Raw genomic sequence first — 109924 nt, 5'->3', positions numbered from 1 at the left:
GGCGACACGACCTATGAGGGCGTCGCCAAGATCCGCCCGGCCATCGAGGGCGGCGTCATCTCCGCCGGTAATGCCAGCCAGTTCTCCGACGGCGCCTCCATGGCGGTGGTGATGGAGGCCAAACTCGCCGAGAAGCGCGGCCTCACCCCGCTCGGCATCTTCAAGGGCTTCGCGGTCGCCGGCTGCGAGCCGGACGAGATGGGCATCGGCCCGGTCTTCGCCGTGCCGAAGCTCCTGAAGCGCGCCGGCATGACGGTCGACGACATCGACCTGTGGGAGCTCAACGAAGCCTTCGCCGTGCAGGTGCTGTACTGCCGCGACACGCTCGGCATCCCGGCCGACCGGCTCAATGTCAACGGCGGCGCCATCGCGGTCGGTCACCCCTATGGCGTCTCCGGCGCGCGTCTCACCGGCCATGCCCTGATCGAGGGCAAGCGCCGCGGCGCCAGGCATGTCGTCGTCACGATGTGCATCGGCGGCGGCATGGGCGCTGCCGGCCTGTTCGAGGTCGTCTGATCCCGCGCCGCCGTCGGCCGTCCGTCGGAGAGGACGGGGGGCGGCCGGCGTGGCAGACTCTCCCCCCGCCGGTCCGAACAGGGCCGGCGGGTTCCCGCGCCGTTGCGCACCCCCCGGTTGACGATCTCGAAGGAGCTTGAGCCTTGGCCACGCCTGCGGCGACGTCTGCCATGAACATCGATGAAGCGGCGCTCGGCGCCTATCTCGAGGCGCACTGGCCGGGCTTCAAAGGGCCGGTGAAGGCCGAGAAGTTTGCCGGCGGCCAGTCGAACCCGACCTTCATGCTGACCCACGCGGGCGGGCGCGCCGTGCTGCGCAAGAAGCCGCCGGGGCAACTGCTGAAATCCGCCCATGCCGTGGACCGCGAGTATCGCGTCATGAAGGCGCTGGGCGGAACACCGGTGCCGGTGCCGAAGATGCACGTGCTATGCGAGGACGAGAGCGTCATCGGCACGGCCTTCTACGTGATGGAGTTCGTCGACGGCCGCATCATCTGGGACCCGGCCATTCCAGAGGTCTCGCAGGCGGATCGCACCGCCATCTACGATGCCATGAACGCGGCGCTGGCGGCGTTGCACACGGTCGATCCGACCCAGGTCGGCCTTTCCGATTTCGGCCGCCCCGGCAATTATTTCGCCCGCCAGCTCTCCCGCTGGACCGAGCAGTACCGGGCCTCCGAGACCGACCACCTGCCCGATATCGACAAGGTGATCGCCTGGCTCGAGCAGAACCTGCCGGCCGACGACGGCCGCTCGTCTCTCGTCCATGGCGACTACCGCATCGACAACATGATCTTCGCCAAGGACCGGCCGGAACTGCTGGCGATCCTCGACTGGGAACTCTCCACCATCGGCCACCCCTTCGCCGACATCGCCTATCAGTGCATGCACTGGCGGCTGCCGCATGCCGGCTCGTTCCGCGGCCTCGCCGGGGTCGACCGCAAGGCCATCGGCATCCCGACCGAGGCCGAGTATGTCGCGCGCTACTGCGAACGCACCGGCATCGACGGCATCCCCGACTGGAGCTTCTATCTCGCCTTCTCGCTGTTCCGCATGGCGGCCATCCTGCAGGGCGTGCTGAAGCGCGCGCTGTCCGGCAACGCCTCCAATCCGGAACGGGCGCTGCAGGTGCGCGACAACATTCCGATCCTCGCGCGCATGGCCGTCGACGTCATCGAAAAGGGTCCGTGATGACCGCGATCCGGCGCTACGAGGGCATGGTCGTCCTCATCACCGGGGCCGCGAGCGGCTTCGGCCGACGGGCCGCAGAGCGCTTCGCGGAGGAGGGCGCCAGCCTCGTCCTCGGCGACATCCAGGAGGCAGGGCTCGCCGAGACCCGGCGCCTCGCCGAGGCGGCCGGAGCGAAGGTCGTCGCGCGGCCGACCGACGTCGGCAATGGCGCTGCGGTCGCCGCTCTCGTCGCAGCCGGCGCGGATACCTTCGGCCGTCTCGACGTCGCCCTCAACAATGCCGGCGTGGCGCATGGCACCATGAAGTTGGTCGACACCGACGAGGCGGTGATGCGGCGGATGTTCGACATCAACGTCATGGGCGTCTTCCACGGCATGAAGGCGCAGATCTCCGTCATGGAGCGCCAGGGCGGCGGCGTCATCCTCAACACCGCCTCCGTGGCGGGCGTCACCGGCGCGCCGCTGCTCGCTGCCTATGCCGCCGCCAAGCACGCTGTGATCGGCCTGACCAAGACGGCGGCGGCGGAAGTGGCGCGCAAGGGCATCCGCATCAACGCCATCTGCCCCGCCTTCGCCGAAACGCCGATGCTGACGGACTCGCTGGCGCAACCCGGTCGGACGCATGAGGAGATGGTGGGTCGTCTCGTCCAGACCATGCCGATGCGCCGGGCGGGGACGGCGGACGAGATCGTCCAGGCCATGCTCTGGGTCTGCTCGCCGGAGAACAGCTTCATGACCGGCCATGCCCTCGTCATCGATGGCGGCCTCACGGCGCTCTGACGGTTTCGCGGCCGGCGTCAATTGACGGTGCGGTTGGCGAAGGGGCTGTCGAGCGAGAAGGCGGGAATCTCCGCCTGGAAGGTCTCGTTGCGCTCCGAGATCATCAGGTAATGGCCGACCATGATGCCGGTCGGCGTCGTCAGCGGGCAGCCGGACGTATATTCGAAGGCGGCTCCCGGCTCGATGACCGGCTGTTCGCCGACCACACCTGCGCCGCGCACCTCCTGGGTGTGGCCGCGTTCATCCGTGATGTTCCAGTAGCGGGCGCGTAACTGCACCCGCTCGCCGGAGAGGTTGAGGATCTCGACGTGATAGGTCCAGAAAAACTGGCGCTCGTCGGGATCGGAGCGCTCCGGCATGTACTCCGGCGTGACCGTCACCTGGATGCCCCGCGTCAGCGCGCGATACATGGCACCTCTCCACCTTGACCACCCATGGCAGGCTCGCGAAGGCGGCGCCGCCTGTCAACTTGGGGCCTCAGTCCGCCATGGCCGGGAAGAGGTGGACCCCGTCCGCACCGAGCGGCAGCGGCTTCACCCAGCGCACCGCCGCCATCGGCAGGTCCGCGTAAAGGTGCGGGAAAAGCGCGCCGCCGCGCGAGGGTTCCCATGCCAGCGCCGCGCCGAGCGCGTCGGCATCCACCGCCACCAGTACGAGATCGGCCTGCCCGGTGAAGTGCTTCGCGGCGGTCTCCCGCGCCTGGGCGGCGGTCGAGAAGTGGATATAGCCGTCCGCCACGTCGACGGGGGCGCCGGTGAAGCGGCCGGCGGCCTCCGCCTGCTGCCACGCCTCGCGCGGCGAGATCTTATAAATGGTCGGCATCGTCGGATGTCCTCGATCGCGGCCGCGCCATGGGGCGGCGGCGCTGCGCAGCGTATATTCCAATTGACAGGGCAAGAAAAGGTCAATAGTCCTACAAGCGGACGTTCTTCCTGATTTTTCGTTTGATCCTGCGTCGGAAGAGCGTCGTGTCACGGGGCGCCCGCCCGGGAGGCTGACATGTTTTCCCACGCCGACATCTGGGCCGCCATCGACCGGCTGGCGGAGACCAACGGCCTGTCGGCGTCCGGCCTCGCCAAGCGCGCCGGGCTCGACGCCACCACCTTCAACAAGTCGAAGCGCGTGATGCTGGACGGCCGCGAACGCTGGCCCTCCACCGAGTCGGTCGCCAAGGTCCTCAACGCGACCGGCACCAGCTTCGGCGAATTCGTCTCGCTCGTCGGAGGGTCCAGGATGAGCACCACGCCGCTGCCCATTCTCGGCTTCGCCCAGGCCGGCGCGGGCGGCTATTTCGACGCTGGCGGCTTTCCCGCGGGCAATGGCTGGGACGAGGTGTCGTTCCCCGATATCCCCGACGATTCCATCTATGCGCTGGAGATCCAGGGCGATTCCATGCTGCCGGTCTATCGCGACGGCGACCGCATCGTCGTCTCGCCGACAGCCCCCATCCGCCGCGGCGACCGGGTGGTGGTGCAGACCGCCGAGGGCGAGATCATGGCCAAGGAACTGAAGCGGCAGACCAACCGGACGGTGGAACTGACGTCGCTCAATCAGGATCACGGCGACCGCAGCTTCACGGTGTCCGAAATCGCTTGGATGGCGCGGATCATGTGGGTCAGTCAGTAGGGACAAAGGCCCCCCGCCTCACCCCTTCACGAACTCTCCCGTCAGCGCCTTCCTGATCAGCGCGCGCGTCTCGTCGAGACCGTAGAGAACGGCGAAGGAACCGAAGCGCGGGCCCTTCTCCTGGCCGAGCAGCACCTTGTAGATGGCCGAGAACCATTCCGACGAGACGCCCGGCTTCTCCGGCGTCGCGCCCTTGGCCTTGAGGTCCTGGTAGCGCGGGATGGCGCGGCCGACGTCATAGACGGCGCCCTGCACGTCCTCGGCGCTGGCATCCTTCGGCAGCGCCATGATGGCGGCTGAGAGCGCCTCCAGCGCCTCGCGCTCGATGTCGTCGGCCGCCTTGTAGACCTTGGTCGGCTTCACGAAGTCGTGGAAGTACCTGACGGCATAGCCGGCGAGTTCGTCGAGCTTCGGGTTCTTCTCCGGCGACGCCCCCGGCGCATAGCGGCGGATGAAGCCCCAGAGGACGCCGGTCTCCGGCGCGTTCGACACCGACACGAGGTTCATCAGCATGGAGAAGGAGATCGGCACCTCGACCTTCGGCGGCGCGCCGGAGTGGATGTGCCAGGCCGGGTTCATCAGCCGGTTCTTCTCGTCCTGCACCGGGTACTTCTCGACGAAGGTCAGGTAGTCGTCGACATTGCGCGGAATGACGTCGAAGTAGAGCCGCTTGGCGCTGCGCGGGTTCTGATACATGAACAGCGACAGGCTCTCCGGCGAGGCATAGGCCAGCCAGTCCTCGATGGTCAGGCCGTTGCCCTTGGACTTGGAGATCTTGCTACCGGTGTCATCGAGGAAGAGTTCGTAATTGAAGCCTTCCGGCGGGGTGCCGCCGAGCGCCCGGCAGATCTTCCCCGACTGCGTCACGGAATCGATCAGGTCCTTGCCGGCCATTTCGTAGTCGACACCGAGCGCGGTCCAGCGCATGGCCCAGTCGGGCTTCCACTGCATCTTGGCGTGGCCGCCGGTGACTGGCGTCTCGTAGCGCTTACCCGAGGCCGGGTCGCGCCAGACGATGGTGCCCTTCGAAACGTTGCGCTCTTCCACCGGGACCTGCATGACGACGCCCGATTCCGGGTGGATCGGCAGGAAGGGCGAATAGGTGGCGCGGCGCTCCTCGCCGAGGGTGGGGAGCATGATCGCCTGGATGGCGTCGAAGCGTTCGAGGGCCGTCAGCAGCGTCGCGTCGAAGGCGCCCGATCGGTACATGGCGGTGGAGGAGACGAACTCGTAGTCGAAGCCGAACTGGTCGAGGAAACCGCGAAGCCGAGCGTTGTTGTGGGCGCCGAAGCTGTCGTGGGTGCCGAAGGGATCGGGCACGGCGGTCAGCGCCCGGCCGAGGTGCTGGGTCAGCAGCTCCTTGTTCGGCACGTTGTCGGGCACCTTCCTCAGGCCGTCGAGGTCGTCGGAGAAGGCGACGAGGCGGGTCGGCACCCTGTCCTCGGTGAGCAGGCGGAAGGCGTTGCGCACCATGGTGGTGCGGGCGACCTCGCCGAAGGTGCCGATATGCGGCAGCCCCGAGGGGCCGTAGCCGGTCTCGAAGATGACCGGACCGGCCTTCGGTGTCTTCTCGAGCCGCGCCACGAGCTTCTTCGCTTCCTCGAACGGCCAGGCGGTGGAGACGCGGGCCGCCTCCAGGAGGGCAGGCGTGATCGACAGGGCGGGAAGCATGGCGGGGTCCGGGCGGAAACGAACGAAACGGGTGCGTTGCAATAGGGCGGGGGGGCGGCAAGGTCAATGAACGGTCCGCGGACAGATGCTGCCATGATCCTGCCGGGCCGATGCTAGGAGTGTGTCATGTCCGGTCCGGGTCACTGCCTGTTCGAGACCGCCATCGGTGCGGTCGGCATCGCGTGGGGCGACAGGGGCATCGTCGCCGGCAACCTGCCGGAGGCGAGCCCTGAAGCGACGCGGCGTCGCCTCCTCGCGCGCCATCCCGACCTGCCGGAAGCGGAGCCGCCGGCCATTGTCCGTTCAGTCATCGACCGGATTGTCGCCCTGATAGCCGGCCATGCGGTGGATCTCTCCGATGCGCCGCTGGACCGCACGGGGCTGCCGGATTTCCACGCCCGCGTCTATGACGTGGCGCTGTCGATCAAGCCGGGCGAGACGCTGACCTATGGCGAGGTGGCGAAGCGCATCGGCGAGCCCGGCGCGGCGCAGGCGGTGGGGCAGGCGCTGGGCAAGAACCCCTGGCCGATCATCGTACCCTGCCATCGGGTGCTGGCGGCCGGCGGGCGCACCGGCGGCTTCTCGGCGAATGGCGGCGTCGACACCAAGCTGAAGCTCTTGTCCATCGAGCGGGCGCGCACGGCCGAGGCCCCGACGTTGTTCGACGATGATCCCAGCTTCGGACTTGCCGCGCGGCCCGGGACCGGCCGGCGATGACCGCCACCCAGCTCTGCTTCTGTGCCTCGCTGCGCGTGATGGACTATCGCTGCGAGGCCGGCCCCGACGACCGCCCATTCGTCGAGATGCACGACTGCCTGTCGTTGTCCTATGTCCGTCGCGGCAGCTTCGGCCTGACGAGCCGTGGCGCCACCCACGACCTCGTCGCGGGCGCCATTCTGGTCGGCCGGCCCGGCGACGAGTATTGCTGCACCCATGATCATCACGCGGCGGGCGACGAGTGCCTGTCGTTCCAGTTCTCCGCCGGGGCGATCGACGCGATCGGCCCGGCCGGGGTGGTCTGGGAGACGCGGGCGGTGCCGCCGCTGGCCGAGCTCGCGGTGTGGGGCGAACTCGGACAGGCCGTGGCCGAGGGCCGCAGTGACGTCGGCCTCGACGAGGTGGGCCTTGCTCTCGCCGGCCGCTTCATCGCCGTCGCCACCGGCCGCGACCGTCGCGATACGCCGGCGCGCGCCGTCGACCGGCAGCGCTGCGTGGAGGCGGCAGGCTGGATCGAGGCTCACAGCGCGGAAGAGGTCACACTCGACGCCGCGGCGGCCTTCGCCGGCTTCAGTCCCTACCATTTCCTGCGCCTGTTCCGGCGCGTGACCGGCGCGACGCCGCACCAGTATCTCCTCCAGTGCCGGCTGAAGCGGGCCGCCGGCCTGCTGGCCGAGCCGGGTCAATCCATCACGGACATCGCCTACGACGTCGGCTTCGGCGACCTGTCGAACTTCGTCCGTTCGTTCCGCCGCGCGGCGGGCATGTCCCCTGGTGCCTTCCGCAAGGCTTCGCGGGCCGAGCGCAATTTCTGCCAAGAACGGCTCCAGCGCCTCTCCTAGGCTGACGTCCCGATCAACAGGAGGACGTCATGTACGACCACATCGGACTGCGCGTGAAAGACATGGAGAAGGCCGTGGCCTTCTACACGGCGGCGCTGGCGCCGCTCGGCCACAGGCCGGGGGCGCGCGGCGAGGGCTATGCCGGCTTCGGCCCGGGGCCGGATTCCACGCCGCTCTGGCTGCATCCGACCACCAATGCCGAGGCCACCGGCGCCCACATCTGCTTCGCCGCGAAGAGCCGGGCGGAGGTGGACGCCTTCCATGCTGTGGCGATTAAGGCCGGGGCCAGGGACAATGGCGCGCCGGGCCTCAGGCTCGACTATTCGCCGACCTACTACGCCGCCTTCGTCATCGACGCCGACAACAACAACCTCGAAGCGGTGTTCACGGGCTGACCGGCGCTGAGGCCAGCGCGCCCTGGCTCAGTAGATGCCCATGGGAAAGGCCTTGAGGAACAACTCGGCATAGACGCCCTTTTCCCAGAGCCGCTGCAGTGCGTGGTTGACCGCCCGCCGCAGCGGCTCGTTGCCGCGTCGCATGACGATGGACAGGCCCTCTCCGAAGAAACGGCTCTCGGTATAGGCGCCGCCGAGAAAGCGGCAACAGTCCGCGGAGCTCTCGCCGGTGATCCAGAATCCGGAGGCGATGCCGTCGGCGAACAGCACGTCGACGTCGCGCTCCAGCACGGCCCGCCGCGCCGTCTCGATGTCGGGATAGCGGCGGATCGCCGACATGCGGAAGAACTGCGCGACATAGGCCTCATGGGCGGTGCCCTGGACCACGGCGATCGATCGGCCGGACAAGGCTTCCGGCGTCGCGTCCGCGAGCCGGGTGTCCTTGCGCATGACGAAGCGGGCGGGGGTCTCGAGATAGCGGTCGGACACCTCGTAGCGGCGGCGGATGTCCGGCGTGATGGCCATCGACGCGATGATCGCATCGCCCGCATTGCGGTCGAGACCCTCGGTCAGCACGTCGAAACGCCGCACCTGGATGGTGCAGGGGACTCCCAGCTCCTGGCAGATGGCGCGGGCGAGTTCCACGTTGAACCCGGTGGGGCGGCCGTCCGGCCCGGCGAAGTTGAAGGGCGGGAAGTCGTCCTCGGTGAGGAAGCGGATTTGCGGCACGCGGGTGAGGTCGACCCTCTCGCTGCGGCGGCGCGGGTCCCAGTAGCTCGGGATCGTGAGCGTTGTCGCCGATTGAGGGCGATCAGTCTGCGCGACCTGGGCGCCGGCCGGAGGGCAGGCCCCCACGAGGGCGAGTGCAACCAGCAATAAGGCTCTGGCGATCACGACACGTCATCCGGGTTCGTCCGACTGATGCCGGCACGCGGCTCCCTTATAGCCTGAGCCGGGGCGTTCGCGAGGGGGCGAACGCGGGAGACGGGCGGTCGCGCGATGCGATCAGAGGATTTTCGCGGGCGGCTCGCGGAGCGGATCACGGCGGCCCGGATTCCGGCGGAGCGGCGCGTGCCGCCGCAGGACCGGCGAGGCACGGCAGCGCCCGGCCGGCTGGTCGATGACCTGGTCGGGCCGGTGGAGCGGTTCAGGGTCGAGGCCGCAGCCGGTCTGTGCGGCGTCGTCCCGCTGGAAGCGGCGCTGGCCATGGGGCTCACGTCGGCGGAGGCCATCGCCGCCGCGCTGTCGCGCCGGATCGTCGGCATGACGACCCATCTCGAAGGCGCGTTGCCGGTCGTCGCGGCCGACCCCGCCACGTGGCAACGGGTCCTCGCCCGCGGCATGGTCGGCATCGTCCATCCGGTCGTGGGCAAGGCCCTGCTGGTGGCGCCCGCACCGGCCGAGGCCGAGCGCCTCGCAGCCGGCACCTTCCACCCGCCTCCAGGGTCGCTGCCCGTTCTCGTCACCACGCCGCAGGCTTTCTCCCGGCTGATCCGTGCCTGGGCCGAAGAGGCCTGGGTCGACGCGACGGTTCCGAGGCTGGAACGGGAACAGCCGCATATGAGCGCCGCCGATCGCGGCCTGATGGCCCGCACGACAGCCGCGGTCACGGTCGCTCTGGCCGCGCTCTTCGCCGCTCTGGTGAGCGGGCCGGGCTGGCTCGCGGTGATGGCGGGCGGCACGGTCGGTGCCTGTGTGTCGGTCTGGGTGATGCTGCGTCTCGCCGCCGCTGTCGCGCGGCCACAGCCCCTGCCGCGCCGCCCGCTGCGCGACGACGCGCTTCCGCGCTACACGATCCTCTGCGCGCTCTATCGCGAGGCGGCTGTGGTCGATGCCCTGCTCACGGCGCTCCGGGGCCTCGACTATCCGCGGGCGCGCCTTGAGATCAAGCTGATCCTGGAGGAGGACGACCCCGAGACCCTCGCCGCCGTCAGGGCCGCGCCGCACGATCCGGCGGTGGAGGTCATCGTCGTTCCGCCGTGCGGGCCGCGCACCAAGCCCAAGGCCCTCGCCATGGCGCTGCCCTTTGCCCGCGGTGATCTCGTCGTCGTCTTCGACGCCGAGGACAGGCCCGAGCCCGGACAGTTGAGGGAAGCCGCCGAGACCTTCGCGGCGGGCGATCATCGGCTCGGTTGCCTGCAGGCGCCCCTGTCCATCGTCAATGATCGCGACGGCTGGCTCGCGCGGTTCTTCGCCGCCGAATATGACGCGTTGTTCCGCGTGCTGCTTCCCGCCTTCGCGCGCGCCGGGCTTCCCGTTCCCCTTGGCGGAACCTCCAATCATTTCCGCCGCGCCGCTCTCGACCAGTCGCTCGGCTGGGACCCCTACAACGTCACCGAGGATGCCGATCTCGGTTTCCGGCTGGCCCGCAACGGCTGGCGGACCGGCACGATCACGACGCCGACGCGGGAGGAAGCGCCGCCTACCTTCGGCGGCTGGTTCGGCCAGCGCAGCCGGTGGTTCAAGGGCTGGCTGCAGACCCTTGCAGTGCTGTCGCGCGACCCGCGGCGGCTGGCGGGTGAACTGGGCGTGCGGGGGCTTGCCGCCCTCCTCGCCACGCTCGCCGGCTCGCTCGGGTCGGCCCTCGTGCATCTCGTCTGCCTCGCGGCATTCCTCGTGACATGCCTGCTGCACGGGATGCCGTCGTGGGCCGGGCCTGCGGCCGGCATCTTCGCCCTAGGCTATGGCGGCAGCATCGCCTACAAGACGGCGGGCCTCGCCCGAGCCGGCCGGCTGCGGCTCGCGCCCTGGCTCCTGCTCCTGCCGCTGGCCTGGATCGTCATGGGCCTCGCCGCCCTCAGGGCCGTGGTCGATCTCTGGCGCCGGCCGTTCCACTGGGAGAAGACGGAACACGGCGCGGCCCGCTGGCCGGCGGTCGCGTCGGCGTCTGCCGAAGACAGGGGCATCCCGCCGGATGCCATCCACCGCATCGTCGCGCTCTCCGAGGGCGTCATCGCCAGCGGGCGGCATCAGCCCCGCGAGGTGGCTGCCGCCCTGCGCCGCCACTGCGACCGCATGCGGGCGGCCGGCGCACCCGAGGGTCTGCTGGTTGCGCTCGAGGGCTACGGATGCGAGGTCGAAGCGCGCGATACACCCGGCTGACCGTCCGTCGATCGAGGGACGCGCCCCTGCGCGGCGCCGTCTTGTCATCGCCGCTCCATGACGCCACAAGGACCGTCGACGATCCGGGTGGGCCACGAAGGGAGATGAGCGGATGAGCGAACTGGACCAGCCGATCGTGGTCCGTCCATCCGACCGTCACAGCGCCTTCCACCGCCTCATCGGCTGGGAGGTGGTCGAGTGGTCCGATGGCCGTGCGGTGATGAAGTGCCCGGTGCGCGAGGACTTCATGAATCGCGGCGGCGGCCTGCACGGCGGCCTCGTCGCCACGCTCATGGATTCGGCCGGCGGCTATGCCGCGCTCGGTGGCCCGCCGAAGGATCCGAACGAGATCGACGGGCGCGGGGTCACGCTCTCGCTCACCGTCAACTATCTGGGCACCGCGCGTGACGGCGTCCTCACCGTCACGGCGACGCGCACGGGCGGCGGCCGCAGCGTCGCCTTCGTGTCGATCCGCGTCGAGGACAGCGACGGCAATATCATCGCCGACGGCGTCGGAACCTTCCGGCGGTTCTCCGGCGCCGGCTGAGCCTCACTCGGCCGGATCGAACTCCACCGGCGCGAAGCGGTAGCTGGTCGAGCAGTATTCGCAGGTGACGGTGATGTGCCCGTCCTCGACCATGTCGTGACGCTCCTCCGGCGTGAAGCTCTTCACGATGCCCTCGATGCGCTCCCGCGAGCAGGTGCAATGCTCGCGCACATCCTGGGCGTCGAACACCCGCACCCCGCGTTCATGGAACAGGCGGAACAGTAGGCGCTCCGGCGACAGCGTGCGGTCGACGAGTTCATCGTCCCCGATGGTGTCGGTCAGCGCCCTTGCCTCGGCCCAGGCCTCGTGCGGTTCAGGCAGGACGGTTCCGTCCGGTGCGTCGCCGGGGGAGAGATCGCGGCTCCCCTCCGTCCCCGCCTGCGGCAGGTACTGGATGAGCAGGCCTCCGGCCCGCCAGGTGCGCTGCAGGCCGCCTTCGCCGGCGACGAACTCCTCCGCTGCGGCGAGGCGCACGCGCGTGTCGATCTGCTCGGACTGGCGGAAATACTGGTCGGCGGCCTGTTCGAGCCCCTGGCCGTCGAGCGACACAATGCCCTGGTAGCGCTGCATGTCGCCGCCCTGGTCGATGGTCATGACCAGTTGCCCGGTGCCGAGAAGCGCCGCCGGATCATCGCGACCGGCGGCGGTCGCCGCCTCAATCGCCTCGGCGTCGAAGCGGGCGAGCGCCCGCACCCGATCGGGCGTCGCAACGTCGACGACGACCATGCGGACGGGGCCGTCGGTCTGCGTTTGCAGGATGAGACGGCCATCGAACTTCAGGCCGGAGCCGAGCAGCAGCGTCAACGCGGTGGCCTCCGCGAGGACGCGCGCAACCGGCGCGGGATAGCCGTGGCGCTCGATGATGGTGCCGGCCGTGCGCCCAAGGCGGATGACACGGCCACGGAGATCGAGTTCGTCGACCTGGAAGGGCACGACGATATCGTCTGCGCCGCCGGTCAAATCAGGGATCATGGACATCGGCCCTATATGAAGGCTCGCGCGCCGAATTGCGAGAGGGGCGCCGCAGCACGGCCGCCCCGCGGCGCGGAATCACGTTTCCGTGAGGCCGCGTTCGGAAAACACCAGCGTCCGCAACAGGATGGTGCCGGCAGAACCGTGGCGGGGCGGTCACACCTGCCCTGAAACAGGCGATTGTTGCTGCTTTGCGGCAACGGCTACCATTGCGTAACGGTAGGTGATTACGCTCTATCGCACCAACCCTGTGCCGACGGTCCCGATTGCAGCCGGCTCGCGGTCGATCCGTCTATCGTCAACTTCGCAAGGTGCATTCATGCGGCGCTTCCTGCCCATCCTCGCAACCGCGGTCGCGCTCGCCCTCTCGGGCGCCGCCGCGACAGCCCAGACCGTGAATTTCGGTTACGGCGACCAGGTCATCATCGATCCCGCCACCAACCAGCCGATGCGGGTGATGCCGCGCACCGATGGCGGTCCCCGTCCGGGCACCGGCGTCTCGGCGATCCCGCGCGAGACGGTCGCCTTCACCGGCCGCTATGCGCCCGGCACCATCGTCATCAACACGCAGGAGCGCCGCCTGTATCTGGTCCAGGCCGGCGGCACCGCGGTCCGCTACGGCGTCGGCGTCGGCCGGCCGGGCTTCTCCTGGGGCGGCAACCAGACCATCACGCGCAAGGCGGAGTGGCCGGACTGGCGTCCGCCGGCCCAGATGCTGCGCCGCCGCCCCGACCTGCCGCGTTTCATGGCCGGCGGCCCGGATAATCCCCTCGGCGCCCGCGCCCTCTATCTCGGCTCCTCGCTCTACCGCATCCACGGCTCCAACGAGCCCCACACGATCGGCACCGCCGTGTCCTCGGGCTGCTTCCGCCTGACCAACGACGATGTCATCGACCTCTACAGCCGGGTGCGTGTCGGCACGCGGGTCGTCGTGCTGCGCTGATTTCCCGCTCTTTTCGGGTGTCTTTGAAGGCCGGCGGAAACGCCGGCCTTTTTCGTTCCGAGCGGGGCTACACGCGCCGACTGACAGCAACGGCTGCAACGCTGTGCCCGATCCCCCCGGCGGGTTGGCTTTGTCCGCGGGACACCCCATTTTGGGGAGAACCGAATCGGAACATTTCCCGCCCATGACCGACCCCGCCGCCCCGCGACAGCCGAGCCTTGCCGAACGCGCCATGGCGGCGCGCGGCAACCAGGCCGCGGCCAGCTATCTGGCGGGCCTCAACCCGGAACAGCAGGCCGCGGTGGAGACACTCGACGGACCGGTGCTGGTGCTGGCGGGTGCGGGCACCGGCAAGACGCGTGTGCTGACAACCCGCATCGCCCATATCCTCAACCAGCGCCGCGCCTTCCCTTCCGAGATCCTCGCCGTCACCTTCACCAACAAGGCGGCGCGCGAGATGAAGGAGCGCATCGCCCATCTGGTTGGCGAGGCCGTGGAGGGCATGCCCTGGCTCGGCACCTTCCACGCCACCGGGGTCAAGATCCTGCGCCGCCATGCCGAACTCGTCGGCCTGAAGCCCGGCTTCACCATCCTCGATACCGATGACCAGATTCGTCTCCTGAAGCAGCTCATCCAGGCCGAAGACATCGACGAAAAGCGTTGGCCGGCTCGCGTGCTGGCCTCCGCTATCGACGGCTGGAAGAACCGGGCGCTCACCCCGGACAAGGTGCCGGCGGGCGAGGCGGCGGCCTATGCCAACGGCCTCGGCCTCAAGCTCTATGCCGATTACCAGGCGCGCCTGAAGGTGCTGAACGCCGTCGATTTCGGCGATCTGCTGCTGGAGGTCATCCGCCTCTTCCGCGACAATCCGGGCGTGCTGGCCGAGTATCAGCGCAAGTTCAAGTTCATCCTGGTCGACGAGTACCAGGACACCAACGTCGCGCAGTATCTGTGGCTGCGGCTTCTCGCCCAGCGGCAGGAGGGCCGGCCGCAGAACATCTGCTGCGTCGGCGACGACGACCAGTCGATCTATGGTTGGCGTGGCGCCGAGGTCGACAACATCCTGCGCTTCGACAAGGACTTTCCCGGCGCTACGGTCATCCGTCTGGAGCGCAACTACCGCTCCACCGGCCATATCCTCGCCGCTGCCGCCCATCTCATCGCCCACAACGAGGGGCGGCTGGGCAAGACGCTGTTCACCGACGGCGAGGACGGCGAGAAGCCGACGCTGACCTCCGTCTGGGATTCGGAGGAGGAGGCCCGCTCCGTCGGCGAGGAGCTGGAGCAGTTGCAGCGGCAGGGCCATGCGCTGAACGAGACCGCCATCCTGGTGCGCGCATCGTTCCAGATGCGCGAGTTCGAGGACCGCTTCATCACCATCGGCCTGCCCTATCGCGTCATCGGCGGACCGCGCTTCTACGAGCGCCTCGAGATCCGCGACGCGCTGGCCTATCTGCGCTGCGTCGTCCAGAGCTCCGACGACCTCGCCTTCGAGCGCATCGTCAACACCCCGAAAAGGGGGCTGGGCGATGCGACGCTCCAGCAACTCCACGACCACGCGCGTGCGCAGGGTGTGCCGCTCATGCAGGCCGCCCGCACGCTCACCGAGACCGAGGAGATGAAGCCGAAGGCGCGGCATGCGCTGAAGGGCCTGATCGACAATTTCGACCGCTGGGCCGGACAGATCGAGGCCATGCCCCATGCCGAGCTCGCCCAGCTCGTGCTGGACGAGAGCGGCTACACGGAGATGTGGCAGAAGGACAAGACCGCGGAAGGCGCCGGGCGCCTCGAGAACCTCAAGGAGCTCGTCCGCTCGATGGAGGAGTTCGAGAACCTTGCCGGTTTCCTTGAGCACATCGCCCTCGTCACGGAGGCGCGCGGCGAGGGCGAGACCGAGGACGCCGTCTCCATCATGACGCTGCACTCGGCCAAGGGTCTCGAGTTCGAGACGGTGTTCCTTCCCGGCTGGGAGGAGGGCCTGTTTCCACACCAGCGCTCGCTCGACGAGAACGGTCGCGCAGGCCTCGAGGAGGAGCGGCGGCTCGCCTATGTCGGCATCACGCGTGCGCGGCGGCGGGCGAAGATCTATTTTGCCGGCAACCGGCGCATCCACGGCCTGTGGCAGTCGACGGTGCCGAGCCGCTTCGTCAACGACCTGCCGCCCGAGCATGTCGAGATTTCGGAGGGCCTCGGCACGTCCGGCTATGGCGGCATGGGCCGCGGCGGCTTCGGCCAGAGCCGGTTCGACAAGGTGGAAAGCTTCTCATCCACCTATGCGACGCCCGGCTGGCAGCGGGCCCAGGCACAGCGGTCGCTCAACGAGGCGCAGGCGCGCTTCACCGGCCGCACCGGCAGCCAGGCCTTCGGCTCGACCTTCGCCGAGGGGCGCGGCGGCTTCCAGGGGCGGCTGACGGATCGCTTGGGAGGCGGGCGCACGATCGATGGAGACCTCGTCGCCAAGTCGACGGGCGAGCCCTCGCGCTACCAGCCCGGCGACCGCGTGTTCCACCTGAAGTTCGGCTATGGCGACGTGCTCGCGGCCGAGGGCAACAAGCTCACGGTGCAGTTCGACAAGGCCGGCGAGAAGAAGGTGGTGGACAGTTTCGTCCAGGCGGCGTGAGCGAAACGGTCGCTGCGAGTCGACGCTCAGTCTTGGGGCGGGCGTCAAGGGAGAGCGGTGGATATTCTTGTACTCCGCCTCCTGAACCTGGGGATAGTTCGCGGAATCTTCTGGAAGTCGCGCACAGCGGAACGGCTACGCATAATCTTCCTGTCGGGTTCAATTGATTCGGATGCCGACGCCATGCTCCGCGACAGCCGCGACATGATCCGCCGCCTCGAACGCGAGGGCTATGTCCTGCGCGCGGTCAAGGGCTCGCATCACAAGTTCTTTCACGATGGCCTGCGCCGGATGGTGACGGTCCCTCACTCGAAGCGAGACTTGCCGCTTGGAACGGTGTATTCCATCTATCGACAGGCGGGCTGGCCCCGCGAGCGGTAATCAGAACCTCGTCTGCGTCATGCCGAGCTATATCGCCATCGTCCACAAGGACCCCGACAGTTGCTATGGCGTCCAGTTTCCGGACGTGCCGGGAGCGTTTTCCGCGGGAGATACGATCGACGAGGCGGTGGCCAATGCGGCGGAAGCGATCGCCTTCGCCGCCGAGGATTGGGAAGAGCTGCAGGGCAGACCCTTTCCCGCGCCGAGGAGCATCGATCAGCTCCGCGCCGATCCGGAATTCAATGAGGCCGCCGAGGGCGGCATGCTGCTGATCGTGCCCTTCGATCCGCCGGCGCACCGCGTCGCGGCCGAGTAGCCTCGGCCGACGTCTAACGCTTCTTTTGCTGGATGACGCCATACCAGCCGAGCCCGCCATAGGTCTCGTAGCCCGGCGTCAGGTGGAAGGCCGTCGTGGTGCCGTCGCGCTCCGTGCCGAAGCCTGCCTTCCGGCCACCTGTGTCAAGGGCCAGCGTCTCGGTCAGCACGCCGCGGCCGTCGGAACTGGCGATGATGCGCCTGCGCGCATCCACCAGCATGACGCGGCTGCGGCCTGCTTCCTCCTCCGACAGCCGGACGCCCTCAACGATGGCGCGCGCCTGGGGCTCCCAGTCGAAATGGACGGCCAGCACGCCGAGAGGTGCGCCGTGGGTGGCGCCGCCGGCACGCACGGCGGTGGCATAGGTCGCAACCTGCGCATCGGCGAGCGGACCCGAGCAGGCGATGTCGGCCACCGCGTAGTCGTCGCCGCTGGCAAGCGCCATGGCGCGGGTGAACCACGGCTCGTGGCGGACGCACTGCCCCGCGACGTCGAAGCGGTCCGGCCGTCCGCTCGCCACCAAGCGTCCCTCGCGGTCGCACAGCCAGAGGTCGAGATAAACCGTGTAGGCGCCGAGGATCACCCCGAGGCGCTGTGAGGCATGGACGAGATGGTCAGCCGAAGCGTCCGATAGGGCCTCGACGACGGCGGAGTCGGTGGCCCACCAGCGGACGTCGCAGGTGCGCTCATAGAGGTTGCGGTCCATCAGCTCGATGGCGTTGAGGGCGAGGTCCATCAGCCGCTGGCCGGCGGCTTGCGTGCTCATCGCGAGGGTCATCGCCTCCAGCGCGTCGATCTGTCGGCCAAGTTCCGCCGAGAACTGCTGGGCGATACCGCCGACACGGGACGAGATTTCACGCACCTCGGCGGCGACGACCGAGAATCCCCGCCCGTTCTCGCCAGCCCGCGCCGATTCGATGAGAGCATTCAGCGCCAGCATGCGCAGGCCGTTGGTGATCTTGTGGATCTCCTCGATCTTGGTGCCGGTCGTGCCCTTCACCGCCCGCGTGGCGGCGAGGATCGTGTCGAGCGAAGGGGCTGCGGCGGAATCGGCGGCGGTGTGTGCAAGGGCGGTCATGGACAGGCTCTCCTGTCGCCGAAGGTGGAAAATCACGGTTACGATCCGGTTAATGCGAGGCACCGCGATTTCTGTCTAATAGATTGAAGTCATGTGATAATTTATCTTTGCATACAATTTGTGCATCTCGTTGTCGCTCAGGGTTGCCGTAGAGTTAGGTCCATCCCGAACGCCACCCCCTCGCGCTCTCACGTGACAGGAGGCCATCGTGCGGCTATCACGCCGCATGCTCGAAGGACTTCACCCCGTGTCACCCACCCACCTCATGCGCCTCGAGACGTCGGAGCGCGCGGCGCGCAAGGTCGGCGACCTCATCGGCGAGATGTTCGACCCGGCCGAGACGGCGGTCGCGGCCTTCGAGGCGCCCGACGGCAAGATCTGGCTCGTCGAGGTCTTCTTCCGCGAGGCGCCCGACGAGGAACACGTGCGCTCGCTCGTCCGCGCCACGGCGGGCGAGGCGGTGGCGGCCTGCGTCACCTTCCACGCGATCGAGTCGCGCGACTGGGTGCGCACCTCGCTCGACGGGCTGAAGCCGGTTCAGGCCGGCCGCTTCACCGTCTTCGGCTCGCATGACCGCGACAAGGTGGCGGCCAACGCCATCCCCATCGAGATCGAGGCGGCGCTCGCCTTTGGCACCGGCCATCACGGCACGACGCTCGGTTGCCTGCGGGCCATCGACAGGCTCGCCAAGGTGGGCCGCGCCTTCCGGCCGCTCGATGTGGGGACCGGCACGGGCGTTCTCGCCATCGCCGCGGGGCTGCGCCACCGGGTGCCGGTTCTGGCGTCCGACATCGACCGGATCTCGGTGATCGCCGCGCATGAGAACGCGGTGCTCAACAGGGCACGAACCTATGTGCGGGTCATCCACGCGGCGGGGCTGAAGGATGGACGCTTCCGCAACGGCGCGCCCTATGACCTGATCCTCGCCAACATCCTGCCGCGGCCGCTGGTGGGGCTCGCGAGCGATCTCGTCCGGCTTGTGGCACCCGGCGGCACGGTGGTCCTGTCGGGGATCATCCCGCCGCATGCCAATCTCGTCGTCTCCGCCTATCGTGACCGGGGCCTGCGGCTCGTCATGCGCGAGGAGATCGAGGGCTGGGTGACGCTCACCATGCGCCGCGGGCGCTGAAACCTCAGCTCTCCTTCGCGCCGAGCTCCCTCTTCGCCAGCGCCCGGTAGCGCTCCTGCTCGCTGGTCTTCGCCTGACCGTCGCCCGGCCAGGGCTTGCCGGGGTTCTGCAGCTCGAAGATCCGCCTGGCCACCCGCTCGACCGCGGCCTCGTCGTCATTGTCGGCCATGATGATTTCCCTTCCCGGCAGTGCTGCGCGGGCGCCACGCTTCGTTGCCTGGCCACCTTGCCCGCATCCCGCCCGGGTGATCAACTCCCCGGCCTTCCATCGGATCCCGGTTCATGCGCCTCGTTCGCCGCCTTCTGAAATGGTCGCTCGTCACCCTTGTCGTCGTTCTCGCGGCGGCAGCGGGCCTTGCCGTCTGGTATGTGCGCGCGGTCGAGCCGCAGGTCGCCGGCTCGCTGACCCTGCCGGGGTTCGAGCGGCCGGTGGAAATCGTCCGCGATCGCGAGGGCGTGCCGCACATCTTCGCGGCCAGCGAGGTGGATGCCACCGCCGCGCTCGGCTTCGTCCATGCGCAGGACCGTCTCTGGCAGATGGAGATGAACCGCCGCATCGCCGACGGCCGCCTCGCCGAGGTTGTCGGCGCGCCGGGTCTGGAGACCGACCGGTTCCTGCGCACCATCGGCATCCGTCGCGCCGCGGAGGCGATCTTTTCCAATCTGGAGGCCGAGACGCGGGTGTTGCTCGCCGCCTATGCGCGCGGGGTGAACGCCTATCTGACGACGCGCTCCGCACCCCTTCCGCCGGAGTTTCAGATCCTGCGCGCGTCGGCGCCGGAGCCCTGGTCGCCCATCGATTCCATCGGCTGGTCGCTGATGATGGCGCTCGATCTCGGCGGCAATCTCAATGCGGAGCTGACGCGGTTGCGGCTCGCCCAGGCTGGCCTGCCGATGGCGCGCATCGGCGAGTTCCTGCCGCCTTATCCCGGTGAAAGCTGGCCGGCGCTGCCCGACTATCTCGCCCTCTACCGCTCGCTGAAGTCGCAGGCGGCGCGCACCGGCAGCCTGATCCGGGCCTTCGACCTCGGCCTGGAAGGTGTCGGCTCCAACAACTGGGTGGTGTCCGGGGCGCGTTCGGAGACGGGCAAGCCGCTGCTCGCCAATGATCCCCATCTCGGCCTGTCGGCGCCGGCGCTCTGGTATTTCGCCCGCCTGACCTCGCCGGCGGGAACGGTCATCGGCGCCACCCTGCCGGGCGTTCCGGGCGCGGTCCTCGGCCGCAACCAGCACATCGCCTGGGGCTTCACCAATACCGGCCCCGACGTGCAGGACCTGTTCATCGAGCAGGTCGATCCGGCCGATCCGTTCCGCTACCGCACGCCCGACGGCTGGGCACGGTTCGACACGGTGCGCGAGGTCATCCGGGTGCGCGGCGCACCCGACGAGGTGCTCACCGTGCGCATCTCACGGCATGGTCCGGTGATCTCCGACGGCGCTTCGCGCGGGGCCACCGCGGCGGCGCCCGAAGGCCATGCCCTGGCGCTGCAATGGACGGCGCTGAGCCCCGACAACCTGACGGTCCAGGCCTTCGCCCGCCTCAACCGGGCGCGCAACTGGACGGAGTTCCTCGCCGCCGCCCGCCACTACGACGCGCCGCAGCAGAACATCGTCTATGCCGACATCGAGGGCAATATCGGCTTCATCGCGGCCGGCCGCGTCCCCATCCGCAAACCGGAGAACGACCTGAAAGGCCTGTTCCCTGCGCCCGGCTGGGACGCGCGCTACGACTGGGCGGGCTATGTTCCCTTCGAGGAACTGCCGCAGGAGTTCAACCCGGCGCGCGGCTACCGGATCACCGCCAACGAGCGGATCACGCCGGAGGGCTATCCGCACCACATCACCTCGGAATGGGCGACGCCGCACCGGGCGAACCGCATCGCGGAACTCCTGGGCGCGCGGGAACGGCATTCGGTCGATACGTTCCGCGCCCTGCAGGCCGATGCCCGCTCCGGTGCCGTGCGCGAGATGCTGCCGCTGCTGCTGAAGGCACACGAAAAGGCGGAAGCCGGGCGGGGGCGGCAGACGCCGGAGCGTGTAAAGGCCGTGCTGGCGGCTCTTGCCGCCTTCGACGGGACCATGGCGGCGGATCGTCCCGAGCCGCTGGTCGCGACGGCCTGGGTCCGCGAACTGACGCGGCTCGTCTATGCCGACGAACTCGGTCCCGACCTCTTCGCGGCCTACTGGGACCAGCGCCAGGTCTTCATGATGGCGGTGCTCACCGACAGGGACGGGCAGGGCGCCTGGTGCGGCAATGCCCGCACCGCCGGAGCCTCCGGCATCTGCGACGCGCTGGTGTCGCGCGCGCTCGATCTGGCGCTTGAGGACCTCGAGAGACGCTACGGCGCCGACTGGCGAAGCTGGCGCTGGGGCGTCGCGCATGATGCCCGCTCCGAGCATCGACCCTTTGCGAGGGTGGCGGCGCTGGCACGGTTCTTTGACGTGAGAGTCCCGGTCCCCGGCGACACCTACACCGTTAACGTCAACCGCCACACGATCCGCAATGCCGCCGAGCCCTTCGTATCCCGCCACGCGGCCTCGCTCAGGGCGATCTATGACATGGCTGATCCGGAGCGCTCGCTGTTCATCCACTCGACCGGCCAGTCCGGCCTGCCAACGTCGCGCTTCTATCGCAATCTCGCGGAACGCTGGGCGAAGGTCGAGTTCCTGCCGATGCGCACGCGACGCGCCGACATCGAGCGGGAGGCCATCGGCACGCTGACCATCGTGCCGCGCTGAGCGGCAGGCCGGCTCCCGCTGCAACACGGCAGAGACGCGGGAAACAGACGGCTGCTGCGGGCGCGACGGGATGGCAGGATCGGCGGGGTATCGGGTCGCATCGATCGACCTTGAGGGGGATACTCCGATGAACCGCCGCTCCGCACGCACCGGCCTGCTGGCTGCATCGCTTCTCTGCCTCGGGCTTGCCACCGGCCCGGCGCTCGCCCTGAACGCGGTCTGCGAAGTCCTGCCGACCTCCGACGGCTTCGCGGCGCTGCGCGCCGGCCCATCGCCCGATGCGCGGCTGCTCGCCCGGATGAAGACCGGCCACAATGTCCACCTGCGCGCCCGCAACCAGGGCGAGATCATCCGCTCGGGGGCCTGGACGCAGGTGATGTACTGGCCCGACGGCGAACTCTACCAGCCGGCTGACCCGCAGTACCGGACGGGCCGCGTCGGCTGGGTCGCGCAGCGCCTCATCGGCGATTGCGGCTGACGGCCCGGGACTGCGCCTCAGGCCGCCGCGGCGGCCGTGATGAAGGCGTCGATCTCCTCGGACAGGCCCTTCAACTGGCCCGCCAGCGCGTCGCGCGCCGCGGCGAGCGACTGCGTGGTCGCCTCGACATCCGCGCCGACACCGCCCAGTGCCTCGATGCTGGCGCTGGCGGCCGCGCTGTGATGCGAGGTGTCGCGCATCATCGCGGTCAGGCTGGCCGTGGCCGCGCCCTGCTCCTCGACCGCCGAGGCGATGGAACCGGTGGTCCTGTTGATCTCCTCGATGACCTGCGAGATGGCACCGATCCGCTGCACCGTCGCGCGGGTGGCGTCCTGCATCAGCCCGATGCTGGTGGAGATATCGGTGGTCGCGCGGGTCGTCTGGGTGGCGAGTTGCTTGACCTCCTGCGCCACGACCGCAAAGCCGCGCCCGGCCTCGCCGGCGCGGGCAGCCTCGATGGTGGCATTGAGCGCGAGCAGATTGGTCTGGCTGGCAATGGAGCCGATGAGTTCCACCACCTTGCCGATCTCGTCGGCCCGCGTCGCGAGATCGGCGATCGACTGGCTGGCTTCGGTCGCATCGAGCGTCGCGCGGCGGGCGACCTCGGCGGAAAGGGTCGCCTGCTGGCCGATCTCGCCGACCGATTGCGACAGTTGCTCGACGGCGCTGGCGCCGGCCTGGACATTGGCGACCGTCATGCGCGTCGCGGCCGAGACGTCGTCGGTGGCGGAGGTCGAGCGAACCGTGACCTGACCGAGAGCCGTGGTGCAGGCGAGCAGCCTGTCGTTGGCCGTCTCCGACAGGGTGAGCCTCTGTTTCACCTGCTCGGAGAAGGTTGCGGTGCGCGCGGCCAGCTGTTCGCCGCGCCGCATCCGCTCCTCGACCAGGATCTCCTGGTACAGCGAGATGGCGATGTCCATGTCGAGCATGACGGCGGCGGTGACGGCCTGGACGCGCCGCGCCGCGGTGGCGGGACGCAGCCGGTGGCGCCGCACGAGGATCGCCTGCATCTGGCGCAGGACGAAAGAGTAGCCGCCGATGTACCAGGACGGCTCGAGGCCGATGCGATGATGGACCTGGCCGATCGTCCGCGCCCCCTGCAGATAGGCGGAGTCGAAACGCCCGCTGAAGAGGTTCTCCCAATGGCGCTTCTGGGCGCCGACGAGCCTCGGCGTCTGCTCGCCGACCATGGCGGCGAGCTTCGGCACCGACGTCACATGGGCGTAGAAGCCCTTGAAGATCGGGTCGAGATTGTCCCGCAGTTCGTCAAGCGCCTTTGCAAGCTCCAGACGCAGAGAGCCCTCAAGGCCGTGGAAGAGAAGGCGATCGGCCAGCGACGGGTCGCACACAGGGGTCATCAATGGAGCTCTCGAACGATCGGGTTTGCGGGGGGGGGGAGGACCGTAGTCCCATGGTCCGACCGATCATTTGCGGCGCAGCATTGAATGTGCGTTAACGGGCATAACAATATTGTGCAGCCCTGACATGCGAATTGTCATGGCTGCGGGATGTCCCCCACGATCATTCCGCCGTCAGCATGCGGTCCAGTGCAGGGTCAGGCCGCCCCGGCGGGCTTCGGGAGCCGCGCGGTCGGCGTGCGCATGGTCACCAACTCCTCCGCGGCGGTCGGATGCACCGCCATGGTCGCGTCGAAGTCGGCCTTTGTCGCGCCCATCCTGACGGCGATCCCGGCGAGCTGGATCATTTCACCTGCGTCCGGGCCGCAGATGTGCACGCCGAGGACGCGGTCGGTCTCCCCATCGACCACCAGCTTCATCAGCATGCGCGTGTCGCGGCCGGAGATCGTATGCTTCATCGGCCGGAACGACGCCTTGTAGATGTCCAGGGCGCATCCCGACAGCCGAGCCTGTTCCTCCGAAAGGCCGACCGTTCCGATCTCCGGCTCGGAAAAGACCGCGGTCGGAATGATCGCATGGTCGGCGACCCAGCGCCGGCCGCCGAACACCGTGTCGGCGAAGGCATGTCCCTCGCGGATCGCGACGGGCGTCAGGTTGGCCCGGTCGGTAACGTCGCCGACCGCATGGATGGACGGCACGGAGGTGCGGCTCTCCTCGTCGACGATGATCTGGCCGTCGGCGCCGAGTGCCACGCCGGCCGCCTCGAGGCCGAGGCCCGCCGTGTTCGGCTTGCGGCCGATCGCCATCAGGACCTGGTCGGCCTCGATGGGCGCATGGCCGTTCCTGAATGCGACGGTCAATCCGGTCTCCGACCGGGTGATGCCGGTGAAGGTCTCGTTCATCACCAACCGGATGCCCTTCTTCGCATATTCGGCCATCAGGTGATCGCGCAGGTCCTCGTCGAAGCCGCGCAGGATCTTTTCGCCGCGATAGACGAGGGTCACCTCGGAGCCGAGGCCCGCGAAGACCCCGGCGAACTCGACGGCGATATAGCCGCCGCCGGCGATGACGATCCGCTTCGGCTGTTCCGGCAGGTGAAAGACCTCGTTGGATGAGATGGCGAGTTCGCGCCCGGGCAGGGCGTCGTCGGTGGAGGGGCGCGCCCCCGTCGCGATGAGGATATGCCGCGCCGAGACGGTGCGGCCGTCGGTGAGGCGCACGCTGTTGGGGCCGGCGACCGTCGCCCGCTGGGCGGTGATCTCGACGCCCGCCTTGGTAAGGTTCGCCCCATAGATGCCTTCGAGGCGGGCGATCTCCCTGTCCTTGGCAGCGATGAAGGTCGGCCAGTCGAAGCGTGCCGGCCCGACCGTCCAGCCGAAGCCCGCCGCGTCCTCGAAATGCTCGTGATACTGCGAGGCATAGACCATCAGCTTCTTCGGAACGCAGCCGCGGATCACGCAGGTGCCGCCCATGCGGTACTCCTCCGCCAGCATCACCTTCGCACCATGGGTCGCCGCGATGCGGGCTGCCCGGACGCCGCCCGAGCCGCCACCGATCACGAAGAGGTCGACGTCGAAGGTCATCGGGACATCCTTGGCAAGCAGGCTTTCGGTGCGGAACGGCCGCGCCGGAGAGATGGGCAGGCGCAAGCGATTATCACAGGCCGTTGGCGACACAAACGCGCGAGGGGCGGCGAGACGCCGCGCCCCGCCCGCGTTGCACCCTGCGACCCGGCGCGCCATGGTCAGCGGTTGCAGGACACGGGAGCACACGTGACACAGGCGCTGGAACGGGCCGATCAAAGCGGAACGCCGGGCGCCGCGCGTTCCGAACACCTGTTCAAAGCCCTGCTCGGCCGCGCGCCGGCGGAGGGCGAACTCGCCGGCCTGCCGGAGGACCCCCGGACGCTGGCTGAGGCCCTGACGCAGTCGGTCGAATACCGCAATCGCTTCCGCGACGCGCGACGCGATGCCGACAACGCCGCCGAGGCCACCACGCTCTGGCCGGCGGAGACGCGCCCGTACGATCTGCACATCTTCATCGTCAGCGGCGATCCCTGGTCGAAATCCGAGGCCGCGGTGTCGCTGCTGGCGCCGCGGATCGGTGGCCGGGTGGTCATGACCGTCGTTTCGGGGCAGGAGGACCCGCGTCCCTTCCCTGTCCGGGACGACCTCGAACTCGTCGTCATTCCGGGCCAGAGTGTCTTCCAACTCAGGGCGAAGCTGCCGGGCCTCATGAAGGAGGCCGCCTGGATCGTCTCGATCGAGGATCATTCCGTGCCCACCGATGAGTGGCTCGACGGGCTCCTGGCGGCGATCGACGGGACCCCGCCGGAGCAACTCGCCATCACGGGGACCGCCGCCAACCTCGATTCCACCGAGCCGTGGCACTGGGCGAACTTTCTGTTCAACTTCTATCGTCACTGGCACCCCAGCGATGCGTCCGAACTGACAGGTACCGTCGCCACCACGGTCTTCCGGCGCGATATCGTCGGGACGCGCGATTTCCGCGTCTTCGAGTACGAGAGCTTCGTGCTCGGACGGCCGATGCCGGTGAACAACGGCTTTCCGATCAACCACATCCAGCGCACCTCGTTCTGGGAAGCGTCGACACACGTCTTCGACAACGGTCTCGTCTTCGGCAGTTCGCTGCGGCGCCATGCCGACAATCCGCGGGTGGCCGTGCTGGACTCGGTGCGGTGGGTTCTCGGCGGGCGGATGCGCGACATCGCCGAGGTTCTCGCCCGCCATCCCCGCGCGCAGGACCTGCCGCCCGGCACGGTGGGCCGGGTCCGCTGGGTGGCCTGGTGCCATTCGCTGGGCGTCGTCATCGGAGCCCTGTTCGGCGGCGGGCGTGCGCACCTCCGCCTGGAATGACCGGGGCCGGAGTAAGGTCCGCAATTGCCGCTATGGCGGCATGACCCGAGCAGTGCCAAAGTCCTCCTCAAACGACGTCAGGAGGACGCCCCATGACCACACTCACCCGGCGCGAGGCCGTCGCGCTCGGCACCGCCATTCTGTCCGTGGCCGCCGGTGGCTCGTCCTGGGCGCAGGCCCCTGCCGAGCTGAAGATCCTGGCGCCTGCCGCCCCCGGCGGGGGCTGGGACCAGACGGCCCGCGTCATGCAGGGCGTGCTGACCACCGAGCGGATCGTCCGCTCGGCCCAGGTCACCAACGTCGCAGGCGCCGGCGGCACCATCGGCATCGCCCAGTTCGTCAACGGCGCGCGCGGCGATCCGACCGCCCTGATGGTTTCCGGCTTCGTCATGGTGGGCGCCATCCTGATGAACAAGGCACCGGTGACGCTCGACGCGGTCACGCCGATCGCCCGGCTGACCGGCGAATGGCAGGCGCTGGTCGTCGCCCAGAACTCGCCGATCAAGTCGGTTCAGGATCTCGTCGCAGCGCTCAAGGCCGACGTCACCAAGGTGAGTTGGGGCGGCGGCTCGGCCGGCGGCGTCGACCACATCACAGCGGCGATGTTTGCCGGGCTCGCCGGAGCCGACGGCTCGAAGGTCAACTACATCGCCCATTCCGGCGGCGGCGAGGCGCTGGCCGCCATCCTGTCGGGTCGCGTGACGGTCGGTGTCGGCGGCGGCAGCGAGTTCGAGCAGCACGTCAAGGGCCGGCGCATGCGCTGGATCGGCCTCACCGCCCCGCAGGGCACGCCGGGCCTGGCCGGGCCGACGCTGGCCGAACAGGGCGTTACGCTGGTGCTGCAGAACTGGCGCAGCGTCTTCGCGGCGCCGGGCATCAGCCCGGCCCAGAGGGCGGGCCTTGCCGAAGTCGTGGAGAAGATGGCGAAGTCCAAGGCCTGGGCGGACCAGCTCGCCGCCAAGGGATGGCAGGACACCTATCTGGGGGGCGAGGCCTTCGAGGCCTTCCTGAAGGAGGAGATCGCCCGCGTGTCCGGCGTGCTGCGCGAGCTTGGCCTGGTGAGCGCGTGATGGAGGCGGGTGGTCGTTCCGCACCCGACCGGCCGGTGATCGCCATCGGCCTCGGTCTCGTCGCCGTCGCGGCGGTCGTCGTCTGGCAGTCCTGGGCCCTGCGCGCCAGCTTCGGCAACCAGACGCTCGGGCCCCAGATGATGCCCTTCCTCGTCGGCGCGCTCCTGCTGCTGTTCGGCGGGATGACGGTGTTCGCCGGCCTCCGGGGCGGTTTCCCGCCGCGCGAGGAGGCCGACTGGACCGCCGTCGCCTGGATCGCAGGCGGGCTGGCGGTGATGATCCTGCTCATCAAGACGGCCGGCTTCGTACCGGCCTGCGCGCTGCTCTTCGCGGCCACCGCCCGCGCTTTCGGCTCGCGGCGGGCGCATGTCGATCTCGCCATCGGCGCCGCCATGGGCCTTGCCGTCTATCTCTTCTTCGTGCGGCTGCTGGGGCTGACCCTGCCATCAGGCTTCACCGAAAGCTGGCTCTGAACGGCGATGGAAACCCTGTCCCTGCTCGGCAATGGCCTGACCATCGCCATCCAGCCGATGAACCTCCTGTTCGCGCTGATCGGGGTTCTGCTCGGGACGGCGGTGGGCGTGCTGCCGGGCATCGGCCCGGCCATGACGGTGGCCCTGCTCCTGCCGATCACCTTCAAGATGGACCCGGCGGGGTCCCTCATCATGTTCGCCGGCATCTACTACGGCGGCATGTATGGCGGATCGACCACGTCGATCCTGCTCAACACGCCGGGAGAAAGCGCCTCCATCGTCACGGCGCTGGAGGGCAACAAGATGGCCCGCGCCGGCCGGGGCGGTGCAGCCCTCGCGACCGCGGCCATCGGCTCCTTCGTCGCCGGCACGATCGCGACCGCCCTTCTGACCGTCTTCGCCCCGCTCCTCGCCGAGGTCGCCATCGCCTTCGGGCCGGAGGACTATTTCGCGCTGATGCTGGTGGCCTTCGTCACGGTGTCGGCGACCTTCGGCTCGTCGCGCCTGCGTGGACTGACCTCGCTCGCCATCGGCCTGACGCTCGGCCTAGTCGGCATCGACAAGCTTACCGGTCAGGCCCGGCTGGCCTTCGGCATTCCCGACCTCCTCGACGGACTGGAGGTGACGACCGTCGCGGTCGCCATGTTCGCCGTCGGCGAGGCCATGGCGGTGGCGTCGCAGAAGGGCGCGGCCGTCCAGGGCCGCATCGAGCAGATTCGCGGCTCGCTGTGGATGACGGCGGAGGACTGGAAGCGGTCGTGGCTGCCCTGGCTGCGCGGCACCGCCTTCGGCTTTCCCATCGGTGCGCTGCCGGCCGGCGGCGCAGAGGTGCCGACCTTCCTGTCTTATGCCACCGAGAAGAGGTTGTCGAAGCACCCTGAGGAATTCGGCCACGGCGCCATCGAGGGCGTCGCCGGACCGGAGGCGGCCAACAACGCCTCAGCCGCCGGCACGCTGGTGCCGCTGCTGACCCTCGGCATCCCGACCTCCGCGACAGCGGCGATCATGCTGGCCGGCTTCCAGCAGTACAATCTCCAGCCCGGCCCGCTGCTCTTCATCACCTCGGCCGATATCGTCTGGGGTCTCATCGCCTCGCTGTTCATCGCCAATACGATGCTGATCATCCTCAACCTGCCGCTGATCGGATTGTGGGTGAAGCTGCTGTCGATCCCGCGGCCCTGGCTCTATGGCGGCATCCTCGTCTTCGCCACCGTCGGCGTGCTGGCGGCCAAGGGGTCGCTGGTGGAGCTGACCCTGGTGCTCGTCCTCGGCCTCCTCGCCTTCGCCATGCGACGCTTCGACTATCCCGTCGCTCCCGTCGTGGTCGGCATGATCCTCGGCCCCATGGCCGAGACGCAGCTCAGGCGCGCGCTGCAGATCAACAATGGCGACCCGATGGTGCTGCTGCAGAGCCCGATCTCGGCGACGCTGATCGTCGTCGCGATGATCGCCCTTCTGGGCCCGCTGCTGTGGAAGCGGCTCGGCTGGTCTCTGAAGTCCGACGAGGACTGAGGCCGCCGGGACGCAGCCTCCATTCGTCGCGGACGCTCTGGCCGGCGCGCCGGGGGTGCCGAGAGCAGCCGGCGTCCCGCCGAATACACCAGAGGCGTGGCAGAATGGCTGATGGGGCGGCCGGACGCGCGCTCCGGGTTCAGCTTGCGAGGCGCGGCGTCTCGAACTGCTCGAAGGCGGGCCGGGCCAGCACATAGCCCTGGATCAGCTCGACGCCCAGATCGCGCAGCGCGGCAAGTTCGCCCAGCGTCTCGACGCCTTCGCAAAGGGTGGTGATCCCGAGGTCTTCCAGCATGGCCAGCGTGTGGCGCACCACGATGCGCTTCGACCTGTCGGTGTCGATGTCGCGAATGAGCTCCATGTCGAGCTTGACGATATCCGGCTGAAATTTCGCCAGCAGATTCAGTCCGGAATGGCCCGCGCCGAAATCGTCGATCGCCGTCGCGAAGCCGATCTCCTTGTAGGTTTTGACGATGTTCAGGAGGTGCGCGGTGTCGATCTTCTCGTTCTCCGTGAACTCGAAGATGATGCGGCTCAAGGGAAAGCCGACGCGTTCCGCGGTTTCCAGGGTGAGGCGGATGCAGGCGCGCGGCTCGTAGACCGCATTGGGCATGAAGTTGATCGACAGCCGCGCCGCATCGGGCGCGCGTCGCGCCGCCAGTTCGATGGCCCGCACCCTGCACTGTTGATCGAAGGCATAGCGATTGGTTACATTGACAGCGCTGAGCACGGTTGCGGCCGGCTCACCCTTCGCGCCCCTTACCAGGGCCTCGTAGGCGAATATCTGGCCCGTCGCCGCATGGACAATCGGCTGGAAAGCCATTGAGAACTCGAACGCGAACCCGTTGGGGCCCTGGCAGCCGACACATTTCATCAGAACGCTCGCACAATGATGCAACGCCCAGATTATCGTCTGTGTCTTAAGAGTTTCGCCAACTCTTCGACGCGTGGGAATGCTGCCCGAGGGCGTGAGTGGCCCAGGGGGCCAGGGGATCAGGAAGCAACGGTCCCGCAAACAAGAAAACGCCGGCACGAGGCCGGCGCTTGATCGAGCTGAAATGGTGAGGGCTGTCAGGCCTCAGAGGCGGATGCCGCGCTTGGCGAATTCCTCGCGGAAGCGGGCGACGATGTCGCGCGTCACGGCCTGGCTCCACTGCTGCGAGCGGCCGAAGGTCTCCTCCATGATGGAGGGGATGGTGCGCACCAGCTTCTGGCCCTCGGCGGACTGGTAGAAGGCCTGGATGCGGCGAAGCTCATCCACGGTGAAGCGCTGGGCATAGGCCACGGCGATGCCCTGGATCAACTCGTTGACGCGCGGCTGGAACTCCGCCTTCAGAACATCGCCGACCTCGTTGAACTGACGTCCGAGATCGGGGTTGGTCGGCAGGAACAGCGACTTGGCCTGCTCGACGAAGGCCGGGATGACGTTCTCGAAGGACGAGGAGGCGCCGGAGAGTTCGACGACCTGACGGGCGAGGGCAACGTGATCGGCCGGCGGCATGGGGGCGGCGACCTGCGGGACCGGGGCTGCCTGTGCCAGCGGAGCCGGGGCGCGCTGCTGCTGCGCGGATGCGGGCACAGCCATCAGGGCGCAGGCGGCAAGGGCTGCTGCGAACGAACGGGCGAACATCGGGATCACTCCTCGGGAAGTCTTGCGGCCGCGCCTGGCCGAAGCGGCTCTAATGTCCGACACGTCCTACGACCTCTGCGCCTCCAGGGGAAGCGATGATCGCGAACGACGCCAGACCGATGAACAGGCCGTGCTCGACCACACCGGGCACGGAATGAAGGCGGGAGCCGAGCGTCGGGGGATCGGGAATCCGCGCGCAGGCCGCATCGAGGATCATGTGACCGCCGTCCGTGACGAAAACATGGCCGTCGGCCTTGCGGCGCAACGTCAGGGGACCCGGGCAGCCGCAGGCATCGAGCACCCGGGCGATCGCACGCTCGGTGGCAGCGAGGCCGAAAGCATTCACCTCGATCGGTAGCGGGAAGCGGCCGAGGGCCTCAACGCGCTTGGAAGCGTCAGCGATGACGATCATCCGCGCGGAGGCCGCTGCGACGATCTTCTCGCGCAGCAGCGCCCCGCCGCCGCCCTTGATCAGGTTGAGGTCGGGGTCGATCTCGTCGGCGCCGTCGATGGTGATGTCGAGTTCCGGCGTCTCGTCCAGCGTCGTCAGCGGCACGCCGAGCCGCTCGGCCTGGGCGCGGGTCACCTCGGAGGTGGGAACGCCGACGACCCTCAGGCCGGCCTTCACGCGCTCGGCGAGGAGGTCGACGAAGTGCTTTGCGGTCGAGCCCGTGCCGAGACCGAGGCGCATGCCGTCCTCGACGAAGGTCAGGGCCTTGGCGGCGGCGTCGCGCTTGAGGGCTTCCGGGTCGGTCATGTCAGGGCTCGGCGTGATGTTCGGTGCCGGATAGCCCGGCGGGCGTGCCAGGTCGAGTCGTTTGGCGCCGTGGGATCAGAAGTCGACCACATCGAGCTTCGGCATGGCGGTGGGGTTGACCACCGTCATGTCCGGCGCCGGTAGCGGTTCGCCGCTGTCGCGGAAGCGGTTGACGATCGGATAGCGGCGGTCGCGGCCGAAGTTGCGCGCGGTGACCTTGACGCCGGGAGCTGCCTGTCGGCGCTTGTATTCGGCGATGGCGAGCAGGCGCTCGACCTTCTTCACGGTGTCGAGGTCGTAGCCTTCCGCGACGATGGAGGCGATCGAGGCCTCCTTCTCGACGAGGCGCTCGAGAATGGCGTCGAGTACGTCGTAGGGCGGCAGGGAGTCCTGGTCCTTCTGGTTCTCGCGCAGCTCGGCGGTCGGTGGCTTGACGATGATGTTCACCGGAATGACCTCGCCGTCGGGGCCAAGCGCACCGGCCGGCTTCCAGCGGTTGCGCAGCGCCGACAGGCGGAAGACCTCGGACTTGTAGAGGTCCTTCACTGGATTATAGCCGCCATTCATGTCGCCATAGATGGTGGCGTAGCCGACTGACATCTCGCTCTTGTTGCCGGTGGTCACCACCATGGCGCCGAACTTGTTGGAAATGGACATGAGGATGGTGCCGCGGGCGCGGCTCTGCAGGTTCTCCTCGGTGATATCGCGGCTGGTTCCCTTGAACAACGGGGCGAGGGTCGCCTCCAGCCCCTCGACCGCCGCGGCGATCGGAAGGGTGTCGTAGCGCACGCCGAGCGCCCGCGCGCAGTCGAAGGCATCCTTCAGCGAGTCCTCCGACGTGAACTTGTAGGGCAGCATGACGCAGTGAACGCGCTCGGGCCCCAGGGCATCAACCGCCATGGCGGCGCAGATGGCGGAATCGATGCCGCCGGACAGACCGAGGACCACGCCGGGAAAGCGGTTCTTCTCGACATAGTCGCGCAGGCCCAGCACACAGGCGGCATAGTTGGCCTCGTCGCCGCCATCATGGGAATGGACGGGACCGGACAGGCGCCACGTTCCGCTCTCCTTCGTCGCCTTCACGAAGGCGATGGTCTCGGCGAAGGCGGGAAGCTGCATAGCGAGCGAGCGGTCGGCGTTGACCGCCAGCGAGGCGCCGTCGAAGACGAGTTCGTCCTGCCCGCCGATCTGGTTGACGTAGATCAGGGGGAGCCCGCTCTCGGTGATGCGGGCGACGATGGTGCTCATGCGCTCGTCATAGACGGTCTCGCGATAGGGCGATCCGTTGGGGACGATCAGCAACTCGGCGCCTGTTTCCGACAGGGTCTCGACCACCTCCTCGTCCCAGATGTCCTCGCAGATGGGCACGCCGATGCGCACGCCGCGCACGTTGACCGGGCCGGGAAGGGGGCCGGGAGCGAAGACCCTCTTTTCGTCGAAGACCGAATAGTTCGGGAGGTCGACCTTGAAGCGGATCGCCTGGATCAGTCCGGCGTCGGCATGCACCACGGCGTTGAAGACGCGCCCGTCCTCGGCCCAGGGGGTCGTGACCAGCACGGCAGGTCCGCCATCCGCCGTGTCCCTGGCGAAGGCCTCGGTCGCCTGGCGGCAGGCGGCCTGGAAGGCCGGCTTCAGCACGAGATCCTCCGGGGGATAGCCCGACAGGAAGAGCTCGGAGAAGACGATGAGGTCTGCGCCGGCCACGGCAGCATCGGCGCGGGCCGCGCGGGCTTTCGCGAGGTTGCCGGCGACATCGCCCATGACGGGATTGAGCTGGGCGACGGCGATGAGCAGCGAGGAGGGCGACTGGGTCATGAGGCAGATGTAGCGCGCGGCCCCGGCGTTCTCAATGCGGCGTTGGCCGGGGTGGCCGTCACGGCGCGCAGGGGTGCCCCGGAGATCAGGTCCCGATTCACCGGTGCACGCTTCGTTAAGATTGCTGAACGAAGAGTAAAAATATCGAGGCAGGACAAAGGTTTGATGCGCCGGCGGCTTAACCCGCCGGTAACCTTGATGATTCATGAATAGGGCCTGTTCGGGATCGGCCTCAGGGCCTGAGTCTCACGAGGAGGCCGGCATGACGGCGGGTTCGACGATCAAGACTGGTTTTGCAGCAATGCTGGCGACCCTGGCGTTCGCCGCCAGCGCGGGCGCCGCCGACATGGCGCTCAGGGGCTCGCTGCCCGCCTACGAGGAGACCGGGCCGAACTGGACCGGCGTCTATGGCGGTATTCAGGGCGGCATCGGCAGCCTCAACATGGACGCCCAGGGCATGGCCCGGCGCGAGACCGAGCGGCTGCTCAACGGGCTCGTCTATCTCGACACGACCACACACACGTCGGCGCTCAGCTATGTGAATGTTGACCCGATCCGCTCGACACCGGTCATGTTCGGCGTCTTCGTCGGCTACCAGGCGCAGTTCGAGGATGCCGTCATCGGTGTCGAGTTCGACTACAACCGCGTCGCGCGCGGTGGTGGCGGGACGCGAAACTGGGCCCAGCCGTTCAACGTCATGTATGTGCAGACCGGCTTCACCGACTCCTTCTCCCAGAGCGGCACCGTCAGCGCCACCCTCACAGACTATTTCACCGCGCGGCTGCGGGCCGGCTGGGCCTACGGTCGGGTCATGCCCTACATGACCGGCGGCATCGCGATCGCCCGCGGCAACACCTCGGTATCCTACCGCGCCGGCATCAGCCGCATCGATACCGATGCCGGCGACGGCGTCGACTACACGGCCGGCTATTCGGACCTGGTCAACACGTCGCGCACCTCGAACGGCGTCATCGGCTTCGGTTTCGCCATGGGCACCGGCGTCGAGGCGCTGATCACCAACAACATCTTCGCCCGTGCCGAATACCAGTTCCTGCGCATCCCCTCGATGGGCGGCGTCCCGGTCAGCCTGCACACCGTGCGGGCCGGCGTCGGCATCAAGTACTGATCTCCCCGCTACCGTCGGCATGAAAAAGGCCCGCTCCGGTCACCGGGGCGGGCCTTTTCGTTCAGGTCAGGCGGCCCGGGTCACTCGGCCGCTTCCCGCACCGCCGGAGCGCGGTTGAGCCGCTGGCGCTTCAGCATCTCGGCCACCTTGAACGACACTTCCAGCGCCTGCTCGGCATTGAGCCGCGGGTCGCAGTGGGTGTGGTAGCGGTCGGAGAGGTCGAGGTCCGTGATGGCGGCACGGCCACCGGTGCATTCGGTGACGTTCTTGCCGGTCATTTCCAGATGGATGCCGCCGGCATAGGTGCCCTCGGCCCCGTGGATGGCGAAGAACCGCTCGATCTCGCCCATGACCAGGTCGAACGGGCGGGTCTTGTAGCCGTTGCCCGCCTTGATCGTGTTGCCGTGCATCGGGTCGCAAGACCAGACGACCGTCCGTCCCTCGCGCTCGACGGCGCGAATGAGGGCGGGCAGATGCTTCTCCACCTTGTCGGCGCCGAAGCGGCAGATCAGCGTGATGCGCCCGGCCTTGTCCTCCGGGTTCAGCGCGTCGATGAGCCGGATGAGACCGTCGGCGTCGAGGCTCGGGCCGCACTTGAAGGCAATCGGGTTCTTGATGCCGCGGAAGTACTCGACATGCGCATGGTCCGGCTGGCGCGTGCGGTCGCCGATCCACAGCATGTGGCCCGAGGTGGCATACCAGTCGCCGGAGGTGGAATCGACGCGGGTCAGCGCCTCCTCGTAGCCGAGCAGCAGCGCCTCGTGGCTGGTGTAGAGTTCGGTCGTGCGCATCTCCGGATGGGCCTCCGGGTCGATGCCGCAGGCCCGCATGAAGTCGAGTGCCTCCTCGATGCGCTCCGCCAGGTGCCGGTACTTGTCGTTGGCCGGCGTATCCTTCACGAAGCCGAGCATCCACGTCATGGCGTTGTTCAGATTGGCATAGCCGCCATAGGCGAAGGCGCGCAGCAGGTTGAGGGTTGCCGCCGACTGGCGGTAGGCCATGGCCTGGCGGGCCGGATCGGGCTCGCGCGAATCCGGCGTGAAGGCGATGTCGTTGATGATGTCGCCGCGATAGGAGGGCAGCGTCACGCCGTCGATCGTTTCGGTGTCAGTCGAGCGCGGCTTGGCGAACTGGCCGGCGACGCGGCCGACCTTCACCACCGGCATGCCACCGGCATAGGTCATCACCACGGCCATCTGCAGGAAGGCGCGGAAGAAATCGCGGATGTTGTCGGCGCCGTGCTCGGCGAAGCTCTCGGCGCAGTCGCCGCCCTGCAGAAGGAAGGCCTCGCCCCTTGCGACTTTCGCGAGGGCCTTCTTGAGGTTGCGCGCCTCGCCCGCAAAAACCAGCGGCGGAAAGCCCGAAAGGCGCTTCTCAACCTCCGCCAGCGCCGCCGGGTCCTTATAGACCGGCACCTGCAGGATCGGCTTCGACCGCCAGCTCGACGGGCTCCAACGCTCGCCCATGACTTGTTTCCTCTCGGCACACGCACGCGAAAACCGCTTCGCGCGAAAAAGTGATCCCTGCCTCATCGTGTCGACGAAAAACTGGCCGGGATCGGCGCTTATACACGATAGGCTGCGGCGGTGCGAGCAGGTCGACCGTCCCGCATGGCTCGTGTCGTCGTGCGGCGGGATCGCGCGTTGCTTTGGCGCGTTCCCTCCTGTACCCGCAATCCCGCCGTGACATCGAGGCTCGCCATGACCCGCACCCTGCGCCAAGCGCTGTTCTCCGCCGTCGCTGCGTCAGCCCTCCTCCTGGCGCTGCCCGTTGCCGCGCAGGCGCCGCACGCGATCGAGGTGACCGTCGACGCGGCCGCCTGCCTCGCCCGCCCGGTTCCCGCCTGCACCGCCGAACTCGCTCTCAAGGCCGCCGCCGAGGAGCCTGAGGGCTGGGCCGCCACCGCCGCCTTCGAGGCCTTCCTGCAGAGCGACCCCGATCCCGCCGCCCGCGACCGCTGGATGGAGCGCTACGAGGCCTGGGCGAAGATCGCGACCGTCGACGGTATCAAGGAGCGCATCATTCCGGTGCGCGCCGAGCATCTGGCGCGCAAGGGCGACTTCGCCGGCGCCTATCGCGAACTCGGCCTCGACCAGCCGCAGCCCGCCGCCCTGTCGGAACCCTCCGTGCTCATCCTCGACGAGGCGAGGGCCGGACGCATTGCCGAGGTGCTGCCGCGCATCGAGCGTCTGGTGGAGAGCGACAGCCGCGACGACCTGAGGCTCGAGGTGCTGGAGATCGCCATCGCGCGGGCGCCTGCCACCGCCGATGCCGTCGTCGCCCAGATCAAGGACCGCTTCTCGCGGCGCATGGCGCAGGCCTTGCAGGCCGGCGCCCGCGGCGACGCGGCCATTGCGCGTTCGATCGACGAATGGGCGCGCGGCGCGCGCGCCAACCAGACCGCCCCGTTCGACGATGCCGAGACCGCCCGCCGCGACAGCTGGGACATGGTGCTGCGCGGCGCCATCGCCGCCAACAACCTCGAGGCCTTCACCAAGGCGCTTGCCGCGCGTCCGCCCTTCAACTCGCCGGTGGACGCGGAATCGGCGAGCCGCGTGCTGCGCATCCTCATGCGCGAGGGGCGCGCCGACTGGATCCGCGTCTTCGGGCCGGCGCTGAAGCTGCCCGAGAGCGAGAGCGTGTCGGTCGACGAGGATATCGGCCCGATGCGCAACCTGCCGGTGGACAGGCTCGTCGCCGTCGCCGAGGCCGGCGAGGCTGCCGGGCGGTTCCGGGGCGCCATCGTCGATACGGCCATCGAGATGCTGGTCGCACGCGGCGCCGTCGCCGAGGCCCGCGACCTCTTTGCCAGGCTCGGCCGCATCGACGAGTTGAACCGCGTCACGTTCGATCAGGAGCGGATCGGCGTCGTCTTCGAGACGCTGTGGCGCGCCGTCGTCGGGCGCGGTCCGCAGGAGGCCGTCGATGCCGTTGCGGCGCGGATCACGTCGGAGGGTGCCAAGGCCTACATGGCCCGCGTCGCGACCCTCGCGGGCCGCATGCGCGAGATCGCAGCCGGCAACAAGGGCGAGGAGCCTGCCGACGACGAATGGGCGATCATGCTCGACATCGCCATTTCCTCGGGCGATTCCGAACTCATGACGAGAATCGCCGCTGCCATGAAGGACGCCGGCCTTCGCTCGACGGCCTTCGTTCAGGTCACCAAGAACATGTGGGAGCGGGCGGGGCGGTGAGCCGCCTCATCCCTGCAGCTTCGCCCACATCTCGCGGTCGCGGACATCGGTCCAGATGACCGGCCATTCGATGCCGCTCGCTTCGTCATAGGCGCGCGAGACGTTGAAGGGCAGGCAATGTTCGTAGATGGCGAAGGAGGCGAACTTCGGGTCCATGGCCTGCCGGCAGGCGTCGAAGGCCTGCTTGAGGGAGAGGCCCTTGCCGACGCTGTCCGAGACCGATCCGTACAGCGTCGACAGGAAGTCGCGGGTCAGCCGGATGCCGTCCGCCACCATGTCCGGCGTCGTCAGGGCGGCGCCGCGGCCGGGGACGACCGCCTTCGGCGCCATGGCCTGAATAACGTCCAGCGTCTTTGGCCAGTCCTTGAAGTGGGCGTCGCCGCAATAGCAGGCGGAATGATACTCGACGAGGTCGCCGGTGAAGGCGACACCGGCGTCCGGAACCCAGGCGATCGTGTCGCCGGCGGTATGGCCGCGGCCGGGATGGATGAGTTTCACCTCGCGGCGGCCGAGCCAGACCGTCAACTCCTTCTCGAAGGTCACGTGCGGCCAGGTCAGGCCCGGAGGAATCGATTCCGCCCCCGGGAAGAGCCGCGGGAAGCGGCCGATCTCGCTCGCCTTGTCCTGTTCGCCGCGCTCGACGATGAGGCCGCGGGTGGCGTCGGAGGCGAGGATCGTGGCACCCTCGTAGGCCGATGCGCCGAGCACGCGAACGGCATGATAGTGCGACAGCAGCACGTAGCGGATGGGCTTGTCGGTGACCTGCCGGACGCGGGCGATGACGTCACCGGCCATGGCCGGCGTCGCCTGCGCGTCGATGACCATGCAGCCGTTGTCGCCGACGATGATGCCGGAATTGGGATCGCCCTCCGCCGTGTAGGCATAGAGGCCCTCGCCGAGACGGTCGAACGACACCGTCTTGGGGCCGAGATCGGCGGTCGAGGCGAAGGTCGGGGACATGGCGATGCTCCGCGAAGCGGCGGGGGAGGGGCGTTGTCAGGCGTGATGCTTGCGCACGATCTGGTCGATCGCACCGAAGATCGAATGGCCCGTCACGTCCTTCATCTCGATCCGGACCGTGTCTCCGAAGCGCATGAAGGGCGTCACGGGAGCGCCCTGGACGATAGTCTCGACGGTGCGCATCTCGGCGATGCAGACATAGCCGAGCCCGCCCTCGGCGATCGGCTTGCCGGGGCCGCCGTCGGTATCCCGGTTCGACACCGTGCCCGAGCCGACGATGGTGCCGGCGGTCAGCGCGCGTGTCTTCGCGGCGTGGGCGATGAGGGTTCCGAAATCGAAGGTCATGTCGACGCCGGCGTCGGGCCGTCCGAAGGGCTCGCCGTTAAGATAGGCGCGAAGCGGCAGGTGTAGCTTGCCATCGACCCAGGCATTGCCGAGTTCGTCGGGCGTCACGGCAACCGGCGAGAAGGCCGTCGAGGGCTTCGACTGGAAGAAGCCGAAGCCCTTGGCCAGTTCCGCCGCGATGAGGTTCCTGAGGCTGACGTCGTTGACGATCATGACCAGGCGGATGAGATCGCGCGCTTCGTCGGGGGTGACGCCCATCGGGACGTCGTCGGTGATGACGGCGACCTCGCCCTCGAAATCGATGCCGTGGGCCTCGTCCGGCAGCACGATCGGGTCACGGGGACCGATGAACGTGTCGGAACCGCCCTGGTACATGAGCGGATCGGTCCAGAACGAGGGCATCATCTCGGCGCCGCGCGCCTGGCGGACCAGCGCCACATGATTGACGTAGGCCGAGCCATCGGCCCACTGGTAGGCCCGCGGCAGGGGGCTGGCGCAGTCATGTTCATGAAAGCGGAACGAGGGAACGGAGCCTAGTTCGAGCTGTTCGGCGAGGTCGAGCAGACGCGGCTGCAGGCGGGCCCAGTCGTCCAGCGCGCCTTGCAGGGTGGAGACCACGGGAAAGGCATCGGTCGCGCGGGTCAGATCTCTGGAGACAACGACCAGCCGGCCGTCCCGACCATGCTTCAGTGACGCAAGCTTCATGGAACATCGCCTCGCGGAACCAACCGTCCGAATCCGGATATGAACGGTCATCCCCGCATCAAAGCCTGTCGGTGGCGACTTGACCAGCCACTTCGGCATGGTGCTACTTCAGCGGGTTGTCTGATATTTGTCGCGTTGCGAAACGTCCCGCATAGCGATACATTCCCTTGTACGGAATGGGACATTGCCACCATTGATGCGTTTACTGGATTGACGCTCTTCGCTACGGAGCACTCATGGACTGCCAAACTGCGGACAAGTCTTCGATTTCAGGCCAGAAGCTCGAGCTGGACAGCTTCCTTCCCTACCGTCTGAACGTTCTCGCAAGCGTCGTCAGCCAGGGTCTGTCCAGCATCTATGCCGATCGATACCGGCTGGGCATTCCGGAGTGGCGGGTGATCGCGACGCTCGGCCAGTTCGGGTCGATGACGGCGAAGCAGATCGGCGCGCACAGCCACATGCACAAGACGAAGGTCTCGCGCGCCGTGGCCAGCCTGACGAAGCGCAAGATCGTCCAACGCCGCGCCAACCGCCGCGACCTGCGCGAAGCCTTCATTTCGCTGACCCGCGATGGCGAGGCGATCTACGCGGACCTCGTTCCCATCGCCCAGAGTTTTGCGGCGGAGTTGAGCGAAGGCTTCACGGCCGACGAGCGCAGGGAACTGGACCGGCTGCTGACACGCCTGACCGAGCAGAGCCGCAAGCTCCTGAATGGAGCCGCTGTCACGCCGTCGGACGGAGACTAAGCGCCTGATCCGACAGGCGCCGCGCGAAGGCCGCCAAAGCTGCATTGAATGCGGCCGGTTGCTCGAGATGCGGCGCATGGCCCGCGCCGGCAATCTCGATCGCGTGCCCGTCCGGTGCATGGCTGGCGATCCATCGGGCGACGTCCGGCCTGTAGAGCTGGCTTTCCGCGCCTGCGACGGCGAGGACCGGCACAGGGAGGTTCTCCACAGTCGAGCGATGGTCGGCGGCGACCAGCGAGCGCCAGATCAGGGCCATGACCTCGGGATCGCGGGCCGCAATGCGCTCGGCCGCCCGGTGGACGAGCGGATCGTCCTCCATCCGGCCCGGCGAAAACATCGCCCGGGCGATCCTCGGAGCGTAGCGCGACCAATCCCCCTCCATGCGTCCGGCGGCGTCCATGGCATCGGCCATGTCCTGGCCGCTCGAGAGACCGTAGGGCCAGTCCGGCGCGTTCGGAACCTTCGGTGTCATGTCGACGATGACCAGCCCGGCAATTCCCGCTGTTCCGCGGTGAGCGAGGACATCCAGCGCGACGGTCGCGCCCATCGACCAGCCGATGAGCGTGGCCGCCTCCAGCCGCAGTTCCGACAGCAGCGCCGAGAGATCGTCGGCAAGGCCCGCAATCGTCGGCGGCGTCGCGCCGATATCTCTCTCGCCATGGCCGGGAAGGTCCGGAACGACGATCCGGAATCCCGCGGCGGCGAGCGCCTCCTGCGCCGCGAAGAACGAGCGATCAACCGACCAGCCGTGCAGGAACACGAGAGCCGGTCCGGCGCCGATGTCGGTGAGGGCGGGGCGCCGGGCGATATCAGCCATGCGCCGTTCCGACGTCCCGGACGAGGACGAGTGCGCGCCCCTCGGCCAGGCACCGCCCGTCGACGCCGGTCAGGACCGTCGAAAGATCGCAGAGATGCTTGTCGGGCCTCAGCCGCGTCACCGTGACGGTGGCGGTGAGGTCCTCGCCGAGCGGGACGGGGGCGGGAAAGGCGATCTCCTGCTTCAGGTAGTTGGTTCCGGGCCCGGGAACCTTCACCCCCAGAAGATAGGAGAAAAGCGCCCCGATCAGTGGCTCGGGCACCTGATCGAGGCTTACAGCGGGAACACCGGCCAGGGCGGCAAAGCCTGCAAGATCATCTGCCGTGTAGCGCCGTGTCACGCGGGCCGCATCGCCCACCCTGATCTCAGCCTGCATGGCGTGTGCTCCCCGTTTGGATCGAGGCGGTCGCTTCGCAGACCGGCGTGGCGTCGGCGGCGCGCATGATGCGCAGGGCGATGGTCGCCCGCGCGCCATCGGTCTCCTCGACCACGCCGCAGAAGACGAGGGGCTCGCCGGCGAAGGCCGGGGCGGGAAACATCAGCGTCTGGGACGTCTGGCGCGCATCCGGGACATGGCGGCGGATGAGGCCCCACAGGACGGTGTAGAGCAGCATGCCGTGCGAAACGGTGCGGCCGAAGCGGGTGCGGGCCGAGAAGGCGGCATCGACATGGATCGGATTGTCGTCGCCGCTGACGCGGGCGAAGAGGTCGAAATCGGCCTGCGTCAGGCTGCGCGTCTCGCGGAAGAGTGGTCCGGGCGCGATCACGGCCGGCCTCCTGACACCAGCGAGCGGAGGACATGCTTCTGGATCTTGCCCGCGGCCGTGCGCGGGAAATCCGCGACGATGGTGATGTGTTTGGGGACCTTGTAGCCGGCGAGGCGCGCGCGGGCATGGGCCCGGATGTCGTCGACGGTCGCCGTGAGGCCCGGACGCAGCAGGATCGCGGCATGACCCACCTCGCCCCAGGTCTCGTCAGGCACGCCGAGAACTGCCGCCTCGAGCACCGCCGGGTGGGCGTGAAGCGCGATTTCCACCTCTGCCGGATAGACGTTCTCCCCACCTGAGATGAACATGTCCTTGATGCGGTCGACGACGTAGTAGCAGCCATCCTCGTCCTGCCGCCCGACGTCGCCCGAGCGCAGCCAGCCGCCCGGCGCGAAGGCGCGGGTCGTGGCCTCCGGATTGTTGTAGTAGCCGGGGGTGATGCCAGGGCCGCGGAAGAGAAGTTCGCCGGCTTCTCCCGGCGCGACGTCCTTGTCCTGGAAATCCACCAGACGGACCTCGGCCAGAAGTTGCGGTTTGCCGACCGAGCCGATCTTTTCGACGGCTTTCGACGGCTCCATCAGGAAGACGGTCGGCCCCGTCTCGGTCATGCCCATGCCGTTGCAGATGGTCACCCCGCGAGCGAGGAAGGCACGCAGCAGCGGCTCTGAGATCGGCGCGCCGCCGCAGCCCCAGTGACGGACGCGCGAGAAGTCGGTGGTGCCGAAGGCCGGGTGCAGGCTGATCGCCTGGTAGATGGCCGGGACGCCGAAGAACAGCGACAGGCGCCCCTGTCCGATGAGGTCGATCACCACGTCCGGATCGAACTTCGGGATGATGCGCGAAGTGCCGCCGACGATGAAGACGGGGAGGGCGTGCAGGTTGATGCCGGCGGTGTGGAACAGGGGCAGGAAGTTCAGGGTGTCGTCGCCGGCGCCGAGCCCGGTCGCCTGCTGGATGTTGATGGCATTGGCAAGAGCCATGCCAGGGGTCTGGATCACGGCCTTCGGCTTGCCGGTCGTCCCCGATGTGTAGAGCAGGTACCAGACGCGATCGGTCTCCCAGGGGGATGGCGCGGCAGCGGCCGAGGGTGTCGCGGAGCGCCCTGTCTCATAGTCGGCAAAGGACATGACGGGAAGGACGTCGGTCAACTCACCGGCGAGGTCCTGGGTCGCTTCATCCGCGAGCAGCAGCTTTGCCGCGCAGTCCGCGAGGATCGGCTTCAGTTCGGCCGGCGGCTGGCGCCAGTTGAGCGGCACCAGAATGATGCCCGCACGCGCGCAGGCGAAGAGCAGTTCGAAGAAGGTCGCGCCATTGTGGCATAGGACGGCGAGGCGGTCGCCCGGCTCCAGCCCCTGTTCTGCGAGAAAGGAAGCGCCGCGCCCGACGGCCTCGTCCATCGCGGCATAGGTGAGGGTGCGGCCCGTCGCGATCTCCTCGAAGGCGATGGCATCGGGGGACAGTCCGGCGCGGCGGCTGCACAGGTCGGGAATCGTCTTCATGCGGACCTCGCGAGGAAGCGGGCCATGCCGGCCTCGGTCTCGTCGGTTTCGATCAGGTCGAGGAAGCGCTGACGCTCGCGTTCGAGCCCGTCGGCGATCGTCCGGCGGCATGCCGGGGGCATCAGCAGGGCGCGTGTCGCGGCAAGGCTGGAAGCAACCTTGGCGGAGAGCGTGTCGCACCAGCCGGCCACGATGGCGTCGAGGTTTTCCTCCTGTGCCACCGCCTGGACGAGACCGAGGGCGAGGGCCTCGTCCGGATCGACGCGGCGGTTGAGCATCTGGATGGCGCCGGCGCGGGCCGCGCCGATGCGCCCGGGCAGCAGCGCCGTCCAGCCGCCATCGGGCGAGAAGCCGACATCGACATAGTAGGGCTGGAAGAAGGCCCGCGGTCCCATGGCGACGAGGTCGCTGGCGAAGACGAGGCCGCAGGAGCCGCCGGTGACCGGGCCATGCAGGCGGGTGATCACCGGGCAGGGCAGGTCGATCAGGGCGAGGATGGCGGCGTTGAGGCTGCCGACGAGGCCCTCGGCATAGCGTCGCCGGGCGCGGCGCGGCAGGGCGGCGAAGGCCGCGACGTCGCCGCCCGTCGAGAATGAGCGGCCCGCGCCACGCAGCACCAGGCAGGCGGGCGGATCGGTTGCCAACTGGTCCAGCGCCCCATTCAGTTCATCGAGAAGGTCGGGCACCAGGGCGTTGTGACGCGCCGGGCGGTTCAGCGTCAGCGTCGCGCTATCGCCGGCCCGGGCCAGGAGGATCAGGGGTTCGACTCGCGACTGTCCGTCAGCCATGGCGGCCCCGCCCGGCCGGATGCGGCGCGATACCGTTCGCGATGAAGTCGAAGGCCGCCTCGGCTGCGGCGTCGAGCGGCCCGGCATCGTCGTAGAGCGAGTAGCGGCGCCCCACCATGTCGGTCACGCCCATCAGCGCCCAGGCCCGCACCTCGGCGTCGCCGGCCGAGATTTCGCCCCGCGCCTCGGCCTCCTCGAGGCCGGTGCGGTAGCCGGCGGCGAACTCCTCGTAATAGGCGCGGTGGATGGCCGGATCGACGAACTGCGACTCGGCCACGACCCGGTAGAGGTTCGGATTGTCGCGGACGAACTGCAGGAAGGCCCGGATGCCGAGCCTCTCGGCCTCAAGGCGGTCGGCGGCGTCCATGGTCGCGCGTGTGAGGTGGTGGCGCAGGCGGCGGCCCATGCGCAGCACCAGTTCGCGCAGAACCTCCTCCTTGGAGCGGAAGTAGAGATAGAAGGTGCCCTGCGCGACCGCCGCCTCCGCCGTGATGGTGGCGATCGAGGCGTCGGAAAATCCCCGCGCGCCGATCTCGCGTTCCGCCGCGTCGAGAATCTTCTGGCGGGTGCGCTCCCCGCGCTTGGTCTTGGGCGCCGGCAGGGGACCTGCCGGGTGGACGTTGGACATGGGCGTTTCCGTCATCGGCCCGTCGCCCCCTAGGCTCAGAACCGCCTTCCCGCTTGACGCGTTTGTGAGACGAAGCTAGCGTCACATGAAACATGACTCAAGTGTCAGTTTCAAAATCTGGATCAGGGAGGATCCCATGTTGAGGAAGACGCTGGCGATGGCTGCCGCCTCGCTCGCATTGGCCGTGACGTCGTTCACCGGCCAGGCCATCGCGCAGACGCGCGACGTGAAGATCTGTCTCATCGCCGGCCGCACCGGCCCGCTCGAGGCCTACGCCAAGCAGACCGAGGTCGGCTTCATGATGGGCCTCGAATATCTGACGCGTGGCACCAACACGGTCGCCGGCATGCGCCTGCAGGTCATCGTCAAGGACGACCAGCTCCGCCCCGACCGCGGCAAGGCGCTGCTCGAGGAGTGCTACAACGACGACGGCGCGGCGCTGGCCGTGGGCACGACCGGCTCGCCGGTGGCGCTGGCCATGCTGCCGGTCGCCGAGGAGGCGAAGAAGATCCTCATCGTCGAGCCGGCGGTGGCCGATTCGATCACCGGTCCGCGCTGGAACCGCTACATCTTCCGCACCGGTCGTTCGTCCTACCAGGACGCGCTCGCGGCTGCCGCCTCGATCCCGGAGAACGAGGATGTCTCCATCGGCATGATGGGCCTCGATACGGCCTTCGGCCGCGACGGCGTCGCCGCCTACAAGGCCGCGCTCGCCGCCATTCGTCCGCGCGCCCGCATCGTCGCGGAGGAGTTTGCCGCCGGCAACACCGCCGACTTCGCACCCTTCGCCGAGCGTCTGTTCGCGGCGCTGAAGGACCGTCCCGGCAAACGCGTCATCGGCTTCATCTGGGCCGGCGCGCATCCGATGGCGAAGTTCGTCGACATGAAGCCGGAGCGCTTCAACATCGCTCTTGCGCCCGGCGGCAACATCCTTCCCGCCATGAACGCCTGGAAAGCCTTCGCCGGCACCGAGGGCGGTATCTACTATTACTACGACTTCCCGCAGAACCCGCTGAACGATTGGCTCAAGGCCGAGTACCAGAAGCGTCACAACGCGCCGCCGGACTTCTTCGTCGCCGGTGGTTTCGCCGCCGCCGCCGCCGTCGTCGCGGCGCTGGAGAAGGCCGGCTCGACCGACACCGAGAAACTCATCGCCGCCATGGAGGGCATGACCTTTCAGACGCCGAAGGGTCCGATGACCTTCCGCAGGGAGGATCACCAGGCGCTGCAGGACATGTTCCACTTCCGCATCCGCCCGAACGGCCGCGACAACGACATGCTCGAGCTGGTGCGCACCATTCCGGCCGCCGAGATGCCACTGCCGATCACCAACCGACGCACGAACTGACGCCGGGGCGCGGCCGGAGATGATCCGGCCGCGCTCTCCTCCGACGGGGCGCTTGGCACACTCCGAAGTGGGTCCTTCGAGGCTCGCTCCGCTCGCACCTCAGGATGAGGAGGGTGGTGTCCTGCAGCAGCCGTGGGGGCGTGAAGGTCTCCGCTAAGAACAACCGCCGTGCCATGCTCCCAGGTCTCACCCTGAGGTGCGAGCGGAGCGAGCCTCGAAGGACGCACATCCGTCGTGCAGCGCGCGCCTCATCCACCACCATTTCGACTGACGTTGCCTATCTCTCCCTGCCGTCGCTCGCCAGAAGCACCCATCGCCCATGCCGCCCGTCCTCGAAACACGCGACCTGACCATCCGCTTCGGCGGCCACGTCGCGGTGGACGCCGTGTCCTGCGCCTTTGACGCGGGCACGCTCACCGCCATCGTCGGTCCGAACGGAGCGGGCAAGACGACCTATTTCAACCTGATGTCCGGCCAACTCGCCGCAACCTCCGGCCAGACGCTACTCGACGGCGAGGACATCTCGATGCTCGGCGCGGCCGGGCGCGCCAAGCGCGGCATCGGGCGGGCCTTCCAGATCACCAACCTGTTCCCGAACCTGTCGGTCGGCGAGAACGTGCGCCTTGCTGTCCAGGCGCGCGGGCGGAAGGCGGCGAGCCTGTTGTCCCTGTGGTCGAGCCATCGCGACTGGATCGACAAGGCCGACCACTATCTCGATCTCGTCAACCTCTCAGGCGTCCGCAATACCTTGGCCGCGGCCCTGCCGCACGGCGACAAGCGCAAGCTGGAGGTCGCGATCATGATGGCGCTGGAGCCGCGCGTGTTCATGTTCGACGAGCCGACGGCCGGCATGTCGGTGGACGAGGTGCCGGTCATCCTCGACCTCATCCATGCGCTGAAAAAGGACGAGACCAAGACCATCCTGCTCGTTGAACACAAGATGGATGTGGTGCGCTCGCTCGCCGACCGCATCGTCGTGCTGCACAATGGACAGTTGGTGGCCGACGGAGAGCCGGCGGCGGTCATCGCCTCGCCGGTCGTCCAGGAGGCCTATCTCGGCCAAGCGCCCAAGGCGGAGGCGGCCCATGGCTGAGACCCTGAAGCCCGACCTGCTGCTGACGCTGGAGGGGGTGCATACCCATATCGGCCAGTATCACATCCTCCAGGGCGTCGATCTCGCACTTCCCCGCGGCGGCATGACCGTGCTGCTCGGCCGCAACGGCGCCGGCAAAACGACGACGTTGCGCACCATCATGGGGCTATGGAAGCCGTCGAAGGGCACCGTCACCTATGATGGTCGGTCCATCGGCGGCACGCCGACCCCGGAGATCGCCCAGGCCGGCATCGCCTATGTACCGGAGACCATGGCCGTCTTCGCCGACCTGACGGTGGCCGAGAACATGACGCTGGCGGCACGCTCCGGTCCGCTCGACACCGCCCGCCTCGACTGGATCTTCGCCCTGTTCCCGGCGCTGAAGAAGTTCTGGCAGTTCCCGGCCGGCGTGCTTTCAGGCGGCCAGAAGCAGATGCTGGCCATCGCCCGCGCCATTGTCGAGCCGCGCACGCTGATCCTCATCGACGAGCCGACCAAGGGCATCGCGCCGGCCATCATCGAGGGCATGATCACCGCCTTCGCCCAGCTCAAGCGCGAGACGACGATCCTTCTGGTCGAGCAGAACTTCCGCTTTGCGGCGAGCCTCGGCGACCACGTGGCGGTGATGGACGACGGCCGCATCGTGCACCGCGGCGCCATGGCGGAGATGGCCCGCGACGAAGCGTTGCAGCAGCGCCTTCTCGGCCTGTCGCTCGACGCGCACCAGTGAGGCCTGGACCATGACCATCGCCCCTTCGCCGTCCGCCGCCGATGCGCTTCCCGCCATCAGGCACGACTATCTGCCGATTCTGCTGCCGATCGGGCTGGCCGCCGCGGCGCTGCCCTTCGTCGGCAATCCGACGACCTGGGTGACGCTGACGGTGGCGGCCCTCGCCATGGGCATGATGATCTTCGTCATCGCCTCGGGCCTCACCCTCGTTTTCGGCCTGATGGACGTGCTGAACTTTGGCCACGGCGCCTTCATCGCGGTTGGCGCCTATCTCGCCATGTCGGTCCTCCTCCTGCTGTCGGGCTGGGTGCAGGTGGATTCGCTCGGCTGGAACCTCATGGCGCTGGGCCTTGCCGTGACGGTCGCCATGATCGGCACCGGCGTGCTCGGCTGGGCCTTCGAGCGGATCATTGTCAAGCCGGTCTATGGCCAGCACCTCAAGCAGATCCTCATCACCATGGGCGGCCTCATCGTCGCCGAGCAGCTCATCCACGTCATCTGGGGGGGCGACCAGAAGGCTATGGCCCTGCCGACGGGACTGCGCGGCGCCATCGTCTTCGGCGATTTCGCCATCGAGAAGTTCCGTATCCTCGCGGTGGTCGTCGGCCTTGTCGTATTCGCCGCCATGATGATCGTTCTCAACCGCACCCGTATCGGCCTGCTCATCCGCGCCGGCGTCGAGAATGCGGAAATGGTGGAGGCGCTGGGCTATCGCATCCGCAGGCTTTTCGTCGGCGTCTTCGTGGCCGGCTCGGCGCTGGCGGGGCTCGGCGGCGTCATGTGGGCGCTCTATCGCGAGACGCTGACGGCGGCGATCGGCGGCGACGTCATGGTGCTGGTCTTCATCGTCATCATCATCGGAGGCCTCGGCTCGGTCGGGGGCTGCTTCATCGGCGCCATCCTGGTGGCGTTAATGGCGAACTACACCGCCTTCCTGCTGCCGAAGCTGGCGCTGGCCTCCAACATCCTCCTGATGGTGGCGATCCTGATGTGGCGGCCGCAGGGGCTCTACCCCGTGGCGAAGAGGTGAGGCCATGCTGAACACCCTTCTCTCGGGCGACTATCCGCGCAGCCGCATCCTCACGGGCGTCCTCCTCGCCATCCTCGTCGGGCTCGCCTTTGCACCCTTCCTGTTCTCGGGGGCTGCGGCCATCAACACCGCAGCGAAGGTTTGCATCTTCATCGTGCTGGTGGCGAGCTACGACCTCCTCCTCGGCTATACCGGCATCGTCTCCTTCGCCCACACCATGTTCTTCGGCATCGGTGGCTACGGCGTCGGGCTCGGCCTCTACGCCTTCGGCGCAAGCTGGGGCGTCATCGCGCTCGGCATCCTGCTGGCCCTCGTCGTCGGTGTCGTGCTCGCCTTCCTGATCGGGCTTCTGTCCCTGCGCGTGCGCGCGATCTTCTACGCCATGATCACGCTGGCGGTGGCCTCCGCCTTCCTGATCCTCGCCACGCAGTTCTCGGAAATCACGGGCGGCGAGGACGGCCGCTCCTTCTCCGTGCCGCCGGTGCTGCGCCCCGGTTTCCGCCTGCTGGAACAGCCCCTCTTCGGCACCGTGATCAACGGGCGCATCCTCGCCTACTATCTCGTCTTCGCCTCCGCCGTGACGCTGTTCCTCCTGGCGCTGCGTGTGGTCAACTCGCCCTTCGGCCGCGTGCTGCAGGCCATCCGCGAGAACGACATGCGGGCGGAGGCGCTGGGCTACCGCGTCGTCTACTATCGCACGGTCGCCAATTGCCTTGCGGCGGGCATGGCGGTGCTGGCCGGGGCGATGAGCGCGATCTGGCTGCGCTACACCGGCCCCGACACCACGCTCTCCTTCGCCATCATGCTCGACATCCTCCTGATGGTGGTGATCGGCGGCATGGGCACGCTCTACGGCGCCGTGGTGGGCGCGACGCTGTTCATCGTCGCGCAGAACTACCTGCAGAAGCTGATGGGCACGGCCTCGGCGGCGACAGAGGGCATTCCGCTCCTGCCGAAGCTGCTGCACCCGGACCGCTGGCTGCTGCTGCTCGGAATCCTCTTCGTCCTCAGCGTCTATTTCTTCCCCACCGGCATTGTCGGACGTCTGCGCGACAAGGGGCGCTGACGCGGGAACCGTTCCGCCGGATGCGGGTTTTCAGGTCATCCAACCGCGAGGAGGACCTGCCATGAACTGGGACCGTGTCGAAGGCAACTGGAAGCAGATCAAGGGCTCCATCAAGGAGCAATGGGGCAAGCTCACGGACGACGACCTCGACGTGATCGCCGGTCGCCGCGACCAGCTCGAAGGCAAGCTGCAGGAGCGCTACGGCTACGCCAAGGACCAGGCCAAGAACGAAATCGACCACTGGTTCAACGGTCGCACCTGGCTCCCCTGAGCCCATCATTCCCGAGAAGTCGGCGCCCGCCTGTTCAACAGCGGCTGCCTGGAGGCCCGTCCGGTTCAGCCGGGCGGGCCGTCCTCATTCTGACCGTTCCGGTGATGCTCCCTTAATCGTGATGTGAAAGCGACCGGCCCGAGGCTTGACGCAAGAATGATAAGTGATAGATTTTCAAAATCGTCACTGATCATACGTCAGGAACCATGACCGCACGGGCCCGCTTCACCGCCGACGAGACACGCGAGCGCATCCTCGTCGTCGCCGAGGAGCATTTCCGCCGCGTCGGCTACGGCAAGACGGCGATCGCCGACATCGCGACCGAGCTCGGCATGAGCCCGGCGAATGTCTATCGTTTCTTCCCCTCCAAGGCGGCGATCTGCGAGGAAATCGCGCGGCGGCTGCTTGAGAACTGTCATCAGATTCTGAGGCAGATCGCGGCCGATCGCACCGTCGCGCCGGAAGAGCGCCTCGCCCGGATGGCCATGGCCATCCATCAGTTCAACAAGGCGCAACTCTTCGACGAGAAGCGGCTCTACGACATGGTCGAGGCGGCCATGACCGAGAACTGGCATGTCGTGAAGGCGCATCTGGAAACGCTGGTCGGCCTGTTTGCCGAAGTGATCCGGGAGGGCATGGCATCAGGCGCCTTCGTGGTGCGCGATCCCATCGAGGCCGCCCTGTCATTCAAGCAGTGCCACGTCAGCGTCTTCCATCCCACCCTGATCGGCCATTGCGTGCTCGACAACGACCTCGACGAGCAGACGAGCCGCCTGACCCAATTCGCCATCCGTGCCCTGAAAGCGTGAGGACTGCCGCCATGTCCCCCTCCGTCGGCTCCCGTCTCCTTCCCCTCTTCACCATCGGCGTCCTGGCGCTGGGGCTCGCCGCCTGCACCGACGGCAATGCCCGCACCGACGCCAAGCCGGCGGATGCCGCACCGCGCGCCGTCCGCACCGAGACCGTGGCGTTCAAGCCGCAGATGCGTGAGCGCTCCTTCGTCGGCACCGTCCGGCCGCGCGTCGAGAGCGATCTCGGGTTCCGCCTTGCCGGCAAGATTTCCGAGCGGCTCGTCCAGCAGGGCCAGCGGGTCGAAAAGGGCCAGGCGCTCGCCCGCATCGACGGGGTGGACCTCGGGCTGCAGAAGCAGCAGGCCGAGGCCGAACTCGCCGCGGCCGAGGTGAACCTCGCCTCGTCGCTCGCTCAGGACAAGCGGACCCAGGATCTTCGTGCTGCAGGCTGGGCCACGCAGGCCACGCTCGAAACGCAGCTGGCCAAGACCGCCGATGCGCGCGGCCGGCTCGATCGCGCCAGGCGCGCCCTCGACCTCGCCGCCAATCAGCTGGCCTATGCGACGCTGGTCGCCGACAGCGACGGCATCGTCACCGCAACGCTGGCCGAGCCCGGCCAGGTGGTCGCGGCCGGCACGCCGGTTGTGCGTCTGGCACGTTCCGGCGAACGCGAGGCCGTGGTCGCCGTTCCCGAGGCGCTCATCGAGCGCGTGCGCGCCGGCGCCGCGACCGTCTCGCTCTGGTCGAACGCCGGCAAGACCTATCCCGCCGTGCTGCGCGAGATGGCGGCCTCCGCCGATGTCGCCACGCGGACCTTCCAGGCCCGTTTCACCATTCAAGACGCCGATGACGGCGTGGTCATCGGTATGACCGCGACCGTCACGGTTGGCGAGCCCGCGTCCGCCCGCGTGGCTCGCCTCCCCATCTCCGCGCTCTATTCGGAAGGGCGCGGCCCCTCGGTCTTCGTCGTCGACGAGGCCACCGGCAAGCTGACGCTGATGCCGGTCACGGTGGCCGGCTATGACGGCCGCGACGTCCTCATCGCCGGGGGCATCGCCGATGGCGACAAGGTCGTCACGCTCGGCGTCCACAAGCTCGACCCCAGCCAGCGCGTGCGCATCGTCACCGCCCCCTAATCACCACGGGGCGCCTTGAGCGGCGCCCCTTCCCTCATATCGCCGTTCGCCAGCCGTCCCTCCCGCGGAGCCCTCCGTCATGTCTTCCGCCCACGACCATCACGATCCCGCCCTGACGCGCGGCAACTGGTCCCACTGGGCGGTGACGCATCGCCCGCTGGTGCTGTTTGCCATTCTCCTGGTCATCATCGCCGGTACCATTTCCTACCTGCGGCTCGGCCAGGCGGAGGACCCTTCCTTCACGATCAAGGTTGCGACGATCACGGTGGCCTGGCCCGGCGCGACCGCCCGCGAGATGCAGGACCAGGTCGCCGAGCGCATCGAGAAGAAACTGCAGGAACTGCCCTATTTCGACCGGGCGCAGACCTATACCAAGCCGGGGTTCACCGCGATCCAGGTGTCGTTCCGCGACCAGACGCCGCCCCGCGAGGTGCCGCAGCTGTTCTATCAGCTGCGCAAGAAGCTGGACGATCTGAAGGCCGATCTGCCGAGCGGCCTGATCGGCCCGGCGGTCAATGACGAGTTCGGCGACGTCGACGCGGTGCTCTACACGTTGACCGGCGAAGGCACGACCTATGCTGATATCAAGCGCATCGCCGAGCGGCTGAAGAGCCGGATGCTGCGCGTGCCGAATGTCACCAAGGTCAATATCTACGGGGCGCAGGACGAGCGCATCTTCGTCGAGTTCAGCCATGCCAAGCTTGCGACGCTCGGTGTCACCGCCGCAACCATCTTCGACAGCCTGCAGAAGCAGAACGCCGTCGTACCCGCAGGCACGATCGACACGGGCGCGGCGCGCGTGCCGCTCAGGGTCACCGGCGCGCTCGACGGCGTGGCGGCGGTCGCGGCCATTCCCGTCGACGTCAACGGCCGCATCTTCCGGCTTGGCGACATCGCGACCATCACCCGCGGCTTCGTCGATCCGCCGACCTATCTGATCCGCCAGGAGGGGCAGGCTGCGCTGCTCGTCGGCGTCGTCATGCAGAAGGGCGCCAACATCACCGCCCTCGGCGAGGAACTGGAAAAGGCACGCGAGGAGTTCCGCGCCGAACTGCCCGCCGGCATCGAGATGGGGCAGATCGCCGACCAGCCCCATGTCGTTCGCGAGGCGGTCTCCGAATTCAAGACGTCGTTTGTCGAGGCGCTGGCCATCGTGCTGTTCGTCTCGTTCGTCTCGCTCGGTCTGCGCACCGGCGTCATCGTGGCACTGTCCGTGCCGCTCGTTCTCGCGGTCGTGTTCACGGTCATGTACCTGGCTGGCATCGACCTGCACCGCATCTCGCTCGGCGCCCTCATCATTGCGCTTGGGCTGCTGGTCGACGACGCGATCATCGCGGTCGAGATGATGGTGGTGAAGATGGAACAGGGCTGGGATCGCATCTCGGCGGCCGCCTTCGCATGGACCTCCACCGCCTTTCCGATGCTCACCGGCACGCTGGTCACCGCCATCGGCTTTCTGCCGGTGGGGCTCGCCAACTCATCGACGGGCGAATATGCCGGCTCGATCTTCTGGGTGGTGGGCCTGGCGCTGATCGTCTCGTGGTTCGTGGCGGTCCTGTTCACCCCCTATCTCGGCTCTGTCCTGCTGCCTGATTTCCACGCACTTGCCGAACGCAAGTACCAGCGGGCCGTCAAGCGTGCGGAAAAGCGCGGCAAGCCGATCCCGCCGAAACCCGACCATTCCGATCCGCACGCGCTCTACGCCACGCCGACCTACCAGCTTCTGCGCCGTGTGGTTCGCTGGTCGGTCGACCACAAGTTCGTCGTGGTCGCTGCGACGATCGGCATCTTCGCCGTCTCGGTGGCCGGCTTCACCCGGGTCCAGCAGCAGTTCTTCCCGGTATCGGGGCGTCTCGAGCTGTTCCTTGAAATGCGCATGCCGCAGGGCTCGTCCATCACCGCGTCGCTGGAGACGGCCAAGCGCGCCGAGGCGTTGCTCAAGGGCGATGACGATGTGCGCACCTACACCACCTATGTCGGCCAGGGCAGCCCGCGCTTCTGGCTCGGCCTCAACCCGCAGCTTCCGGACGAGTCCTTCTCCCAGATCGTCATCATGACGAAGAGCCTCGAAGCGCGCGAGCGGCTCAAGGCCAGGCTCGAGAAGGCGCTGGCCGACGGCGCCCTGTCGGAGGCGCGGGTGCGCGTCGACCGCTTCAGTTTCGGCCCGCCCGTCGGCTTCCCCGTGCAGTTCCGCGTTATCGGCAGCGAGCCTCAGGCGGTGCGCGAGCTGGCGGTCAAGGTGCGCGAGATCATGCGCGCCAACCGCTCAACGCGTGATCCGCATCTCGACTGGAACGAACAGTCGCCGTCGGTGCGCCTCGTCGTCGACCAGGACCGTGCCCGCGCGCTCGGCCTCAATGTCCAGGACGTCGCCCAGACACTGCAGACGCTGCTCAGCGGCGTGACCGTCACGACGTTGCGTGACCGCACTGAGAAGGTCGATATCGTCGCGCGCGCCGTTCCCGCCGAGCGCGTCGATCTCGGCCGCATCGGCGATCTGACCATCGTCGCCCGCGGCGGGGTGCCGGTGCCTCTGGCGCAGGTGGCGCGGATCGAGTTCGACCAGGAGGATCCGATCCTATGGAGGCGCAACCGCGAACTCTCCATCACGGTGCGCGCCGACGTGGTCGATGGCGTCCAGCCTGCGGTCGTGTCCGGTCAGGTGGAGGCCGCTCTGAAGGATCTGAAGGCGTCGCTCGCACCGGGCATGCGCATCGAGGTCGGCGGCGCGGTTGAGGAATCGGCCAAGGCGAATGCCTCGCTCGTGGTGCTGTATCCGGTCATGGCACTCGGCATGCTGACGGTGCTGATGATCCAGCTTCAGTCGTTCTCACGGCTTCTGCTGGTCTTCTCCACGGCGCCCCTGGGCGTTATCGGCGCGTCGCTCGCCCTCAACCTGCTCAACGCGCCATTCGGCTTCGTGGCGCTGCTCGGCCTCATCGCGCTCGCCGGCATGATCATGCGCAACACGGTGATCCTCGTTCAGCAGATCGATGAGAACGAGGCGGCCGGCCTGTCGCTCTACGACGCCATCATCGAGGCGACGGTGCATCGCTCGCGGCCGGTGGTGCTGACCGCCATGGCGGCGATCCTCGCCATGCTGCCGCTGGCGCGCTCGCTGTTCTGGGGGCCGATGGCGATCACCATCGCCGGCGGACTGTTCGCCGCGACGCTCCTCACCATCCTGTTCCTCCCGGCGCTCTATGCGCTCTGGTTCAAGGTGCGCCGGCCGCAGCTTGCGGCGGAGGAAACGCCGGCGGAAGGCGCCATGCCCGCGTCCCCGCTGCCGCTCGCCGCGGAATAGGAGCCCGTCAGGCCACCGTCTCGAACTCGGCGCGGGCAGCCGCGATGTCGGCCAGCGTCGGCAGCTTGGCCTCGTTGCCGAGATACTGGATCGCGTGAGCCGAGGCGGCGCGGGCGAAGCGAAAATGATCCTCCCAGGTCCCGTCAGGATGGGACAGATAGGCATAGCAATAGGCGCCGTGGAAGACGTCGCCAGCGCCGCTGGTATCGACGATGCGCGATGAGGGAACCGGCAGTGCCGGCAACTCCCGCCTCTCCGTCTTCTCGTCGATCCAGACCATGCCGCGCTCGCCGAGCGTCACCGCGCCGATCTTGCACCCCTTCGCGTGGAGATGGGTGAGCATCTCAGCGGGCGTCAGTTCCATCTGCTCGCAGAAGTTCTCTGCCACCACCGCGACGTCGATGAAGCCGAGCAGGTCCTGCGTGTTGGCCCGCACGCTGCCGCCGTCGAGCGAGGTGAGGATGCCCTTCTCGCGGCAGGCACGGGCATAGGCGATGGCGGCATCGGGCTGGTGACCATCGAGATGCAGCAGGCGACAGCCGTCGAGGTTCAGGCCCGGGAAGGGGTGCAGGTACTTGTCGTCGCGGGCGCGCAGGATGGCGCGCTTGCCGTTGTTGGGAATGACGAAGGAGAGCGAGGACCGCTTCACCGGGCGCGGGTGCAGGGAAATATCGTAGCGGGCGGCCATGTCGGAGAACATGTGGCCGAGCCAGTCATTGGCGAGCGAGGCGAGCAGGTCCGGCTTCACCCCGAGCTTGGCGCAGGCGAAAGCGGCGGTCACCGCGTTGCCGCCGAAGGAAACCGCATAGTCCTTGGCCACAGCCTTGTCGTCACCGGTGGGAATGGCATCCGCCAGCACCGTGACGTCGATATAGGTCTGCCCGATGAAGAGTGCGTCCATGGTTTCGCTTCCTTCGCCTTTTGGGGAAGGTGGGGGGCGCGGCAGGCGGTGTCCACCCCCAGTTCCAGTTCCATTGCGGCGGACAGGGCTTCAACCGGTGCAGGGCTTTGCGGACAATCCTGCGATTCCGGCCCCCCCGATGCCCGGATTCACCTGGACGGATGCCATCGCCGATGGCGATCCCTCAACCGTTCAAAGGAAGTCCTCCCGCCGCGGCGTGAAGGTGTCGACGAGTTCGCCGGCCTCCAGCGCCACCACGGAATGCACGGCGCCGGTCGGCACGATGAAGCTATCGCCTGCGGCCAGAACGGTCTTGCGATCGCCGATCGTCACCTCGAAACGGCCGGAGGCGACGAGCGTGCACTGGATGTGCGGATGGTGGTGGGGCGGGCCCACGGCGCCCTTCTCGAAGACGACGCGCACCATCATGACGCTGGCGTCGTGGGTCAGGATCTTGCGCCGCACGCCGCCGCCGAGATCGGACCAGGCGGTATCACGGTCGGTCAGGAAGATGTCGGTGCCGGGCGTCATCGCAGCGCGTCCATCGGCACCATGTCCATGTCGGTGAAGTCCTGGTTGTCGCCGCCCATGGCCCAGATGAAGGAATAGGAGGCTGTGCCGCAGCCGGAGTGGATCGACCATGGCGGCGAGATGATCGCCTGCTCGTTGGCGACAACGAGGTGACGTGTCTCCTCGGGCTCGCCCATCAGGTGGAAGACGCGGGCGTCGTCCTTCAGGTCGAAGTAGAGATAGGCCTCGCAGCGCCGGTCATGCACATGGCTCGGCATGGTGTTCCAGATGTTGCCGGGCCTGAGGGTCGTCAGGCCCATGACCAGTTGGCAGGACTGGACGCGGCCCGGGATGATGTACTGGCGCAGGGTGCGGGTATTGGCCTGGTCCTGGGCGCCGAGCTCGATGGTGTTCGCGTCGGCCTCGCGCACCAGCACCGTCGCGTGGCGGGCGTGGGCCGGCGTCGAGAAGAGATAGAACTTCGCAGGGTTCTTGATGTCGTCGGAGTGAAAGGCGACGTCAACCGTGCCCATGGCGACATAGAGCATGTCGCGCGGGTTCACCTCGAACGTCTCGCCGTCGCAGACGACGCGGCCGGGACCACCGACATTGCAGATGCCGAGTTCGCGGCGGGCGAGAAAGGTCGCCTGCCCGATGGTCGCCTTGTCGGTTTCGAGCTTCAAGGGTGACGTCACCGGCATGGCGCCGCCAATGACGATTCGGTCGACATGGCTGTAGGTCAGCTCCACGGCATCCGGTCGGAACAGGCTCTCGACCAGGAAATGGGAACGCAGCGCGGCGGTGTCGTAGTGCCTCGCGGCTTCCGGGTGCGAGGCCTGGCGGACGGCGATGGTCATGGCAAACCTTTCGGCAAACGGTCAGCGGAAGAGGGCGGGAAGCCAGAGGGAGAAGGCCGGCACGTAGGTGACCAGCAGCAGCACGGCGACGGAAGCGCCATAGAAGGGCCAGATGGTCTTCATCGCCTGGCCAATGGACACCTTGCCGATGGCGCAGGCGACGAACTGCACCGAACCCACCGGCGGGGTGTTGAGGCCGATGCCGGCGTTGAGGATGAGAATGACGCCGAAGTGAATCGGGTCGACGCCGAAGGCCTTGACCACCGGCAGCAGAATGGGGGTGAGGATGATGATCATCGGCGCCATGTCCATGAAGGTGCCGAGGAAGAGGAGGATCACGTTTATCAGCAGCAGCATCATGATGGGATCGTCGGTGATCGACTTCATGAAGGCGACGGTCTGGGCCGGCACCTGCAGGAAGGCCATGAGCCAGCCGAAGGCGGCGGCCGTGCCGATCACCAGCAGCACCATGGCGGTGGTGCGCACAGCACCCAGCGTCGCCTCGACAAAGCTGTCCCAGTTCAGCTGGCGATAGACGACGACGGTGATGAAGAAGGCATAGACGACGGCGATGCAGGAGCTCTCCGTCGCGGTGAAGACGCCGGAGCGCACGCCGCCGAAGATGATGCCGATCAGCAGAAGGCCGGGAATGGCGACGACCAGGGTCCGCGCCACCATGAGCCAGCCCGGGAAGGCCTCCGCTGGATAGCCGCGGCGGCGGGCGACGACATAGGCGGCGACCATCAGTGAGGCCGCCAGCATGAAGCCCGGCACGATGCCGGCGGTGAAGAGGTCGGCGATGGAGAGGTTTCCACCCGCCGCCAGCGAGTAGAGGATCATGTTGTGCGAGGGCGGGATCAGAAGCGCGATGATCGCCGCATTGGCGGTGACGTTGACCGCGTAGTCGGCGTCATAGCCGCGCTTCACCATCTGCGGGATCATCAGGCCGCCCACCGCCGAGGCATCGGCCACGGCCGAGCCCGAGATGCCGCCGAACAAGGTCGAGGTCAGCACGTTGACCTGCCCGAGGCCGCCGCGCAGGTGGCCGACGAGAGAGGCGGCAAAGGCGATGAGGCGCTCGGCGATGCCGCCGCGGATCATCAGGTCGCCGGAATAGATGAAGAAGGGAATCGCCATCATGGCGAAGGCGTTCATGCCGGAGTTCATCTGCTGGAAGATCACCACCGGCGGCACGTCCATGTAGAGGACGGTGGCGAGCGAGGCGACGCCGAGGCAGAAGGCGATCGGCATGCCGATCAGGAGAAGAATGGCGAAGGCGCCGAAGAGGATGAACAGCTCCATGGCTCAGATCTCGCCGATGCCCGGGCCGAGCGGCACGGCTGTCTCGTCGGTGCCGGTCAGCACCATCAGGATGCGCTCGATCGAGAAAAGCGTGATCAGCGCGCCGCCGACCGCCACCGGCACATAGTCCCAGCCCTGGCTGATGCCGATCATGGGCGTCAGCGCGCTCCAGGTGCCGATGGCGAGCTGGGAGCCATAGATCGTCATGGCGGCGCCGAAGAGGATGAGCAGGGCTTCGGTAACGAGCTTGAGGACGAAGCGCATCGGCGGCGGCGAGACGGCGAGGCCGATCTCGAAGCCGATATGGCCACGCTCGCGCACGCCCGTCGCCGAGCCGAGCAGGATGAACCAGCTCATCAGCAGCAGAACGGCGGGCTCGGTCCAGGTCGGGGTGTCGTTCAGGACGTAGCGGCCGAAGATGCTCCAGAAGACCAGCACCGTCATGATGACGAGACCGGAGCCGGCGACGAGGAGCGCCGCCCGGCTGAGGACGGCCGCAAGCGGACTGAGGCGGGAGAGGATGGCGTGCATCGCGCTGGAGGCTTCCCGGGAAACGGCGGGCAGGCGGCAAGGCCCGCCGCCTGAGGGGCGACGGACCTCACACGGGACGATGGTGTCAGGTCACGGCCTGGATGCGCGCGACGAGGTCCTTCATCGGTGCGCTGGTGACGAAGCGGTCGTAGACCGGCTTCATCGCGTCGATGAAGGGCTGCTTCTCCACCGTGTTGACCTGCGAGCCGCCGGCGCGGACCTTGGCCTCGGAGGCCTTCTCGCGGGCGTCCCAGAGTTCGCGCATCTTCGCGACCGATTCCTTGGCCGCCGCGCGGATGAGCGCCTGGTCGGCGGCGTTGAACTTGTCGAAGGAGCGCTTCGACATGACCAGCACCTCGGGGCTCAGCGAGTGCTCGGTGAGCGAGTAGAACTTCGCCACCTCGAAATGGCGGGTCGATTCATAGCTCGGCCAATTGTTCTCCGCGCCGTCGATGACCCCGGTCTGCAGGCTGGTATAGACCTCGCCGAAATTCATCGGCGTGGCGTTGGCGCCCAGCGCCTGGACGAGCGCGACGAACATGTCCGACTGCTGCACCCGGATCTTCATGCCGCGCATGTCGGCCGGCGTGCTGATCGCGCGCTTCGAGTTGTAGAAGGACCGCGAGCCGGAATCGTAGAAGGCAAGGCCGACGAGGCCATGCGGCGTGAAGTCGTTCAGGATCGAGTCGCCGATGGCACCGTCCATCACCTTCCGCATATGCACGACCGAACGGAAGATGAAGGGCAGGGAGGGCACGTTGGTCGAGGCGATGAGATTGTTGAACGGCGCCATATTGATGCGGTTCATGTCGATGACGCCGAAGCGCGTCTGCTCGATCGTGTCCTTCTCCTGGCCGAGCTGGGCGGAGTGGAAGACATTGATCTTGATGCGGCCGCTCGAGCGCTGCTCGAGCAACTGCCCCATGAATTTCACGGCCTCGATGGTCGGATAGCCGTCGGGGTGGATGTCGGTGGAGCGCAGCGTGACGGTGGCCTGGGCCGATGCGGAGCCGATGATGGCAGGGGTTGCGGCGAGCGCGCCGGCGGTGGACACGAAGGTGCGACGTGTCAGCATGGGTTTCCTCCCGGTCGAAACGAAGTTCCCTTCTTGAGGCGGGGAACGTGGCGATCGGAGCCCGCGAAATGCGGGCTTTCCGATCTCCTCCAACTCTAGTATGCACTTGTATGGAAGTTCAAGAGACAAAAATGGAACTCGCCGGACCTATGGTCGCCGCCTCTCCCGCACCGTCATCGTCGCGCATCCTCGGGAGCGCGGCCGCACGCGTCGAACGCGACCTGCGGGCCGACATCATCGACCTGACGATCCGCCCCGGCGAGAGACTGTCGGAGTCGGAGATCGCCGAGCGCTTCGGCGTCTCGCGCCAGCCGGTACGCGAAGCCTTCATCGCGCTGATGCGGCAGGGCCTCGTCGACGTGCAGCCGCAGCGCGGCACGGTGGTCGTCAAACTGTCGGTGCGACGGATGCTGGATGCGCGGTTCATTCGCGAGGCGATCGAGGTGGCCATCGTCCGGCGTGCCTGCGAGCGCTTCGATACGCATTACCGCGACCGCGCCGAGGCCCTGATCGCCGCGCAAGACAAGGCCGCGGCGGAGGGGGATCACCTGACCTTCCAGAAGCTCGACAGCCTCTTCCACATTGCCCTGGCGGAGGGCGCCGATTGCGCGGAGGCGTGGAGCGCGGTGGAGATGCAGAAGGCGCATATGGACCGCGTCTGCACACTGACCCTGCACTCCCCCGGGTCGATGGGGCCGCTGGTGGAGCAGCACCGGGATATCCTGCGCGCCATCGAGGACGGCGATGCCGATCGGGCGGTCGCCGCAATGAGCCACCACCTCAACGAGATTCTGCGCGCCGTCGCCGGATTGGAGCTGAAGTTCGCGGAACTCTTCGAATAGCTGCAAGCAGCGCCGCGATCAGCGGCCGAACAGACGCTGCTTCAGCGTCGGACGGGCCGATACGTTGAAACTGCCGGAGGGGATCGAGGATCCCCAGCTGCGCGGAGTGGGCGGAAGCGCCGGCACCCTACGTCCGAACAGGCGGTGAAACAGCGCGGCGCTGCCGAAGATGATGACGAGGCCGATGAGCCAGACCGCCGCAATGCTGGAAACGCCGAGCCCGTGTGCCCTGGCGGCGATCCAGGCGAAGGTGAAGGGCTCCGGCGGAAATCCGGGCACGGTGCCATAGCTCGACGCCCCGACGCCGACCGTGTCCACCACGGCGTAGGCGACGAAGGCGAAGACCGACCAGAAGGCGGCGCCGACCAGGGCTCCCCACCAGACGATCCGCGTCATCGCGTTATCCTCTCCAAAGCTCCGCCGGACAACCGACGGACCCCATGTGGGGTTCCCCCGCGGCGGCGCAAGGGAGATCAGCGGAACAGGCGGTCGAGGAAGCCGGTGCCGGGCTGGGGGCGGACGACGGCGCTGCGATCCTCGGCGTCCGTCAGGCGCTGCGGGCGGCGCTGGCCCCCCGGCTCAACCCGCGACATGGTCATGGGCTGGTCGAGCGTGTCGCCGGGCAGGATGCGTCCCGGCGCGTCGTAGGAGCGCCAGTTGCCCGGAAGATCGACGATGGACTGGCCGCGATGGGCCTCCGCCATAACCCGGTTCCAGACATCCACCGGCAGGCCGCCACCGGTGAGCCGACGCGTGGGCGTGCCGTCGTCGTTGCCGAGCCAGACGCCCGCGAGGAAGCGGCCCGTATAGCCGACGAACCAGCTGTCGCGGAACTCCTGGCTGGTGCCGGTCTTGCCAGCGACGATCCAGCCCGGAAGGCGGACCGTGCGGGCCGTTCCGGAGACCGTCGTCTGGTTCATCATGGCGTTCATCATGGCGACGTGGCGTGGTTCCACCACCTGGCCGTTGTTCATGGGGCGGCGCTCGAAGAGCACGCGGCCGCTGGTGGTCCGGATGCGCGTGATGACATGCGGTATGACGCCCGTTCCGCCATTGGCGAAGGGCGCATAGGCGCCGGTGAGCTCCAGGAGGTTCACCTCCGACGTGCCGAGTGCGATGGAGGGGTTGGCGGCCAGCGCCGAGCCGATGCCGAGCCGCTGCGCCGTGCGCACCACGTTGCGCGGCCCCGCTTCCTGGCCGAGCCGCACGGCGACCGTGTTGAGGGAGGAGGCGAGCGCCGTGGTCAGGCTGACCTCGCCGCGATAGTCGCGGGTGTAGTTTTCGGGACGCCATCCGGCGATCGAGACGGGCGAGTCGCTGCGCACGGTATCCGGGGTCAGGCCGCGTTCGAGGGCAGCGAGATAGACGAAGGGCTTGAAGGCCGAGCCCGGTTGCCGGCGGGCGGCGACCGCCCGGTTGAACTGGCTCTGCGCATAGTCGCGTCCGCCAACGAGGGCGCGCACCGCGCCGTCGCGATCAAGGACGACGACCGCTCCCTGGCCGACGCCATAGCGCTGGCCGCCACGGTTGAGGGCGTCGACGAGGGCGGCCTCGGCCGCCTGCTGCACAGGACCGACGATGGTCGTCTCGACCTTCAGGTCGGTCTCGACCTTGCCGACATAGTCATCGATGAGGTCCATGATCCAATCGGCGACATAGTTGATGGAGCCGCCGGGAATGGTGCGGCTCGCGTGGGCCGGGTTGCTGCGGGCGTTCCGCGCCTGCGCCTCGGTGATGTATCCCTGGTCGGCCATGGCCGCGAGAACGAGCTGTGCGCGCGCCTGCGCGGCCTCCGGATTGCGGGTGGGGGCGAGCCGCGAGGGCGCCTTGACGAGGCCGGCGATGACGGCGGCCTCCTGCAGCGTCAGGGCGGTCGCCGGCTTGTCGTAGTAGCGGCGAGCCGCGGCCTCGATGCCATAGGCGCCGGCACCGAAATAGACGCGGTTCAGGTAGAGTTCGAGGATCTGCTCCTTGGAGTAGTTGTGCTCCAGCCAGAGCGCGAGCAGCGCCTCCTGCACCTTGCGGCCGAGGGTCCGGTCCGGCGTCAGGAACAGGTTCTTGGCCAACTGTTGGCTGAGCGTCGAGCCGCCCTGATGCACACCCCTGTTGGTGAGGTTGGTGAACACGGCGCGGCCGAGACCGACGACGTCGATGCCGAAGTGCGAATGGAAACGCCGGTCCTCGATGGCGATGAGTGCCTGCGACACATGCCTTGGCAGACTCTTCAACTGCACGGCGGCGCCACCCGTGTCGCCGCGATTGGCGAGTTCGGTTCCATCGGCGGCGAGGATGGCGATGTTCGGCGGCCTCGGCGGTACCTCGAGCGTATGGGTCGGCGGCAGATGTGCCGCATACCAGGCAATGATGCCGGCGACGACGATCAGGCCCCAGATGGAGAGGGTCACGCCCCAGATGACCAGCCGGCCCAGGAACCCGCGGCGCTTGCGGCGGCGCGGCGGGTCATCGCGGTCACGTCGTGCTCCACGCTGCTGCCGTGCCTTCGCCACGTCCGCCTCCTCGACCGGCTCGGCGCGACGTGGCTTTGCCGGCCTTGGCGCTCGTGCGGGCGCCGCGACGCGCACCGAGGGCCGGTCCTCGGGCAAGGCGCGCAGGTCCATGCCTCCGCGCGCCGTGCCGAAGCTGGGTTCGATCCGATCGCCCTGTCCGCGTCGTCGCGCCATCGCTCCCTGAACGCCTGCCCTGTTCCCGCGCCTGATCCGCGCTTGTCCGGGGTAATCCCGGCGCAATGAAGGGTGGGTTAAGGCAAATGTGGGGGACTGGCTTCATCGATCCGCAAGGTTAACAGCGCCTCGAGTTTCGGTTGATTGAAATCAAAATGTAACCTTTGGTTGCAATGATCGGTTCATGGCCGAACCCTCTCATGCACCCGACAGTGCAGAAGCGCTTCGCGGAAGGGCTCGCGAGCCCCATGTCGATGTAGCCATCGTCAGCGCGTTCCTGGCGCGGGTGCGGACGCTGCGCGCGGTGATCGAATCCCATGTCGACACAATCGAGGACGGCACGAAGCTGGCTGTCCTGCGGGACCGGCTGCGGGCGGCCGAGAACCGCCTCGCGCGCCTGCGGGCCTTGCGGGAGGCGGCGGCAGGCACCGGCCTGGGTCCGGATGGTGGCCGCGCTGTCAGCGCGCCGCTTCATCCTCCAGGACACCTGTCAGCACCTTGCGGATCGCCGCCTGACGCTGGGCCGACTGGATCTTCGCCCCCATCAGGTCGGTGACGTAGAAAACGTCGACGGCCCGTTCGCCGAAGGTCGCGACATAGGCCGAGGCGATGTTGAGGCTGTGGCGAGACAGCGCCGCCGTCAGGTCGTGCAGGAGACCGGCGCGGTCGAGGCCGGAGACCTCGATGACCGTGTAGCGCGACGACCAGGTGTTGTTGATGGCGACATCCGGCGCGATGCGGAAGGTGCGCGAGCGGTTGCGCGCCGATGACTTCTTGGCCGCCGCCGCTACCGCCTCGCCGACCTTCATCTCGCCGCGCAGTGCCTTCTCGATCGCCTCGGCGATGCGCCTCGCCCGCCGCTCCTCGTCCTCGTCGCGCTCGAAGGCGCGGCCGATCGAGATGGTGTCGAGGGCAAGTCCGTCAGTGGTCGTGTAGATCTGCGCGCCGACGATGTTGGCGCCGGTCGCCGCGCAGGCTCCGGCGATGATCGACAGCAGGCGCGGGTGGTCGGGGGCGAGGACGGTCAGGTGGGTCACGCCCTGGCCGGCGATGAGGTCGACGCGGGTGGCAAGCGACAGGCCCTCCGCGGCCGCCGACTGGAGGAACCGTGCGTGCTCGATCTTGGTGGCGAGGTCCACCTTGAGCCAGTAGGCGGCGTAGTGACGGCCGATATAGGCCTCCAGCGTGTCGCCGGCGAGCGAGGGCAGCCGCTCCGGTGCGGCGCGGCGGAACTCCTCCTGCGCGATCTCGACGCGGCGCGAGCGGTTGACCTCTGAGAAGCCCCCCGTCACCACCGGTTCGGTCTCGTAGTAGAGCGTGCGCAGGAGCTGGCTCTTCCAGCCGTTCCACACGCCGGGGCCGACCGCCATGATGTCGGCCGTGGTGAGGATGAGCAGCAGCTTCATCCGCTCCAGCGACTGCACCACGTTGGCGAAGGTCTCGATGGTCTTGCGTTCGGCGAGGTCGCGCGACTGCGCGATTGTCGACATGACCAGATGCTGCTCCACCAGCCAGGCGACGGTCTCCGTCTCCAGAGCATTGAGGCCGAAGCGCGGGCAGAGCTTGCGGGCGATCTTCGCGCCGGCGGTCGAATGGTCCTCGGGGCGCCCCTTGGCGATGTCGTGCAGGAACAGCGTGACGTAGAGAAGCTCGCGGTTGCGCGGCTGGATCGTCTTGACGAGATCGGCGGCAAGACCGTCCTCTGGCTTGCCATCGTGCTCGATGCGGTGAAGCATGCCGATGCATCGCAGCAGATGCTCGTCGACCGTGTAGTGGTGATACATGTTGAACTGCATCATCGCCACGACGCGGCCGAAATCGGGAACGAAGCGGCCGAGAATGCCGGCCTCGTTCATCCGCCGGAGCACGATCTCCGGTGTGTTGGCCGAGGTGAGGATCGACAGGAAGAGCTGGTTCGCCGCGGGATCGTTGCGCAGCTTGTCATCGACGAGTTTAAGGGACCTGGTCAGCAGCCGGATGGCATCCGGGTGAAATGCGAGATTGTAGCGGTCAGCCAGCCAGAACATGCGGATGAGATTGACCGGGTCGCGCGCGAAGGCGCCGTCGTCGGCCACCGTGATGCGGTCGTGGTCGATCTGGAAGTCGGTGCTCTCCTTGAAGCCCCGCCGCGATTTCGGCCTCAGCCGCGCGATGAAGCGGTCGAGCACCGGGGCGGGCTTCTCGTGACGCTCCTCGAGTTCGGCGCAGAGGATGGCGGTGAGGTCGCCCACGTCCTTGGCGATGAGGAAGTAGTGCTTCATGAAGCGCTCGACATCGACGAGGCCGTTATGGCCGCGATAGCCGAGGCGCGGGGCAAGCTCGCGCTGAAGGTCGAAGGACAGGCGCTCTTCTGCGCGTTCGGTCAGGAAGTGCAGGTGGCAGCGGACCGTCCACAGGAAGGTCTCGCAACGCCGGAACATCTGCGCCTCGCGGCGGGTGAAGACGCCCTTCTTCGCCAGTTCCTCGTCGGTCTTCACCCGATAGGCGTAGCGGGCAATCCAGAACAGTGTGTGCAGGTCCCGGAGGCCACCCTTGCCGTCCTTGACATTGGGTTCGACGAGATAGCGTGACTGGCCGGTCTTGCGGTGGCGCTCGTCGCGCTCGGCGAGCTTGGCGGCGACGAAATCCGGCACCGTGCCCTTCACCACCTCGGCGTCGAAACGTTTCTCCAGTTCGGCGAAGAGCTGCGTGTCGCCGAGGATGTAACGCGCCTCAAGAAGGGTGGTGCGGATGGTGAAGTCGGTCCGCGCCTGGCGGATGCACTCGTCCACCGAGCGCGTCGCATGGCCGACCTTCAGCCCCATGTCCCAGAGGCAATAGAGCATGGCCTCGGCGACGCTTTCGCCCCAGGCCGTCTGCTTGTAGGGCAGGAGGAACAGGAGATCGATGTCGGAGCCGGGCGCCAGCATGCCGCGGCCATAGCCGCCGGTGGCGACGATCGTCATCCGCTCGCCGGAGGAAGGGTTCTCCGAAGGGTAGAGCTCATCGACGATCCAGCCGTAGAGCGCGCGGATGACATCGTCCTGGAACTGCGAGAGGGCTTCCGCGCAGGTGCGCCCGTCGATGCTGGCGATCAGCCGGTCCTCGGCCGTCCTGCGCGCCTCCGCGAGGCGTTTCTTCAGACGCTGGACCACCTCGGCACGGGCGTCCCGGTTGTTGCCGGCGACGACCGAGACGGCGGAGACGTCGCGGACGAGTTCGGCCGGGTCGATGAGCGGGCCGTGCACGACAGCCTGGCGCGGGAGGCGTGCGGCGGAGGGGGGCGAATCCATATGGGGCCTTCACTGGCGCGGGACGGCGGACCATACGCGGATCACCGGCGCGATGCGAGATGGGACGGATGAGCCATCAGCCGGCACGGCGGTCACGGCGGTCGTCCCCCGACCGGGGCTCAGAGGCCGGCGGCGCCGCCGTCGGCGCGCGGGTCGTGGGCGCCCGACAGTGACGTGTCGGTGTGCAGCGTGACGCCGCCAGCATGGCCCATCGTGTCGGAATAGGCCTCGCCGATCATGGCGGTCTGGTGCCCGAGCCGGTCGAGATCGCGCACCAGGCTCTCGTCGAAGCGGTCCTCGAAGCGCAGGCTGGTGACCGACGAACCCCAGGTGCGGCCGAGCAGCCAGCGCGGTGCGTCGAGGGCCTCTTCCAGTGGCATGCGGTGGCGGACGTGCCGCTCGAAGAGCTGCGCCTGCGTCTGCGGCTGGCCCTCGCCGCCCATGGTGCCATAGGCGAAGACGCGGCCGTCGGACAGTTGCGCCATTGCCGGGTTGAGGGTGTGGAACGGCCGGCGGCCGGGCTCCAGCGGATTGAGCGCCTTCGGATCGAGCGAGAAACTGGAGCCGCGGTTCTGCATCAGGAAGCCGGTGGATTTCGACACGCAGCCCGAGCCGAATTCCCAGTAGATCGACTGGATGTAGGACACGACGCATCCCTCCGAGTCCGCCGCGCCCATCCAGATCGTGTCGCCGGGGACGGGTTTGTGCGGCCAGGGCAAGGCGCGGTTCATGGCGATGGACTCCGCCTCGCGCTGCAGGGCCTCCTGCGTCAGGAAGGCGAGGGGATCGCCGTCCAGGCGGTCGAAATCAGTGACGTAACGGTCGCGCACCAGGAAGGAGCGCTTGGTCGCCTCGACGATGCGGTGGACGAAGGCGGATGTCTCCGGGTGGGCCGGCCCGTGCAGGGCCTCCAGCCGGTCGACGATGCCGAGGATCATCAGGGAGGCGAGGCCCTGCGTCGGCGGCGGCATGTTGTGCAGCGTGCCGAGCGAATGGGCGAGCGACAGAGGCGTGCGCTCGACGGCGTAGTAGGCCTGCAGGTCGGCGCGGGTGACTGGCGAGCCCATCTCCTCGAGGTCGCGGGCGAGTTCCCGCGAGATGTCGCCGCGATAGGCATCCTGAAACCCGGCGCGGGCGAGGTGCTCAAGCGTGTCGGCGAGGGCCGGCTGCTTCATCACCGCGCCTTCGGCAGGCGGCTTTCCCTCCGCGAGGAAAGTCTGGGCGAAGCCGGGGCAGTCCTTCAGTTCGTAGAGCTTGTCGACGGTGAGGCTCGCCTGCGATCGGCTGACGCGATAGCCCTCGCGCGCAGCGCGGATGGCCGGCTCCATCATGACCGCACGCGGCAGGGTGCCGCCGGAGGCCTTCGCCATGGCGTTGGCGAGGCGCCAGCCGCCGATGGCGCCGGGAACGGTGAGGGCGGCCTCAGGCCCGCGCGAGGGAATGTCGTAGTGGCCCTTGTCGAGGTAGGACCTGAGCGTTGCCCGCTCGCCGGCGAAGCCGCAGGCCTCGATGCCGTGGACGCGGCGGCTCGGCTGGTGGATGAGCCAGAAGCCGTCGCCGCCGACATGGGTCATGTGCGGATAGACGGCGGCGATGGTGGCGGCGGCGGCGATCATCGCCTCGATGGCATTGCCGCCTTCCGCGAGGATCTGCCGGCCGGCCTCCGCCGCCGCCGCGTGCGGTGCGGCAACCACTCCGCGCGAGAAGGGTCCTCTGGCCATGCGATTCATCCTCCGGTGCGACGGAAGGATACCGGAGCGGCGCGCCGGCCGTAACCTGTCATTCCGTCTCGGCCGATCTGCGGCGGCCGGCGATCAGATCGCCATGCTCTTGTGCAGGGCGTCGCGGTCGACCTCGCCCTTAAGGCCCTGAACCACCACGCGCCCGCGCTCCATCACGTAGAACCGGTCGCCGAGCTGTTCGGCGAAGTCGAGATACTGCTCCACCAGCAGGATGCCGATGTCGCCCTTCTGCCGCAGATAGTCGATGGCCCGGCCGATGTCCTTGATGATCGAGGGCTGGATGCCCTCCGTCGGCTCGTCGAGCACGATGAGGCGCGGGCGGGTGACCAGCGCCCTGCCGATGGCGAGTTGCTGCTGCTGGCCACCGGACAGGTCGCCGCCGCGTCGTCCCAGCATGTCCTTCAGCACCGGGAAGAGCGAGAAAATGTCGTCGGGGATGGTGCGGTCGGCGCGCCTGAGGGGCGCGAAGCCGGTCTCCAGGTTCTCCTTCACCGTCAGCAGCGGGAAGATCTCGCGGCCCTGCGGCACATAGGCGATGCCGCGGCGGGCGCGCTCGAAAGGCGGCATGCGGGTGATGTCGCGGCCCTCCCACAGGATCTCTCCGCCCGAAATGGGCTGGTGGCCGATGATGGCGCGCATCAGGGAGGTCTTGCCGACACCGTTGCGGCCGAGGACGCAGGTGACCTTCCCCGGCTCGACGACGATGGAGACCTCGCGCAGGGCCTGTGCTGCGCCGTAGTGGAGATCGACGTTCTTCACCTCGAGCATGGCTCAGCGTCCCAGATAGACTTCGATGACGCGCTCGTCGGAACTCACCTGGTCGAGCGTTCCCTCGGCCAGCACCGATCCCTCGTGCAGGCAGGTGACCTTGACGCCGAGGTCGCGGATGAAGCCCATGTCGTGCTCAACCACGACGACGGAATGCGTCGTCGCGATCTCCCTGAGGAGGTCTGCGGTGGCCGCCGTCTCGACATCGGTCATGCCGGCCGCCGGCTCGTCGACGAGGAGAAGCTTGGGGTCCTGCGCCAGAAGCATGCCGATCTCCAGCCACTGCTTCTGGCCGTGGGACAGGTCGCCGGCGAGGCGCTTCCTGTCATCTCCCAGCCTGACGATGCCGAGGAGTTCGTCGACCCGCCGCCAGATCTCGGCGGAATGGCGGGAGAACAGCGTGCCGAAGACGGTCCGGTCGGCCTTCACCGCCATCTCGATGTTGTCCTCGACCGTGTGCATCTCGAAGACGGTCGGCTTCTGGAACTTGCGACCGATGCCGAGATTGGCGATGGCCGTCTCGTCGAGCTGCGTCAGGTCGATGCTGCCGTCGAAGATGACGTCGCCGATGTCGGGTTTCGTCTTGCCGGTGATGATGTCCATCATCGTGGTCTTGCCGGCGCCGTTCGGGCCGATGATGGCGCGCATCTCGCCCGGCGCGATGATCAGCGACAGGTTGTTGATGGCGCGGAAGCCGTCGAAGCTCACCGAGACGCCGTCGAGATAGAGCAGCGACTGGGTGACGACCTGCGGCCGTTCGATGGCCTGCACCGGTTCGGCGGGCAGCTGGGTTTCCATAGGGTCGATCAGCATCAGTCCCATCCTTACTCCGCCGGCTGCTGCGCGGCCGCCGGCGCAGGCGGTTCCGGCGTCCGCCGGCGCGACCGCCACCATTCGGTGAAGGTGCCGACGATGCCCTTCGGCAGGAACAGCGTGACGAAGATGAACAGGCCACCGAGGGCGAAGAGCCAGCCCTGCGGGAAGGCGCCGGTGAACCAGCTCTTGGCGAAATTGACGAGGCCCGCGCCGAGGGCCGCTCCGACCAGCGTCCCGCGGCCACCGACGGCGACCCAGACGATGGTCTCGATGGAGTTGGCGGGCGAGAATTCGCTGGGGTTGATGATGCCGACCTGCGGCACGTAAAGGGCTCCCGCAATGCCGGCCATGATGGCCGAAACGGTCCAGACGAAGAGCTTGAAGTTCTCCACCCGGTAGCCGAGGAAGCGGGTGCGCGCCTCGGCGTCGCGGATGGCGATGAGAATCTTGCCGGCCTTCGAGGTGACGATGGCGCGGGCGACGAGATAGCCCGTCATCAGGGCCAGCACCGACAGCGAGAACAGCACCGCGCGGGTCACCTGGCTCTGGATGTTGAAGCCGAGGATGTCCTTGAAGTCGGTCAGGCCGTTGTTGCCGCCGAAGCCCATATCGTTGCGGAAGAAGGCGAGCATCAGCGCGTAGGTCAGCGCCTGGGTGATGATGGAGAGATAGACTCCGGTAACGCGCGAGCGGAAGGCGAACCAACCGAAGACGAAGGCGAGCAGGCCCGGCACCAGCGCCACCATCAGCATGGCGTAGGGAAAGGACGAGAATCCCCACCAGGTGAAGGGCAATTCCTTCCAGTTCAGGAAGACCATGAAGTCGGGGAGGGTCGGATGCGAATAGACGCCGCGCGGCCCGATCTGCCGCATCAGGTACATGCCCATGGCGTAGCCGCCGAGCGCGAAGAAGGCGCCGTGGCCGAGCGAGAGGATGCCGCAGTAGCCCCAGACGAGATCGACCGCGAGCGCCAGCAGGGCATAGGTCATGTACTTGCCCCACAGGCCGACCGCCGTGTTCGACACATGGAACATCGAGCCCGGCGGCACGGCGAGATTCAGCACCGGCACCAGCACGGCGGCGATACCGAGCAGGACGAGGAAGATCCAGCCGGCGCGGTCGATCTTCTCGAAGAGGAACCGGGTGAGCATCATTCCACCGCCCGGCCCTTGAGGGCGAAGAGGCCCCGGGGACGCTTCTGGATGAACAGGATGATGAAGACGAGAAGCAGAATCTTGCCCAGCACCGCGCCGGCATAGGGTTCGAGAAACTTGTTGGCGATGCCGAGCGTCATGGCGCCGACCAGCGTTCCCCAGAGATTGCCGACCCCGCCGAAGACCACGACCATGAATGAGTCGATGATGTAGCCCTGCCCGAGGTTTGGCGAGACGTTATCGATCTGGCTGAGCGCCACGCCGGCAAGGCCCGCGATCCCCGAGCCGAGGCCGAAGGTGAAGGCATCGACCCAGTTGGTGCGGATGCCCATGGCGCCCGCCATGCGGCGGTTCTGCGTGACGGCGCGGGTCTGCAGGCCGAAGGGCGTGCGCTTCAGGAACAGGAGCAGCGCGGCGAAGACGAGCGCCGCAAAGACGATGATGGCGAGGCGGTTGGCGGTGATCGCGAGATGCCCGATCTCGAAGGAGCCCGACATCCAGGACGGCGTCGTCACCTCGCGGTTGGTCGGTCCGAACCAGGAGCGGACCGCCTGCTGCAGCACGAGGCTGACGCCCCAGGTGGCGAGCAGCGTCTCGAGGGCGCGGCCGTAGAGGTGGCGAATGATGAGCCGTTCGATGGCGACGCCGATGGCGCCGGCAACGAGGAAGGCCATGGGCAGGGCGATGAAGAGCGAGGCGTCCATCAGTCCCGGCGCGACGGAGCGGATCGCCTGCTGCACGACGAAGGTCGTGTAGGCGCCGATCATCACCATCTCGCCGTGGGCCATGTTGATGACGCCCATGACGCCGAAGGTGATGGCAAGGCCGATGGCGGCGAGCAGCAGCACCGAGCCGAGCGAGAGGCCGTACCAGACGTTCTGCCCGGCCTCCCAGACCGCAAGAGTCCTACGGATGCCGACGGCGGCGCTTTCGGCGGCCTCGCGCACCCGCGCGGGCGCGTCCGCCGGCAGCGATCCCAGCATGGCGAGCGCATCCTGGTCGCCGCGTCGCTGGATGATGCCGATGGCGGCGATGCGGTCAGCCTCTGCGGCCTGCGGATTGGCGACCAGGATGGCGGCGCGCGCCTCCTCCATCAGCTTCCGGATGCGGGGATCGCGCTCCTGGCCGATGGCGGCCTCCAGGGCGGGCAGTGCGGTGCCGTCACGCGACTTGAAGACGGCCTCGGCGGCGCTGATGCGGCGGGACGCATCGGGGTGGAGAAGGGAGAGCGCGCCGACGGCGGCCTCGATGGCGCGCCGGACATTGTTGTTGAGGCGCACCGGGCGAGTCGTGCCGACTTCTGCGACCGGATCGCCGGTGACGGCCGAGACGAACGAACCGTCGGGGCGGCGGATGAAGACCGTGCGGTCGGCGGGGCGATAGACGAGCCGGCTGTCGCGCAGAGCCTCGATGACGGGCGCGGCCCGCGGGGAGCCGGATGTCGCGAGACCGTTCACCGCGCCAGCAATGTCGTTGAAGGTCTCGGTGGCAAAGCGCTGGATGAGGGGCGATGCGTCCTGCGCCCTGGCGGGAAACGCGAGGAGAAGAAGCGATAGAACGGCCAGGAGAAGGGCGGACGCCATGCGCTTTGCGCAGTCGCCCGAGGTCCTGATGCTCCGGTCGGCCATGGATGCGGCGGTCAAGCTCTGTCCTCGTTCCGAAGCGCTGCTGGGGGAAGGGTGAGGCGCGCCGGCTGTCGGCGCGCCTCCTGCGTGTCAGGCGCCGGCTAGCGCTGGGCGCCGCCGCACTTGCCCGTGCGGACGTTGAAGTTGCCGCAGTTCATCGGTGCGCGATGGTCGGCGATGAGATCGCGCGAGCCTTCCAGATGCGGCGACCATTCCTGGGCCACCACGGTGCCGGGGGTCTGCCAGACGGTCGAGATCTGGCCGTTGTCCTGGATCTCGCCGATCAGCACCGGCTTGGTGATGTGGTGGTTCGGCATCATGGTCGAGTAGCCGCCCGTCAGGTTCGGCACGGCGATGCCGATCATGGCTTGGCGGACCTTGGTCGGATCGGTCGTGCCGGCGGCCTCGACGGCCTTCACCCACATGGCGAAGCCGATGACATGAGCCTCCATCGGATCGTTGGTGACGGCACGCTCGTTCTTCTTGAAGGCGCGCCAGCGGGCGATGAAGTCGCGGTTGGCCGGGTTGTCGACCGACTGGAAGTAGTTCCAGGCGGCGAGGTGGCCGACCAGCGGCTTGGTGTCGATGCCGGCGAGTTCTTCCTCGCCGACCGAGAAGGCAACGACCGGAATGTCGGTGGCCTTCACGCCCTGGTTACCGAGTTCCTTGTAGAAGGGAACGTTGGCGTCGCCGTTGACGGTGGAGACCACGGCCGTCTTAACGCCGGTCGAGCCGAAGCGCTTGATGGCGGCGACGCGCGTCTGCCAGTCCGCGTGGCCGAAAGGCGTGTAGTTGACCGAGATGTCCTCCGCCTTGATGCCCCTGGAGAGCAGATAGGCCTCGAGGATCTTGTTGGTGGTGCGCGGATAGACGTAGTCGGTGCCTTCCAGCACGAAGCGCTTCACGCCCTCTGCGAGGAGATAGTCGATGGCGGGAATGGCCTGCTGGTTCGGGGCGGCGCCGGTGTAGAAGATGTTCGGCGAGGATTCCTCGCCCTCGTACTGCACGGGATAGAACAGGATCGAATTCAGCTCCTCGAAGACCGGCAGGACCGACTTGCGCGACACCGAGGTCCAGCAGCCGAAGGTCACGGCGACCTTGTGCTGGGCGATCAGTTCGCGGGCCTTCTCGGCGAAGAGCGGCCAGTTCGATGCCGGGTCGACCACGACGGGCTCCAGCTTCTTGCCGAGCAGGCCGCCGCGCTTGTTCTGCTCCTCGATGAGCATGAGCATCACGTCCTTCAGCGTCGTCTCGCTGATGGCCATGGTCCCGGAGAGCGAATGCAGGATGCCGACCTTGATCGTCTCCTGCGCCTGTGCTGGCGCGGCCAGAACACCGGCTGCCATAGCGGCGCCGGCGAACAGGCCGAGCACTTTTGATTTGAGGTTCAACATGGAGGGTTCCCGTTACTGGTGTTCGCCTCGGACCTCGGCAGCCAGACCATTGCCCGATGGCCGCTCTCGCTTCGCAACGCGCGTGCCAGCACCGAAATTTTCTCGCAATCCTTTGAGTCCGTTCTTGAATCATCCTTTGTCCTGCCCCAACGGCAGGATAGATCGCCTTTTGCCCATCAGACCCGCCATGCAATACGCCCAGAAAAGAGGCAGATGGCGTCGCCCAAAAAAGCGGCAATGGATGTCAGGTGCGAGGAGAGGAAGCCAAGCCTTTGCTAAGGGTCCGCCGCTACCATCATGGCGGGGCGCAGTGCCCCGGCCCTGAACGGACCGACGCTATGGAGACGCCCGCCATCGCCGCCGCCGGACGACCCGCCGCCGCGCCCCCGGCCTCGGAGCGCGCACGGCTCCTCGACATCGACACGGCCAAGGGCATCGGCATCGTCCTCGTCGTTGTCGGCCATGTCGTCTCGCAGCAGGCGCCGGTGGGCCATGACTGGTACCAGCACCTGAAGACGGCCATCTATCTCTTCCACATGCCGTTCTTCATGTATCTGAGCGGCTATGTGCTGGGCTATGCCGGCTTCGACAGGCGCGAAGGCGCGGGCCGCTTCATCGCCCGCAGGGTGGACCGGTTGCTGGTTCCCTTCTTCGCCTTCGGCCTGATCATCATCGCCGGCAAGATGGTGTTTTCGCAGATCGTCCACGTCGACAACACGCAGGAGAGCCTCGGCGCCTACCTCGACGGCCTCTTCGTGCATACAATGCGGAGCCCCGCCACCTCGGTCTGGTATCTCTACGCGGCCTTCGTCTATTCGCTGCTCTTCCGCTTCGTGGTCGTGCCGCTTCCGCGCCTGCTGCCGATTCTCATCGCTGTCGGCCTGGTGCTGACGCAGGTGCAGGTGGAGAGCCTTTTCTATGCCGACCGGGTTCTGCGGCACGCCGCCTTCTTCTTCATCGGCGTCTGGGTCGGCCAGCGGCGCGAGGTGATGGGCGAGATGCTGGACCGCTTCGGCTGGCTGATCGTCGTGGCCTTCGCCGCGCTGCTCATCGCCGCGCAATGGCTCGCCGATCCGCTGACGGGCCTCGCCGTGGCGCTGGCCTCGATCCCGGCCCTGCACTTTGCCGCCACGAAGCTCGCCGAGGCCAATGACCCGGTTTTCCTGTTCTTCGGCCGCTACACCATGGCGATCTATCTTTTCAACACGATCTGCATCGGGCTGGTGAAGGGCTTCGGCTTTCTCGTGGTGAAATGGGACGGCAATGCCTTCTACGTCTATTTCATCGTCCTGACGCTCGCCGGCCTGTTCCTGCCGGTGCTGATCCGTCTCGTGGTCGAGCGCATCGCCCCGCCGCTCGCCCGCTACATCAAATAGCTGCGTGGAGGGGCCGGGACGGCCGCGGCAGGGCTTGGCATTGAGCCTTCGTTAACCATGATCGCGTCACCTGCCAGGATGGCACGGACGCGGAGGGCGACATGAGCACGGGTCAGGCCGCCATCGATCCGGCGCCGGAGCGGCGAAGCTGGCGCGAGGCGGCTTCGGTCTATTTCCGGCGCGATGTGCTCGTGGTGCTGTTCCTCGGCTTCTCGGCCGGCCTGCCGCTGGCGCTGTCCGGCTCGACGCTGCTGGTCTGGATGGCCGAGAGTTCGGTGAACCTCTCCACCATCGGCCTCTTCGCGCTGGTGGGAACCCCCTACACGATCAAGTTCCTCTGGGCGCCGGTTGTCGACGCGCTCGACATCCCCATCCTGTGCCGCCTGTTCGGACGCCGCCGCGGCTGGCTGATCTTCAGCCAGATTATGCTAATGGCGGCCATCGTCTTCCTTGGCTTCCAGAACCCCGACGTCTCGCCCTTCATGATCGCGCTGGGCGCGGTGCTGGTGGCGCTCGCCTCGGCGACGCAGGACATCGTCATCGATACCTACCGGGTCGAAAAGCTGGACGTGTCGGAACAGGCGGCCGGCGTTGGCGCCTATGTCGCCGCCTACCGCATAGGCATGCTGGTCTCCACCGCCGGGGCGCTCTTCATTGTCTCCTTCTTCGAGAAGGTCCAGGGCTTCGACAAGGCGACCGCCTGGACCCTTGGCTATGTGGTGATGGCGGGCTTCGTCGCCGTCGGCATGGTGACGACGCTGGTGGCGCGCGAGCCGGCCCGCTCGGCGGAGGCGGCGAAAGTCCTCGCCGGGGAGAACCAACTGGCGCGGGTGTGGAAAGCGGCTCTCGGCGCCTTCTCGGAATTTCTGACGCGGGACGCGGCCATCGCCATCCTCGCCTTCGTCATCCTGTTCAAGCTCTGCGACGCCTTCGTCGGCGCCATGACGGGGCCCTTTGTCATCCGCGGCATGGGCTACACCCGGGAGGAGTATGCGGCGATCGTGAAAGGCCTCGGCCTTGCAGCGACGCTGGCCGGCGGCTTCGCCGGCGGCTTCGTGGCGCGCGGCCTCGACCTTCGCACCAGCATGTGGCTCGCCGCCCTTCTCCAGATGGGCTCGAACCTCGTCTTCGCCCTGCAGGCGGTGATGCCCGCGAGCTACGGTATGCTCGCCTTCGTCATCGTCGCGGAGAACTTCACCGGCGCCATCGGCACGGTGATCTTCGTCGCCTACCTGTCGGCGCTGTGCCAGTCGCCCCTGCACACGGCGACGCAATATGCGCTGCTCTCGGCGCTCTCGGCGGTAGGGCGCACCTACATCTCGGCACCGGCCGGCTTCGTCGCCGCGCAGACCGGCTGGTTCTGGTTCTTCGTCCTGTCCTGCCTCACCGCCATCCCCAGCCTGATCCTCCTATGGTGGCTGCAAAGCCGCGGGCATTTCGAGGCGCTGGCGCGTCCGAGGGGCAAGCTCTCGGCCGATGACTGATGCTGCCACCCGCCTTCCGGTCCTCGGGCGATTTCCTGGCCGACCGGCGCTACGACTACGCCATCGCAGCCAGGGCGGACGGAGATCTGGCCGCGGCTGCCGATCTTCTGACGCAGGCACTGGAAATAGCGCCGCGATGGGCGGCGGGCTGGTTCGCGCTCGGCGAGACGGAGCAGGCGCGCGGCGCGACGGAGGCTGCGGCTGCGGCCTTCCGGCAAGCCGTCGCCTGCGACCCCGGCGATGCGATGGGGGCCGGGTTGAAACTGGCGCGACTCGGTGTGGGCGCTGCAGGTTCCGCCATGTCGACCGGCTATGTCACGGCCCTCTACGATGACTATGCGCCGCGTTTCGAGCGTTCGTTGCGGGACGGACTGACCTATCGGGGACCTGAGATGCTGCGCGATGCCGTGACGCGCGCCTGCATCGCTTCCGGCCGCGACCTGCATTTCGACCGCATGCTCGATCTCGGCTGCGGCACCGGCCTGGCTGGCGAGGTTTTCGCACCGTTGGCCGGCCAGATCGACGGCGTCGACCTGTCGACGCGCATGGTAGAGCAGGCCCGCCGCAAGGGGGTCTATCGCACCCTGTCCGTCGGCGAGCTCAGCTTTTTCGTCGCCGGCCGGGAGAATGGCTCGGCGGATCTCGTGATGGCGGCCGACGTCTTCATCTACTGCGCCGATCTCGCGCCGATCATGGGTGACATCGGCCGCGTCCTCTCGTCCTCGGGCTTGAGTGCCTTCACCGTCGAGACCCACGTCGGGGAGGGCGTGATCCTCGGCCCGGCGCTGCGCTATGCCCATGCGGAGGCGACAGTGCGCGCGGCGCTGGCGGCGGGTGGTCTGGCGCCGATCGTCTTCGAGCCCGCAGCGATCCGAAGCGAGGCCGGGCGGCCGGTTCCCGGCTGGGCCGTCGTCGCAGCGAAAGGATGAATCGTTGACCGCGGTGGCAATGCCCGTCACAGCCTAGCGCCCATGAACTATCGCCACGCCTTCCACGCCGGAAATCCGGCCGACGTCATCAAGCATGCGGTGCTCGCCTTCATTCTCGCGCACATGACGCAGAAGGAGACTCCGCTGCGCGTCGTCGACACCCATGCCGGCATCGGCCGCTATGATCTCACCTCCGATCCGGCCGAGCGAACCGGCGAATGGGTGGAGGGCATCGGCCGCCTGTGGGGCAAGGACCTGCCCGAACCGCTCGCCGCCTTTCTCGATCCCTATCTTGACGTGGTGGCGCGGCTCAATCCAAACGGGCGGCTTACCCACTATCCCGGCAGTCCCGAAATCGCGCGGCTGATGACCCGCCCCATCGACGGGCTGACCTTCTGCGAGTTGCATCCGGAGGATTTCCGGACCCTTGCGGCCCTCTATGCACCGGAGAAGCGCGCCAAGGTCATCGAGATCGACGGCTGGCTGGCGCCCAAGGCCTTCCTGCCGCCGAAGGAGAAGCGCGGTCTCGTGCTGATCGATCCGCCCTTCGAGCGGCGCGGCGACTACGATCGCCTGGCGGAGGCGCTGGCGAGCGGCGTGCGGCGGTTTGCGACGGGGGTCTTCGTGCTCTGGTATCCGGTCAAGGACCCCGTGGAGGTGAAGCGGTTCCACCGGATGATCGCCGAACTCGCGATTCCGAAATGCCTCACCATCGAGGCGACCTGGCGCGTCGTGGACGGGCAGCGCCTGTCGGGAGCCGGTCTGGTGACCGTCAATGCCCCCTACCCGCTCGCGCCCCATATCCGCGCGGCCGGTCAGTTGTTGTGGAACGCCCTGAACGTTCCCGCGGGCCGGCTTCTTCTGTCCGGCGACGCGTCCTGATCCCGGCCCTTACGGGTCGGTGCGCAGGTCCATCTGCTTCGCGGTGTCGACGACGAAGAGCGCGAGTGCCGCGCCGACGCCAAGGCCGATGAGGATGATGGCCAGGTCTGCAATGCCGATGTCGATCATCATGACATACCCCTGAAGGCTCGGGTGACGGTCGTCATCCGCGGCACCGGCCGTCGGGGATCAGTGGGCGGCTAACGACTGGGGTATGGTTCCGTGATTTGTGCGTCGCAGCAATACTGCTTTCGTTGTGCTGCATTGCAACAACAGAATGACTCTACGGAAGTCCTCAGCGCTGCCGGCCGTCGCCCCCGGCGGCCAATGCCCGGAGCGCCACTGTGAAATTTGGATGCAAGAGATTAACGGAGAGTTCAGCTTTCAGCTTTTTATTGCTCACCCTTTTGCATTCGCCATAGAAACTGCGGCCCATGGGCGAGAGGCCGCTCTCCTCGAAGGGGATGTCGGGCGGCACGGGCAGGCCGAGCAACTCGGCGGCATAGGCGACGACGTCCTGCGGTGGCGAGGGTTCATCGTCCGTCACGTTGAGGATGCCGTCGTAGCGATGCGCAAAGCAGGCGAGCACGGCCTGCGCAATATCGTCGACATGGATGCGGTTGAAGACCTGCCCCGGCTTGATGATGCGCCGCGCGGTGCCACGGGCCATGTTGACCAGCGCGTTCTGGCCGGGACCGTAGATGCCCGAGAGGCGCAGGATGGCGACCGGCACGCCATGCGCTCGCCCGAAGACCTGCCAGGCGCGCTCCGCCGCGAGCCTCTCGACGCTGCGCGGACTGACCGGCTTCGGCTCTGTCGTCTCGTCGACCCATCCGCCGCCATGGTCGCCATAGACGCCGACGGTCGAGAGATAGACCACGGTTTTCGGCGGATGGCCGGCGAGCGCATCGACACAGGCGGTCAGCGCGGGATCGCCATTCTCGCCCGGCGGCGCAGAGACGAGGATGTCATCGGTATCCGCGATGGCCTCGGCGAGCGGCGGCAATGCATACGAACCGTCAAAAGGGATCACGCTCACAGCCTGCCCCTCGACCAGGGAGGCGCTCAGCATCGCCGCGCGCTCCGCCGATCGGACGGTGGCGATGATGCGAGAGTAGCGGGCGCCCGCGGCGCGCACGACCGCGCGCGAGGAATAGCCGAGGCCGACAATGAGGAGATGGGCCATGGAAAGCTCGTTGATCTCGCGGGCGGGCGCCGGTCGGGGCTTGCCGCCGTGCGGCGGCTGTGGTCGCTGACAATCCCGGAAATCGCCGAAGGCTGCCAGTCCCCATGATCCTCGACCGCGCCGCCTTCATCACCGCGAACACGCGGCTCATGGCCGTCCCGCACGCGCCGGAGATCGTCCTGCATCTCGCCGACGAAGCGACGGCCCTGTGGCAGAAGACCGAGGAGGAACTGGGCGAGATTGGCCTGCCGCCGCCTTTCTGGGCGTTTGCCTGGGCAGGCGGGCAGGCGCTCGCCCGCTACGTGCTCGACCATCCCGAGATGGTGCAGGGGCGGTGCGTCCTCGATGTGGCGACGGGATCGGGGCTCGTCGCCATCGCCGCTGCCAAGGCGGGCGCCGCCCAGGTGACGGCGGTGGACATCGACGCCTTCTGCGAGGCTGCCGTCGGCCTCAATGCCGCGGCGAACGGCGTGGTGGTGGCTGCCGAGACGCGGGACCCGACCGGCGGGGACGACGGCTGGGACGTGATCCTGGCCGGGGACATCTGCTACGAGAAGTCCATGACGGAGGCGATGATCGCCTGGCTCGGTCCGATTGCCGCCTCGGGCCGCAGCGTGCTCATCGGCGACCCCGGCCGCACCTATCTGCCCCGGGACCGCCTCGTCCGGCTGGCCGAATACGAGGTGCCGGTGACGCGGGAGCTAGAGGACCTCGAGATCAAGCGAACCGGCGTCTGGCGGATGCGCTGACACTTAGCCGACTGCTCGCAAATGTTTGATCATTCCACGAAAATTGCGGGGATGCGCCATAGTGTCGCCGCTTCCATCTGTAGTCTGTCCAGCGTCAACCAGGGAGGCCACGATGAAGCTGACAGCGGAAGTTCGCCCGAGCGCTTTCGAAGCCCGTCCCTTCAAGGTGGTGTTCCGGCGCGCCGATCAGGTCCTCGCGGAATGGCCGGTTGCCTCCGTCAAGGCCGGTGAGGAGCGCATCGCCGAAACGCTCGGGGCCATGGCCTGCGCCACGGCCGCGAAGGGCACACCCTGCCACATCGCGTGAGGCTGCGGTCCGGAAGCAACTGAAACACCGTGCCGTGCCGGGGATCGCCGGCACGAAACGGCAGCGGGCGAGAGAGGGGGCTGACACGCTCCCTTTCCCAAGAGATCCGCCATGCGCTTTGCCCCGTCCCGCTCGCTCTCGTCCTCCCAGCTCTCCCGCCGCAGCATCGCGCTCGCCTTTGCGGGGCTCCCCTTCGTGGCGCTTCCATCGGCGCGCGCGGTCGGCGCCCCCGCGATCGGCGCGGATCTGGCGCGGGCGCGCGCCAAGGTCGGTGCCTATGCCGACCTGCTCGCGCTCGCCGGGCAGATGCGGACGATGTGGCAGCGCTACTCGCGCCTCGTGAATCCGGAGCGCGGTCCCACCGGACAGGAGACCAGCATCAACGGGCTGCATGCTCCGCGCGATCTGACGCGGGAACTGGCGGCGGCTCAGGCCGAGGCGGGGCGTGCACCCGTGCTCGCCGAATGCGATCCGGCGATGGAGACCGTCATCCGCCTGCATGGCGACATGGCTCGGCTGGTGACGGAGGCGGCCGCCTACTACGCCTCCGGCCAGCACAAGCAGGATGGAGGCGAGAAGGCGCGCGACTTCCACGCGCGCCTGCGCAAGGCCGTGCCGGCATTTATCGCCGCCTGCCAGGACGCCACCGCGAAGCTCGAACCCGTACGGGAAGTGGTGGAACTCGCCGAACTGGCCGCCTTCGAGCGCAGCGCGGGTCGTGACGGGCGCTGGCACGTCCGGCGCGCGACGGTCGAGGCCCGCAAGGTCATGACCGTGTTCCCACGCGCCGGCGGGGTCATCGATCTCGGCCGGCTGGATGCGGCGCTCGCGGCCTACGAGCCCATCGTCGTCGAGACGGAGGCCTTCGGCGCGGCCCGCCCGCAGGCGATGATCGGGTTCGAGCGTTCGGCGCGCAACTACCTCACCGCCATGCGGCAGGCCCGCGCCCGCATCGCGGCCTTTCCGGCCGAGCCGAAGCGCTGGGCGCCGGAGATCGCCGACGTCGATGTGCCGTTCCAGGGGCTGCTGACCTTCGCCGACGCTGTATTGCGCAACATGGGCTGACGCCCCTGCGGAACCATTGACGCCCGGGCCCGCCCGGTGACAGACAGGAGCATGCCGCAGAGCGATGTCGTGAGAGCGTGAAGCTGATGACCACCGGCGCTGGCGATCCGGTCGCTCCCACAGGCCTTTCCGCACGTCTCGCGTCGATCTGGCACGACAACGTCGCCCGTCCGGTGCGGGCGATCCGGCAGGCCTACTGGCCGCTGCTGATGGTCTATTTCGCCTATGGCGCGCTCGGCATCATCGACGTCGCGCGCGACATGTGGGTGAAGGAGAGCCTCAGCCTGTCACCGGCGGAGCTTGCCGGGATCGGCGTGTGGCTGAGCCTGCCCTGGACCATCAAGATGGTCTTCGGCCAACTGGTCGACTCCGTGCCGCTCTTCGGCTCGCAGCGTCGCGTCTATGTGCTGGTGGGCGCAGGTCTGGTGGCGCTTGGCCTTGTCACGCTTGCCGGGTCTGCCGGCGGCTGGCTGGCCGCCCTGCGTCCTGACCAGGCCTTCGTGCTCGGGGCGCTCCTCATCGTTCTCGGTGCGGTGATCCAGGACGTCGTCGCAGACGCCATGTCGTCGGAGGTCGTCGACCGCGTCGATGCAGCGGGCAATCCACGGCCTGATGCCGAGATCCGCGCCGACCTCGGCATGGTGCAGTTGCTCGGGCGTCTCGCGCTCGGCATCGGCATCCTGTCGGTGGCAGGACTGTCGGGGTGGCTCGCCAAGCACCTCACCCGCGAGCAGGTCTTCCTCTGCGGCCTCGTCATTCCGCTCATCTCCATCACCGGCGTGATGCTCGCACGGACGGAAAAGGCCGAGCGCCGTCCTCTCGACTGGCGCATTCTCGGCGGCGGCATCGCATTCGGCAGCTTTGTCGTCGCGGTGGCGCTCGGCGGTGTTCCCTATGCCCAGGAGATCGTCTTCGTCGGGTCGATGGCCGTCGTCCTGACCATGCTCCACCTCGTCACCCGCGACATCGATCCCAAGACGCGCAGCTCCATCATCTTCGCCTCGATCATCATCTTCGCCTTCCGGGCGACGCCCGGCGTCGGCGACGGCTATTTCTGGTGGTCGCTCGACGTCCTGAAGTTCGACGAGGCCTTCTATGGCATCCTGCGCCAGACCGGCGCGGTCATCGCCATCGCCGCCATGTGGCTGTTCTCCAAGCAGCTCACGGAATATTCGGTCACGGCTGTGCTGTTCTGGATCGCGGTCGCCGGCACCATCCTGTCGCTGCCGAACATCGGCCTGTTCTACGGGCTCGCGGACTGGACGCAGGCGACCTTCGGCTTCGGCGCCCGCACCATCGCCGTGGTGGATGCGGCGACGTCGTCTCCCTTCGCGCAGCTGTCGATGATCCCGCTTCTGACACTCATCGCCTATTACGCGCCGGAGGGACGGCGGGCGACGTGGTTCGCGCTGATGGCCTCGCTGATGAACCTCGCGCTCGTCGCCGGCCAGCTTCAAACCAAGTACCTCAATCACATCTTCACGATCGGCCGCGGCAATTACGGCGAACTCGGTGGTCTTCTGATCACCGCGACGGTCATCGGTTTCGTCGTGCCCGTCGCGGTGATCCTGATGTTCCGCAAGCGCGTGTGAGGCGTCACTTCACCCGGCGGTAGTCGGCCCGCATGAAGACGTGCCAGCTGCCGTCGGGCTGGCGGACCTGCGAGCGGAACTCGTAGAGATCGTCGTTCTTCACCTCGACGATATCCTGGTAGGTGGCTGTCGTGCCGTCGCCGCTGAACGAAGGGCCGTCGGCCTGCAGGGTGAGGGTGCGGCCGGCCTCGTCGAGGGTGCCGTCATAGACCCACAGGTTCGGCATCATCGAACCCACCCAGGTGCCGACATAGCGGCCCCTGGCCGGGTCGAAGCCGATGGTCAGCAGCATGCGTGCCTCGCCGCCGCCGGGCATCTGGCCGCGCCCGTCACCGACGATCCAGAAGCCGCCGAGGGAGGTGAAGGTCTGCCGGCCCTTGAGTTTCTCCGGCGGCTGGTCGGGAACGGAGCACTCATGCTCATACTCCCAGGTGCCGATGAAGCGGTTCAGCCAGGCGTGTTCCTTCTGCGGTTCTCCGAACATGTAGGCACTCCTTGTCTTGGTCTTGGGGGGAGAGAGGGGCTAAAGCGTCAGGCTTCTGCCTGCCGCTTCAGGGTGGCAAGGCCCGTCTCGAAATCCGGCCCCACCATGCGCTCGATGCTGAAGACGAGGCCCATCAGCTTGCCGATGAAGGGCTGGGGGCCGGACATGGCCCAGGTGACGCGCGTGCCGGGACCTTCCGGCGTCAGCGTGAACTCGGCGAGGTTGTGTGCCTCGAAGGGGCGCAGGAAGTCCAGCTTGATGACCACCCGTGCCGGGCTGGATTCGAGGATCTCCATCCGGCCGGCGCCGATGTCCTTGTTGCCGTCCCACGCATAGGCGGCGCCGACGCCGGACTCCGCGCCGGACAGCGTGCGGGCCATGCCGGGATCCTTGTTCTCCCACGGCGACCAGTTCGGCCAGCGCCGGAAGTCGTTGATCATCGGATGAATGCGGTCGGCCGGGGCGGCAATCAGGATCGATCGCTCGAGCCGGAAGGCGTCCGGCCGCGTTGCGGCGAAGCCGAGGATGCCGGCCACGACGACGAGAATGGCGACAAGGGCATAGGTCATCACGGTCCTCCGGCGCATGTCCGTTCAGCCTTTGGCGGGCGGGGTGTGGGCGAAGCTCCAGGAATGACCGAAAGGGTCGACGATCTGGGCGTAGCGGTCGCCCCAGAAGGCGTCGTGCGGGGCCATCACCGTCGTGGCGCCGGCCTTCATGGCGCGGTCGTACCAGGCGTCGCAGTCGTCCACCGTCAGGTGCATCGTCACCGAGATGCCGCCGGTGCGGGGCGGGGCGCCGAAGGTCGCGCCGGGGAAGCACATCTCCGGAAAGTCGTCGTGCAGGAAGATCTGGCCGCCGTTGATCATCAGCGCCGCATGCATCAGCCGCTTGCCGTCCTGGGCCGGCATGCGGGCCATTTCCTGCGCATCGAAGGCGGCGACGTAGAAGGCGATGGCCTCGGCGCCGCCGACGACGTTGAGATGGGGTGTGATGGGGTGAGGGGTCATGATGCTTGGCCTTCATCGGGGGGTGAAGTGAGGGACGCCGTTTCGTCTGCGGCGGTGCGCTCGAGATAGTCAGCGAGGCGGTCGAGCTTGGCCTCCCACATGACGCGGTAGCGCTCCAGCCATTCCGAGGCTTCCCGCATCGGAGCAGCCTCAAGCTTGCAGGGGCGCCACTGCGCCTCGCGGCTGCGGCTGATGAGCCCGGCCTGCTCGAGAACCTTCAGGTGCTTCGAGACGGCGGGAAGGCTCATGGCGAAGGGCGCCGCCAGTTCCGTGACCGAGGCCTCGCCCTCGGCGAGGCGCGTGAGGATGGCGCGGCGCGTCGGGTCGGCGAGGGCGGAGAGCGTGACGCTCAGCGGATCGGGCGGCATGAGTTGAACCAGTCATTTAATTAACTTATGGGTTAAGTAATGGATCGCGCTGGCCGCGTCAACCGCTCTTCTCGGCGCCACGGGCTCGGGGCGGCAGGCTCGGCCGCCGCCCCATAGCTCTCGCGTCAGTGGCGGTAGTAGAGCCCCACCACGATGGCGATGGTGAACAGGATCAGCACCACGTTGCGATAGAGGCGGTCCCACTTGTCGTAGCGGGTGGGAGCAAGCTTCAGCACGTCGAACTCCTCGCGTTGAGGCGGCGGGGGGCTGCGGTCCTCGATCACCGTGGCTTGCGCCTCGATCTCGATGGGCGGACGGGCGGATGCCCGCGGAGTGGGAAAGGGTCTCGTGTCGGACATGGAACGTCTCGGATAGCGGCCCGGCTGCGCACAGGCGCTGGCGACGGGGCCTCCCATGCGGGAGCACCTCCGGTCGCGGCCGGGTGATGACGATGAAAGGGGTGGCGTCAGGCGGCGGAGAGGGCCGGCGGCGCGCGCGGCTCGGGCCGCACCGTGCGGCGGCCGTATGCCGGCGTTGCCGGAGGGACCGGTGCGGCCGCAGCCGGCGACAGGTCAGCGGCGAGGCGCGGGGCGCTGGGCCGCGCGGCGCTGTCGTCGCCGCCGGGACCGCCGCGATCGCGGTTGTCGGGAGCCTCGCGCCGCAGGATGCGGACCGTCTCGGGCTCTCGAAGAACGGCAGGCTCGCCGTGCTGGCGCTCCCAGCCGGCCTGGCGCAGCGGGTCATGGCCGGGGCGCGCCGAGGGCAGGGCCGCCGCCAGCGCTGCCAGAACCACGACGAAGGGCAGCAGCCGCCGCCATGCCCGGGGGAGGGCATCCGTCCAGGCGGCGGCAAAGCGGGGAACCTTCAGGGGCATCGGAGGGGGCGGATCATCCGGGCGGAAGCGGGTCAGCGACTTGTCCGTGGGGATTGGGGCGGAAATGGGGGTGCCTCGGCCCGGCCCTGATGCGCCGTTTTCCAATCGTCACGTTTTCGGCTATGGTGTCTCCTTGTGGCGCCCTGCGTGGCGCGAAGCAGAGAGGAATGGACCCCTGTCCACCACGACCCTGCCGGGGCCGGCCGCCAGCGCGCCGCCCACCGGGACTCCGACGGCAAGCCCCGCTTCCGCGGACGTCCTCAAACTCGTCCTCGACACGCTCGAGGACAACAAGGCCGAGGAAATCCAGGCCATCGACCTGACCGGCAAGACGTCCATTGCCGACACCATGGTGGTGTCGTCGGGGCGCTCGCACCGCCATGTCGGCGCGCTCGCGGATTACCTGCTCAGGGCGCTCAAGGAGGCCGGCGTGCGCGAGGTGCGCGTCGAGGGCCTGCCGGCCTGCGACTGGGTGCTGGTCGATGCCGGCGACGTCATCGTCCACGTCTTCCGGCCCGAGGTTCGCAGCTTCTACAATCTCGAGAAGATGTGGTCGGCGGCCCGCCCGGGCGATCGCCTCGCAGGCTGAGACTGATCGCCTCGCAGGCCTGACGGCATGACCGCGCCGGCGGCGCGCAGGAGCACGTCATGCGACTGATCCTCGTCGCCGTCGGGCGGACCAAGGCCGGTCCGGAGACGGAGCTTGCCGCACGCTACCAGGACCGCGCCGCCAAGGCCGGCAAGGGGCTTGGCTTCCGCTCGGTCGACACGGTCACCCTCGACGAGAGCCGCGCTGCCGACGCCATCGCCCGCAAGGGCGAGGAGGCGGCGGCCATCCGGCGCGTGCGGGCAGGGCGGCTGGTGCTGCTCGACGAGCGCGGCCGCAGCATGGGCAGCGCCGATTTCGCCGCCCTCCTCGGCGGCTGGAAGGATGCCGGCGAGGATGCGACGACTTTCGTCATCGGCGGGCCGGACGGGCTCGACCCGGCGCTCCGGACGGAGGCGGACCTCGTGCTCTCCTTCGGCGCCATGACCTGGCCGCACCAGCTCGTGCGGGTCATGGCCATGGAACAGCTCTACCGCGCCGTCACCATCCTCGCGGGCCATCCCTATCATCGGGCCTGAGGCTGCCGTGACGGGGAAGGTCAGACCCCGTGCGGATGCGCCAACAATCCGGGTGGGGACAAGGCGGGATGACCTCTGAATCGGCAGGCCGCCCCCTTAACCTGTCATCAAACCTTCACTAGAGTGTCACGCGTCCGTCGTCTGGCGGACCCAGAACGGCGCGGCCCTTGCCGCAAGCCGCACCGTCGCCGCAGGGCGCCTGTTGGGAGGTTCTTTCCGATGTTCAACCGTCGTTTTCTGCTCGCGGCCGCTGCCGGAGCGATGATGGCCGCGAGCCCCGCGGCCGCACAGGTCGAGATCCAGTGGTGGCATGCCATGACCGGCGCCAACAATGAGGTCGTCAACCGTCTGGCGCAGGACTTCAACGCCTCGCAAGCCGAGTTCCGGGTCGTCCCGACCTACAAGGGCTCCTATCCGGACACCATGAACGCCGGCATCGCCGCGTTCCGCGCCGGAAACGCGCCGCACATCCTGCAGGTCTTCGAGGTCGGCACCGCGACGATGATGGCCGCCCGCGGCGCCATCAAGCCGGTGTTCCAGATGATGGCCGAGTCGAACGAGCCCTTCGACCCCAAGGCCTATCTGCCGGCGGTCGCCGGCTACTACTCGACCTCGCGCGGGGAGATGCTGTCCTTCCCGTTCAACTCGTCGTCCTCCGTGATGTGGTACAACAAGGACGCCTTCCGCCGCGCCGGCCTCAATCCCGACCAGCCGCCGAAGACCTGGCCGGAAGTGTTCGAGGCCGCCAAGAAGCTGCGCGCCGCCGGCTTCGACAAGTGCGGGTTCTCCTCGGCCTGGATCACCTGGCTGAACCTTGAGCAGTTCTCGCTGTGGCATAACGTGCCGCTCGCCACCCGCGCCAACGGCATCGACGGCTTCGACACGGAGCTGAAGTTCAACTCGCCGCTGCATGTGCGCCATCTGCAGAATCTCATCGACCTGCAGCGCGACAACACCTTCTCCTATTCGGGTCGCACCAATACGGGCGAGGGCCGCTTCACCTCCGGCGAATGCCCGATCTTCCTGACGTCCTCGGGCTTCTACGGCAACGTCAAGGCCAATGCGAAGTTCGAGTGGGCCAATGCGCCCATGCCCTATTATCCGGATGCAGCCGGCGCGCCGCAGAACTCGACGCTCGGCGGCGCCTCGCTCTGGGTGATGGGTGGCAAGCCGGCGGCCGAGTATCGTGGCGTCGCCAAGTTCTTCGCCTTCCTGTCGGACACCACCCGCCAGGCCAAGCTGCACACCGATTCCGGCTATCTGCCGATCACACTGGCGGCTTACGAGCAGGTGAAGGCTTCGGGTTTCTACCGCGAAAACCCCTATCTGGAGACCCCGATCCTGCAGCTCACCAACAAGCCGCCGACCGAGAACTCCCGCGGTCTGCGTCTCGGCAACATGGTGCAGATGCGTGACGTCTGGGCCGAGGAGATCGAGGCCGCGCTGGCGGGCAAGAAGAGCGCCCAGGCGGCCCTCGACGCGGCCGTCACGCGCGGCAACGTCATGCTCCGCCAGTTCGAGCGGACCGTCTCGCGCTGACCTGACGCATCACACCAGGCGACCGGGGCGGATCATCTCCGTCCCGGCGCCGCCGGGAGACCCTGCATGGAAAAGCGCGTTGTCTTCGACGGCAAGCTGCTGCCCTACGCGCTTCTGATGCCGCAGCTGTTCATCACGATCGTGTTCTTCTACTGGCCGGCGGCGCAGGCCGTCTGGCAGTCCTTCTTCATCCAGGACGCCTTCGGCCTGACGATGCAGTTCGTCTGGTTCGAGAACTACAGCGTCCTCTTTGCCAATCCGGACTATTACCGCTCGATGCTGACGACGGCGGTGTTCTCCTCCCTGGTCGCCTTCTTCTCGCTGTCGATCTCCCTGATGCTCGCGGTGCAGGCCGACAAGCAGATCAAGGCGGCGGCGGTCTACAAGACCTTCCTGATGTGGCCCTATGCGGTCGCCCCGGCCATCGCCGGCGTCCTCTGGCTCTTCATGTTCCAGCCCTCGCTCGGCCTCGTCGCCCAGGCGATCCGGGCGCTCGGCTTCGACTGGAATCCGCAGCTCGACGGCAACCACGCCATGGCGCTGGTGGTCATGGCGGCGACCTGGAAGCAGATCAGCTACAATTTCCTGTTCTTCCTCGCGGGCCTGCAGTCGATCCCGAAGAGCGTCATCGAGGCGGCCGCCATCGACGGCGCGCGCCCCGCCCGCCGGTTCTGGACCATCATCTTCCCGCTGCTGTCGCCGACCACCTTCTTCCTGCTGGTGGTCAACATCGTCTACGTGTTCTTCGACACGTTCGGCATCATCGACTCGGTGACCGGCGGCGGTCCGGCCCAGGCGACGACGACGCTGGTCTACAAGGTGTTCTCCGACGGCCGCCTCGGCGGCGACCTCGGCGGTTCGGCCGCCCAATCTGTCATTCTCATGGTGCTCGTCATCGGGCTTACCGCCATCCAGTTCCGCTACATCGAGCGCAGGGTCCAGTACTGATGGTCGAGCGCAAGAGCTTCTTCTCGTTTCTGCCGCACCTGGTCCTGCTCGCGGGCATCTTCATCGTGGCCTTCCCGGTCTATGTGGCCTTCGTCGCCTCGACCTGGGATCCGGCCACCATCTCGAACGGGCAGATGCCGCTCAGGCCCGGGCCGCATTTCCTCGAGAACTACTACCAGACGATCTTCGTCGGCACGTCGAAGTCGTCGCGCGAGCCGGTCGGCATGATGATGCTGAACAGCCTCATCATGGCGCTGACCATCGCCATCGGGAAGATCTCCATCTCGATCATCTCGGCCTTCGCCATCGTCTATTTCCGCTTTCCTTTCCGCATGACGGCCTTCTGGGTGATCTTCGTCACGCTGATGCTGCCGGTCGAGGTGCGCATCTATCCGACCTACAAGATCGTCGCCGATCTCGGCCTGCTCGACAGCTATGTGGGGCTGACCGTGCCGCTGATCGCCTCGGCCACCGCGACGCTCCTCTTCCGGCAGTTCTTCATGACCGTGCCGGACGAACTGGTCGAGGCCTCGAAGATCGACGGTGCCAGCCCGATGCAGTTCTTCAAGGACACGCTGCTGCCGCTGTCGATCACCTCGATCGCGGCTCTCTTCGTCATCCAGTTCATCTACGGCTGGAACCAGTATCTCTGGCCGCTGCTGATCACCACGCGCGAGAGCATGCAGACCATCGTCATCGGCATCAAGAAGATGATCGTGACGCAGGATGCCCTGACCGAGTGGCAGATCGCGATGGCCACCGCCGTGCTCGCGATGCTGCCGCCGGTGCTGGTCGTCATCCTGATGCAGCGGCTCTTCGTCAAGGGCCTGGTCGAGACCGAGAAGTGAGGAATCCCGCATGAGCGAGGTCGTTCTCGACCAGATCCGCAAGGTCTATCCAGGCGGCGTGGAGGCCGTGCGCGGCGTCGACATCCATGTGCCGACTGGCGCCTTCTGCGTGCTCGTCGGCCCCTCCGGCTGCGGCAAGTCCACGCTGCTGCGCATGATTGCGGGGCTCGAGACCATCAGCGGCGGCGAGTGCCGGATCGGCGAGCGGCGGGTCAACGAACTGGAGCCGGCCGAGCGTGACATCGCCATGGTGTTCCAGAACTATGCGCTCTACCCGCACATGTCGGTCTACGACAACATGGCCTATGGCCTGAGGAACCGCGGCACGCCGAAGCCCGAGATCGACGACCGGGTGCGCGAGGCGGCCCGCATCCTGGAGATCACCGCCTTCCTCGACCGCAAGCCGCGCCAGCTGTCCGGCGGCCAGCGCCAGCGCGTCGCCATGGGCCGCGCCATCGTACGCAAGCCCAAGGTCTTCCTCTTCGACGAGCCGCTGTCCAACCTCGACGCCAAGCTGCGCATCCAGATGCGGGTCGAGATCAAGAAGCTGCAGCGGGCGCTCGGCGTCACCTCGGTCTATGTCACCCACGACCAGCTCGAGGCGATGACGCTGGCCGACGTGCTGGTGGTGATGAACAAGGGCCTCGTCGAGCAGGCCGGAGAGCCGCTCGACATCTATGAGAAGCCGGCCTCCACCTTTGTCGCCAGCTTCATTGGGGCGCCGCCGATGAACCTCATTCCCGTCGAGGCCGGCGCGAGCGGACCGTCGGCGGCCGGGCTGACTGGCGGAAGCGGCCTCGCCGTTCCGGCCGGCGGCGCGATCCTCGGCATCCGCCCCGAGCATCTGATGGTGGTGACCGGCCCGGTCCCCGGCGATTCAGTCGGCCTGACGTTCCCCGTCTCGGCGGTCGAGGCCGTCGGCGCCGAGACCTTCGTCTACGGCCCCGTTGGCGGCAGCGGTCAGGACATCATCGCGCGGCTCCCCGGCAAGGCGCTGCTGGCGCCTGGCACGCCGGTATCGGTGGCGGCCACGGCCGAACATCTGCACCTCTTCGACAAGGACTCGGGCAGGCGCATCGGGCCCTGAGCTTCGAGGCCGTCCCGGGGACCCGTCCACAGCCTCCGCGAGCCGGCTCTGCCGCCCATCCTTGCGGCGTGGCATGCCGATGGCCATATTCGGGAAGCGCCGGAGGTTTCCGGTGCGCTGGGTGCCTTCGGGGTCCGGCCGATGTCGCTCAGTCGAGGACTTCGCCCATGTCGCGCGTGCCGTCTCTCTCCTCGCCCTTCCTGCTGGGCTTCGACCAGCTCGAGCGGGTCCTGGACAGGGTCACCAAGGGGGCCGAGGGTTATCCGCCGTACAATATCGAGCGGATCGCCGCTTCGGCCAATGGTCCCGAACGTCTTCGCATCACGCTGGCCGTTGCGGGTTTCACCCGCGAACAGCTGGAGGTCACGGTCGAGGAGAACCAGCTCGTCATCCGCGGCCGTCAGCAGGACGACGCGGAGGGGCGTGATTTCATTCACCGCGGCATCGCCGCACGCCAGTTTCAGCGCGTCTTCGTGCTGGCCGACGGCATGGAGGTCATGGGAGCCGACCTGAAGAACGGGCTCCTCTCGGTCGATCTCGCCCGCCCGGAGCCTGAAAGGATCGTGCGGCGCATCGACATCGCGGCCCTGGATTGATCCCGGGGCCTTTGCAGCCTGCCTTTGAAGGAGGTTCGTTCCATGACTGCCCATTCCCCCGTCAGCCCGGAAGTCCTGGCCCAGATCGGCGTCGCCAAGGTTGCCTATGTGAAGCCGATGCGCTCCGACGACATCACGCGCATGTTCCCGCAGGCGCCCGCCCTGCCGCCCGGGCTGGATCTCTTCGCCCTCGTCTCCGCCGACGGCATTCCGATCATGGTCACGGACAGGCGCGAGGATGCTGTCGCCAATGCGTGGCAGAACGAGCTTGAGACGGTGAGCCTCCACTGACCGCGACGATGGCGGGCGGCGCGTGGCGCTGCCCGATCAGGCCGTGGCGGACGAGCTTTCCCGGATCTGCCAGAAGCGCAGGACACGCAGCGCGGTATTGGTGGTGAGCTTGCCGTAGCTCTCGCGAGTCTCATCGAGGGACGCCTGCGACGTCCCTGCGGTTCCGGGGCGCAGCACCAGGATCGCGCGCAGTGTCGGCCAGCCGAGGCCCGCGGCCCGCGCGAGGATCAGGATCGGGTCCGGACGATCGCCGAGGAAGAGCCGCTCGACCATTTCAACCGCCACACCGCAGAGCACCGACAGGGCGCAGACGGTTTCGTCGATCTTGCCCCCTTCGGCATAGGCGCGCAGTTGCGCCTCGTCGAGTTCGCCGCGGCTGTGCCGGACGATGATCGCCCGATGGATCGCCGTGTAGTCCTTGGCCTGGGCCGAGGCGCCGACCGCGATGCGATCCACGACCCCGGCCAGCGCACCGGAGAGCTGCGCCTTCTCGCGCGCAGTCGATGACGCCACAAGCCGCTTGCGGACGGTCTCCTTGGCAGTCGAGAGAATGACGCGGAACAGGTAGGGCGGGATGTCCTTGCGCATGCCGACGCATTCGGCCAGCAGGTCGTCGTTCCTCGATCGCTCGACCAGCGCGTCATAGCCCCGGGTCGAGAACCGCGCGCCGTCGTTGGAGGCCACCGAAAAGGCGACGTGCGCATTGCCGCGGTCGACAAGCACGTCGGTGACGGTTTCGCTGACGGACTTGCGCCCGGCGATCGCCAGCATGTGATCCTGGCTCTTGGTGCGGGCGATGGCGGCGAGCGTCTTGTCGTCGAGCTGCGACGACAGCAGCAGGATCGGCCGGGCGACGTCGATCTCGTCGTCCTGGGCGAGGGAGCGGATCACGGTCTTCGGCGCACTCATGACGGGCGCCAGGCGCTCCGACAGTTCCTGCCGGACAGCCTTTTCCATGGCGGTCGACAGACGGCCGATGACGTCGTCAAAGAGTTCGATCTGCGATTCCGTGTAGCGGTCGGCGTCGCGCAGGAAGAGGTCCGTCACGCGCCGCAACGTCTCGACACGACGGTCGCTGGTGCCGTGCGAGATAACGTCTTCCAGCTCTTCGATGATCGTCACCGAGGCCATTCCCGCTCAATTCCCGAATGCCATGCAAAACTCCACGTGTCGGGATGGTAAGCGTTCCCCATTAAGAAGAGGTTGCGTGATCGGCGAAGATACCCGGATGAAGTGCTGTGCCGGGGCGCCGGCAGCGCCGGAGCGCTCCTTGCGGAGGACTGCCGGACCCCGCTTGCCGAGGCCGGTGAAAATCCTGCGCGGCGCGCTTGATGCCCGAAAGGAAATGTGCCAAACACGCGCTCCTCGAACGGGCCTGCCGTTCGGGGCAAGGCGGCCCGTCAGGGGCGGCCACCCGGCGGATGATCCTGGATCCGCCACGTTCCCTCGGGAGCAGATGGGGCCATAGCTCAGCTGGGAGAGCGCTTGCATGGCATGCAAGAGGTCGGCGGTTCGATCCCGCCTGGCTCCACCAAACACCCGCTTCTAACGCGCCGCTGTCCGGCCTGTCGGACTTCTCTCGACATTCTCGTGGGTTAGCCGCGCCTTCTGGCATTGGGGTGCTCGCGAGACGCCGTTCCGCGCGGTGTGGGTCGCCTTCGCGGCGGTCATTCTCGACGTCCGAAGTCGAATGTCCAAGCCATGATGGTCGAGACGGGTTCGATCTTCGTCGAGAGCGGTTCGATCTTTCGGCGGGAGGGGGTCGCGGTCACGAACGACGGTGAGGCTTGGTAGACCCAGTTTCGTTGCGATCGTCTTAGGAGCGGATTCTTCGTCCGGCTTTGAGGGGCAGCGCGGTTCAGACGCCAAGCACTGCGCGCTGCTCGGTCCAGGCCATCGGCAGATCGCGCACGATCTCGGTCGCGCCGATGGTGGCGGGCAGTCGCCCCTCGACAGCTGCCTCAATGATCGATGGGTCGAGGAAGGCGAGCTGGATCATCATGCGGATGTTGCGGGCACTCTTGCCCTCACGCATCGCGATGCCATCAACGCTCTCGATGCGACCCGTACTCAGATCATCGAGCCAAGCACGTGCCTTGACGATCGCCTTGATCAGGCGCTCGCGGTTGGCCTGCTGCTGATGCGGTGCTGCGGTCGTCGTTCCCTCAGCGGCTGCGATGGCCTCATGAATAACCTTCTCAGGCTTGGCCTGCCGCGGCGTCCATGGCAGCGCGATAACGCGATCTCTCTGCGACGCATGACCTGCAAATGTGATGACGATCTGATCGCTGTGAACCTCAACCCGCTCGATCAGCTCAAGCACCAGCTCACGCTGAGCAGCGTCGGCTGCCGGCATCTCCCCCGCATGTTGACGCAGAGTGCCGAGGACGACGTCGTCGATCGCAGTGGCGCTGGCGCGCGGCGGCGATCCCGCCTCAGCCTTCCGGTTCTCCAGAAGCGCCCGGGAGATGTAATAGTGGTATCGAGCGCCGTGTTTGATCGTGTAGCTCGGCGACATCCGGTTGCCGCGTGAGTCGAAGATCAGGCCGCGCAATAATCCGTTCGGGCTCGGCCTCCTTGACCGCTCGACCAGTTGCGATGCCAACCGCTGCTGCACTGCTTCGAAGGTCGCGGCATCGACGATCGGTTCATGCTCGCCTGCGTGATGCTCACCCTTGTGGATGATCTCGCCGATATAGGCTCGGTTGCGCAACAGAGCCGAGAGGGCGCCGGTGAAGAACAAGACGCCGCCGAAGGTGCTGCCATCGCTTCGGGTCCGGACACGCGTGCGCAGGTCGCGGCGATCGAGTTCCTGCTTGAGAAGAGGGATCGATCCGAGTTCGAGATAGAGACTGAAGATCGTCCTGACCTGTTCGGCCTCGACTTCGTCGATGATCAGTTTGCGGTTCAGGACGCGGTAGCCGAGCGGGACGTGGCCTCCCATCCACAGGCCTTTGCGCTTGGATGCCGCGATCTTGTCGCGGATGCGCTCGGCGGTGACCTCGCGCTCGAACTGGGCGAATGAGAGCAGCACGTTGAGGGTGAGCCGTCCCATCGAAGAGGTCGTGTTGAAGGCCTGCGTCACCGACACGAACGAGATGCCCCTGGCATCGAAGCGCTCGACGATCTTGGCGAAGTCGGCGAGCGAGCGGGTCAGCCGATCGACCTTGTAGACGACCACGATGTCGATGCGGCCGGCATCGACATCGGTCATCAACGCCACCAACCCAGGCCGATCCATCGACCCGCCGGAGTAGCCGCCGTCGTCGTAATGGGTCGGAACCGATGACCACCCCTCATGGCGTTGCGAAGCGATATAGGCCTCGCAGGATTCGCGCTGCGCGTGAAGCGAGTTGAAGTCCTGTTCGAGACCTTCCTCGCTCGACTTGCGGGTGTAGATCGCGCAGCGCTTTATGCCTGAGCCAGCCGGCCCCCGACTTCCTGATCGTTCCGCCGGTCGCGCGCTACGCATGGGCATCGCTCCCGCCCGCGTCGATGGTGGGTTTCTTGGGTTCTGGCGATGCCTGATCACTCCCGACCGGCTTGATCCTCTTCGGCGGAGACCTTGCGCCAAAGAACACCCAACCGTTCCAAGTCGTGCCTGTGATGGCCTTGGCGACCGTCGAGAGCGAAGGATAGGTCGCACCCTGCCAGAGGAAACCGTCGGGAATGACGATCACCTCGTGCATGACGCCCTGCCACTCGCGGACGAGCCGCGTACCCGGCATCAGCCGACGTGGCGGCACGGATGATCGGCCCTCGCGCGGCGAACCGTCCTTCGATGCCATGCCTTCCCGCGCGATGGCCTGCAGACGCTTGGTCGCCGCGAGCGACAATCCACCGAAGGCCTTCTCCTGGATGGCATAGGCAAGCGCCTTGACCAGCAGTTCGCCCTTGAGACCGGGAGCGGCAGGCTTCCCAGTCACCTCGCGCCAGCGCAGGCGCAGCGTCGAAGCATCGAGATCGCGCAGATGCGCGATCTCGTCTGCAATCCTCTCGGCGCTCGGCTGTTGGAGCTTGCCGCGAACCATGGTGGTCAAGCTGCCTTCGCGGTGATCGGCATGGCCGTGATTCGGTAGCGGCTCTCCTGGCCGTCGGCTCCCTTCTCCAACTCGACCGTGTAACCGCGCTTGCGCAAGCCGGTTAGGGCCGCTCGCGTCGTATGGGCGAGCCAGCTGGTCGCGGTCGTCAGATCGCTGATGGTGGCTCCCTCGGCTCGCTCCAGCAGGGCGATCACCTGGGCGAGCTTGGTGGCCTCGCGCGGCGTGGAGGATCGTACTCCCGCTGCGGTTTCCTCAGAGCGACGCCCATCAGGGTTCTCGGGGGCAACCGCCCCATCGCCCATCTGAGTGCCGTTGCCGTCATTGACGAGTGCATCACTCGGATCGCTCGCGGCATCCTCATCTGCCTCGGCCTGCGGCTCGATGCCGAGTGCGGCGAATCCGGCAGCCGTGATCACTAGCGCGAAGGCTCGGTCGGCATCGCGGCGAACGATCGGCATGCCCGGCGCAACTTCAATCTCTTCTGCAACGCCCTTCGCAATCAGGCTCCCGGCGAACTTGGACGTGGCGCCGCCCTTCAGATGGTCCGGCGGGAGAATGCAGCGATCGGCGCGCTGGCTCGCTGCAGACAGCGCGACGAGTTGGGCGTCGGTGAGCTTGATGGTGGCGGAGGGGATCGTGGTCATGGTGGTCGCCTGTTCGTTGGCTAGGGCCGGCCCATCGCCGGCACCACCACGACCCCGCGAGGCGACAAGCCTCAGCGGGGCGATCTCAATCGGGCACTCGCTCGAAGCGACGATCGACTAGTCGCGATCGGCCAGCTCGTTCACACGTCTATGGGCAACGTCGCGGCGTTCAGGAGATGCTGAACCTCACAGAGCTTCGGCTCGACATCAAGGACGCGCTCGTTGGTTGCCTTAAACCGCCCGCCATCGGCGAAGCTCTCATCATGTTTGAGGATCAGGGTGCATTCCTCGACCTCGGCGCGGGCCAGGCGAATCGCTACTGATAAGGCCGGCTCAAGCTCGCCGCGAGAGCCCCGTGCTGCCTTGGCAACGCGATCAACGGTGGGTTCAACAGCGATAGATCCCGCCCCCCCGCCGTGATCGCTCCGATCCTTCCGCTTCTTCGCCATCGCCGCTCTGCCGTGACCCCGCGCGCCCTCGCGCCGGTCACACACACGCTCTCTTCGCGGCAGCAGTCCAGTCGAATATGCGACGAGGGCCGAGGATATCTGCCGCCAGCGACCAGCGGCTGCTTCGCGCCTCCTTTCCGGCCGTTGAGCCTGGAGTTGAAAGCGGACACTTGATCGACACCGCGTGTAAGCACACTCGCGAAAGGTGGCCGCGCATACACATCGTCACCGCGCCTGACCCCAACAGTTGCCTGCACTGCTCCTCTGCTCGCCGCCTGGTCGGCCCATCTTTCGGGTTGAAGCCTCGGGCGCGTCATCAGCTCCCGCAACGCGGATTGCCCCTGTGACCTTCGCCTCTCGACGGTTGATTTCACCGTCTTCCCGCTGACAATGACCCCGGTTGGCCCAGGGAGGAACGCATGCGGACTGTTCGACCGATTGCGGCAGGCATGTTGAAGGGCCTCGCCGTCCTGCTGATGGCCTCTGCCGCGTTTGCGACCGAGAGCCTTGCCTCAGAGGCTGGAGAGACGGCCTTCAAGGCCCGCTGCGCGGCCTGCCATGGCCCGCGGGATATGCAGTACTGGGGCCGACAGCGGCCCGATGCGGCCACCCGGAGAGCTTGGCTCGAACAACTGCTCCGCCGGCATTATCCGCCCCCGCCGGCCGAACTGGCGCCGATCGTCGATTACATTCAGGCCTCCATCGCCGCGCCGGCCGCGCCGCGATAGGCAACAACGGGCGTGCGCTGCTCGGTGATTACCGCGGATGGCCGACAGGCTGGGTGAAGGTGAGAATCTGTTGGCTGCGCAGGTTCAGCGCCTTCGCCAGATCCGGTTTCTCGACATTGCCGAGCATGACCGTTCCGAGCCCCTCCGAGGCCGCGAACAGATAGACGTTCTGGGCCACCAGCGCTGCATCGACATGGGCATAGAGGTCCTGCTGCGCCTGCGGGGCCTCCGCCATGCGCGCGCGATCGGCCACATAGATCAGGACGACCGGCGCGGTTGCCGCGAAGGGCTGTCGGCCGGTGAGGGGCCTGATGTCACCCGCCACAACCGGGGTTAGCGCATGGGCGGCAGGGTCGTAACGGAAGACCGTCTGGGGCGTCGCCAGATAGATGTCGATGGCCTTCGAACCGCGCCATGACGGCACCGTGCGCTCGCCAGACTCGCGGCGGTTGATGCCGTTGGCGGCCCATAGCAGGTCGGAGAGAAGTTGCTGGGACAGCGGACGGTCAGCATAGGCGCGAATCGATTGGCGTTTGGCCAGCGCTGACAGGAATGGGGTCCCGCCCTCCATACGCGGCGCCGGAAGGGTTGTGCGCTGATCGGCAAGGGCGACCGTTGTCACGGACAGTGCGGCCGACATCACAAGGGTTGCAACCATCAGGACGCTTGCCTTGGTTCGTCGCCACATCGTTCTAACCCCTGCATTGTGAATCTCTAATTACCATCGAAATAATGCATGATGGGTTGATCCGCATCAAAGTCTATTGTGCCTCACCGTAAGAACATTCGCGGAAAGAGACGGCTGATATTTTGCTGGGTCATGAAGCGATCTGTCAGTCTGAGCTTGGGCACTGCCCGGTCCTGAACTCATCGCTGCAACCAAGCTCGAAATCGCGCATCGGGGAGACGGACATGTCGCAGCCTCGGCGGGAGGCCCCCGAATCGAGTCGCCCGGATCACGCGTCCGTTCCGAAGGGGCTGCCGCCGGCGGTGCTGTTCGGCGGTTACGGCCTTGTCTGTCTGGGGCCACCGATCTCGGCCGTGTTGCAGGGTCTGCCGATGCGCGGCCTGTTCCGCGAGATCTCGGCAGGCCTGGTCATGGTCGGCTACGTGATGATGCTGCTCCAGTTCCTGCTGTCGGGCCGATTCGCCTGGCTGTCGGGCCGGATCGGCATCGACCGGACCATGCGGTTCCACCAGCTCACCGGCTGGGCCATCCTGGCCTTCATCATCCTCCACCCGCTGCTCTACGCCGCGCCGCGGCTCATGCCCGAGCCGGCCGACGCGCTCGCCGTGCTGAACCGCATGTTCGCCTCGCCAAACCTGCGCAGTGGTGTCATCGCCTGGTGGCTGACGATCCTGGTGGTCCTGATGGGCGTCTTCCGCGACCGCCTACCCATCCGCTACGAGGCCTGGCGGCTGAGTCATGGTCTCGGCGCCATCGCCATCGCCCTTTTTGGCACGCATCACACGCTGGCGGTTGGAACCTACAGCGCAGATGCCTGGCTGGCCGCCTTCTGGATCGTGGCCACGATGGCCGCCATCGGTTCTCTGCTGCACGTCTATGTTATCAAGCCGCTGATACAGTTGCGCTCGCCCTATCGCGTTGTATCCAACCGCAAGATCGCCGATGGCATCTGGGAGGTCGCGGTCGAGCCCGAGCGCGGGCCTGCTCCGCCCTTCGCCTCAGGGCAGTTCGTCTGGCTGAATCTCGGCCATTCGGCCTTCAGCCTGACCGAGCACCCCTTCTCCATCAGCTCCGCGCCGCACGCACTGCCGCGGATCGAGTTCGCTATCAAGCAGAGCGGCGACTTCACCGATCGGATCGGCGAGATCCCCGTCGGCACACGCGCCTATCTCGACGGGCCGCACGGTACCTTCACACTGGCCGGCCGGGAGTCGGAGCCCGTTCTGTTCATCGCCGGCGGCGTTGGCTTTGCACCGGTGATGGGGATGCTACGCCAGCTCCGGGCAGAGCGGTTTGCTCATCCATTGCGATTGATCTACGCCAATCGCGTCGAGACCCAGATCCTGTACCGGGACGAGATCGAGGTGCTCAGGAACGCACTCGATTTCGACGTAATCCACGTCCTGTCGGAGCCGCCTGCCGGATGGAGCGGCCCGGTCGGCCAACTGACACCGGACGTCCTCGGCCGATGCCTGGACAGTCTCGAAGACAGACCATGGCTCGTCTTAGTCTGCGGCCCGCCGGCTATGATGACCAGCGTCGAGCGCACTCTGATCGCCCGCGGCATTCCCCGCGCCCGGATCGTCTCGGAGCGGTTCAAGTATGATTGAACCAGCGGATCCCGACGATCCCCGCCATCATCGGGTCGGCGTGGCACTCGTGCGGATGTCGGCATCGGGACCTTCTCCGCCGCGGCGGAAAAGATCATCATTACTTCGGTGATCGGTGGTCTTCGGAGCCCATGCTGGCTTTCGAGACCTCTTCGCCTCCCCGAAGATCGGTCGAAGACCACCGCCAGCTACACCGCCACCAAGGACATCAACCGGGAGTTCGCGCCGTTCCAGCGCTAGGACGCAAACTGGCGACTTCGGTGGGTGAGACCGAGCCTGATCTGCTTCTCGATTTCGACAATGGCAAAGAACGCCATGCCAACCAAGACGATCAGGATTCCATCACCCAGCGGCACAGATTGCGTCCCAAGAACGGCCTGCAACATAGGCACATAGGTCACGGCTAACTGCGCAACCGTTATCGCAATTACCACGGCCCAAATTACGCGCGTGCCTTTGATCGCTGACCACGTCAGCGACGCACCGTGGATGTTGCGGATGAAGAACAGGTGGAAGATTTCGAGGACCACCAGCATGTTCATCGCCATCGTCTGGGCCAGCGCTAACGGATAGCCGCGGTCGACGGCGTAGGTGAAGATCCCGAAGACAGCGGCAAGAAACAGCAGGGCGACCAGCACGACATGCCAGACGAGCGCACCCGACAGAATTGGAGTTTCGCGGGGACGAGGTGGGCGCGCCATAGTGCCAGCCTCGGTGGGCTCGAAAGCCAGCGCGACACCCAGCGTGATCCCGGTGATCAGGTTGACCCAGAGGATCTGGACAGGTGTGACCGGCAAGGCGAGGCCGAGGAGAAGAGCCACGATGATAGTCATGGACGCGCCCGCACTGGTGGGGAGCGTCCAACTGACAACTTTCTTCAGGTTGTCCCAGACAGTCCGCCCCTCGCGCACTGCCGCCACGATGGAAGCGAAGTTGTCGTCAGCCAGAACGAGGTCTGCCGCCTCCTTGGCGGCCTCCGATCCCTTCAGCCCCATGGCGATGCCGGCATCTGCCCGCTTCAGGGCGGGTGCATCGTTGACCCCATCGCCGGTCATCGCAACCGACAAGCCGTTCGCCTGAAGGGCCGTCACCAGCCGCAGTTTATGTTCGGGACTGGTGCGCGCGAAGACATCCACCGTCCGAACCTCCAGAGCGAGCTGGGCATCATCCAGCTTGTCGAGATCTGACCCGGTCAGCACGCTGTCTGGGTTTTCCAATCCGATCTGCCGTGCAATTGCCGCCGCTGTGCCGGCATGGTCGCCGGTGATCATCTTGACGCGAATTCCAGCTGAACGGCATTCGGCTACAGCGGAAATTGCCTCCGCACGAGGCGGGTCGATGAGGCCGACCAGCCCGAGAAGGGATAGACCTTCTTCCAGCGCAGCGGGATTGATGACGTCCCCCGGCTCTACTCGCTCGGCCAGAGCCAGAACCCGCAGACCTCGGCGTGCGAGCCATTCGGCCTTGTGATGCCAACGGTCAAGGTCGATGCCGCTGCACATGCGCAGGACGCGCTCCGGCGCGCCCTTGACATGGACAACTCGGCCTGACGGCCCGTCGGACAGTACAGCCATGAAGCGGTGGCGACTGTCGAAGGGAATGGCATCCAACCGCTGCCCGATATGCTCAACCCCGACCTTGCCTGCAAAGGCCAGAAGCGCTCCCTCCATGGGATCGCCTTCCACCGACCACTGGCCATCCTTTCGGTGTAGCGCCGCGTCATTGCAGGAGGCCGCAGCGAGAGCGAGGGGTGAGAGGTCGCCAGCGGGCGTGATGGCGCCGTTGGGAGCGTAGCCATCGCCGGCGATCTCGAACGCTCCGTCTGGCGTTTCTGCCGCGACCACCACCATCTCGTTGCGCGTGAGTGTTCCAGTCTTGTCGGTGCAGATCACTGAGACCGAGCCGATCGCCTCGATCGCGGGAAGGCGGCGAACGATCGCATTGCGCCGCGCCATGGCCTGAACACCGATGGCCAGAGTGATGGTCATGACAGCGGGCAGACCCTCGGGGATCGCAGCGACTGCCACGCCCACGACCGCCATGAACATCTCGGAGAACCCATGGTGCCCGACGAAATAGCCGTAGGCCAGCAGAAGAGCGGAGGCGAGCAGGATCAGCAGGGACAGCCAGCGTGCGAAGTGGTCCATCTGTGCGACGAGCGGCGTGGTCAGTTGCTCCACCTCGGCGAGAAGTCCTCCGATCCGCCCGATCTCGGTGTCGGCTCCGGTCGCCACCATCACCCCGCGAGCCGTGCCCTGGGTGATCAGCGTGCCCGACCACAGCATGCATCGTCTGTCGCCAAGGGCGGCATTGGCAGGAACTTGATCGACGCTTTTCTCTACAGGCACCGACTCGCCGGTCAGGATCGCCTCCTGTGCCGCAAGGCCTCGGGCCTCGATTACCCGAAGATCTGCGGGCACTTTGTCGCCTGCCTCCAGGAGAACGATGTCACCCGGAACCAGATCGGCTCCATCCACCGTGATCCGCCGCCCATCCCGCAGGACCGCTGCGCGGGGTGCCAGCATGCGGCGGATCGCCGCCATCGCGGATTCGGCTTTGCCCTCCTGGACGAAGCCGATCAGCGCATTGGCGATCACGACCGCGATGATGACCCCGGTATCGACCCAGTGTTGCAGAGCTGCGGTCACCACAGCAGCGCCGAGCAGCACAAAGATGAGCACGTTGTTGAACTGGGCAAGCAGACGCATCACTAGCCCGCGCCGGTGCTCCGCGGGCAGGCGGTTGGGTCCATGGGCGGCCAGCCGCCGAACAGCTTCCTGACCGGACAACCCTGCCTGGCCGACAACGAACGCCGCGAGGCTGGCTGCCGCTGGATGGGCATGAGGCTCCGTCAGGGTCATGCGATCAGCCTGCATATTCATGGTCGCTCATATCCGATGCTGGAGTTCAACTGCACGGCCGGTTGGAGTCTTGTCCCGCCGGCGGAGCGAGGGATTGCTTCTGGACTGCCCATCAACATCGAGGCGATTGCCGGCGCCGTCCTTGTTCCCCGTCAATCCTCGGGCATCGGGCACTGCTGGAGCGGCAATTGCGATGAAATGCCGCGGGCTCCGGTTGTTCCAGGTCAATATCACCGTGAATCAATCTGCCAAATTTGCATTCGCAGTTATGGCTCTGAGAGGATTTTCTGTCATGAAGACGATTTGCTACGTACCTTTGTTGACCTATCCTGATGCGACATCCGTGCATGCCGCAGACGTTGCAGTGGCCATGGCTGGTGCAATAGGAGGCGATGTAGATGCGACCATCTATGCCGTGGATCTTCCTCGTGCCGCATCTACCTTCGGCAACATGATCATCAGCGTGTCGGATATGATCCAGAAAGTCGAGAACGATAGCCGCGAGCACGCTGCGGCCCTGTCGGCCGCGGTGCGGCAGGGAGCGCTGAACCGCGGCCTCGGTGTCAGTCTGGAGACCCGCGTTGCCGCCCCAACCGAAGCGATGGCGGGAGCTGCGGCCGAGGCGCGTTATCGTGATCTTGCGATCATTCCCTGGGCCGAGGACAACCTCACGTCCCGGGAAATGGCAGAAGCCGTCATATTCGGCTCGGGGCGTCCGGTGCTGCTGGTGCCGCAAAGCCATGTGGCGGCCAAGATCGACCATATTGCTATCGCCTGGGACGGCAGCCGCGTCGCCGCCCGCGCCCTCGCCGACGCCCGGGGTACACTTCCGGGAGTGACCAGAATCACGGTCATGACCGCTGGCGACGAGAAACCTCTGGAGACCGGCATCGGGGATCAACTCGTGGACAGCCTGTCCCGCAGAGGCCTGCAAGCTCGGCACCATGTCGTCGCGGTGGGAAATCGTCCCGTGTCACTGGCCCTGCAGGAGGCATCCCTTGAGGTCGGAGCCGGAGTGATGGTGATGGGGGGATACGGTCACTCGCGGCTGAGGGACTTCGTCATGGGCGGCGCGACGAAGGGGGTCTTGGCGGCACTGTTTGTGCCCGTGCTCATGTCCCACTGACCAGCGCTTCACCGGTCAGTTCCGCAGTCGCCGGTCGCACAAGCTGAGGCCGCGTGGCGGACCGCCGGGCGATTTCTTATCGTGCCGGAGCGATGAGAGGTTGCCCCGTCCAGCGAGGTGCCCCGACCTCGCCCATGGAGATGCGATGTCTTTGCCCACGCTAGCCCCGTTCGCCGAGATCGCGCTGCTGCTCGGGATGGCCGCAGCGATCGGATTGCTCGGAATAGTGATCCGGCAGCCGCTGATCGTCAGCTTCCTGGCGGTCGGACTCCTCGCAGGGCCGTCAGCACTCGACCTGGTTCGCTCCAACGCTCAGATCGACCTTCTCGCCAAGCTCGGCATCGCCGTCCTGCTGTTTCTCGTCGGCATCAAGCTCGATGTGAAGCTGATCCGATCGCTCGGCGCGGTGTCGCTGATGAGAGGGCTCGGGCAGGTCGCTTTCACCTCCTTCTTCGGCTACCTGATCGGTCTCGCACGGGGGCTGGACCACCTGACCAGTCTCTATGTGGCTGTCGCGCTGACGTTTTCCTCGACCATCATCATCGTCAAGCTCCTCTCCGACAAGCGCGAGATCGATTACCCTACACGGGCACATCGCGCTCGGCTTCCTGATCGTCCAGGCCTCGTGGTCGCATCGCAGTAACGTCCTATGTCACCAGGGAGGCGGGCACGCTACGGGCTACCGGCGCTGAATTTTAATGTCGAGCCGCTCCAGGACGCTGGGGACCACACCGTCGAATTGCTATACGGTGGTCAAGAGGTTGGACGCACGGACATCCCCGAAATCGAGACGGAGGGTCGATATGTGAACTGAAATCGAATCGGCGCGAGTGGCGAACAATGGCTCTGCTGTTTCGACCCAAGGCGCGCCGCCTTCGGTCAAGAAGGCTCAATATAATATAAATTGTTATAGAGACGGTCCGTTACTTTGATGCAACAATAACATATGTATCATTTGCTGATATTTTTTACTTGATTCACTTCAATTGACGAAGAATTCTGACGCGTTCATCGTCGACATTATTTTTCATTTCCGCTTTTTTGTTGTCGGGGTTCACATGAGGCAGCTTCTGGTAGCGACCGATTTTTCCGCTCGATCCGATCGGGCGATTCGGCGCGCTTCGCTGATCGCGCACGAGACGGGCGCCTCACTGTCCCTAGTGCACGTCGTCGACAGCGACCGGCCAGATTACTTGGTGTCCATCGACAAGGAAGCGGCTGAGAAGGCTCTCGTGGAGTTGTCCCAAACGATCCGCGACATCGATGGCATCGCCTGCAGCCATGGGGTGAGCCTCGACAATCCTTTCGAAGGCATCGTGGCCTTCGCCAGGCTGACGCAGCCGGATCTTCTCGTGATCGGCTCGCACCGGCGCCAGATTCTGCGCGACGCATTCATGGGAACCACTGCGGAACGCGTGATCCGCTACAGCCCTATGCCAGTCCTGATGGCCAACGGCATGCCGACGGGTCCTTACAGGCATGTCATGGCAGCCACCGATCTTTCGGCGCCCTCGGCGCGGGCGGTTGGGATTATGGCGAGGCTCGAACTTGCCTCACATGCGAAGTTGTCGCTGGTTCGCACGATTGGAATCCCTGAAGTTGGCCTGATGATGCGTGCTCCTGCGTCGCTACAGGACATCGAGCGGCACATCGAGGCGCGCAAAGCTGCGGCCACCGAGGACCTGCGCGCCTTTGCCAGAACCTTGCCGCTGGCACCTCACCACGTCGAGGTCCAGGCCGAAGGGGGGACGACGGCGGCCACCATCCTCCAGGCAGCGGCAGCGAGCAATGTCGACCTGCTCGTCATCGGTACACGGGGCCAGTCCGGCCTTTCCCGGTTGCTGCTGGGCAGCGTCGCTGCAGCAGTGCTCCAGGCGGCGACGATCGATGTGCTCGTCGTGCCACCTTCTGAGCAGGGAACTGCGCCATGATGTCGGGTGGGCTCGGGCTCTCCTTGCCTGTCGAGGGCATCGTCGCGGCGGGGGCGCGCGGCCGATGCTGAGGGAGCAGTGGGGCTCCAGCGCCGGGTTCATCATCGCGACCATCGGCGCGGCGGTTGGGCTCGGCAACATCTGGCGGTTCGCCTATGTGACGGGCGAGAATGGCGGCGCGGCCTTTCTTCTGATCTACCTCGGCTTCGTTATCGCCATCGGCCTTCCCCTGATGATCGCGGAGCTGGCGCTCGGCCGACGGGCGGGCGCCGATGCGGTCGCTGCTTTCGAGACGGGCCAGGAGTCCTCGGTCTGGCGCCATGCCGGCTGGCTCGGCGTGATCGCGGCGGGCCTCATCCTGAGCTACTACGCCGTGATTGCCGGCTGGGCGCTGCGTTATGTCTTCGGAGCCGCGACGGGAGGGCTCTGGCGCTCGAGCGGCACGGGCTTCAGCGCCTATTTCGAGGCTTTCATCAGCCATTCCGTCGAGCCGATCCTCTGGCAGGCGGCGATGCTGGCGGCGGCGGCGCTCGTGGTCAGCGCGGGCATCAAGGGCGGCATCGAGCGGATCAACCGGTGGCTGATGCCCGCTCTGGCGATGATCGTGCTGCTGCTGGCCGCCTTCTCGGTAACGCTGCCGGGCGGCACGCGCGGCGTGGCGTTCATTCTCGCCCCGGACTGGAGCGCCTTTTCCCGCCCGGCGGTCTATCTCAATGCGCTCGGCCAGGCCTTCTTTTCGCTCGGCGTCGGCATGGCGGTCTTCATCACCTATGGCAGCTATCTCGACCGGCGCACCAGCATCCCGCGTGCGGCGGTGGCGGTCGCGGCCGGGGACACGATCTTCGCCATCCTGGCGGGGCTTGCCATCTTTCCTGCGGTCTTCGCCTTCGGAGGCGACCCGGCTGCGGGACCGAGGCTCGCCTTCATCACGCTGCCACAGGTCTTCGTCCAGATGCCGGGCGGCTCCGTCATCGGCCTCGTCTTCTTCCTCCTGCTGGCGGCGGCGGCGCTGACATCCATGATTTCTCTGCTCGAGGTTCCCGTGTCCGTCGTGGTCCACCGCGCCGGACGGTCGAGATCGGCTGCGGTCGCCATGGTGACCCTTGCCGTCTTTCTGGCGGGACTGCCCTCGGCGCTGAGTTACGGCGTGCTGGAGCGCTGGAAGATCGGCGGGCTGCCTCTGCTCGATCTGGTCGATCAGGCGACCTCCAACATCCTGCTGCCGCTGTGCGGACTGGCCTGCGCAGTCTTCGTTGGATGGCGTCTCGCCCCGTCAACGGCGCTCGCAGACGCCGATCTCGGCAACACGCGGGTCGGATGGGTCTGGTGGTGGCTCCTCAGGGTCGTGGTGCCTGTCACGATCGTTCTCATTCTTCTGCGGTCGCTCGCATGGCTGTGAAGGTCGATCCTGCCTTCGCGGGCCCCGGCACGATGCCCTGGCCGCGAGGCCGCAAGGGATGAGCGGGATCATCGTCATGCTCGCCGCGCTCGCGGCACTGGTCATCCTGACCTATCGCGGCGCCAGCCTGCTGCTCAGCGCCCCGGCCCTTTCCGTCCTGGCCGTGCTCGTCGCCGAAGGCGGACCGGTTCTTGCGACCTTCACCCAGGTCTTCATGCCGGCAACCGGGCGCTTCATCATTCTCTATTTCCCGCTCTTTCTGCTGGGCGCCGTCTTCGGCAAGCTGATGGAGGCCAGCGGCAGCGCAAGGGTTCTCGCCGATGCCTTGAGGGACGGCCTCGGGCCGCGACACGCAATCC

At 67.3% G+C, this 109924-nt stretch carries 107 protein-coding genes, 1 tRNA gene and 1 pseudogene (1 of these 109 cut by a window edge); 57 read left to right on the top strand and 52 right to left on the bottom strand.

The features are described 5' to 3' along the window. From ACJ4V0_RS12410 to ACJ4V0_RS12400, 3 genes are all read left to right on the top strand, one after another. Positions 1–516: the final stretch of an acetyl-CoA C-acyltransferase gene (locus tag ACJ4V0_RS12410; RefSeq protein WP_448299886.1), read on the top strand. It extends 675 nt beyond the left edge of the window; only the last 516 of its 1191 coding nucleotides appear in the window; its start codon lies off the left edge, out of view; its stop codon occupies positions 514–516. A gap of 170 nt (positions 517–686) precedes the next feature. Beyond that, positions 687–1706: a phosphotransferase gene (locus tag ACJ4V0_RS12405; protein WP_448299885.1), complete on the top strand. Its 1020-nt coding sequence runs from the start codon at positions 687–689 to the stop codon at positions 1704–1706. Next, positions 1706–2485, top strand: coding sequence for an SDR family NAD(P)-dependent oxidoreductase (locus ACJ4V0_RS12400; RefSeq protein ID WP_448299884.1), 780 nt, complete (start codon positions 1706–1708; stop codon positions 2483–2485). Before ACJ4V0_RS12405 ends, ACJ4V0_RS12400 begins: the two co-directional genes overlap by 1 nt. Positions 2486–2502: 17 nt before the next feature. Here the strand turns inward: ACJ4V0_RS12400 and apaG are convergent, their stop codons facing one another. Together apaG and ACJ4V0_RS12390 are read right to left on the bottom strand one after the other, a co-directional pair. Further along, positions 2503–2895 carry a Co2+/Mg2+ efflux facilitator ApaG/CorD gene (gene apaG / locus ACJ4V0_RS12395; protein WP_448299883.1) on the bottom strand — a complete coding sequence of 131 codons (393 nt, stop codon included), beginning with the start codon at positions 2893–2895 and terminating at the stop codon, positions 2503–2505. Between the two features lie 67 nt (positions 2896–2962). Continuing rightward, positions 2963–3307 (bottom strand): DUF952 domain-containing protein, encoded by a 345-nt coding sequence (locus tag ACJ4V0_RS12390; RefSeq protein WP_448299882.1) that lies wholly within the window; start codon positions 3305–3307, stop codon positions 2963–2965. 177 nt (positions 3308–3484) lie between these two features. Here ACJ4V0_RS12390 and ACJ4V0_RS12385 point away from each other — a divergent pair, with 177 nt between their 5' ends. Beyond that, positions 3485–4111, top strand: a complete 627-nt coding sequence (locus ACJ4V0_RS12385) for a LexA family transcriptional regulator (RefSeq protein ID WP_448299881.1) — start codon at positions 3485–3487, stop codon at positions 4109–4111. A gap of 18 nt (positions 4112–4129) precedes the next feature. Here the strand turns inward: ACJ4V0_RS12385 and ACJ4V0_RS12380 are convergent, their stop codons facing one another. Next, complete coding sequence (locus tag ACJ4V0_RS12380; RefSeq protein ID WP_448299880.1) at positions 4130–5782, bottom strand: lysine--tRNA ligase; 1653 nt, start codon at positions 5780–5782, stop codon at positions 4130–4132. Between the two features lie 126 nt (positions 5783–5908). On the opposite strand from ACJ4V0_RS12380, the gene ACJ4V0_RS12375 reads away from it, so the two are divergent. The 3 genes from ACJ4V0_RS12375 to ACJ4V0_RS12365 are packed head-to-tail and all read left to right on the top strand — an operon-like array spanning position 5909 to position 7736. After that, a complete protein-coding gene (locus ACJ4V0_RS12375; protein WP_448299879.1) occupies positions 5909–6499 on the top strand; it encodes a methylated-DNA--[protein]-cysteine S-methyltransferase in 591 nt (196 codons plus the stop codon). After that, the gene (locus tag ACJ4V0_RS12370; protein WP_448299878.1) at positions 6496–7341 is read left to right on the top strand and encodes a helix-turn-helix transcriptional regulator; all 846 of its coding nucleotides are present in this window, start codon (positions 6496–6498) and stop codon (positions 7339–7341) included. The genes ACJ4V0_RS12375 and ACJ4V0_RS12370 overlap by 4 nt, the downstream gene beginning before the upstream one ends. A gap of 29 nt (positions 7342–7370) precedes the next feature. Beyond that, complete coding sequence (locus ACJ4V0_RS12365) at positions 7371–7736, top strand: VOC family protein (protein ID WP_448299877.1); 366 nt, start codon at positions 7371–7373, stop codon at positions 7734–7736. A 27-nt stretch (positions 7737–7763) separates the two neighbouring features. On the opposite strand, the gene ACJ4V0_RS12360 is transcribed toward ACJ4V0_RS12365, so the two are convergent. Further along, positions 7764–8630 carry a transporter substrate-binding domain-containing protein gene (locus ACJ4V0_RS12360; RefSeq protein ID WP_448299876.1) on the bottom strand — a complete coding sequence of 289 codons (867 nt, stop codon included), beginning with the start codon at positions 8628–8630 and terminating at the stop codon, positions 7764–7766. 177 nt (positions 8631–8807) lie between these two features. On the opposite strand from ACJ4V0_RS12360, the gene ACJ4V0_RS12355 reads away from it, so the two are divergent. After that, the gene (locus ACJ4V0_RS12355; RefSeq protein ID WP_448299875.1) at positions 8808–10838 is read left to right on the top strand and encodes a glycosyltransferase family 2 protein; all 2031 of its coding nucleotides are present in this window, start codon (positions 8808–8810) and stop codon (positions 10836–10838) included. Between the two features lie 112 nt (positions 10839–10950). Continuing rightward, entirely contained in the window at positions 10951–11385 is a 435-nt protein-coding gene (locus ACJ4V0_RS12350) for a PaaI family thioesterase (RefSeq protein ID WP_448299874.1), read from the top strand. 3 nt (positions 11386–11388) lie between these two features. Here ACJ4V0_RS12350 and ACJ4V0_RS12345 read toward each other — a convergent pair whose 3' ends face one another. After that, positions 11389–12357 carry an Hsp33 family molecular chaperone gene (locus tag ACJ4V0_RS12345; RefSeq protein ID WP_448299873.1) on the bottom strand — a complete coding sequence of 323 codons (969 nt, stop codon included), beginning with the start codon at positions 12355–12357 and terminating at the stop codon, positions 11389–11391. Between the two features lie 319 nt (positions 12358–12676). Between ACJ4V0_RS12345 and ACJ4V0_RS12340 the strand changes: the two genes are divergently transcribed. The 4 genes from ACJ4V0_RS12340 to ACJ4V0_RS12325 all read left to right on the top strand — a co-directional run bounded on the left by ACJ4V0_RS12340 (position 12677) and on the right by ACJ4V0_RS12325 (position 16617). Next, positions 12677–13300: a L,D-transpeptidase gene (locus ACJ4V0_RS12340; RefSeq protein WP_448299872.1), complete on the top strand. Its 624-nt coding sequence runs from the start codon at positions 12677–12679 to the stop codon at positions 13298–13300. A gap of 184 nt (positions 13301–13484) precedes the next feature. Continuing rightward, positions 13485–15920 carry an ATP-dependent helicase gene (locus ACJ4V0_RS12335; protein ID WP_448299871.1) on the top strand — a complete coding sequence of 812 codons (2436 nt, stop codon included), beginning with the start codon at positions 13485–13487 and terminating at the stop codon, positions 15918–15920. A 183-nt stretch (positions 15921–16103) separates the two neighbouring features. Further along, the gene (locus tag ACJ4V0_RS12330; protein ID WP_448299870.1) at positions 16104–16301 is read left to right on the top strand and encodes a type II toxin-antitoxin system HicA family toxin; all 198 of its coding nucleotides are present in this window, start codon (positions 16104–16106) and stop codon (positions 16299–16301) included. A gap of 19 nt (positions 16302–16320) precedes the next feature. Continuing rightward, positions 16321–16617 carry a type II toxin-antitoxin system HicB family antitoxin gene (locus tag ACJ4V0_RS12325; protein WP_448299869.1) on the top strand — a complete coding sequence of 99 codons (297 nt, stop codon included), beginning with the start codon at positions 16321–16323 and terminating at the stop codon, positions 16615–16617. Between the two features lie 13 nt (positions 16618–16630). On the opposite strand, the gene ACJ4V0_RS12320 is transcribed toward ACJ4V0_RS12325, so the two are convergent. Further along, entirely contained in the window at positions 16631–17695 is a 1065-nt protein-coding gene (locus ACJ4V0_RS12320) for a methyl-accepting chemotaxis protein (protein WP_448299868.1), read from the bottom strand. A 226-nt stretch (positions 17696–17921) separates the two neighbouring features. Between ACJ4V0_RS12320 and ACJ4V0_RS12315 the strand changes: the two genes are divergently transcribed. Further along, the gene (locus tag ACJ4V0_RS12315) at positions 17922–18824 is read left to right on the top strand and encodes a 50S ribosomal protein L11 methyltransferase (protein WP_448300030.1); all 903 of its coding nucleotides are present in this window, start codon (positions 17922–17924) and stop codon (positions 18822–18824) included. Positions 18825–18828: 4 nt separating this feature from the next. On the opposite strand, the gene ACJ4V0_RS12310 is transcribed toward ACJ4V0_RS12315, so the two are convergent. Beyond that, the gene (locus ACJ4V0_RS12310) at positions 18829–18993 is read right to left on the bottom strand and encodes a hypothetical protein (RefSeq protein WP_448299867.1); all 165 of its coding nucleotides are present in this window, start codon (positions 18991–18993) and stop codon (positions 18829–18831) included. A 113-nt stretch (positions 18994–19106) separates the two neighbouring features. On the opposite strand from ACJ4V0_RS12310, the gene ACJ4V0_RS12305 reads away from it, so the two are divergent. Further along, positions 19107–21563 carry a penicillin acylase family protein gene (locus ACJ4V0_RS12305; protein WP_448299866.1) on the top strand — a complete coding sequence of 819 codons (2457 nt, stop codon included), beginning with the start codon at positions 19107–19109 and terminating at the stop codon, positions 21561–21563. A gap of 127 nt (positions 21564–21690) precedes the next feature. After that, positions 21691–22041, top strand: a complete 351-nt coding sequence (locus ACJ4V0_RS12300) for an SH3 domain-containing protein (RefSeq protein ID WP_448299865.1) — start codon at positions 21691–21693, stop codon at positions 22039–22041. 17 nt (positions 22042–22058) lie between these two features. Here the strand turns inward: ACJ4V0_RS12300 and ACJ4V0_RS12295 are convergent, their stop codons facing one another. Further along, the gene (locus ACJ4V0_RS12295) at positions 22059–23399 is read right to left on the bottom strand and encodes a protoglobin domain-containing protein (RefSeq protein ID WP_448299864.1); all 1341 of its coding nucleotides are present in this window, start codon (positions 23397–23399) and stop codon (positions 22059–22061) included. Between the two features lie 197 nt (positions 23400–23596). Next, positions 23597–24982: a glutathione-disulfide reductase gene (gene gor / locus ACJ4V0_RS12290; protein ID WP_448299863.1), complete on the bottom strand. Its 1386-nt coding sequence runs from the start codon at positions 24980–24982 to the stop codon at positions 23597–23599. Positions 24983–25171: 189 nt separating this feature from the next. On the opposite strand from gor, the gene ACJ4V0_RS12285 reads away from it, so the two are divergent. The 4 genes from ACJ4V0_RS12285 (at position 25172) to ACJ4V0_RS12270 (ending at position 29330) form a co-directional block, all read left to right on the top strand. Further along, positions 25172–26275 carry a hypothetical protein gene (locus tag ACJ4V0_RS12285; protein ID WP_448299862.1) on the top strand — a complete coding sequence of 368 codons (1104 nt, stop codon included), beginning with the start codon at positions 25172–25174 and terminating at the stop codon, positions 26273–26275. 92 nt (positions 26276–26367) lie between these two features. After that, complete coding sequence (locus ACJ4V0_RS12280; protein ID WP_448299861.1) at positions 26368–27345, top strand: Bug family tripartite tricarboxylate transporter substrate binding protein; 978 nt, start codon at positions 26368–26370, stop codon at positions 27343–27345. Then, positions 27345–27818 (top strand): tripartite tricarboxylate transporter TctB family protein, encoded by a 474-nt coding sequence (locus tag ACJ4V0_RS12275; RefSeq protein WP_448299860.1) that lies wholly within the window; start codon positions 27345–27347, stop codon positions 27816–27818. Before ACJ4V0_RS12280 ends, ACJ4V0_RS12275 begins: the two co-directional genes overlap by 1 nt. 6 nt (positions 27819–27824) lie before the next feature. Then, positions 27825–29330, top strand: a complete 1506-nt coding sequence (locus ACJ4V0_RS12270; protein ID WP_448299859.1) for a tripartite tricarboxylate transporter permease — start codon at positions 27825–27827, stop codon at positions 29328–29330. A gap of 139 nt (positions 29331–29469) precedes the next feature. Here the strand turns inward: ACJ4V0_RS12270 and ACJ4V0_RS12265 are convergent, their stop codons facing one another. The 4 genes from ACJ4V0_RS12265 to ACJ4V0_RS12250 form a co-directional block, all read right to left on the bottom strand. Next, positions 29470–30204, bottom strand: coding sequence for an EAL domain-containing protein (locus ACJ4V0_RS12265; protein WP_448300029.1), 735 nt, complete (start codon positions 30202–30204; stop codon positions 29470–29472). Positions 30205–30408: 204 nt separating this feature from the next. Continuing rightward, on the bottom strand, positions 30409–30960 hold the full coding sequence (locus ACJ4V0_RS12260; RefSeq protein WP_448299858.1) for a DUF2059 domain-containing protein: 552 nt from the start codon (positions 30958–30960) through the stop codon (positions 30409–30411). Positions 30961–31009: 49 nt separating this feature from the next. Then, positions 31010–31717: a ribose-5-phosphate isomerase RpiA gene (gene rpiA / locus ACJ4V0_RS12255; RefSeq protein ID WP_448299857.1), complete on the bottom strand. Its 708-nt coding sequence runs from the start codon at positions 31715–31717 to the stop codon at positions 31010–31012. Between the two features lie 75 nt (positions 31718–31792). Continuing rightward, the gene (locus tag ACJ4V0_RS12250; RefSeq protein ID WP_448299856.1) at positions 31793–33532 is read right to left on the bottom strand and encodes an NAD+ synthase; all 1740 of its coding nucleotides are present in this window, start codon (positions 33530–33532) and stop codon (positions 31793–31795) included. 262 nt (positions 33533–33794) lie between these two features. Here ACJ4V0_RS12250 and ACJ4V0_RS12245 point away from each other — a divergent pair, with 262 nt between their 5' ends. Beyond that, positions 33795–34658: an outer membrane protein gene (locus ACJ4V0_RS12245; protein WP_448299855.1), complete on the top strand. Its 864-nt coding sequence runs from the start codon at positions 33795–33797 to the stop codon at positions 34656–34658. A gap of 80 nt (positions 34659–34738) precedes the next feature. On the opposite strand, the gene ACJ4V0_RS12240 is transcribed toward ACJ4V0_RS12245, so the two are convergent. After that, positions 34739–36124, bottom strand: a complete 1386-nt coding sequence (locus ACJ4V0_RS12240) for a class II 3-deoxy-7-phosphoheptulonate synthase (protein ID WP_448299854.1) — start codon at positions 36122–36124, stop codon at positions 34739–34741. Between the two features lie 234 nt (positions 36125–36358). Here ACJ4V0_RS12240 and ACJ4V0_RS12235 point away from each other — a divergent pair, with 234 nt between their 5' ends. Then, positions 36359–37852, top strand: coding sequence for a hypothetical protein (locus ACJ4V0_RS12235; RefSeq protein WP_448299853.1), 1494 nt, complete (start codon positions 36359–36361; stop codon positions 37850–37852). Between the two features lie 6 nt (positions 37853–37858). On the opposite strand, the gene ACJ4V0_RS12230 is transcribed toward ACJ4V0_RS12235, so the two are convergent. Together ACJ4V0_RS12230 and ACJ4V0_RS12225 are read right to left on the bottom strand one after the other, a co-directional pair. Beyond that, positions 37859–38812, bottom strand: coding sequence for an MBL fold metallo-hydrolase (locus tag ACJ4V0_RS12230; protein ID WP_448299852.1), 954 nt, complete (start codon positions 38810–38812; stop codon positions 37859–37861). A gap of 36 nt (positions 38813–38848) precedes the next feature. Then, positions 38849–39862, bottom strand: coding sequence for a fumarylacetoacetate hydrolase family protein (locus tag ACJ4V0_RS12225; protein ID WP_448299851.1), 1014 nt, complete (start codon positions 39860–39862; stop codon positions 38849–38851). A 236-nt stretch (positions 39863–40098) separates the two neighbouring features. On the opposite strand from ACJ4V0_RS12225, the gene ACJ4V0_RS12220 reads away from it, so the two are divergent. Next, entirely contained in the window at positions 40099–40608 is a 510-nt protein-coding gene (locus ACJ4V0_RS12220) for a MarR family winged helix-turn-helix transcriptional regulator (protein WP_448299850.1), read from the top strand. Here the strand turns inward: ACJ4V0_RS12220 and ACJ4V0_RS12215 are convergent. Genes ACJ4V0_RS12215 through ACJ4V0_RS12190 form a run of 6 tightly spaced genes read right to left on the bottom strand, consistent with a single transcriptional unit; the run spans position 40586 to position 45107 of the window. Beyond that, complete coding sequence (locus ACJ4V0_RS12215; protein ID WP_448299849.1) at positions 40586–41425, bottom strand: alpha/beta fold hydrolase; 840 nt, start codon at positions 41423–41425, stop codon at positions 40586–40588. The two genes, ACJ4V0_RS12220 and ACJ4V0_RS12215, sit on opposite strands and share 23 nt — an antisense overlap. Beyond that, positions 41418–41801 carry a hotdog family protein gene (locus ACJ4V0_RS12210; RefSeq protein WP_448299848.1) on the bottom strand — a complete coding sequence of 128 codons (384 nt, stop codon included), beginning with the start codon at positions 41799–41801 and terminating at the stop codon, positions 41418–41420. Before ACJ4V0_RS12210 ends, ACJ4V0_RS12215 begins: the two co-directional genes overlap by 8 nt. Then, positions 41791–42192, bottom strand: a complete 402-nt coding sequence (locus ACJ4V0_RS12205; RefSeq protein WP_448299847.1) for a MaoC/PaaZ C-terminal domain-containing protein — start codon at positions 42190–42192, stop codon at positions 41791–41793. Before ACJ4V0_RS12205 ends, ACJ4V0_RS12210 begins: the two co-directional genes overlap by 11 nt. Continuing rightward, complete coding sequence (locus tag ACJ4V0_RS12200) at positions 42189–43691, bottom strand: acyl-CoA synthetase (protein ID WP_448299846.1); 1503 nt, start codon at positions 43689–43691, stop codon at positions 42189–42191. Before ACJ4V0_RS12200 ends, ACJ4V0_RS12205 begins: the two co-directional genes overlap by 4 nt. Further along, on the bottom strand, positions 43688–44479 hold the full coding sequence (locus ACJ4V0_RS12195; RefSeq protein ID WP_448299845.1) for an enoyl-CoA hydratase/isomerase family protein: 792 nt from the start codon (positions 44477–44479) through the stop codon (positions 43688–43690). Before ACJ4V0_RS12195 ends, ACJ4V0_RS12200 begins: the two co-directional genes overlap by 4 nt. Then, complete coding sequence (locus ACJ4V0_RS12190; RefSeq protein ID WP_448299844.1) at positions 44472–45107, bottom strand: TetR/AcrR family transcriptional regulator; 636 nt, start codon at positions 45105–45107, stop codon at positions 44472–44474. Before ACJ4V0_RS12190 ends, ACJ4V0_RS12195 begins: the two co-directional genes overlap by 8 nt. A gap of 139 nt (positions 45108–45246) precedes the next feature. Here ACJ4V0_RS12190 and ACJ4V0_RS12185 point away from each other — a divergent pair, with 139 nt between their 5' ends. The 9 genes from ACJ4V0_RS12185 (at position 45247) to ACJ4V0_RS12145 (ending at position 55876) form a co-directional block, all read left to right on the top strand. After that, complete coding sequence (locus ACJ4V0_RS12185; RefSeq protein WP_448300028.1) at positions 45247–46455, top strand: substrate-binding domain-containing protein; 1209 nt, start codon at positions 45247–45249, stop codon at positions 46453–46455. A 319-nt stretch (positions 46456–46774) separates the two neighbouring features. Next, positions 46775–47548 (top strand): ABC transporter ATP-binding protein, encoded by a 774-nt coding sequence (locus ACJ4V0_RS12180; RefSeq protein WP_448299843.1) that lies wholly within the window; start codon positions 46775–46777, stop codon positions 47546–47548. After that, the gene (locus tag ACJ4V0_RS12175) at positions 47541–48278 is read left to right on the top strand and encodes an ABC transporter ATP-binding protein (protein WP_448299842.1); all 738 of its coding nucleotides are present in this window, start codon (positions 47541–47543) and stop codon (positions 48276–48278) included. Before ACJ4V0_RS12180 ends, ACJ4V0_RS12175 begins: the two co-directional genes overlap by 8 nt. A 10-nt stretch (positions 48279–48288) precedes the next feature. Further along, complete coding sequence (locus ACJ4V0_RS12170) at positions 48289–49308, top strand: branched-chain amino acid ABC transporter permease (RefSeq protein WP_448299841.1); 1020 nt, start codon at positions 48289–48291, stop codon at positions 49306–49308. Positions 49309–49312: 4 nt separating this feature from the next. Continuing rightward, a complete protein-coding gene (locus ACJ4V0_RS12165; RefSeq protein WP_448299840.1) occupies positions 49313–50374 on the top strand; it encodes a branched-chain amino acid ABC transporter permease in 1062 nt (353 codons plus the stop codon). A 61-nt stretch (positions 50375–50435) separates the two neighbouring features. After that, the gene (locus ACJ4V0_RS12160; RefSeq protein ID WP_448299839.1) at positions 50436–50645 is read left to right on the top strand and encodes a CsbD family protein; all 210 of its coding nucleotides are present in this window, start codon (positions 50436–50438) and stop codon (positions 50643–50645) included. A gap of 206 nt (positions 50646–50851) precedes the next feature. Beyond that, positions 50852–51454 carry a TetR/AcrR family transcriptional regulator gene (locus ACJ4V0_RS12155; protein ID WP_448299838.1) on the top strand — a complete coding sequence of 201 codons (603 nt, stop codon included), beginning with the start codon at positions 50852–50854 and terminating at the stop codon, positions 51452–51454. A gap of 11 nt (positions 51455–51465) precedes the next feature. Beyond that, a complete protein-coding gene (locus ACJ4V0_RS12150) occupies positions 51466–52572 on the top strand; it encodes an efflux RND transporter periplasmic adaptor subunit (RefSeq protein WP_448299837.1) in 1107 nt (368 codons plus the stop codon). 112 nt (positions 52573–52684) lie between these two features. Beyond that, positions 52685–55876 carry an efflux RND transporter permease subunit gene (locus tag ACJ4V0_RS12145; protein WP_448300027.1) on the top strand — a complete coding sequence of 1064 codons (3192 nt, stop codon included), beginning with the start codon at positions 52685–52687 and terminating at the stop codon, positions 55874–55876. A 7-nt stretch (positions 55877–55883) separates the two neighbouring features. Here ACJ4V0_RS12145 and ACJ4V0_RS12140 read toward each other — a convergent pair whose 3' ends face one another. From ACJ4V0_RS12140 to ACJ4V0_RS12115, 6 genes are all read right to left on the bottom strand, one after another. After that, positions 55884–56777, bottom strand: a complete 894-nt coding sequence (locus ACJ4V0_RS12140) for a sugar kinase (protein ID WP_448299836.1) — start codon at positions 56775–56777, stop codon at positions 55884–55886. A gap of 192 nt (positions 56778–56969) precedes the next feature. Next, positions 56970–57308, bottom strand: a complete 339-nt coding sequence (locus tag ACJ4V0_RS12135) for a cupin domain-containing protein (RefSeq protein WP_448299835.1) — start codon at positions 57306–57308, stop codon at positions 56970–56972. Next, the gene (kduI, locus tag ACJ4V0_RS12130; protein WP_448299834.1) at positions 57305–58144 is read right to left on the bottom strand and encodes a 5-dehydro-4-deoxy-D-glucuronate isomerase; all 840 of its coding nucleotides are present in this window, start codon (positions 58142–58144) and stop codon (positions 57305–57307) included. Before kduI ends, ACJ4V0_RS12135 begins: the two co-directional genes overlap by 4 nt. Before the next feature lie 21 nt (positions 58145–58165). Next, positions 58166–59446 carry a TRAP transporter large permease gene (locus tag ACJ4V0_RS12125; protein ID WP_448299833.1) on the bottom strand — a complete coding sequence of 427 codons (1281 nt, stop codon included), beginning with the start codon at positions 59444–59446 and terminating at the stop codon, positions 58166–58168. Between the two features lie 3 nt (positions 59447–59449). Then, positions 59450–59977: a TRAP transporter small permease gene (locus ACJ4V0_RS12120; RefSeq protein WP_448299832.1), complete on the bottom strand. Its 528-nt coding sequence runs from the start codon at positions 59975–59977 to the stop codon at positions 59450–59452. Positions 59978–60062: 85 nt separating this feature from the next. Next, positions 60063–61052 (bottom strand): TRAP transporter substrate-binding protein, encoded by a 990-nt coding sequence (locus ACJ4V0_RS12115; protein ID WP_448299831.1) that lies wholly within the window; start codon positions 61050–61052, stop codon positions 60063–60065. Between the two features lie 131 nt (positions 61053–61183). Here ACJ4V0_RS12115 and ACJ4V0_RS12110 point away from each other — a divergent pair, with 131 nt between their 5' ends. Further along, complete coding sequence (locus tag ACJ4V0_RS12110) at positions 61184–61894, top strand: GntR family transcriptional regulator (protein ID WP_448299830.1); 711 nt, start codon at positions 61184–61186, stop codon at positions 61892–61894. A gap of 18 nt (positions 61895–61912) precedes the next feature. On the opposite strand, the gene ACJ4V0_RS12105 is transcribed toward ACJ4V0_RS12110, so the two are convergent. The 9 genes from ACJ4V0_RS12105 to urtA form a co-directional block, all read right to left on the bottom strand. Then, positions 61913–62290: a hypothetical protein gene (locus tag ACJ4V0_RS12105; RefSeq protein ID WP_448299829.1), complete on the bottom strand. Its 378-nt coding sequence runs from the start codon at positions 62288–62290 to the stop codon at positions 61913–61915. A gap of 77 nt (positions 62291–62367) precedes the next feature. Further along, the gene (locus ACJ4V0_RS12100) at positions 62368–64575 is read right to left on the bottom strand and encodes a transglycosylase domain-containing protein (protein ID WP_448299828.1); all 2208 of its coding nucleotides are present in this window, start codon (positions 64573–64575) and stop codon (positions 62368–62370) included. Positions 64576–65033: 458 nt separating this feature from the next. Next, a complete protein-coding gene (locus ACJ4V0_RS12095; protein WP_448299827.1) occupies positions 65034–67847 on the bottom strand; it encodes a [protein-PII] uridylyltransferase in 2814 nt (937 codons plus the stop codon). A 119-nt stretch (positions 67848–67966) separates the two neighbouring features. Further along, entirely contained in the window at positions 67967–69568 is a 1602-nt protein-coding gene (locus ACJ4V0_RS12090; RefSeq protein ID WP_448299826.1) for a gamma-glutamyltransferase family protein, read from the bottom strand. 93 nt (positions 69569–69661) lie between these two features. Further along, positions 69662–70357 carry an urea ABC transporter ATP-binding subunit UrtE gene (urtE, locus tag ACJ4V0_RS12085; RefSeq protein ID WP_448299825.1) on the bottom strand — a complete coding sequence of 232 codons (696 nt, stop codon included), beginning with the start codon at positions 70355–70357 and terminating at the stop codon, positions 69662–69664. Between the two features lie 3 nt (positions 70358–70360). Further along, positions 70361–71155 (bottom strand): urea ABC transporter ATP-binding protein UrtD, encoded by a 795-nt coding sequence (gene urtD, locus ACJ4V0_RS12080; protein WP_448300026.1) that lies wholly within the window; start codon positions 71153–71155, stop codon positions 70361–70363. Positions 71156–71181: 26 nt separating this feature from the next. Further along, entirely contained in the window at positions 71182–72324 is a 1143-nt protein-coding gene (gene urtC, locus ACJ4V0_RS12075; RefSeq protein ID WP_448300025.1) for an urea ABC transporter permease subunit UrtC, read from the bottom strand. Then, entirely contained in the window at positions 72324–73910 is a 1587-nt protein-coding gene (gene urtB, locus ACJ4V0_RS12070) for an urea ABC transporter permease subunit UrtB (RefSeq protein WP_448300024.1), read from the bottom strand. Before urtB ends, urtC begins: the two co-directional genes overlap by 1 nt. Before the next feature lie 143 nt (positions 73911–74053). Continuing rightward, the gene (urtA, locus tag ACJ4V0_RS12065) at positions 74054–75298 is read right to left on the bottom strand and encodes an urea ABC transporter substrate-binding protein (protein WP_448300023.1); all 1245 of its coding nucleotides are present in this window, start codon (positions 75296–75298) and stop codon (positions 74054–74056) included. A gap of 386 nt (positions 75299–75684) precedes the next feature. On the opposite strand from urtA, the gene ACJ4V0_RS12060 reads away from it, so the two are divergent. The 4 genes from ACJ4V0_RS12060 to ACJ4V0_RS12045 all read left to right on the top strand — a co-directional run bounded on the left by ACJ4V0_RS12060 (position 75685) and on the right by ACJ4V0_RS12045 (position 80017). Further along, positions 75685–76722, top strand: coding sequence for an acyltransferase family protein (locus ACJ4V0_RS12060; protein WP_448299824.1), 1038 nt, complete (start codon positions 75685–75687; stop codon positions 76720–76722). A 101-nt stretch (positions 76723–76823) separates the two neighbouring features. Then, positions 76824–78206: an AmpG family muropeptide MFS transporter gene (locus tag ACJ4V0_RS12055; RefSeq protein ID WP_448299823.1), complete on the top strand. Its 1383-nt coding sequence runs from the start codon at positions 76824–76826 to the stop codon at positions 78204–78206. Then, a complete protein-coding gene (locus tag ACJ4V0_RS12050) occupies positions 78206–79135 on the top strand; it encodes a class I SAM-dependent DNA methyltransferase (protein ID WP_448299822.1) in 930 nt (309 codons plus the stop codon). Before ACJ4V0_RS12055 ends, ACJ4V0_RS12050 begins: the two co-directional genes overlap by 1 nt. Positions 79136–79177: 42 nt before the next feature. Then, positions 79178–80017 carry a 23S rRNA (adenine(2030)-N(6))-methyltransferase RlmJ gene (locus ACJ4V0_RS12045; protein ID WP_448299821.1) on the top strand — a complete coding sequence of 280 codons (840 nt, stop codon included), beginning with the start codon at positions 79178–79180 and terminating at the stop codon, positions 80015–80017. 9 nt (positions 80018–80026) lie between these two features. On the opposite strand, the gene ACJ4V0_RS12040 is transcribed toward ACJ4V0_RS12045, so the two are convergent. Together ACJ4V0_RS12040 and ACJ4V0_RS12035 are read right to left on the bottom strand one after the other, a co-directional pair. Continuing rightward, positions 80027–80149: a hypothetical protein gene (locus ACJ4V0_RS12040; protein WP_448299820.1), complete on the bottom strand. Its 123-nt coding sequence runs from the start codon at positions 80147–80149 to the stop codon at positions 80027–80029. Between the two features lie 163 nt (positions 80150–80312). Continuing rightward, positions 80313–81203, bottom strand: a complete 891-nt coding sequence (locus tag ACJ4V0_RS12035) for an SDR family oxidoreductase (RefSeq protein WP_448299819.1) — start codon at positions 81201–81203, stop codon at positions 80313–80315. 104 nt (positions 81204–81307) lie between these two features. Between ACJ4V0_RS12035 and ACJ4V0_RS12030 the strand changes: the two genes are divergently transcribed. From ACJ4V0_RS12030 to ACJ4V0_RS12015, 4 genes are all read left to right on the top strand, one after another. Then, on the top strand, positions 81308–81952 hold the full coding sequence (locus tag ACJ4V0_RS12030) for a class I SAM-dependent methyltransferase (RefSeq protein WP_448299818.1): 645 nt from the start codon (positions 81308–81310) through the stop codon (positions 81950–81952). Between the two features lie 112 nt (positions 81953–82064). After that, a complete protein-coding gene (locus tag ACJ4V0_RS12025) occupies positions 82065–82259 on the top strand; it encodes a hypothetical protein (protein ID WP_448299817.1) in 195 nt (64 codons plus the stop codon). Positions 82260–82370: 111 nt separating this feature from the next. After that, the gene (locus ACJ4V0_RS12020) at positions 82371–83324 is read left to right on the top strand and encodes a DUF3829 domain-containing protein (protein ID WP_448299816.1); all 954 of its coding nucleotides are present in this window, start codon (positions 82371–82373) and stop codon (positions 83322–83324) included. A gap of 86 nt (positions 83325–83410) precedes the next feature. Continuing rightward, the gene (locus ACJ4V0_RS12015) at positions 83411–84916 is read left to right on the top strand and encodes an MFS transporter (RefSeq protein WP_448299815.1); all 1506 of its coding nucleotides are present in this window, start codon (positions 83411–83413) and stop codon (positions 84914–84916) included. A gap of 4 nt (positions 84917–84920) precedes the next feature. Here the strand turns inward: ACJ4V0_RS12015 and ACJ4V0_RS12010 are convergent, their stop codons facing one another. The 6 genes from ACJ4V0_RS12010 to ACJ4V0_RS11985 all read right to left on the bottom strand — a co-directional run bounded on the left by ACJ4V0_RS12010 (position 84921) and on the right by ACJ4V0_RS11985 (position 87652). After that, positions 84921–85400 (bottom strand): DUF1579 domain-containing protein, encoded by a 480-nt coding sequence (locus ACJ4V0_RS12010; protein WP_448299814.1) that lies wholly within the window; start codon positions 85398–85400, stop codon positions 84921–84923. A gap of 47 nt (positions 85401–85447) precedes the next feature. Then, positions 85448–85969, bottom strand: coding sequence for an SRPBCC family protein (locus ACJ4V0_RS12005; RefSeq protein ID WP_448299813.1), 522 nt, complete (start codon positions 85967–85969; stop codon positions 85448–85450). A gap of 24 nt (positions 85970–85993) precedes the next feature. Beyond that, positions 85994–86410, bottom strand: a complete 417-nt coding sequence (locus ACJ4V0_RS12000) for a VOC family protein (RefSeq protein ID WP_448299812.1) — start codon at positions 86408–86410, stop codon at positions 85994–85996. After that, entirely contained in the window at positions 86407–86778 is a 372-nt protein-coding gene (locus ACJ4V0_RS11995) for an ArsR/SmtB family transcription factor (RefSeq protein WP_448299811.1), read from the bottom strand. The genes ACJ4V0_RS12000 and ACJ4V0_RS11995 overlap by 4 nt, the downstream gene beginning before the upstream one ends. 125 nt (positions 86779–86903) lie before the next feature. Then, the gene (locus ACJ4V0_RS11990) at positions 86904–87137 is read right to left on the bottom strand and encodes a hypothetical protein (protein WP_448299810.1); all 234 of its coding nucleotides are present in this window, start codon (positions 87135–87137) and stop codon (positions 86904–86906) included. Between the two features lie 107 nt (positions 87138–87244). Continuing rightward, positions 87245–87652, bottom strand: a complete 408-nt coding sequence (locus tag ACJ4V0_RS11985) for a hypothetical protein (RefSeq protein WP_448299809.1) — start codon at positions 87650–87652, stop codon at positions 87245–87247. Between the two features lie 190 nt (positions 87653–87842). Here ACJ4V0_RS11985 and rsfS point away from each other — a divergent pair, with 190 nt between their 5' ends. The 8 genes from rsfS (at position 87843) to ACJ4V0_RS11945 (ending at position 94086) form a co-directional block, all read left to right on the top strand. After that, positions 87843–88241: a ribosome silencing factor gene (gene rsfS / locus ACJ4V0_RS11980; protein WP_448300022.1), complete on the top strand. Its 399-nt coding sequence runs from the start codon at positions 87843–87845 to the stop codon at positions 88239–88241. 59 nt (positions 88242–88300) lie between these two features. Next, positions 88301–88777 carry a 23S rRNA (pseudouridine(1915)-N(3))-methyltransferase RlmH gene (rlmH, locus tag ACJ4V0_RS11975; protein WP_448299808.1) on the top strand — a complete coding sequence of 159 codons (477 nt, stop codon included), beginning with the start codon at positions 88301–88303 and terminating at the stop codon, positions 88775–88777. A 219-nt stretch (positions 88778–88996) separates the two neighbouring features. Then, a complete protein-coding gene (ugpB, locus tag ACJ4V0_RS11970; RefSeq protein WP_448299807.1) occupies positions 88997–90316 on the top strand; it encodes a sn-glycerol-3-phosphate ABC transporter substrate-binding protein UgpB in 1320 nt (439 codons plus the stop codon). 66 nt (positions 90317–90382) lie between these two features. Beyond that, the gene (ugpA, locus tag ACJ4V0_RS11965; protein ID WP_448299806.1) at positions 90383–91264 is read left to right on the top strand and encodes a sn-glycerol-3-phosphate ABC transporter permease UgpA; all 882 of its coding nucleotides are present in this window, start codon (positions 90383–90385) and stop codon (positions 91262–91264) included. Continuing rightward, positions 91264–92112 (top strand): sn-glycerol-3-phosphate ABC transporter permease UgpE, encoded by an 849-nt coding sequence (ugpE, locus tag ACJ4V0_RS11960; RefSeq protein ID WP_448299805.1) that lies wholly within the window; start codon positions 91264–91266, stop codon positions 92110–92112. The genes ugpA and ugpE overlap by 1 nt, the downstream gene beginning before the upstream one ends. A gap of 10 nt (positions 92113–92122) precedes the next feature. Beyond that, positions 92123–93199 (top strand): sn-glycerol-3-phosphate import ATP-binding protein UgpC, encoded by a 1077-nt coding sequence (locus ACJ4V0_RS11955; RefSeq protein ID WP_448299804.1) that lies wholly within the window; start codon positions 92123–92125, stop codon positions 93197–93199. 167 nt (positions 93200–93366) lie between these two features. Further along, positions 93367–93795 (top strand): Hsp20 family protein, encoded by a 429-nt coding sequence (locus tag ACJ4V0_RS11950; protein ID WP_448299803.1) that lies wholly within the window; start codon positions 93367–93369, stop codon positions 93793–93795. 42 nt (positions 93796–93837) lie between these two features. After that, the gene (locus ACJ4V0_RS11945; RefSeq protein ID WP_448299802.1) at positions 93838–94086 is read left to right on the top strand and encodes a BQ00720 family protein; all 249 of its coding nucleotides are present in this window, start codon (positions 93838–93840) and stop codon (positions 94084–94086) included. A 36-nt stretch (positions 94087–94122) separates the two neighbouring features. Here the strand turns inward: ACJ4V0_RS11945 and ACJ4V0_RS11940 are convergent, their stop codons facing one another. Beyond that, positions 94123–95208 (bottom strand): DUF2336 domain-containing protein, encoded by a 1086-nt coding sequence (locus ACJ4V0_RS11940; protein ID WP_448299801.1) that lies wholly within the window; start codon positions 95206–95208, stop codon positions 94123–94125. Between the two features lie 336 nt (positions 95209–95544). Between ACJ4V0_RS11940 and ACJ4V0_RS11935 the strand changes: the two genes are divergently transcribed. After that, positions 95545–95620 (top strand) — tRNA-Ala (locus tag ACJ4V0_RS11935). A gap of 324 nt (positions 95621–95944) precedes the next feature. On the opposite strand, the gene ACJ4V0_RS11930 is transcribed toward ACJ4V0_RS11935, so the two are convergent. The 4 genes from ACJ4V0_RS11930 to ACJ4V0_RS11915 all read right to left on the bottom strand — a co-directional run bounded on the left by ACJ4V0_RS11930 (position 95945) and on the right by ACJ4V0_RS11915 (position 99222). After that, complete coding sequence (locus ACJ4V0_RS11930; protein ID WP_448299800.1) at positions 95945–97558, bottom strand: recombinase family protein; 1614 nt, start codon at positions 97556–97558, stop codon at positions 95945–95947. Then, a complete protein-coding gene (locus ACJ4V0_RS11925) occupies positions 97551–98117 on the bottom strand; it encodes a DUF2924 domain-containing protein (protein WP_448300021.1) in 567 nt (188 codons plus the stop codon). The genes ACJ4V0_RS11930 and ACJ4V0_RS11925 overlap by 8 nt, the downstream gene beginning before the upstream one ends. Positions 98118–98122: 5 nt before the next feature. Further along, positions 98123–98773 (bottom strand): DUF3489 domain-containing protein, encoded by a 651-nt coding sequence (locus ACJ4V0_RS11920; protein ID WP_448299799.1) that lies wholly within the window; start codon positions 98771–98773, stop codon positions 98123–98125. 140 nt (positions 98774–98913) lie between these two features. Continuing rightward, complete coding sequence (locus ACJ4V0_RS11915) at positions 98914–99222, bottom strand: hypothetical protein (RefSeq protein ID WP_448299798.1); 309 nt, start codon at positions 99220–99222, stop codon at positions 98914–98916. A 449-nt stretch (positions 99223–99671) separates the two neighbouring features. Between ACJ4V0_RS11915 and ACJ4V0_RS11910 the strand changes: the two genes are divergently transcribed. Continuing rightward, positions 99672–99950: a hypothetical protein gene (locus ACJ4V0_RS11910; protein WP_448299797.1), complete on the top strand. Its 279-nt coding sequence runs from the start codon at positions 99672–99674 to the stop codon at positions 99948–99950. A 28-nt stretch (positions 99951–99978) separates the two neighbouring features. On the opposite strand, the gene ACJ4V0_RS11905 is transcribed toward ACJ4V0_RS11910, so the two are convergent. Continuing rightward, a complete protein-coding gene (locus tag ACJ4V0_RS11905; RefSeq protein ID WP_448299796.1) occupies positions 99979–100608 on the bottom strand; it encodes a SagB/ThcOx family dehydrogenase in 630 nt (209 codons plus the stop codon). Between the two features lie 152 nt (positions 100609–100760). Here ACJ4V0_RS11905 and ACJ4V0_RS11900 point away from each other — a divergent pair, with 152 nt between their 5' ends. Continuing rightward, positions 100761–102248: a ferredoxin reductase family protein gene (locus ACJ4V0_RS11900; protein WP_448299795.1), complete on the top strand. Its 1488-nt coding sequence runs from the start codon at positions 100761–100763 to the stop codon at positions 102246–102248. A gap of 236 nt (positions 102249–102484) precedes the next feature. Here the strand turns inward: ACJ4V0_RS11900 and ACJ4V0_RS11895 are convergent, their stop codons facing one another. Then, positions 102485–105130, bottom strand: a complete 2646-nt coding sequence (locus ACJ4V0_RS11895; protein WP_448299794.1) for an HAD-IC family P-type ATPase — start codon at positions 105128–105130, stop codon at positions 102485–102487. A gap of 271 nt (positions 105131–105401) precedes the next feature. On the opposite strand from ACJ4V0_RS11895, the gene ACJ4V0_RS11890 reads away from it, so the two are divergent. The 5 genes and pseudogenes from ACJ4V0_RS11890 to ACJ4V0_RS11870 all read left to right on the top strand — a co-directional run. After that, positions 105402–106235, top strand: coding sequence for a universal stress protein (locus ACJ4V0_RS11890; protein ID WP_448299793.1), 834 nt, complete (start codon positions 105402–105404; stop codon positions 106233–106235). 145 nt (positions 106236–106380) lie between these two features. Then, positions 106381–106878 (top strand): cation:proton antiporter domain-containing protein, encoded by a 498-nt coding sequence (locus ACJ4V0_RS11885; RefSeq protein ID WP_448299792.1) that lies wholly within the window; start codon positions 106381–106383, stop codon positions 106876–106878. A gap of 343 nt (positions 106879–107221) precedes the next feature. Continuing rightward, complete coding sequence (locus tag ACJ4V0_RS11880; RefSeq protein ID WP_448299791.1) at positions 107222–108166, top strand: universal stress protein; 945 nt, start codon at positions 107222–107224, stop codon at positions 108164–108166. 64 nt (positions 108167–108230) lie between these two features. Further along, a complete protein-coding gene (locus tag ACJ4V0_RS11875) occupies positions 108231–109565 on the top strand; it encodes a sodium-dependent transporter (RefSeq protein ID WP_448299790.1) in 1335 nt (444 codons plus the stop codon). A 58-nt stretch (positions 109566–109623) separates the two neighbouring features. Further along, positions 109624–109924: pseudogene (locus tag ACJ4V0_RS11870) on the top strand (GntP family permease); the annotation flags it as partial.

The organism is Phreatobacter aquiterrae (assembly GCF_053471285.1).
The sequence above is the reverse complement of the archived record's forward strand: the minus strand, read 5'-3'. Positions and strand labels throughout refer to the sequence as shown.

Bases quoted from the DNA above. Each gene is read 5' to 3' on its own strand.
- ACJ4V0_RS12405 (WP_448299885.1), top strand. From the start codon at position 687: ATGAACATCGATGAAGCGGCGCTCGGCGCCTATCTCGAGGCGCACTGG.
- ACJ4V0_RS12400 (WP_448299884.1), top strand. From the start codon at position 1,706: ATGACCGCGATCCGGCGCTACGAGGGCATGGTCGTCCTCATCACCGGG.
- apaG (WP_448299883.1), bottom strand. From the start codon at position 2,895: ATGTATCGCGCGCTGACGCGGGGCATCCAGGTGACGGTCACGCCGGAG.
- ACJ4V0_RS12390 (WP_448299882.1), bottom strand. From the start codon at position 3,307: ATGCCGACCATTTATAAGATCTCGCCGCGCGAGGCGTGGCAGCAGGCG.
- ACJ4V0_RS12385 (WP_448299881.1), top strand. From the start codon at position 3,485: ATGTTTTCCCACGCCGACATCTGGGCCGCCATCGACCGGCTGGCGGAG.
- ACJ4V0_RS12380 (WP_448299880.1), bottom strand. From the start codon at position 5,782: ATGCTTCCCGCCCTGTCGATCACGCCTGCCCTCCTGGAGGCGGCCCGC.
- ACJ4V0_RS12375 (WP_448299879.1), top strand. From the start codon at position 5,909: ATGTCCGGTCCGGGTCACTGCCTGTTCGAGACCGCCATCGGTGCGGTC.
- ACJ4V0_RS12370 (WP_448299878.1), top strand. From the start codon at position 6,496: ATGACCGCCACCCAGCTCTGCTTCTGTGCCTCGCTGCGCGTGATGGAC.
- ACJ4V0_RS12365 (WP_448299877.1), top strand. From the start codon at position 7,371: ATGTACGACCACATCGGACTGCGCGTGAAAGACATGGAGAAGGCCGTG.
- ACJ4V0_RS12350 (WP_448299874.1), top strand. From the start codon at position 10,951: ATGAGCGAACTGGACCAGCCGATCGTGGTCCGTCCATCCGACCGTCAC.
- ACJ4V0_RS12345 (WP_448299873.1), bottom strand. From the start codon at position 12,357: ATGATCCCTGATTTGACCGGCGGCGCAGACGATATCGTCGTGCCCTTC.
- ACJ4V0_RS12340 (WP_448299872.1), top strand. From the start codon at position 12,677: ATGCGGCGCTTCCTGCCCATCCTCGCAACCGCGGTCGCGCTCGCCCTC.
- ACJ4V0_RS12335 (WP_448299871.1), top strand. From the start codon at position 13,485: ATGACCGACCCCGCCGCCCCGCGACAGCCGAGCCTTGCCGAACGCGCC.
- ACJ4V0_RS12330 (WP_448299870.1), top strand. From the start codon at position 16,104: ATGCTCCGCGACAGCCGCGACATGATCCGCCGCCTCGAACGCGAGGGC.
- ACJ4V0_RS12325 (WP_448299869.1), top strand. From the start codon at position 16,321: ATGCCGAGCTATATCGCCATCGTCCACAAGGACCCCGACAGTTGCTAT.
- ACJ4V0_RS12320 (WP_448299868.1), bottom strand. From the start codon at position 17,695: ATGACCGCCCTTGCACACACCGCCGCCGATTCCGCCGCAGCCCCTTCG.
- ACJ4V0_RS12315 (WP_448300030.1), top strand. From the start codon at position 17,922: ATGCTCGAAGGACTTCACCCCGTGTCACCCACCCACCTCATGCGCCTC.
- ACJ4V0_RS12310 (WP_448299867.1), bottom strand. From the start codon at position 18,993: ATGGCCGACAATGACGACGAGGCCGCGGTCGAGCGGGTGGCCAGGCGG.
- ACJ4V0_RS12305 (WP_448299866.1), top strand. From the start codon at position 19,107: ATGCGCCTCGTTCGCCGCCTTCTGAAATGGTCGCTCGTCACCCTTGTC.
- ACJ4V0_RS12300 (WP_448299865.1), top strand. From the start codon at position 21,691: ATGAACCGCCGCTCCGCACGCACCGGCCTGCTGGCTGCATCGCTTCTC.
- ACJ4V0_RS12295 (WP_448299864.1), bottom strand. From the start codon at position 23,399: ATGACCCCTGTGTGCGACCCGTCGCTGGCCGATCGCCTTCTCTTCCAC.
- gor (WP_448299863.1), bottom strand. From the start codon at position 24,982: ATGACCTTCGACGTCGACCTCTTCGTGATCGGTGGCGGCTCGGGCGGC.
- ACJ4V0_RS12280 (WP_448299861.1), top strand. From the start codon at position 26,368: ATGACCACACTCACCCGGCGCGAGGCCGTCGCGCTCGGCACCGCCATT.
- ACJ4V0_RS12275 (WP_448299860.1), top strand. From the start codon at position 27,345: ATGGAGGCGGGTGGTCGTTCCGCACCCGACCGGCCGGTGATCGCCATC.
- ACJ4V0_RS12270 (WP_448299859.1), top strand. From the start codon at position 27,825: ATGGAAACCCTGTCCCTGCTCGGCAATGGCCTGACCATCGCCATCCAG.
- ACJ4V0_RS12265 (WP_448300029.1), bottom strand. From the start codon at position 30,204: ATGAAATGTGTCGGCTGCCAGGGCCCCAACGGGTTCGCGTTCGAGTTC.
- ACJ4V0_RS12260 (WP_448299858.1), bottom strand. From the start codon at position 30,960: ATGTTCGCCCGTTCGTTCGCAGCAGCCCTTGCCGCCTGCGCCCTGATG.
- rpiA (WP_448299857.1), bottom strand. From the start codon at position 31,717: ATGACCGACCCGGAAGCCCTCAAGCGCGACGCCGCCGCCAAGGCCCTG.
- ACJ4V0_RS12250 (WP_448299856.1), bottom strand. From the start codon at position 33,532: ATGACCCAGTCGCCCTCCTCGCTGCTCATCGCCGTCGCCCAGCTCAAT.
- ACJ4V0_RS12245 (WP_448299855.1), top strand. From the start codon at position 33,795: ATGACGGCGGGTTCGACGATCAAGACTGGTTTTGCAGCAATGCTGGCG.
- ACJ4V0_RS12240 (WP_448299854.1), bottom strand. From the start codon at position 36,124: ATGGGCGAGCGTTGGAGCCCGTCGAGCTGGCGGTCGAAGCCGATCCTG.
- ACJ4V0_RS12235 (WP_448299853.1), top strand. From the start codon at position 36,359: ATGACCCGCACCCTGCGCCAAGCGCTGTTCTCCGCCGTCGCTGCGTCA.
- ACJ4V0_RS12230 (WP_448299852.1), bottom strand. From the start codon at position 38,812: ATGTCCCCGACCTTCGCCTCGACCGCCGATCTCGGCCCCAAGACGGTG.
- ACJ4V0_RS12225 (WP_448299851.1), bottom strand. From the start codon at position 39,862: ATGAAGCTTGCGTCACTGAAGCATGGTCGGGACGGCCGGCTGGTCGTT.
- ACJ4V0_RS12220 (WP_448299850.1), top strand. From the start codon at position 40,099: ATGGACTGCCAAACTGCGGACAAGTCTTCGATTTCAGGCCAGAAGCTC.
- ACJ4V0_RS12215 (WP_448299849.1), bottom strand. From the start codon at position 41,425: ATGGCTGATATCGCCCGGCGCCCCGCCCTCACCGACATCGGCGCCGGA.
- ACJ4V0_RS12210 (WP_448299848.1), bottom strand. From the start codon at position 41,801: ATGCAGGCTGAGATCAGGGTGGGCGATGCGGCCCGCGTGACACGGCGC.
- ACJ4V0_RS12200 (WP_448299846.1), bottom strand. From the start codon at position 43,691: ATGAAGACGATTCCCGACCTGTGCAGCCGCCGCGCCGGACTGTCCCCC.
- ACJ4V0_RS12195 (WP_448299845.1), bottom strand. From the start codon at position 44,479: ATGGCTGACGGACAGTCGCGAGTCGAACCCCTGATCCTCCTGGCCCGG.
- ACJ4V0_RS12190 (WP_448299844.1), bottom strand. From the start codon at position 45,107: ATGTCCAACGTCCACCCGGCAGGTCCCCTGCCGGCGCCCAAGACCAAG.
- ACJ4V0_RS12180 (WP_448299843.1), top strand. From the start codon at position 46,775: ATGCCGCCCGTCCTCGAAACACGCGACCTGACCATCCGCTTCGGCGGC.
- ACJ4V0_RS12175 (WP_448299842.1), top strand. From the start codon at position 47,541: ATGGCTGAGACCCTGAAGCCCGACCTGCTGCTGACGCTGGAGGGGGTG.
- ACJ4V0_RS12170 (WP_448299841.1), top strand. From the start codon at position 48,289: ATGACCATCGCCCCTTCGCCGTCCGCCGCCGATGCGCTTCCCGCCATC.
- ACJ4V0_RS12165 (WP_448299840.1), top strand. From the start codon at position 49,313: ATGCTGAACACCCTTCTCTCGGGCGACTATCCGCGCAGCCGCATCCTC.
- ACJ4V0_RS12160 (WP_448299839.1), top strand. From the start codon at position 50,436: ATGAACTGGGACCGTGTCGAAGGCAACTGGAAGCAGATCAAGGGCTCC.
- ACJ4V0_RS12155 (WP_448299838.1), top strand. From the start codon at position 50,852: ATGACCGCACGGGCCCGCTTCACCGCCGACGAGACACGCGAGCGCATC.
- ACJ4V0_RS12150 (WP_448299837.1), top strand. From the start codon at position 51,466: ATGTCCCCCTCCGTCGGCTCCCGTCTCCTTCCCCTCTTCACCATCGGC.
- ACJ4V0_RS12140 (WP_448299836.1), bottom strand. From the start codon at position 56,777: ATGGACGCACTCTTCATCGGGCAGACCTATATCGACGTCACGGTGCTG.
- ACJ4V0_RS12135 (WP_448299835.1), bottom strand. From the start codon at position 57,308: ATGACGCCCGGCACCGACATCTTCCTGACCGACCGTGATACCGCCTGG.
- kduI (WP_448299834.1), bottom strand. From the start codon at position 58,144: ATGACCATCGCCGTCCGCCAGGCCTCGCACCCGGAAGCCGCGAGGCAC.
- ACJ4V0_RS12125 (WP_448299833.1), bottom strand. From the start codon at position 59,446: ATGGAGCTGTTCATCCTCTTCGGCGCCTTCGCCATTCTTCTCCTGATC.
- ACJ4V0_RS12120 (WP_448299832.1), bottom strand. From the start codon at position 59,977: ATGCACGCCATCCTCTCCCGCCTCAGTCCGCTTGCGGCCGTCCTCAGC.
- ACJ4V0_RS12115 (WP_448299831.1), bottom strand. From the start codon at position 61,052: ATGCTGACACGTCGCACCTTCGTGTCCACCGCCGGCGCGCTCGCCGCA.
- ACJ4V0_RS12110 (WP_448299830.1), top strand. From the start codon at position 61,184: ATGGAACTCGCCGGACCTATGGTCGCCGCCTCTCCCGCACCGTCATCG.
- ACJ4V0_RS12105 (WP_448299829.1), bottom strand. From the start codon at position 62,290: ATGACGCGGATCGTCTGGTGGGGAGCCCTGGTCGGCGCCGCCTTCTGG.
- ACJ4V0_RS12100 (WP_448299828.1), bottom strand. From the start codon at position 64,575: ATGGCGCGACGACGCGGACAGGGCGATCGGATCGAACCCAGCTTCGGC.
- ACJ4V0_RS12095 (WP_448299827.1), bottom strand. From the start codon at position 67,847: ATGGATTCGCCCCCCTCCGCCGCACGCCTCCCGCGCCAGGCTGTCGTG.
- ACJ4V0_RS12090 (WP_448299826.1), bottom strand. From the start codon at position 69,568: ATGGCCAGAGGACCCTTCTCGCGCGGAGTGGTTGCCGCACCGCACGCG.
- urtE (WP_448299825.1), bottom strand. From the start codon at position 70,357: ATGCTCGAGGTGAAGAACGTCGATCTCCACTACGGCGCAGCACAGGCC.
- urtD (WP_448300026.1), bottom strand. From the start codon at position 71,155: ATGGAAACCCAGCTGCCCGCCGAACCGGTGCAGGCCATCGAACGGCCG.
- urtC (WP_448300025.1), bottom strand. From the start codon at position 72,324: ATGCTCACCCGGTTCCTCTTCGAGAAGATCGACCGCGCCGGCTGGATC.
- urtB (WP_448300024.1), bottom strand. From the start codon at position 73,910: ATGGCGTCCGCCCTTCTCCTGGCCGTTCTATCGCTTCTTCTCCTCGCG.
- urtA (WP_448300023.1), bottom strand. From the start codon at position 75,298: ATGGCAGCCGGTGTTCTGGCCGCGCCAGCACAGGCGCAGGAGACGATC.
- ACJ4V0_RS12060 (WP_448299824.1), top strand. From the start codon at position 75,685: ATGGAGACGCCCGCCATCGCCGCCGCCGGACGACCCGCCGCCGCGCCC.
- ACJ4V0_RS12055 (WP_448299823.1), top strand. From the start codon at position 76,824: ATGAGCACGGGTCAGGCCGCCATCGATCCGGCGCCGGAGCGGCGAAGC.
- ACJ4V0_RS12050 (WP_448299822.1), top strand. From the start codon at position 78,206: ATGCTGCCACCCGCCTTCCGGTCCTCGGGCGATTTCCTGGCCGACCGG.
- ACJ4V0_RS12045 (WP_448299821.1), top strand. From the start codon at position 79,178: ATGAACTATCGCCACGCCTTCCACGCCGGAAATCCGGCCGACGTCATC.
- ACJ4V0_RS12040 (WP_448299820.1), bottom strand. From the start codon at position 80,149: ATGATGATCGACATCGGCATTGCAGACCTGGCCATCATCCTCATCGGC.
- ACJ4V0_RS12035 (WP_448299819.1), bottom strand. From the start codon at position 81,203: ATGGCCCATCTCCTCATTGTCGGCCTCGGCTATTCCTCGCGCGCGGTC.
- ACJ4V0_RS12030 (WP_448299818.1), top strand. From the start codon at position 81,308: ATGATCCTCGACCGCGCCGCCTTCATCACCGCGAACACGCGGCTCATG.
- ACJ4V0_RS12025 (WP_448299817.1), top strand. From the start codon at position 82,065: ATGAAGCTGACAGCGGAAGTTCGCCCGAGCGCTTTCGAAGCCCGTCCC.
- ACJ4V0_RS12020 (WP_448299816.1), top strand. From the start codon at position 82,371: ATGCGCTTTGCCCCGTCCCGCTCGCTCTCGTCCTCCCAGCTCTCCCGC.
- ACJ4V0_RS12015 (WP_448299815.1), top strand. From the start codon at position 83,411: ATGACCACCGGCGCTGGCGATCCGGTCGCTCCCACAGGCCTTTCCGCA.
- ACJ4V0_RS12010 (WP_448299814.1), bottom strand. From the start codon at position 85,400: ATGTTCGGAGAACCGCAGAAGGAACACGCCTGGCTGAACCGCTTCATC.
- ACJ4V0_RS12005 (WP_448299813.1), bottom strand. From the start codon at position 85,969: ATGACCTATGCCCTTGTCGCCATTCTCGTCGTCGTGGCCGGCATCCTC.
- ACJ4V0_RS12000 (WP_448299812.1), bottom strand. From the start codon at position 86,410: ATGACCCCTCACCCCATCACACCCCATCTCAACGTCGTCGGCGGCGCC.
- ACJ4V0_RS11995 (WP_448299811.1), bottom strand. From the start codon at position 86,778: ATGCCGCCCGATCCGCTGAGCGTCACGCTCTCCGCCCTCGCCGACCCG.
- ACJ4V0_RS11990 (WP_448299810.1), bottom strand. From the start codon at position 87,137: ATGTCCGACACGAGACCCTTTCCCACTCCGCGGGCATCCGCCCGTCCG.
- ACJ4V0_RS11985 (WP_448299809.1), bottom strand. From the start codon at position 87,652: ATGCCCCTGAAGGTTCCCCGCTTTGCCGCCGCCTGGACGGATGCCCTC.
- rlmH (WP_448299808.1), top strand. From the start codon at position 88,301: ATGCGACTGATCCTCGTCGCCGTCGGGCGGACCAAGGCCGGTCCGGAG.
- ugpB (WP_448299807.1), top strand. From the start codon at position 88,997: ATGTTCAACCGTCGTTTTCTGCTCGCGGCCGCTGCCGGAGCGATGATG.
- ugpA (WP_448299806.1), top strand. From the start codon at position 90,383: ATGGAAAAGCGCGTTGTCTTCGACGGCAAGCTGCTGCCCTACGCGCTT.
- ugpE (WP_448299805.1), top strand. From the start codon at position 91,264: ATGGTCGAGCGCAAGAGCTTCTTCTCGTTTCTGCCGCACCTGGTCCTG.
- ACJ4V0_RS11955 (WP_448299804.1), top strand. From the start codon at position 92,123: ATGAGCGAGGTCGTTCTCGACCAGATCCGCAAGGTCTATCCAGGCGGC.
- ACJ4V0_RS11950 (WP_448299803.1), top strand. From the start codon at position 93,367: ATGTCGCGCGTGCCGTCTCTCTCCTCGCCCTTCCTGCTGGGCTTCGAC.
- ACJ4V0_RS11945 (WP_448299802.1), top strand. From the start codon at position 93,838: ATGACTGCCCATTCCCCCGTCAGCCCGGAAGTCCTGGCCCAGATCGGC.
- ACJ4V0_RS11930 (WP_448299800.1), bottom strand. From the start codon at position 97,558: ATGCGTAGCGCGCGACCGGCGGAACGATCAGGAAGTCGGGGGCCGGCT.
- ACJ4V0_RS11925 (WP_448300021.1), bottom strand. From the start codon at position 98,117: ATGGTTCGCGGCAAGCTCCAACAGCCGAGCGCCGAGAGGATTGCAGAC.
- ACJ4V0_RS11920 (WP_448299799.1), bottom strand. From the start codon at position 98,773: ATGACCACGATCCCCTCCGCCACCATCAAGCTCACCGACGCCCAACTC.
- ACJ4V0_RS11915 (WP_448299798.1), bottom strand. From the start codon at position 99,222: ATGGCGAAGAAGCGGAAGGATCGGAGCGATCACGGCGGGGGGGCGGGA.
- ACJ4V0_RS11910 (WP_448299797.1), top strand. From the start codon at position 99,672: ATGTTGAAGGGCCTCGCCGTCCTGCTGATGGCCTCTGCCGCGTTTGCG.
- ACJ4V0_RS11905 (WP_448299796.1), bottom strand. From the start codon at position 100,608: ATGGTTGCAACCCTTGTGATGTCGGCCGCACTGTCCGTGACAACGGTC.
- ACJ4V0_RS11895 (WP_448299794.1), bottom strand. From the start codon at position 105,130: ATGAATATGCAGGCTGATCGCATGACCCTGACGGAGCCTCATGCCCAT.
- ACJ4V0_RS11890 (WP_448299793.1), top strand. From the start codon at position 105,402: ATGAAGACGATTTGCTACGTACCTTTGTTGACCTATCCTGATGCGACA.
- ACJ4V0_RS11885 (WP_448299792.1), top strand. From the start codon at position 106,381: ATGTCTTTGCCCACGCTAGCCCCGTTCGCCGAGATCGCGCTGCTGCTC.
- ACJ4V0_RS11875 (WP_448299790.1), top strand. From the start codon at position 108,231: ATGCTGAGGGAGCAGTGGGGCTCCAGCGCCGGGTTCATCATCGCGACC.